Below are 113,011 nucleotides of genomic sequence, written 5' to 3' on the forward strand. Positions count from 1 at the left end.
ATGACCCGGAACGACCAGAAGACGATGGTCGAATTCGGCCGGTCTTCAGGCGGGAACTCCTTGAGCGCGGGTACCTGTTTGTCCAGGGAGTGGGTCAGGATCAAGCTGCCGAGGTAGGGAATCTCGACGGCGAATTTGGTCTTCTCTTCTTTCATGTCCGGCCAGCCGAACAGGATCAGCGGCGTTGCCTCGTTACCTTTGTTTTCCCAGTGGCCCTCGATCGCGGCGATTTTGGCCGGCTGATGCTCGAGCGTGTTGAGGCCGTGGAAGTCACCGATGACCGCCTGAATCGGCGCCACGATCAGCGCCATCCACATGGCCATCGAGAGCATGGTGCGGATCGCCGGGTTGTCTTTGCCGCGCAGCAAATGCCAGGCCGCCGAGGAACCGACGAAGAAGGCCGTTGCCACGAACGCCGCCGTGGCCATGTGCATCAGGCGATACGGGAACGACGGGTTGAAGATCACCGCCAGCCAGTCGGTCGGAATGACCTGGCCGTTGATGATTTCGAAGCCCTGCGGGGTCTGCATCCAGCTGTTGGACGCGAGAATCCAGAAGGTCGAGATCAAGGTGCCAATGGCGACCATGACCGTGGCGAAGAAGTGCAGACCGCGGCCCACCTTGTTCCAGCCAAACAGCATGACGCCGAGGAAACCGGCTTCAAGGAAGAAGGCCGTCAGCACTTCATAGGTCAGCAACGGTCCGGTCACTGACCCGGCGAAGTCCGAGAAACGGCTCCAGTTGGTGCCGAACTGATACGCCATGACCAGACCCGAAACCACGCCCATGCCGAAGTTGACCGCAAAGATCTTCGACCAGAAGTGGTAGAGGTCGCGGTAGGTGTCGTTGTGGGTTTTCAGCCACAAGCCTTCGAGTACTGCCAGGTAACTCGCCAGACCAATGGTGATGGCAGGAAACAGGATGTGGAACGAGATGGTGAACGCGAACTGAATTCGGGCGAGATCAAGAGCCTCTAAACCGAACATAAGTCTTCCTCTGTCAGGTAGTACGGCTGCCGGCGCGAAGCCTGCATCCACGGTTCCCACGGGTATGGAGTGCGGCGAATTCGAATTCGTTCTTTTTTTACCAGCATCGCAACGCAGGGAGTCTGGCGTTCTGGTCACAGGATCAATTCCTTTCGAGGGTGTTGATCTGGATCAAGCAACGTTGAAAGAGTAGTCCCATTTGCGGGGATGAACCGCGTGGTCTTTTGCCGCGTGACAAGTTGCCTCACCGGGGCGAGCCCGACGAATCGGTGTCTAGCTAACTAAATTTCCCGAGATGGCAACTTCCTGTTACAGCTTGATGATAATCTCTCCCTTTCCCACACCCAGATCTGCCTCCAGATGCCCAGCCAAGAGCCCTTGCTGTTACGTCATCACCGCCCATTCATCGCGTTCTGGCTGGCCCGGATCTTTACCGCCAGCGGCTTTCAAATGCTCACGGTGGCCATCGGCTGGAACCTGTACCAACTGACCGGCAACGTGCTTGACCTGGGTCTGGTCGGGCTGGTGGAGTTCGCGCCGCGCGTGCTGTTCATGCTGCACACCGGGCATGTGGCGGACCGCTACGACCGGCGCAAGGTCGCGGCGATCTGCCAGTCCGTGCAAGCGCTGATTGCCCTGTCGCTGGCGATCGGCAGCGCGACCGACCATGTCACCCGGGAAATGATCTTCATCCTCGCGTTCCTGCTCGGCGCCGCGCGCTCCTTCGAGATGCCGACCACCCAGGCCTTGCTGCCGAGCATCGTGCCGGGGGCCTTGTTTCCACGGGCCGTCGCCGCCGCCCAATCGGCCCAGCAGTCGGCAACCATCGTCGCCCCGGCCCTCGGTGGTTTGCTCTATGCCTTTGGCAGTGTCTGGGTCTATGGCCCGACGGTGATCCTTTACCTCATTGCCTGCTCGCTGATGCTCAACCTGCCCGCCCGTCAGACGCCGCTGAACAAGGGCAAAGCCACCCTTGATTCGTTACTGGCCGGAATTCGCTTCATTCGCAGTCGCCCGGACATTCTCGGGGCCATCTCCCTGGACCTGTTTGCCGTCCTGCTGGGTGGCGCGACGGCGTTGCTGCCGGTTTTTGCCAAGGACATTCTGCTGACCGGCCCGTGGGGCCTGGGTCTACTGCGTTCGGCGCCCGCGGTGGGTGCGCTGTTGATGTCATTGTTCCTGGCGCGATTTGCCGTGGAACGCAACGTCGGGCGAGTGATGTTCACCGCCGTGGGCGTATTCGGGGTGGCGACTATCGCCTTCGGCCTGTCGACCTCGTTCTGGTTCTCGCTGGGCGTGCTGGTGATCCTGGGCGCGGCGGACATGATCAGCATGGTGATCCGCGCCTCGTTCGTGCAACTGGAAACCCCGGACGAAATGCGCGGCCGGGTCAGCGCCGTGAACGGGTTGTTCATTGGCGCTTCGAATCAATTGGGAGAATTCGAATCCGGCCTGACCGCCCACTGGTTTGGCACGGTGCCGGCGGTGGTCATGGGCGGTATCGGCACGCTGGTGGTGACTGGTGTCTGGATCAAGCTGTTCCCGAGCCTGGCCGGCCGCGATCGCATGCATGTGCCGAAGGAAGGAGCGAAGGTCTGACGCTAAACCAGCAACTCCCCGGCCACCACCGTTCGAGTGGCCTTGCCGCAGAGTTGTTCCACCAGCGCCAGGGCGAACGGCAGCGCGGCGCCCGAACCCTGGGCTGTGATGCAGTTGCCATCGACCACCACCGGTTGATCGACGAAGGTGCAGCCTGACAGTTGATGGCTGGCCGAAGGCAGGCAGGTCATGCGCCGCTGACGCAACACGCCAAAAGTCTGCAGCGCCAGCGCGGGGGCCTCGGCAATGCCCGCGAACCAGCGACCGGCTGCGGCCTGGTCCTTGATCAACTGTTGCAAGGGTTGATGGTTCGCCAGGTGCTGCGCCCCCACCGCGCCGCCGGGCAGGGCGATCAGGTCGAATGGCTGCGCCAGCAGGTCCACCAGCATGGCATCGCAAGTCAGGCGGGTGCCGCGGGCGCAGGTGAGCATGCGTCGCCCCTCGATGCTGGCCACCACCACTTCCACTTTGGCGCGGCGCAGCACGTCGACCAGGGTCACGGCTTGCAGGTCATCGATGCCCTCGGCGAGGGTAATCAAGGCTCTAAAGGTCATAAGGGCAATCCACGGAGTGATCCTTAAAGCGTAGTCAGCTTTCCCGCCTCATGTTCGAACCCCTCTTACTTGATGTAGAGCTGCGTCGATAGGGTGTTGCCCGGGGGATTGATCGAGGTGTCGCTGAAGGTGAACGTGCCTTGCTGCTTGCCCGCCAGATCGAAGATGTATAGATAGCCAACGGTTTTCCTGCCGACGGTGCATTCCGTCAGGTTGCCGTTATCAAAAGCGCAGACCGGGGTGCGGGTACCGTTCACCTCAAAACCGTCCAGGGCGACATGCGCCTCACGCCCATAACCGACTTCCAGCACGAAAACCCGAATGTTCGGCCCTGCGTGATTGCAACGCGTCTCCACTTGCCCTTCGGCAATGCTTTCAAAACCGCAGGCCGGTGACTCGACTTTGAGCACTTTCAATTGAGTCAAGGGTGGCGCCGAGGCCGCCGAGGCCGTTTGTGCCCCCAGGGCCAGCAACATGCCAATGCCGATAAACAGACGCTTTTTCATGCAATACCCTTCCCAAAAAACAGCGCGCAGTATGGCTGACTTGGGCCAAAGGCAAAACATCGACGACGATCACCGCCATAAGCAGCCATAACCCCACGCTACTGGTATGATGCGCGGCTTTTTCCGACCCAGCGAAAATTCTCGGGCGCCTGCAACGGCCTGTGCTTTGCTGTTGAGGTCGATACATTCACGGCGCCGGGCGCGCCACGGGGAGCAGACATGCTGGAAAGGCTGTTTCAACTCAAGGCACACAACACCAACGTACGGACCGAGATACTGGCGGGCGTCACCACCTTTTTGGCCATGGCCTACATCCTGTTCGTCAACCCGAGCATCCTCGGCGAGACCGGCATGGACAAGGGTGCGGTGTTTGTCGCGACCTGTCTGGCTGCCGCCATCGGCTCCACGATAATGGGGCTGATCGCCAACTACCCGATCGCCCTCGCTCCGGGCATGGGCCTGAACGCGTTCTTCACCTACACCGTGGTCCTGCACATGGGTCACACCTGGCAAGTGGCGCTGGGCGCGGTGTTCATTTCGGCGGTGTGCTTCTTCCTGCTGTCGATCTTCCGCATCCGTGAATGGATCATCAACAGCATCCCATTGCCATTGCGCTCGGCGATTGCCGCCGGTATCGGCCTGTTCCTGGCGCTGATCGCCCTGCACAACGCCGGCATCGTGGTCAGCAACCCGGCGACCATGGTCGGCCTCGGTGACCTGAAGCAACCGGCACCGATCCTCGCCACCCTCGGCTTTGCCCTGATCGTCGCCCTCGAAGCGCTGGCTGTGCGTGGCGCCGTGCTGATCGGCATTCTGGTGGTGACCATTGTTTCGATCGCGATGGGTTTCAGCCCGTTCGGCGGCGTGATGTCGATGCCGCCTTCGCTGGCTCCGACCTTCCTGCAACTGGACATCAAGGGTGCATTGGACATCGGTCTGGTCAGCGTGATCTTCGCCTTCCTGTTCGTTGACCTGTTCGACAACTCCGGCACCCTGATCGGCGTCGCCAAGCGCGCCGGCCTGATGGGCAAGGACGGCCACATGCCGAAAATGGGCCGCGCCCTGATCGCCGACAGTACCGCCGCCATGGCCGGTTCACTGCTGGGCACCTCGACCACCACGAGCTACATCGAATCCGCCGCCGGCGTGAGTGCCGGTGGCCGCACAGGCCTGACCGCCGTCGTGGTGGCGATCCTGTTCCTGCTGGCGCTGTTCTTCTCGCCACTGGCCTCCAGCGTTCCGGCGTTCGCCACTGCCCCGGCGCTGCTGTTCGTCGCCGTACTGATGACATCCGGCCTGGCCGAAATAGACTGGGACGACATCACCGTTGCCGCACCGGTGGTGATCACCGCCCTGGCGATGCCGTTCACTTACTCCATCGCCAACGGTATCGCTTTCGGCTTCATCTCGTGGACCGCCATCAAGCTGATGTCCGGTCGTGGCCGTGAGCTGAACCCGGCGCTGGTGATTCTGTCGATTCTGTTCGTGATCAAGCTGGGTTGGTTCAACGCATGACTTTTGATTCCCAGGCCTACGCCGCTCAGCTCGAAGAAAAGGTCACGCGTCTGCGTGACCTGCTGGCGCCTTTCGATGCGCCGCAGCCGACCGTGTTCGACTCGCCGCTGCAGAACTTCCGCCTGCGCGCCGAATTCCGCCTGTGGCGCGAAGCCGGCGAGCGCCACTACGCGATGTTTTCCCAGGAAGACAAGCGCACGCCGATCCTGATCGAAGAATTCCCGATCGCCAGCCAGCGCATCAACCAGTTGATGCCGCAGCTCAAGGCCGCCTGGCAAGCCAGTTCCGCCCTGAGCCACAAGCTGTTTCAGGTGGAATTCCTGACCACCCTGGCCGGCGACGCCATGATCACCCTGTGCTACCACCGTCCGCTGGACGAACACTGGCACGCGGCGGCCTCGAAGCTGGCGGAGCAACTGAACGTCAGCGTGATTGGCCGCTCCAAGGGCAAACGCGAAGTCATCGGTCACGATTACGTGGTGGAGAAGCTGGAAGTCGGCGGCCGTACCTTCAGCTATCGCCAGCCCGAAGGCGCCTTCACGCAGCCCAACGGCACCGTGAACCAGAAGATGCTCAACTGGGCGTACGAGGCACTGGGCGATCGCCCGGACGACTTGCTGGAACTGTATTGCGGCAACGGCAACTTCACCCTGCCGCTGGCCACTCGCGTGCGTAAAGTACTGGCCACCGAAATCAGCAAGACCTCGGTCAATGCCGCGCTGAGCAACCTCAGCGAAAACGCTGTGGATAACGTCACGCTGGTGCGTCTGTCCGCCGAAGAGCTGACCGAAGCCTTGAATGAAGTGCGGCCGTTCCGTCGCCTGCACGGTATCGACCTCAAGAGCTACGAGTTCGGCAGCGTATTCGTCGACCCGCCGCGCGCCGGCATGGACCCGGACACCTGCGAACTGACCCGACGCTTCGACAACATCCTCTACATTTCCTGCAATCCGGAAACCCTGGCGGCGAACATCGCCCAACTGCACGACACCCACCGCATCACCCAATGCGCGCTGTTCGACCAGTTCCCCTGGACCCACCACATGGAATCCGGCGTGTTACTGACCCGGCGCTGAGTGCAGGTGCCAGACATGAAAAAGCCGTCTCCGCGACGGCTTTTTTTGTGCCCTCAAGGGGTGACATCAACCTTGCGCGGACGCCCTCCTTTTTTGCCATTGGAGCGTGCAGCCTCAGCCTTGGCCGAGCTGCTTTGACGGCCATTGCGTGAAGCGACTACCGAAGTCGCCATGGCCATCAAAGGCGGGCACGCCGATATCATCTCTGCTATGGATACATGCAGATCCTTACCTTCGTGGCAAAGCGCAGCACCGGCGTAACCGACCTTCAGCCGGTTGAAGTCCTCGGCCTCGAAACCGTCGAATTCCGAATAAATTTTGACCGGCAGCAACACACCACTGCCATCTTCGAAGCTGACGGCCAGACACGGGTCCAGAAAAGCTACCGCCGTGGCCTGTAAACCGCTACGACGGCGTAACTCACCTCTTTCAATGGCTTCGTCCAGGCGACTTTCGGTGACCGGTCGATCAACCAGCGTCCCGGCTTTTATGGTTTTCATAACTCGATCTCCACACCTTCTTGTGCGCCTTTGAGAAACAGCAGCGTCTTGTTCGCTTCGGGCTCATAACACGCAGAACCAATCTTGTAAGTCGCACCGGCAATCCCTTTCACCCATACGACCTCATTGATTTGCCCGTCCCACAACTGGTTGTCGAGACAGACCGTATGTATTTTTCGCCACCAAATGCCACGAGCGCGCTGCAGATGGGCAGGCTGCATGAGCGATTGACGCAATCCCTCAAGCACCGCCAATGGCGGTCGTCTCGACAGCGGAATGACATCCCAGAGTTCAACGCCGTTGTGCCAGAAGCAAAACTTGAACCTCGCACTCCACGTTCCGCCATCCACATGCGCATGCGGTGGACAGTGTTCATCGCGCAGCATGGTCACCACTGAGAGCCCTTTGTAGCTGCATACTTTCATGCTAACCCATCCGTTAGGTTAATGAGTCAGAAGACTCGACATTCCCTGGAAATCTGACAACCGGCACGACTCACAGAATCGTCAAAGCGCTTCTGAGACTAGCGTTCAGTCCCATCCGTGGCCGACCCACAGCCTTGGAAAAACGTAAACAAACCTTTCCCGACACCCACAAAAAAGCCGTCTAGACGACGGCTTTTTTCACCCGATTCACCCCGGCAAATTCTTTCGATATTCCGTGGTGGTGATGCCCTTATACCCCCAGTTATCGGTATCAATTTCCTCGATCACGATGTGCGTCAGCTCAGGCGGTTTGCCGAGGACGCGCTGCAAGGTTTCGGTGATCTCCGCGATGACCTGGGCTTTCTGCTCCCGGGTCACGCCGTCACGGGTAATACGAACGCTGACAAAAGGCATGCTGTATCTCCTGCTCGCTGATCAAGAAAGGCTCGGCACAAGGAACTCACTGTATCCGTGTGCAAGCATCTGATAAATACTGATTCACACACTTCATTTGATCCCCGGTGTAATCAATCATGCAGCGACAATTCGACGATCTTCAGCTAGGCAGTATCGAGCTGTTTTGCCTGGCCGCCGAGGCCGGCAGCTTCACATCCGCCGCACTGGTGGCGGGCGTCACCCCGGCCGCCGTGAGTCGCTCGGTGTCACGCATGGAAGAGCGCCTGGGTGTACGGCTGTTCGCCCGCACCACCCGCAGCGTCAAACTGACCGACAGTGGTCGGCGCTACTACGAGGAATGCCGCCAGGCGCTGGCCCAACTGGTTGAAGCCCAGCGCGAAGTCATGGGCCAGCAGCAAGTACCCTCCGGGACCTTGCGCATCAGTATTCCCACCACCTACGCCCACCATCGAATCCTGCCGTTGCTGCCGGCCTTTCGCGCGCGTTTCCCGGCGGTGAAGGTCGAGTCGCACATCAGCAATCGCAATATCGATTTCGTCGGCGAAGGCTATGACATGGCCATTCGTGTGCGGGCCATTCCGGATTCAGGCCTGATCGCCAGGCCGCTCGAAGACGCCGAACTGGTGATGGTTGCGAGCCCCGATTACCTCCAGCATGCCGGCACGCCGCAAACCCTCGACGACCTGCAACACCACGAATGCATCCAGTACGAACTGCCCAGCAGCGGCCGTCGTATCGCCTGGCTGTTCAACGACCACGGCGTGCAGCGGGAAATTCTGGCCGAGGGCAACTTCAGCTGTTCCGACGACGTATTGGGTGGCGTGACCCTGGCCAAACACGGTGCCGGCCTGTTTCAGACCTATCGCTTCATTGTCGAAAAGGAACTGGCCGATGGCTCGCTGCTGGAAGTGCTCAAGCCATACGGCGGGCGCTCGCGACCGTTCACCTTGCTCTATCCGCAAAGTCGCCACGTCCCCCTTAGATTGCGGGCGTTTATCGATTTTCTGCTTGAGCATCTGCCACGTTGAACACGAAACCGTCCGATCACCGCACACAAACAGTCCGGTGACTCGCTCTTCAATTGACCGAATTAACCAGTTAGTACAATTTATCTCCACAGGCTGAAACCTCGGCCAATGCCAAAAATAATAAGTGGAGAAAACTTCGATGCCCCCCATTATTCTGGTGCTCAACGGCCCGAATCTGAACCTGCTCGGCACCCGTGAACCGGAGACCTACGGCCACGAAACCCTCGCTGACATTTCCGCGTTGTGCGGTCGTACCGCCGAAGAATTCGGCCTGGCGGTGGAGTTTCGCCAGACCAACCACGAAGGCGAACTGCTCGACTGGATTCACAACGCCCGCAACCGTTGTGCCGGCATCGTGATCAACCCGGCCGCCTGGACCCACACCTCAGTGGCAATCCGCGATGCGCTGGTTGCCAGCGAATTGCCCGTGATTGAAGTGCACTTGTCCAATGTCCACGCCCGTGAGCCTTTCCGCCACCACTCCTTCGTCTCGGCCATTGCCACTGCGGTGATGGCCGGGTTCGGCAGCCACGGCTATCGCCTGGCGCTGGAGCATTTCAGCCTGCGTTTGAAGGGGTGAACATCATGAGTCAGAACCACACGGTATTGGCCGGACTGATCGGCGCCGGCATCCAGGCATCCCGCACCCCGGCACTGCACGAGCATGAAGGCGATGCCCAGGGCCTGCGTTACCTCTATCGCCTGATCGACCTCGATCAGCTGCAACTCGACAGCAATGCCCTGCCCGACCTGCTCAGTGCCGCCGAGCGCATGAACTTCACCGGGCTGAACATTACCTTCCCGTGCAAACAGGCGATCATCCCGCTGCTCGACGAATTGTCGCCGGAAGCTCGCGGCATTGGCGCGGTGAACACCGTAGTGCTCAAGGATGGCAAACGCATCGGTCACAACACCGACTGCCTGGGATTTGCCGAAGGCTTTCGCCGTGGCTTGCCGGGCGTTGCCGTTGATCACGTCGTACAAATGGGTGCCGGAGGCGCGGGTGCCGCCGTTGCCCACGCGCTGTTGAGCGAAGGCGTGCAGCAGCTGAGCATTTTCGATGTGGAAATCAGCCGCGCCCAAAGCCTGGCGGACAACCTCAATCAAACGTTCGGCAGCGGCCGCGCCGTGGCGGGTCTCGATCTGGCGCGGAGCCTGGCCGAGGCCGACGGCCTGGTGAACACCACGCCCATGGGCATGAAAAAACTGCCGGGCATGCCCGTGCCGGTCGAATTGCTGCGCGCGCAACTGTGGGTCGCGGAGATTGTTTACTTCCCGCTGGAAACCGAACTGCTGCGCAACGCCCGCGCCCTGGGCTGCCGGACCCTGGATGGCGGCAACATGGCAGTGTTTCAGGCGGTGAAGGCGTTCGAATTGTTCAGCGGCGTGGTGCCCGATGCCCAGCGAATGCTGGCGCACTTTCAAAGCATGAATGGCTGAAGGTCTTTTGTGGCGAGCGAGCTCGCTCGCCACGATTCAGGCCTGCAAATAGCGCAGAACCGACTCGCAAATCATCTCCCGATGACGCTGCTTGATGCGTTCATCCGGCAAATCAATCTGGAAAATCTCACCAAAGGTGTGACGGTTCGACACGCGATAGAAGCAGAACGAGCTGATCAGCAAATGCACATCCAGCGGATCCAGCCCCTTGCGAAACAGCCCTTCCTCGGCACCGCGACGCAAAATCTCGCCCAATGAGTCGAGGATGGTGTTGTTCATCGCCTTGATCGCATCGGAACGCTTCACGTATTCGGCGTTGTGAATGTTTTCAATGCTGACGATGCGCACGAAGTCGACGTTGCGGTCATGGTGATCGAAGGTGAATTCCACCAGCCGCCGAATCGCCTCCACCGGGGCCAGTTCGGTCAGGTGCAGTCGGTTTTCGGTACTGCGAATATCGCCGTAAAGCTTTTCCAGAACCTCGACGTAGAGCTGCTCCTTACTACCGAAGTAGTAATAGATCATGCGCTTTGAAGTGTGGATGCGCTCGGCGATCGCATCGACGCGAGCCCCGGAAAGCCCCTGCTGAACGAACTCGACAATGGCTTCTTGAAGAATGTTCTCGCGGGTTTTTTCCGGATTGTTTTTGCGACTCTTGCGCGGCTCGACAACCGGTTCGTCGGACGCTAAGGAGAGTTCTGAAGTCATTGTCATTGCGGGCTCACGGCCATCACTGCACAGGCGGGCGATTATGGGCTGAGCCGCACACTGAAGGAAGCCGTGCGGCAACGGATTACTCCCGCGGTTACGAATTTCCTACAACTTCGCCTGACGGACGGCACCACTGCGAGACTTGGCCATGGCCGCCAGTCGCACCGCCACGTTGGCCGCGCCATAACCGGCATAGCCGTTCTTGCGCTGGATGATTTCGAAGAAAAACCGCCCTTCGAACGGCTCGGTGTACACATGGAACAGCTCGCCGCCCTGGGCATCGCGGTCGTACAACACATTGTAGTAGGCCAGTTCGCTGAGGAACTCGTCATCAAAGTCGAAACGCGCGGCCAGGTCATCGTAGTAGTTGAGCGGGATATCCAGCAGCGGAACGCCCGCCGCTTTCGCCCGACTGACTTCGGCAAAGATATCGTCGCAATCGAACGCGATGTGATGCACGCCAGAGCCGCGATAACTCGACAGCGCGTGTGAGATCGCGGTGTTGCGGTTCTCGGAAATGTTCAGCGGCAGACGAATCGAGCTGTCCCGACTGCGCAGCGCGCGGCTCTTCACCAGGCCGTAAGGGTCAGGCAACACCACTTCGTCGTCGGCCTCGAAATCGAGCAGGCTCTTGTAGAACAGCACCCAACTGTCGAGGCTGTCGGCCGGCAGGGCCATCGCCATGTGATCAATACGCTTGAGGCCACCACTGGCCACTACGTTCGGCTGCAAGTTGAAGTCGGTGCCGTAGACGTCGGCGTCCTGATCCACCAGATAAATCAGGCTGCCGTCCGGCGCTCGCACCGCAGCCAGTTCCAGTTCATTGGGGCCGACCAGCCCGCGATAAGGCTGGCCCTTGTAAGCCACGGCGCGGGCCAGTGCACTGGCACTGTCCTTGACCCGTACGGCGGTGGCACACAGCGATGGACCGTGCACCTCGAAAAAACTATGGCCGAACGAGTACGGCTCGGAGTTGAGGATCAGGTTGATATCGCCCTGGCGCAACAGGCTGACACTCTTGGAACGATGCTGGCCGGCCTTGACGAAGCCAAGCCGCTCCAGCCAATTCGAGAGCTTGGCACCGAGGCTTTCATCCACGGCGAACTCAAGAAACTCGATGCCGTTGTATTCGCTGGCCTTGGGCGTCTCGAACAGAATGTCGAGGTTGGCCGCAGGTCGGGATTCCTGCTCCAGGCGCTGACGGGTTTTCTCTTCAAGGTACAGCAACGAGCGTAAACCGTCGGCGGCATTGGCCCGTGGCGGCGCGGCGCGAAAGCCGTCGTTGAAGATCTCCAGCGACAGCGGCCCGGTGTAACCGCTCTTGATGATCGGTGCGAGAAAGCCCGGCAAGTCAAATTCGCCCTGGCCCGGGAAGCAGCGGAAATGCCGGCTCCACTCCAACACATCCATGGCCAGGATGGGCGCGTCGGCCATTTGCACGAAGAAGATCTTGTCGCCCGGGATGTCGGCGATAGCGCTGGGGTCGCCCTTGAGCGACAGCGTATGAAAGCTGTCGAGCAACACGCCGAGGCTTGGATGATCGGCCTGACGCACGATGTTCCATACCTGTTGATACGTGTTCACATGCCGGCCCCAGGCCAGGGCTTCATAACCGATACGCAAGCCCCGCGCGCCAGCGCGTTCGGCCAGCAGACGCAAGTCGTCGACCAGAATCTGTTCATCACCGACGGAATCGGCCGAGGCGTTGCTGCACACCAGCACCAGGTCGGTGCCCAGTTCCTGCATCAGATCGAACTTGCGCTCGGCGCGCTCCAGATTGCGCGACAGGCGGTCACGGCGGCAGCCTTCGAAATCCCGGAAAGGTTGAAACAGGGTGATGGCGATCCCGAGATCGGCGCACATCTGTTTGATTTCCCGGGGACTGCCGTCGTAGTAGAGAAGGTCGTTCTCGAAAATCTCGACGCCGTCAAAACCGGCGGCGGCAATGGCTTCGAGCTTTTCTGGCAGGGTACCGCTCAAGGAAACGGTGGCAATGGAACGCTGCATATCTTCGACTCCCGGTGGTGGAGGCAATCTTGTTAGGGACATCGCACGCTGTTTGTAGGCGCCGGCTTGCTGGCTCCTACAAGGATCACGTTTAGCTTTGAGTGAATTATTGGCTGCGCGATCCCGCACAGCAATTTAAAGTGTACTACCCAGTTAGTTTTGCGTGCGATTATCGAACACAATGGCGATTGGCGAATTGACGATTTTTCGTCCACTGCGCAACATCAACACCACATTGGTCCCGATCACAAATCATCGGGGCCAGTTAACAACGACCCAGAACACCACATAAAAATTTCAAAAAACGGGTATACGCTCATGCGCTCATTCATCGCCCTGCTCCCTCGAACCACCGTCATTACGCCTTGCCCTGCGTCCATCCGAACACTGCGCACCGCTGGCACGCCCGTGCCGCTCGCTGAATAACTCGTCAGCCGACGAAACAGCCGATCAGTCCTCACGCGCACGCCGCCAGCGATTGATCACGCGCCCTTGAAGTCCCGACGAGCTTAGCTTGTCAGTCATTGAACGGATGGCACACATGAATCCTACACAAAGCTCACGCATGGCCCCGGCCATGAGCGCTGCCACTGCTGGCATCGGCGACAAGATCCGCGGCGCCATGGCCGTTGGCAAAACCCGTTGGGGCATGCTGGCGCTGGTGTTTTTCGCCACCACCCTGAACTACATCGACCGTGCCGCCCTTGGCGTCATGCAGCCCATCCTGGCCAAGGAAATGAGCTGGACGGCGATGGACTACGCCAACATCAACTTCTGGTTCCAGGTCGGTTATGCCATCGGTTTCGTGCTGCAAGGCCGCTTGATCGACCGGGTCGGCGTCAAGCGCGTGTTCTTCTGCGCCGTACTGCTCTGGAGCCTGGCGACCGGCGCCCACGGCCTGGCCACTTCAGCGGTCGGTTTCATGGTCTGTCGCTTCATCCTCGGGCTGACCGAAGCCGCCAACTACCCGGCTTGCGTGAAAACCACGCGCCTTTGGTTCCCGGCGGGTGAACGGGCCGTGGCGACCGGCATTTTCAACGCCGGGACCAACGTCGGCGCGATGTTCACCCCGATGCTGCTGCCACTGATTTTGCACGCCTGGGGCTGGCAAGGTGCGTTCCTGTGCATGTCGTCACTGGGCGGTATCTGGCTGGTGTGCTGGGGCCTGAAATACTTCAACCCCGAAGATCACCCGCGCGTCAAACAGTCGGAACTGGACTACATCCAGCAGGAAGTCGAACCCGAACAAGCGCGCGTACCGTTCTCGAAAATCCTGCGCATGCGAGGCACCTGGGCCTTCGCCCTCGCCTACTCGATCACCGCGCCGGTGTTCTGGTTTTACCTGTACTGGCTGCCACCGTTCCTCAATCAGCAATACAACCTGGGCATCAACGTCACCCAGATGGGCATCCCGCTGATCATCATCTACCTCACTGCCGACTTCGGTAGCGTCGGTGGCGGGATTCTCTCCTCGTTCCTGATCGGCCGCGGCATCAACCCGATCAAGGCGCGACTGATGTCCATGTTCCTGTTCGCCTGCTGCATCATCGGCGTGATCATGGCCGCCGGCTCCAGCAGCCTGTGGGTCGCTGTATTCGCCATCTCCCTGGCCATCGGTGCGCACCAGGCCTGGACCGCGAACATCTGGAGCCTGGTGATGGACTACACGCCCAAGCACATGATGAGTACGGTGTTCGGTTTCGGTGGCATGTGCGCCGCGATTGGCGGGATGTTCATGACCCAGTTGGTCGGCCACATCCTGACCGCCACCAACAACAACTACACCGTGCTGTTCACCCTGATTCCGGCGATGTACTTCATCGCACTGATCTGGATGTACTTCATGGCACCGCGCAAGATCCCGAAAGTAGAAGACTGATGTTGCCTCGGCGCAGGCCCGATTTCGGGCCTGCGCTTTTTTTGTGCCTGCGTTTTATGAATCCACGATTTTTTGTTCATCGCCAAGGAGGTCAATCCATGTCGCCAGGTCGCCTGAGCATCGCCCAACGCGCTGTGATCAGCTTCGGTCTCATCGCCCTGCTGGTGCTGTTGCAGGGCTTGTTCGCCCTCAAGCAAGTCGCCCAAGTGCGTGCCACCGGCCAGCACACCGAGAACATTTCCCTGCCCAGCACCCGCTACCTGGGGGAAATCCGCGACTACGCCCTGAGCATTCGCGTACTCAGCCTGCGCATGGCGCTCAACCGCGATCCCAAGGTGCTCGACGCCACGGTGAGCCGCCTGCATCAAGTGCAGGGCTGGCTGGAACAGGCCCTCAACAAATTCACGCCCCTCGTAGGCGACTACAACAGGGAGCCGTACGAAAAATTCGTCGCGACTGTCACCTCTTACCGTCAGGCCCTGGCGCAATACGAAACCCTGTCGCAGGAAAACCACCTGGAAGAAATGACCGCGCTGCTCAACGGCAAGATCCAGGATTACTCGACCCTCAGCGGTGACCAGTTCGCCGAGCTGGTGGCCCTCACCACCAACGAAGTCAGTCAATCGGCGCAACAGGCCGACGCCCTCTACAACCAGGTAAAAGTCACGGTGATCGGGGCCTTGATTGCTGTCTCGCTGCTGACGGTGCTGCTCGCCTGGTTGTTGATTCGCAGTATCGTGGCGCCCATCCGTCAGGCCGTGGACGTGGCCGAGCAAGTAGCCGCTGGCGATCTGAGTACGCCGATCCGCAGCCATGGCGCGGATGAAACCGGGCGTCTGCTGACCGCGTTATCGATCATGCAAAGCAGCCTGCGCGAGACCCTGCAACGGATCAGCGCGGCGTCCACCCAACTGGCCGCTGCCGCCAACCAGATGAAACAGAGCACCCATCAGGATTCCGGCCGCCTGCAACAGCAGCACAACGAAATCGAACAAGCCGCCACGGCGGTGAATGAGATGACGGTGGCCGTGGAAGAAGTCGCACGCAATGCCGTATCGACGTCAGACAGCACGCGCCAGTCGACACAACAGGCAAGCCAGGGTCAGGCACGGGTGATTGAAACACTCGACTCGATCCAGGCCATGAGCGCCGACGCCGGCACCGCCCTGCAACAGGTGCAGACCCTGGCCGAGCAATCCCGGGAAATCGGCAAGGTGCTGGACGTGATTCGCGCCATCGCCGAACAGACCAACCTGCTGGCGCTCAACGCGGCCATCGAAGCCGCCCGGGCCGGGGAAGCCGGGCGCGGCTTTGCGGTAGTGGCCGATGAAGTCCGCGCACTGGCCCATCGCACCCAACAGTCGACCCGGGAAATCGAACAGATGATCGGCCGGGTTCAGGGCGACACCGAAGGTGTGGTGCAGTCGATGCACAGCAACAGCCAGCGCGTTGCGCAGACCCTGTCACTCGCGGAACAGGCTGGCATCGCGCTGGCAGAAATTACCCGGGCCATGGAACAGATCCATGAGCGCAACCTGGTGATTGCCAGCGCGTCGGAAGAGCAAGCGGCGGTGGCGCGCGAGGTGGACAGGAATCTGCTGAACATCCGCGACCTGTCACTGCAAAGCGCCGACGCCTCGACCCGCACCAGCGCCACCAGCCAGGAGCTGTCGCAACTGGCGGCGGGCCTGCAAAACCTGGTGGTGCGTTTCAGGTTCTGAGCGGCCTCAACGGCGGCTTTGCTGCCAGGCTGCCGCCAGGCCACTGCAGCAAATCACCGCGATCCCGAGCACCGTGGTCAGGGTTGGCGTGTGGGAAAACAGCAACCAGCCCAGCAGGCCGGCAAACACAATCTGGCAGTAGCTAAAGGGCGCCAGCAAGGCTGGCGCGGCATGGCGGAAGGCCTGGGTCAGAAACAGATGAGCCGTCATGCCGCAGGCGCCCAGCGCCAGCATCAACGCGCCATGCGGCAGGCTCGGCACCTGCCAGAAGAACGGCACCAACGCACTCATCACCAGGGTATTGCACAGCCCGGCGAAGAAGTTGCTGGTGGTCGGGCTGTCGATCTCGCTGAGCTTGCGGGTCAGCAGTTGATAGAAGCAGAAAAACAGTGCCGAGCAGAACGGCAGCAGCACCGCCGGGGTGAACAACTCGCCGCCAGGGTGAACGATGATCAGCACGCCGCTGAACCCGAAAATCACCGCCAACCATTGCCCGCGCGTCACGCGTTCCTTGAGCAACGGCACCGATAACGCCGTGACCAGCACGGGCGCGAGGAAGTTGACCGAGGTCGCCTCCGCCAGCGGGATGTACATCAACCCCGTGGTGAAAAACAGGCTGGTGCCCAGCAGGCATAACGCCCGGACCACCTGCAACAACGGGCGCTTGGTGCGCAGCACCCGCAACCCGGATTGCGGCAGGAAAATCCCGGCCATCAACAAGGTGTGCACCACATAACGCGCCCACACCACCATGACAATCGGATAGAACCCCGAAAGGTATTTGGATATCGCGTCATGACTGGAAAACAGGAAGGTGGCAACGACGATCAGCAAGATGCCCTTGAAGGGCTGATTGACGCCGGAAAGCGGGGTGCTGACTGTCATGAAAGCCTCTGAGTGAAATCGGTATGTGGCGAGGGAGCTTGCTCCCGCTGGACTGCGCAGCAGTCACAAATCAACATCCGCGACCGCTTCGCGGTCGAACGGGAGCAAGCTACCTCGCCACAACGGCAGGTCAAACCCGCGCCAACAATTCCCGGGTTTTATCCAACGCCATCTGCGCCCGGTCCAACCCGCTCACGCCCTGCTCCAGCAGCTGCACGGTAGGAATCTCCAGGCTCAATGGAATGTTAGCCGGCAAACCGCGCAACAGACCCGGCAGGTCACAATCGCCTTCGCCGGGAAACCGTCGCTCGTTACGGGCCTGACGCAAGATCTCGGCCATGTCGGCCGGACGCGGCCCGGCCACATCGCACAACTGCGCATACCGTAACCGCGAGGGCGCCACCCTGGCCAGATCTTCCAGCCGTGACCCGGAACGATCGAAATGGAACGCATCCACCAGCACCGCACCATTTTCGCGCCCGGCCGTCTCGACGATGCGCACGGCTTGCTCAAGGTTGCGCGCATCGGTCCAGGGCATGAACTCCAGGTGCGGATGCAGTCCATAAGGCGCGGCCAGATCACACAGCCGGGCAAAGTTTTCGGTCATGCGTTGCTCATCGAAATCATTACCGGCCACCAGCAATTCAGTCGCACCGAATTCGGCACCGACCGCCAGCACCTTCTCGAACTCGGCGACGACGGTATCCGGCTTCAAACGCAGGATTTCAACATCCAGTACACGTATGCCGGTATCGCGCAGACGCGCCAGGGTCTGACGGCGCAAACCTTCATCCGCCACCAGGGCAAAGTGGTGTTCCTCCGGCGTCGCCGGCACCAGGCGCAAGCCGACATGGCTGTACCCGGCCCGTGCCGCGACTTCGACCATGTCGGGTGGCGAAAGCTCCAGCACGGTCAGACTGGCCAGGGAAAAGATTCGTTCACTCATGGTCAGGCCTCAATCAGGGAAGGCGTGCAAGCGCGACCGGTTTCGGCCGCTTCGCGGATGGCCTCGATCAGCGCCAGGGTGCGGGCGGCATCGGCGGCGCTCACCAGCGGCTCGACTTCCCGGCGCACGACGCGCACAAAATGCTGCAACTGCAAGCGCAACGCCTCATCGGCGCTGAAGCTTTCCTGCGTCTGCACCAGGGATTGATGCCATCCGCCATCGGCTTCGGTGTAATGCCAGCGTTTGAGTTGCGGAATGCTCAGCGCCCCACCGGTCCCGGCCAGCAAGTAGCAGGGCTGGTCAGCCTGACGCGGATACACCGGGTTCTCCCCGGAATCCAGCTCCCAACTCCAGGGCGCCGCCACCGCGTCGGACCCGGTCAGGCTGCCCAGGGCACCGCTGTCGAACTGCAGCAACACAGCCGCGCAATCTTCGTTGGCAAAACCGCGGATGGCGTTGCTGGTGATGGCCTGCACCTGACGCACTTCACCGCACAAATGCCGCAGCAAATCAAGGTCATGGATCAGGTTCGTCAACAACATCCCCGCACCCGCCTCGCGGCGCCAGGGCGTCTCGAAATAACTGTCGGGCTTGCGCAACTGCCAGAGCGCCGTGACCGTGGTCAACCGACCCAGGGCGCCGCCCTTGACCAGTTCATGGGCACGCACGATCAAGGGATTGTGCCGCCGATGATGGCCCACCAGCACCGGTACGCCAGTGGCCTTTGAAGCTTTCACCAGCTCGCGAACCTCATCCAGGTGCACGCCGACCGGCTTCTCCAATAGAACCGCTACGCCCGCGGCGAGGCAATCGAGGGTGGTGCTGACGTGCAGGTTATTCGGGTTGGCGACGATGACGGCGTCCGGCTTCGCCTGCTCCAGCATCTGGCGGTGATCGGCGAAATACCCCACTCCCCATTCAGCGGCGAGCGTTGCCGCTTGCGGGCCGGGATCGGCCACCGCACACAGCGTCGCTTCAGTCAGGGTTTTCAGATGCCGGTAATGTTGCTGACCCATGATGCCAGCGCCGATCAGGGCAATTCGAAGGGGCGAATTCAAGGCGCGGTCCTCTTGTGCTTATTGTTGGAAGGAAGATTTCCAACAATTTAGAACCTGGTTCCAGATTCTTACACAAGCGTGCAATGAAAGTGTTCGAACAGCGCACGGTTTCAAGATTGACGGCGATCAAACTGTGGGAGCGAGCTTGCTCGCGATGAGGGCAGTTCATCCAATCATCGTGCTGACTGACAAACCGTAATCGCGAGCAGGCTCGCTCCCACAGGGCTTATCCAGGCCTCAGTTAAACAACTCCGACGCCAGACTCGCCGCCGACAATTCCTCAGTAAACCTCAACAGCAACGGCGCCAGTTCGTGCAGCCGTGCGCCCGGCATCCGCGCACTCGGCCCGGCAATGCTGAGTACGCCGATCACCCGGCCATCGCCGGGGTGGCGCACCACCGCAGCAATCGCCGAGGTGCCGACCGCCGAACTTTCCTCGACACAGGTGTAGCCCTGCTCCCGCGCCAGGCGCAGGCGCTCGAGCAATTCAATGTTGGAACGCGGCGCATTCGGCCCCAGATCCAATGGCCGATCCACCGCCTGGCGCTCGACCAGCGACAAGGCTTCGGCATCACTCATGCACGCCAGCCAGGCATGCCCCGAGGCCGTGTAAAACAGCGGTGCATCGCGGCCCATATCGGGGTCGTAGCGCAAGCCGGAGCGGGCCCCCTGGGACTTGGCGATCCAGGTCTGCCGCTCACCTTCAATGACCCCTAGGCGCACCAGCTCACCGGTTTCCTGGGCCAGACGATCGAGCACCGGCTGCACAATATCGGCGCCACTGCTCGACAGATAACGGAAACCCATCGCCACCAGTTTGGTTGACAGGTGGTAGCGCAGGTTCTCTGGATTCTGTCGCACATACCCGAGGCGGATCAGCTCGGCGAGCAAGCGATGGGTTGCGCTCTTGGGGATGTCCAGTTGCTCCGCCAGTGTCTGCATCGGCAGGCCACGGGGGTCGCTGGTGAGGCTTTCAAGCACACTGAAAACACGTTCGATCTGACTGCCGGCCATGGGAGCTTCCACGCAAAATTTGCTCGATTCTAGAAGACAACCGACTGAATGCGAAATCTGGAACTCACTGTCCGATTACCGCCCGTTTTGTGCGCCTGGAACTTGCCCGGCACGGTCTGCCTCTTTTATTTTCTGGAATCAAATTCCAAAACAATAAATCGCTGGAGTGTTCACAATGCCTGCCGAACCGCACGTTCTTCCCGACATCGACTGCGATGTGCTGATCGTCGGCTCCGGTGCGGCCGGGCTATCGGCCGCAGTCACAGCGGCATGGCATGGCCTGAAAGTCATTGTGGTGGAAAAGGATGCGGTCTTCGGTGGGGCCACGGCCTGGTCCGGCGGCTGGGCGTGGGTGCCTTGCAATCCCCTGGCCCGGCGCGCCGGTATCGTCGAAGACGTGGCGTTGCCGCGCACCTACTTGAAACACGAATTGGGCGAGCACTTCGACCCGGCAATGATTGATGCCTTCCTCGAAGCCGGCCCGCAGATGGTCGCGTTTTTCGAACAGCACACCTCGCTGCAATTCGCCGACGGCAATGCCATTGCCGACATTCATGGCGACACGCCAGGCGCAGGCACCGGTGGGCGCTCGGTGATCGCCGCCCCTTATGACGCACGAAACGTCGGCAAGCTGCTCAAGCGTCTGCGCAAGACCATGCGCGAAACATCGTTCATGGGCATGCCGATCATGGCGGGCGCTGACCTCACGGCGTTCCTCAACCTGACCCGCTCGCTGCCCGCCGCCTGGCACGTCACCCGACGCTTCACCCGCCACCTGCTCGACCTCGCCGTGCATGGCCGCGCGATGCAACTGGTCAACGGTGTGGCGCTGGTTGCGCGCCTGGCAAAATCCGCCGAGGACCTCGGCGTATTGCTGTGGGAGTCGGCGCCAGTCACCGAGTTACTGTATGAGCACCATCAGGTCCGTGGCGCGGTGATCAGCACCGCCAAGGGCTCGGTGCGCATCCGCGCGCGCAAGGCCGTTGTGCTCGCGGCGGGCGGTTTTGCCAATGACATCGAACGGCGCAAGGCATTGTTTCCACGCACACCAACCGGGCGTGAACACCTGGCCTTGCCGCCGCTGGCGGTGTCCGGCGACGGGCTGCGACTGGGCGAAAGCGTCGGTGCTCGAGTGAATACCGATGTGGCATCGCCAGTCGCCTGGGCACCGGTCTCGCAGGTGCGACACAGCGACGGCAGCGTTGGCCATTTTCCGCACATCATTGAACGCGGCAAGCCCGGGATCATCGGCGTCCTGAGCAACGGCCAGCGTTTCGTCAACGAAGCCAACGGTTACTACGACTACGTCAAGGCCATGGTCAGCGCCGCCCCGCCAGGCGAAGAGGTCGCTTCGTGGCTGATTTGCAGCCATGGTTTCCAGCGTCGCTACGGGCTGGGCATCTCTCGGCCGTTTCCGGTGCCACTGTCATCCTTTATCCGCAGCGGCTATCTGAAAACCGGCAACACCCTTGAAGAATTGGCATCGGCCTGCGGTATCGATCCGGATGGTCTACGCAACACCGTGGCGGACTACAACCGCCATGCGCGCAACGGCGAAGACCCGCAGTTTGGACGCGGTTCTACCCCCTATAACCGCAAGCAGGGCGATGCGCTGCAGCAACCCAACCCGTGCGTCGCCCCGATCGAACAAGGCCCGTTCTACGCGGTGAAGGTCCAGCCCGGCTGCTTCGGCACCTTTGCCGGGCTCAAGGTCAACGCACACGCCCAGGTCCTCGACGACGCGGGTCAGGCCATCGCCGGGCTATATGCCGCGGGTGGCGACATGGCCAGCATCATGGGCGGACACTACCCCGCCGGCGGCATCAATCTGGGTCCGGCGCTGACCTTCGGCTACATCGCCGCGCGCCATATCGCAGGTATCACCGCTTTTGAAAAGGAGATCGACCATGCAGCACATCGTTAACGCCCAAGGGTTGAACATGCCAAAACTGGGCCTCGGCACCTGGCCGATGCTGGGCGAGGAATGCACCCGCGCCGTGGAACAGGCCCTGGCGCTGGGTTATCGGCACATCGATACGGCGGCGGGCTACAACAACGAAGACGCTGTCGGTCAGGCGCTGGCGAACAGCCCAACACCCCGCGAGCAAGTCCATGTCACCACCAAGGTCTGGTGGGACCAACTGCAACCCGACGCCATGCGTCACTCCATGGATCGCAGCCTCAAGGCCTTGCGCAGCGATTATGTCGACCTGTTCATGATCCATTGGCCCACCACCGACTGGGACCTGCCGAGCACGATCGAAACCCTGGTGTCATTCAAGGAACAAGGTCTGGCACGCAACATCGGCGTGGCGAATTTTCCGCTGCCGCTGTTGCGCAATGTCGTCGAGGAACTGGGCGCTCCGCTGTCAGCCATTCAGGTCGAGTACCACGTGCTGCTCGGCCAAAACGCCCTGCTGAACTACGCCCGTCAGCATGACCTTGCACTGACGGCCTACACGCCCCTGGCTCGCAACAAGGTGTCGGACATCCCCCAGATCCGGCAGATCGCCGCCAAACAGGGTGTATTGCCCACCCAGGTCGCGCTCAAATGGCTGCTGGATCAGGCGAACGTCGCCGCCATTCCCAAGGCCAGTAGCGAGGCCAATCAACGGGCCAACCTGGCGGCGCTGGACGTTCAACTGGACGATCAGGACCGCGCCTTGATCGCCAGCCTTTCCAAGCGCGAGCGTCAGGTCAGCCCGCCCTTTGCCCCGGTGTGGGATGCGTTCGACGAGTAACCGCGTAGACCGGCTCCTGCACGCTTGATGTTCCCCCCGATAAAAAAACGGCGCCCGACGGAATTCGTCGGGGTGCCCGCGTTCAATACAAACCTGAAACGTGCCCGGCAATCCATCAGGGGTTGCCGGGCTTACGGGCGCGCGCGACAAAAGCCGGACGACCGGACTGGCGCCTCCCCCACACAGCAGCAACACTCATCCCACGGTTCTTTACCCGGAACAAAAGAGGAATCCCACATGCTATGGAAAAAAGGCCGACGCAGTGACAACGTGGTCGATGCCCGTGGCGATGATGTCGGCGGTGGCGGCGGCGGAATGCGTTTTGGCGGTGGCAAGGGGCTGAGCCTGACGGCCATCATTCTGATCGTCGGGATCGGCTGGATCACCGGCCAGGACCCGCTGCAGATCCTCGGCCAACTGACCGGGCAGATGAGCCAGCAATCGGCACCGACCACTAATCAGACGCGCAAGGCACCACCGGCCAATGACGAAGGGGCCGAATTCGTCCGATCGATTCTGGGTGATACCGAGGACACCTGGCAGCAGATTTTCCAGCAGGCCGGCAAGCAATACAAAGACCCGACGCTGGTGTTGTTCAGCAATCGCGTTAACTCGGCGTGCGGCCTGGCCACCTCGGCGACCGGTCCGTTCTATTGCCCGGCGGACCAGAAGGTCTATCTGGACATGGCGTTCTTCCAGGAAATGTCCCAACGCTTTTCCGCGGCGGGGGACTTCGCCCAGGCCTACGTGATCGCTCACGAAGTCGGACACCACGTGCAGACCTTGCTCGGCGTTTCCGCGAAAATTCAGGCAGCGCGCCAGCAAGGCCGGCAGATGGAAGGCGATGGCGGCTTGCTGGTGCGTCAGGAACTGCAAGCCGATTGCCTGGCCGGCGTCTGGGCCAACCATGCACAACGACGACTGAACTGGCTGGAGCCGGGCGATGTCGAAGAAGCGCTCAACGCGGCCAATGCCATTGGCGATGATCGTTTGCAGCAACAGGGTCAGGGGCGGGTGGTGCCCGACTCGTTTACCCATGGAACGTCGGCGCAACGAGTGCGCTGGTTCAAAACCGGATTCGCCCAGGGCCAGGTTGGCCAGTGCGATACCTTTGCGGCGAAAAATCTGTAAATGAAGAAGTGGCTGTTGGCGTTGTTGATCACTTGCGCGAGTCACTGCACAAGTACTTGGGCTGCCGAGGGTGGCGTCGAGGAGATCAGCCCCGGACGCCTGCTGTTGAAATCAGGCGAGATGGCGGTAGGCATCAGCCCGGCCCCGACAAAGATCGAACGTGTGCTGATCATCGTCCATGGTCGCCTGCGCAATGCACAGACCTACCTGCACAGCGCAGAACACGCGGCGGAACTGGCCGGGCAAAGCGCGACGACGCTGGTCATCGCCCCGCAATTTCTCAATGAAACCGACGTTGCGATGCATCCCGTCGCCGAAACGGTTCTGCGCTGGCAAGGCAATGAGTGGATGGCGGGGGGCGAATCCACAGCGCCGTTCCGTCTCAGCTCGTTTGAGGCACTGGACGAAATCATCGCCCGCCTGGGTGATCGCGAGCAGTTTCCGGATGTGAAGCAAATCGTCATTGCCGGCCACTCCGGTGGTGCTCAAGTGGTTCAGCGATACGCCATGCTCGGGCACGATCAGCCAGCCCTCGACGCCGCTGTCGTGCAGGTGCGCTATGTGATCGCCAATCCATCTTCCTACGCCTACTTCGACGAACGCCGGCCCGTGGCGTTCAGTCACGCCCGCTGCCCGGACTTCAATCGCTGGAAGTACGGGCTGACGGATCTACCCGCCTACGCCGAAGGAAAAACACCTGCGCAATTGCAGGAAAAATACGTCAAGCGCAACATCGTTTATCTGCTGGGGCAGCAGGACATCGACCCGAATCACCCGGCGCTGGACAAGGGTTGTGAAGCCCAGGCCCAAGGCCCCTATCGATTGGCCCGCGGGCGCAATTACTTTGAGTATCTGAAGCGGCTGCAACCGCAAGGGCTCAATCAGCAACTGATCGAAGTGCCCGGCGTCGGGCATAACGGGGATGGGATGTTTACTTCGCCCGAGGGGCAGAAGGCGTTGTTCGGGCTGTAGGTTTTGCGCTGGCCGGGCCGGCGCCATCGCGAGCAGGCTCGCGATAGCCTCAGATCAGGCAACCATGCGCTCAAGCCGACAACATCTGCCGCAACTCAATGCAATCGGCCGCATGCCAATCGGTCAATTCCGGCCATGGATTTTCCGGCAGGTTCACCAACACCGTCCGCGCCCCCGCCGCCCGTCCGCAATCGAGATCAAAGCGGTAATCACCGACCATTACCATCTCGCTCGCCGGCACCTTCCAGGCCTCGGCCAGTTTCAGCAATCCACCTGGATGCGGTTTTGGCGGTGCTTCATCCCGACCGAGCACGTCCTCCACCGCGAAGCAGTCAGCCAGGCCAATCGCCTCCAGCGTAACGTGCGCCAGCTCCCGGGCATTGCGCGTGAGAATGCCCAGGCGATAACCGCGCCCGGCCAGGTCACGCACCAGCTCTACGGCGCCCGGTGCCGGTTTCGACCCGAGCGCCAGGTCACGCTCGTGCTCCAGCAGCCACGCATGTTTGGCGGCGGCTTCATCGGCCGGCAGCGCAGCGAGGTGGGTCAGAATGTCGTCTTCCGCCGGAATCGCCAGCGCCACGCGAATCGCCGCGAAATCATGCACCGCCACCGTCAGGGTGCCGTCCATGTCGAACACCCAGTGACGCACTTCAGCCAGGCTCATGCCCAATCCTTGCGATGGCGAATCAGGCCTTCCTGCGTAACCGAGGCCACCAGTTGCCCGGCGCGGTTGAACACGCTGCCACGGGAAAAACCACGGGAGTTGCCGGCCCAGGGACTGTCCATCGCGTATAGCAACCAGTCATCGGCGCGCAGATCGGCGTGGAACCACAACGCGTGATCGAGGCTGGCGACCTGCATGTCCTTGTGCCAGACCGATTTGCCGTGGGGCTGCATCGAGGTGGTCAGCAGACCGAAATCCGAGGCATAGGCCAGCAAGTACTTGTGCAACGCAGGGGAGTCCGCCAAGGCACCGTCGGCACGAAACCAGACGTACTTGATCGGGTCGGAAGGCAGCGGGTTGTAGGGGTCTTTTTCGGTGATGGGTCGAAACTCGATCGGCTTGGGGCACAGTAGCTTTTCGCGCATTTTCTCGGGGATCAGGTGCGCGCGCTGCTGGGTCAGCTCCAGCTCCGATGGCAGGTTTTCCGGCCCCACCACTTGCGGCATTTCGCTTTGGTGCTGGAAACCTTCTTCGTCGTACTGGAACGAGGCGCTGCAGGTGAAAATCGGGTGGCCCTTCTGGATCGCCGTCACCCGACGCGTGCTGAAACTGCCGCCGTCGCGCACCCGGTCAACCTGATACACCACCGGCAACCCGGCGTCGCCCGGACGCAGGAAATAGCCATGCATCGAATGCACGTGGCGCGCCTCTTCGACGGTCTGACTGGCCGCCGACAGCGACTGGCCGAGTACCTGGCCGCCGAACAACTGCCGAAAACCCAAGTCCTGGCTACGGCCACGGAACAGGTTTTCTTCAATCGGCTCCAGGGTCAGCAGGTCGACCAGATCATCCAACACTTGGCTCATTCAGACTCTCCTCACACAACGCAATGCCGCGCAGTCTGGGCTGCGGCGGTCGATTCAGTTTCTGGCCAAAGCCGATGGGGTCATTGTAAACATCCGCGCCGGCTTATCCATGCAAGGTTTGCAGCCATTGTTCACGGGTGATGCGATACAGCACGTGGTGGCGCAAGGGATGATCGACGGCAAGCCTGGGGTGTTCAAAGTCATCGGCAGGGTCATGCTGCATGCCGATCGCCTGCATGACCTTCTGCGACGGCAGGTTGCTGTCAGCGGTAAAGGACACGACTTCGTTCAGCGCCAAACGGTCAAACCCGCAGCGCAGAGCGGTCCACGCCGCCTCGCTGGCATAACCCAGCCCCCAATGCTCACGCGCCAGACGCCAGCCGATCTCGATGGCGGGGGTGAACGGCGCATCGAAACCCACCACCCCGAGCCCGGTAAATCCGATGAACTGCCCGGTGTCCTTGCGCTCCAGCGCCCACAGACCGAAACCATGCTCAGCGAAATGACCACGGATTCGCCCGATCAATGAAGCACTTTCCAGCCGGCTCAAGGGCGCCGGAAAATAACGCATGACCTGTGGATCGGCACACATCGCCGCAAATTCCGGCAAGTCTTCATCGCTCCACTGCCGCAACAGCAGCCGCGCGCTCGTCAGTTCCAGTATCGGCTCCATCGTGCTCCTCCCCCCATTTCCATGCCGCGAGTCTACAACGCTGGTAGGATCATTCACTCATTCCTGTACGAAAGCATCATGCCGCTGCCGCTGATTTATCACGAAGACTACAGTCCCGAATTCCCGGCGGATCACCGCTTCCCCATGGACAAGTTCCGCCTGCTGCGCGATCACCTGGTGGACAGCGGCCTGACCCGCGACGCCGACCTGCTGCGCCCGGAACTCTGCCCTGCAGAGATTCTCGCCCTCGCCCATGACCCTTCGTATATCGAACGCTACATGGGCGGCGAGTTGTCTCGCGAGGATCAACGTCGCCTTGGCCTGCCCTGGAGCGAAGCCCTGGCCCGGCGCACGGTGCGGGCGGTCGGCGGCTCGTTGTTGGCGGCCGACCAGGCGCTCGAACATGGCCTGGCCTGTCACTTGGCCGGCGGCACTCACCACGCCCACTATGATCACCCGGCCGGCTTCTGCATCTTCAACGACCTGGCGGTGATCAGCCATTTCATGCTGGAAAGTGGCCGGGTGAACCGAGTACTGATCTTCGATTGCGATGTGCACCAGGGCGACGGGACTGCACGCATACTGCAGGACACCCCGGAAGCCATTACCGTTTCCCTGCATTGCGAGAAGAATTTTCCTGCACGCAAGGCCGAAAGCGACTGGGACATTCCATTGCCCAACGGCATGGGCGATGTCGATTACCTGAAGGTGGTGGATGACGCGCTCAACTACCTGTTGCCGCTCTACCAGCCGGATCTGGTGCTGTATGACGCCGGCGTCGATGTACACAAGGACGACGCCCTCGGTTATCTGAAGCTGACAGACGAAGGCCTCGCCGCCCGCGATGAAGCCGTGATGCGCCATTGCCTGGGCCGCGATATCCCGGTGGTCGGGGTGATCGGCGGCGGCTACAGCAAGGACCGCGAAGCCCTGGCCCGCCGCCACGGCATTCTCCACCACAGCGCGCAACGGGTCTGGCAGTCATCAGGTTGTCGCTGATTTGTGGATGCTTTACCCACAATGCCTGTGGAGCCGCCTGTGGATAACCTGAGTGAAAGGGACTACAGGCCATGCGGGGCGTGGGCTACAGACCGACGATCATTTTTTAACCACCCTTAAAAACACCAATAACCCTGTAGGAGCGAGCCTGCTCGCGAAAAACGTAACGTCACCGCAGAGCACGCGTCATCGTTCAAGACCTTCGCGAGCAAGCTCGCTCCTACAGAATCGGGTCTGGCAGTCATCAGGTTGTCGCTGATTTGTGGATGCTTTACCCACAATGCCTGTGGAGCCGCCTGTGGATAACCTGAGTGAAAGGGACTACAGGCCATGCGGGGCTTGGGCTACAGACCGACGATCATTTTTTAACCACCCTTAAAAACACCAATAACCCTGTAGGAGCGAGCCTGCTCGCGAAAAACGTAACGTCACCGCTGAGCACGCGTCATCGTTCAAGACCTTCGCGAGCAAGCTCGCTCCTACAGAATCGGGTCTGGCAGTCATCAGGTTGTCACTGATTTGTGGATGCTTTACCCACAATGCCTGTGGAGCCGCCTGTGGATAACCTGAGTGAAAGGAACTACAGGCCATATGGAATGCAGGCTACAGACCGTTGATCATTTTTTAACCACCCTTTTCCGACCTCACACAATCCCTGTGGGAGCGGGCTTGCCCGCGATGAGGCCGGCACCCTCGCCCTCTTCGGTGACTGACACTCCGCCATCGCGGGCAGGCCCGCTCCCACAGGGATTTTGGCTGCTAGAATGCCTGCCTTCATTCCGCCAGACCGCAGCGCAGCCCATGACCCAGCCCTCGACACTCTCCGCCCCTCAAGTCGCCATCATCGGTGGTGGTCCCGCCGGCTTGATGGCGGCCGAAGTGTTGAGTCAGGCAGGGATCAAGGTCGATCTGTACGATGGCATGCCTTCGGTTGGTCGAAAATTCCTCCTGGCCGGTGTTGGCGGCATGAACATCACCCACTCCGAAGCCTACCCGGCATTCCTTTCGCGCTACGCCGAACGGGCGCCACAGATCGCCCCGCTACTGCGCGGCTTTGGCGCCGAAGCCCTGTGCCAATGGATTCACGACCTGGGCATCGACACCTTTGTCGGCAGCTCGGGCCGGGTCTTTCCGACCGACATGAAAGCCGCGCCGCTGCTCCGTGCCTGGCTCAAGCGTCTGCGTGACAGCGGCGTGGTTATCCACACCCGCCATCGCTGGCTCGGCTGGAATGAAACCGGCGGTTTGCGCATCGACAGCCCCGAGGGCGAAAAAACCGTTCAGGCCGACGCCACGCTGCTGGCCCTCGGTGGCGGCAGTTGGGCGCGTCTGGGCTCGGATGGCGCCTGGATGCAGCCACTGGCGCAACGCGGCGTAGGACTCGCACCGCTGCAACCGAGCAATTGTGGCTTCGAGGTGCAGGCCTGGAGCGAATTGATGGTCAGCAAATTCGCCGGCAGCCCGCTGAAAAACATCGCCATCGGCCTCAACGACGACGTGCCGCGCCTCGGCGAATGTGTGATAACCGCCACCGGCATCGAAGGCAGCCTGATCTACGCGCTGTCGGCGCCGATCCGCGAAGCGATCAACCGGCACGGCTCGGCAACCCTTCATCTCGACCTCCTGCCCGGCCGACCTGTGGATAAAGTGCAGTCGGCATTGAGCAAGCCGCGCGGCTCACGCTCGATGGCCAAACACCTGCACAGCCAGTTGGGCATCGACGGGGTGAAAGCTGCGCTGCTGCGCGAACTGACGTCTGCTGAAACCTTCGCGGACATGGCATTGCTGGCCCAAGCGATCAAGGCATTGCCACTGACCCTGGTGAAAACCCGGCCATTGGACGAAGCCATCAGCAGTGCGGGCGGCGTGCTGTTCGAAGCGATGGATGAACGCTTGATGCTCAAGCAGTTGCCTGGCGTGTTCTGCGCAGGGGAAATGCTGGATTGGGAGGCACCGACGGGCGGTTATCTGCTGACCGCGTGTTTCGCCAGTGGGCGGGCGGCGGGGTTGGGGATCATTCAGTGGTTGCAGCACAACAGCTGATTACCGTGGCGCGTCCATCGCGAGCAGGCTCCCACATTGGACCTGTGTCGTTCACAAATCCCCTGTGGGAGCGAGCCTGCTCGCGATAGCGATTTGGCCGGCGCCTTAACTACTAAGGCTTACGCTTACGCGGCCCGGTATTGAACACCGGCACCTTGCGCACAGGCTTGACCGAAGGTTCCGCTGGCGCGACTTCACCGCTGTCGACCCACTTGCCGAGGTTACGCTTGCCGCCACCACCCGACGTTTTCGGTTTCTTGGGCTTTTTCGGCTTCTTGATCACCTGACCACTGGCATCGGTGTCCGGCACCCGGTGCTCAGGCTCGAAGTCCGGCTCGTTCTGACGCTTCAAAGTCTGACGGGTGAGCATCTCGATGGCCGACAGCAGGTTCACTTCATCGGCACACACCAGGGAAATCGCCTCGCCAGTCGAACCCGCGCGGCCGGTACGGCCGATGCGGTGGATGTAGTCCTCGGCGACGATCGGCAAGTCGAAATTGACCACCAGCGGCAAGTCTTCGATATCCAGACCACGAGCCGCGACGTCGGTGGCGACCAGGATCTGCACTTCACTGAGCTTGAAACGGTCCAGCGCACGCTGTCGGGTCGCCTGGGGTTTGTCGCCATGGATGCCGTCAGCATTGATGCCCAGGCCCTGCAGCTTCTCGACCAACGCATCCACGCCATTACGGGTTTTGGCGAACACCAGCACCTGCTTCCACTTGCCCTTGCCCTTGCGCATCAAGTGCACGAACAGCTCGGGCTTGCGCTTCTTGTCCACCGTCACCACCCATTGCTTGACGGTGTTGGCGGCCACGTTGCGCGGGCTGACTTCAATGGTCAGCGGGTCGTTGAGCATTTGCCCGGCCAGCAGGCGGATGTCGTCGGAGAAGGTGGCGGAGAACAGCAGCGTCTGACGTTTCTTCGGCAGCGCGCGGTAAATGTTCGCCAGCTCCTCGGAAAAGCCCAGGTCGAGCATGCGGTCGGCTTCGTCCAGCACCAGGGTTTGCAGCTGGTTGAACTTCAGCGCGTTCTGGCGGAACAGATCGAGCAAACGGCCCGGGGTCGCCACCAGCAGATCGACACCGCTGCGCAGCTTCATCATTTGCGGGTTGATGCTGACCCCGCCGTACACCGCGTAGGTGCGCAACGGCAGGTTCTCGGCGTACTGGCGCACGGCTTCGTGAACTTGCTCGGCCAGTTCGCGGGTCGGCACCAGGATCAGCGCGCGCACCGAGTTGGCCGTGACTTTCGGCCCTTCCATGGCCAGCAATTGCAGGAGCGGCAGCGCGAAACCGGCGGTCTTGCCGGTGCCGGTCTGGGCGGCGGCCATCAGGTCGCGACCGGCCAGCACCGCCGGAATGGCTTGCGCCTGAACCGGCGTCGGGGTCTGGTAGCCAAGCTTCTCGAGGGAGCGCAGCAAGGGTTCGATCAGGCCAAGGGAGGCGAAAGTCATGGGAATACCGTAGGAAAATTCAGCGCGGGTGTGCAAAACAAGTGTGCAAAACAAGATGCAATGGCGCGCAGTTTACCCTAATTCACACGGGATTCTGTCGGCACCGCCTTCACCACCGGCAACTGCGGCGAACGGCGCCACTGCGGCAAGCCAATCAACACCACGGCACTGATGATCACAGCCATTGCCAGTGCTTCTTCGATGCCAATGGTCTCGCCGACAAACACGATCCCGAGCAACACCGCCACCGCCGGGTTGACGTAGGCATAACTGGTGGCCGCCGCCGGGCGCACGTGTTTCAACAGGTACATGTAGGCGTTGAAGGCGATGATCGAACCGAACACGGTCAGGTACGCCAGCGCGGCCCAGCCTTCGATCGGTGGCATCTTTTCCAGGTGCTCGCCGCTCACGGCACTGCCGATCAGCAACACCACCCCGCCCACCAGCATTTCCACGGCACTGGCCATAGCCCCCTGGGGCAGCGGCAAGTGTTTGCTCCACACCGAGCCGAAGGCCCAGGTGGCCGCGGCAAATACCAGCAACGCAGCGCCCAGCGGGCTCGATTGCAGGTTGGAGCCGAGGTTGAGCATGGCGATACCGATCAGCCCGAGGACAATCCCGGCCCATTCGAGCCGGGTATTACGCGCGCCCCAGAAGTAGCCACAGAGCAACGTAAACAGCGGCACCGTCGCCACCGCCAATGCCGCGACACCTGAGGCCACGCCTGTGTGCTCGGCCACGCTGACCGCGCCGTTGCCGCACGCCAGCAACAACACGCCGATGATGCCCGCGGCTTTCCATTGCGCCCAGGTCGGTGCCGGCGCTCCGCGCCAGCGCAGGAAGGCGTACATCAAGCTCCCGGCAATGACGAAGCGAATTCCGGCCAGCAGCAGCGGCGGCCAATACTCCACGCCGATGCGGATCACCAGGTAGGTCGAGCCCCAAATCACATACAAGGCGAAGAAGGCGGCGATCAGCGGTAAGGGAAAACGACGTAGGCCAGGCATGGGGGCAGCTCACAGGCAAGACAAGTGAGCCGCTATTCTAGAAAGGCTGACAGCGGAAAATAAGTTACAAAACCTTTTTAAAGCGCCGGTACACTTTTCAAAACACGGACTTCAGCGCTATATACCGTTGTTTCGAAAGTCAGCCCTTTTCAGGAGTCGCCCGTGGATAAATACGACCGCATGCTGCTCAGCGCCCTGCTGGAAAACGGTCGCGCGTCCTACGCGGACCTGGCGCGCAAGGTCAACCTGTCCGCCCCCGCTGTCGCCGAACGCGTGGCCAAGCTTGAAGCCAGCGGCGTCATCACCGGTTACCAGGCGAAAGTCGACATGGCCAAGCTGGGCCTGCCGATCCAGTGCGTGATCGAACTGCGCCTGAACCAGCACGGCAACCAGAAAGCCTACGACGACCTGATCAAAATCCCACAGTTGACGGAATGCCACCGCGTGACGGGCGATCCGTGCGTGATCATGCAGGCGGCGGTGGGTTCGATGCCGGAGCTGGAAGAGTTGATCAACCGGATCGCCACGTTCGGCTTCAGCAAGACGTCGATTGTGTTGTCAAGCGCGATTGAGAAACGCGTGCCTTTGGGGCATATCGAAGGCAATGGAAAGTGAACAACCTGTGGGAGCGAGTCGCCCGGAGCCGGCTCGCTCCTACAGGGGGTTGGTGGTCAGGCGCTGCGATGGCGCTTGAGATGCTCATTGATTTTCGCCGCCGGCACTTTCTGCAACTTACACAGCAGATCGTGGGACAACTCACGCAAGCCGTGTTTCTGGCGTAGCTCGTCGGCCAGGTGTGCCGTGAGGTTGGCGGCCATTTCCGCGTCGGCCATGGCCCGGTGGGCCTTGCCGGTGTGGGGCAGGTTGGCGAAGGTGGTGAGGGTGCCGAGCTTGTGGTTGGGCGCGGCGGGCATCAGACGGCGGGCCAACAGCAGCGAACAGGCAAAATTCTGCAATCGCGTGCGTTTGATTCGCCCCAGCTCGAAGTCCCAGAATTTCTGGTCGAACGCGGCGTTGTGCGCCAGCAAGGGCGTGGTGCCGACGAATTCGTTGACCTCATTCATCACCTGCTCGGCCGATGGCGCGGTGCGCAGCATGGCGTTGCTGATGCCGGTGAGTTGTTCGATGAAGGCCGGGACGCGCACGCCGGCATTCATCAGGCTCTGGTAACGCTCGACGATGCGCCCCTGTTCAAGGATCACCACGGCAATTTCCGTGGCCCGGCAACTGCTGCTCGGGGAGATCCCGGTGGTTTCAAAGTCGATGACTGCGATGCGTTCCAAACCTGTTCGAACTCCGTAAAAATCAATTCTTGAGCAGCAAGGCGCCTTCGATCGGCACGTAGCGGCTGGCCGCGCGGATCAGCGAGTTGGCGGTCAGGCCCGGCACGCCGTAGGCCACCGCCTGCACGCCGTGCTTGCTGATGATGCGTTCGAGCAGCATGTCGAAATCACCGTCGCCGGAGGCCAGCACCACTTCGTCGACATGGTCGGCGGCGTCCATGATGTCGAGGGTGATGCCCACGTCCCAGTCGCCCTTGGCCGAGCCGTCGCTGCGCTGGATGAAGGGCTTGAGCTTCACGGTGAACCCGAGATTGCGCAGGATCTGCTGGAACTGCTGCTGTTTGCTGTCGCCACGATCGATGGCGTAGGCGTAGGCCTCGACAATCTGCCCCTGTTTGCTGATTTCAGCCCACAGCGCGGCGTAATTGAAGTGACAACCGTAAGCCTGACGAACGGTGTAGTAGAGGTTCTGGACATCGGCGAACACTGCGATTTTTTTCACCGCACATCCCCTTGGGCGCAGGCAGGATCAGGCACCAGGCCCGAAAAGTCGCCCAGTATGCCAGCCTGAAGGAGTGTTCCGCGAATAATCGGCCCGAGGCACCCGGGCACCCCGGACGAATGGCACCTGCGGAATGGGCAACGCCGGGGAGTGACACCCGTGGCGAGCGTGCTTGCTCGCCACGGGTCAGCGGCTACAGAAGGGTCAGACGAAAGAGTCGTCGTCGCCGCCAAAGAACGAGGAGCTGTCATCGCTGTAGTCGGCGTCGGCAAAGCCGCCCCGGTCGTTGCCGTAGGAATCGTTACCGGCCATGCGCTGATCGTCGCCCCAGCCATTGTTGCCCTGGTCGTTGACCTGGGCCGGCACTTCCTTGATGACTTCGACGATTTCTTGCGGCTGCTGATTGTGATGGAACAGGCTGCTGATGCCTTCTGCCAGCATTACGCCACCCGCCACGCCCGCTGCGGTTTTCAGCGCGCCACCGAGGAAACTGCTACCGGCCGCTGCTGGAGCCTGTTGCTGCGGTGCATAGCCCTGCTGTGGATAGTTCTGTGGCGGGGCACCGTAGTTTTGCTGCGGCGGTTGGCCACCGAACGACGAACGGCCAGGCTCACGCCAGCCGCCACCGCTCGATACCGGTGCGCTTTGGCTCGGCGCCGGCTGCGGCTCGCGGGAGCTGCCACCAAAGATGCTCGACAGGAAGCCGCCACTGGTCGGCGCCGGCGCCGCTGTCTGTGCCTTGGCCTGTTGCAGTTCGGCCTGCAATTGCTGGACTTGTGCCGTCAATTGCTTGTTCTGCTCGTCGAGGCTCTTGATTGCCGCCTCTTGCACCAGAATCGCCTGGGTCATGAAGTAGCCAGCTGCGGGTTGGCGAGTCAGGTGTTCCTTGATCCGCGCCTCGGCCAGGGCGTCGCGCGGAGCTGAGTTCGTTTCGGCCTGTTGCAGCCGGGAAAACAGTCCATCGATCAGGGTTTGTTCTTCGCTGTTCATGGCGACCTCTTAGATTGCCGGGAAAATCGTTGCCTGTATCCACAGAGGATAAGGTGCTCGACCTTAATGGAGGCTGAAACAAGTTGTTTCAATGACCTTTACCGAACGTTTACGTTTGTGCCCTTGTGCACATCATCGGTTAAAGTGGGCCACTGCTTTCAACCTGCGATACCGACTGATGAATCCGTTCGATGTACTGCGTGACTCCCTGTATTTCTTCAAACGCAATCTGGGCCAGATTGTGCAACTGTGCCTGCCGCTGGTGATCATCGAGGCCCTGCTGCAACAAGTGGTCGACCGTTCCACCGAGCCGGACAGTTTTCCCGGCGTGAGCGTGATCGTCGGTTTGCTGGTCTATCCGCTGTACACCGCCGCGCTGATTCTGTTTCTCGATGCCCGCAGCCGGGGGGAATCGCCCCGTAACCGCGATCTGCTGGCAAGGTCCGCCTACCTGTGGCCGCGCTTTGCCTTGCTGACCGCCCTCAATACCGTGCTGATTCTGCTCGGCCTGTCCCTGTATTTCCTGCCCGGCATTTACCTGATGGTGACCCTGGCCTTCGGCGAGTACCTGCTGGTGCTGCGTGGCCTGGCCCCGCTGGCGGCGATGAAGGAAAGCCTGCGCCTGACACGCGGTCATTTCATACGCATCCTGGTGTGCATTCTGTGCGTGATGGGGCCGTTGTGGGTGCTCAAGGGCGCGACGCTGGCGGTGTATCCCGACCCGCAGAACCCGGCGATCTCGCTGTTGATCGACAGCGCCCACAGCTTCCTGCAACTGTTTACCAGCGTGGTGTTGTTCCGCCTGTTCATGCTGATCGGCGATGCACCGGAAAAAATCGAGGGGCCACGCTGACCTTGGGCGACGGTTCGTCACTCGGGTATGCTCGGGATCAATTTTCGTAACACTGATAAGCCGAGCCATGACCCGACCACTGCGCTACGCCCTGCTGGGATTGTTGATCGTGACCGGCCTGGCAGGCGCGATGGTCTACAGCCTGACCTGGCGCCCCGACGCCAGGGAAGTGCTGCCGGTCAGTTGCAGTACTCAGGCCCCCCTCCTGGCACCTGGCCAGGCATTGAAGGTGATGACCTGGAACGTCCAGTACCTGGCGGGCAAGCGCTACGTGTTCTGGAATGACCAGGCGGCCGGCACCGACGAAGCCCCCACCGCCGACGACATGGCCTTCAGCCTCGATGAAGTGGCGCGGGTGATTCGCGACGAGCAACCGGACGTGGTGTTGTTGCAGGAACTCGATGACGGCGCCAAGGCCAGCGATTACCAGAATCAGCTCAAACTCTTGCAGGAACGGGTCGCCGATCTCTATCCGTGCAGTGCCCACGCATTCGACTGGAAAGCCGATTTCATCCCTGACCCGCACATCTTCGGCAGCGTTGGCCGGCAATTGGCGACCTTGAGTCGTTATGAGATCGAACACGCCGAGCGCCTGCAACTGCCGGTGTCACAGGTCAACCTGATCAGCCGTCAGTTCAAACCGAAAGACGCGTTGCTGCTCACCTATCTGCCGTTGAGCGACGGCGGCCAGATGGCGATCCTCAACACCCATCTGGACCGTGCGACCCAACCCGATGACACCCTGCAAACGCAAATCTCGGCCGTGACCAAGGTCCTCGACAAATTCGAAAGCCGTGGCACGCCCTGGCTGATCGGTGGCGATTTCAACCTCCTGCCGCTGGGCCAATACCAGCGCCTGCCCAGCGAGCAACGCACGCCCTATTCCGCCGACAGCGCCTTGCATGTGCTGTGGGACAAATACCCGATGATCCCCACCAACAACGAGGCCAGTGGCATCGACCGGGCGCGCTGGCTGACGCACTACCCGAACGATCCGGGCGTGAGCGGCCCGGACCGGACGGTCGACTACCTGTTCTACAGCCCGCGCATCAAACGGGTTGAAGCGAGGGTGCGACAGGACGATACGTTGCGCATCTCCGATCACTTGCCGGTGATCGCCCGGTTCCTGTTGCCGGCGGCGCCGTAGCGCCTACAGAGGGGGTGCATTACAGGCTCAATGCACCTCTTCCAGATCGTCATGCAGCAAGCCGAAAATCTTGCGTTTCATGTCGATGAACGAGTGCTCCATGACCATGTCCAGCGTGCGTGGGCGCTCGATCGGCACGTCGAGAATCTGCTTGATCCGCCCCGGCCGCGCGCCCATCACATAGACCCGGTCACCGAGCAGAATCGCTTCGTCGATGTCATGGGTGACGAACAACACGGTCTTCTTGCTGTTGCCCCAGACCCGCAACAACAGCTGCTGCATTTGCAGGCGCGTCTGGCTGTCGAGGGCGCCGAAGGGTTCGTCCATCAGCAGGATCTGCGGGTCGTTGGCCAGCGCGCGGGCGATCGCCACGCGCTGCATCATGCCGCCGGAGAGCTGCTTGGCGTAGTTGTCGGCGAAGTTGCTCAAGCCGACTTCGTTGACGTAGTAGTCGACAATGTCCTTGCGTTGCGCCGCCGACATGCCACGGCGCTTGAGACCGAACTCGACGTTCTGGCGCACGGTCAGCCACGGGAACAGCGTGTAGCTCTGGAACACCATGCCGCGATCCGCACCCGGCCCCTGCACTTGCTGGCCTCCCACATAAATCTCGCCCGACGTGGGTTCGTTCAGGCCGGCGGTGAGGTACAGCAGGCTCGACTTGCCGCACCCCGAAGGGCCGACCAGCACGGCGAATTGCTGATCCGGCACTTCGAACGAGACCTGCTCCAACGCGGTAAACGTGCCGCCATCGGGCTTTTTGTAACGCAGGCTGACCTTGTCCACTTGCAGTCGTGGCGCGGCCTGCACCGCGGTGGCCTGGGAGTTGGCGAATCGATGATTGGCAGCGGTTACTGAGCCCATGCGGTGATCCTCAGACGAAGGAAACGGAACAGTTGATCGGTAGCGAGGCCCAGCAGGCCGATGATGGCGATGGCCAGGAAAATCACATCCACCTGAAAGCCGCGCATGGCTTTGAGGCTCAGGTAGCCCAGGCCACTGGAGGCCGCGACCAGTTCGGCGACGACCAGGTAAGTCCAGGCCCAGCCCATGGTCACGCGCAGGGTGTCGAGCACGCCCGGCAATGACGCCGGAGCAATGACATGCAGCACCGCGTCGCGGCGGTTCGAGCCAAGGGTGTAGGAGGCGTTGATCAGGTCCTTGGAGATGCCCTTGGACACGTCCGCGATCATTACCAGTTGCTGGAAGAACACGCCGAAGATGATCACCGACACCCGCTGCTCCAGACCGATGCCGATCCACAGAATGAACAGCGGCACGAAGGACGTGACCGGCAGGTAGCGGATGAAGTTGACCATCGGCTCGAGGAACGCCTGGACGATGCGGAAGCTGCCCATCAGCAACCCCAGCGGCACGGCGACCAGGGACGAGACAATAAAACCGACCATCACCACTTCGACGCTGGCCCATACGTGCTGGCCGAGGGTGCCGTCGCGACTCAGGCGCACGGCGGCCTCGACCACGGCGCCGGGTGTCGGCAGGAACATGCCCGGCACCACGCCACCGTAAGACAACCCGGCCCAGAGGCCGACCAACAAGACCCAGGCCAGGCCGCTCGCACTCCAGATCACCGACACCGGCAAACCGGTCTTGGGCGTGATGCAGCGGCTCAGCCATGAATTGCGCTTGAACATGCAAACCTCCTAGAGCGGGCTGACGAAACGGTTGTCGATCAGGTCGTCATTGCTGACGTTGTACGGCTTGCCCTGCAACTCGCTGGCGGTCTCGTTGGCCAGTTTGATCAACGGTTCGCTGTCACCCGGCTTGCCCGGTGAGCCGAGCAGTTGTTCGCTCATGGCCTGATCGTAGAAACGCACGCCTTTGGCGGCCGCGGCCAGTTCCTTCGGATCGGCCAGATAGCCGCCGACGCCCTTGGCCATGATTTTGTAGGCTTGCTCCGGGTGGTCCTTGGTGTACTGCACCGCCTTGTACAGGCCGGCCACCAGGGCCTTGACGTCTTGCGGTTGTTTTTCGATGACGGTGCAGTTGAGTGCCACCACGTCGACGATCACCCCCGGCGTGCTGCTGCTGTCGATCAGCACCTTGCCCTGTTGCTTGTCGCGGACCATCGACAGGTGCGGCTCCCAGGTCACCGCGGCGGGCACGCGACCGGCGATGAACGCGGTGGCGGCGTCGTCAGCCGTCATGTTCTGCACGGTGATGTCGCTCATGCTCATGCCGTGTTTTTTCAGCAAGTAAGACAACCAGAACTGCGAGGTCGACCCTTCGTTGACCGCCACGGCCTTGCCCTTGAGTTCCTGCAGGCTCTTGACGTCCTTGCCCACCAGCACGCCGTCGCCGCCATGGCTGTCATCCAGCGCGGCCACCGCCTTGAAGCAAAACTGCGGGCGGTATTTCAGCACTTCGTCGATGGTCGAGGCCGAGCCCGACAACTCGCCCGACGCTTGCGCCGCCATGTACATCGAAGCTTCTTCGACGACAGGCAGTTCCACGGTCAAACCGTTTTCCTTGAAGTAGCCCAGGTCCTGGGCGAGGTAGAGGGTGCCGTAGCCGACCCAGGTGGTGTGACCGATGGACAGGGTGCCGGCCTGGGCGCTGGTGGCGACCGTCGCGGCGATGGCGGTGACCGCCAGTGGATAAGTAACGCGGGTAAGCAAGGACTTGATCATGGAGCACTCCCAAAGCTGTTGATTTAGTTTTGATGGGCAGTACGGCCAGCGGCCCCGGATATCAGCTGCCACCGGCGGTCTCTGATGGACCTTGGGTTGGGCAGCATGGGGCTGACTGGCGAAGTCGATGTTGGCCCAAGGCAGGGCTTAGGAAAATGAGGAAATATGTCGATGGGAACGATGAAAAAACTGGGTAGCGTGCGCGGTAAAAGGGCGGACTTGGCGGGGATGCACAGGGTGGGGGCAAAAAAGGAAAGGTGTGTGTTGAATGGGCAAAAACAATCGCGAGCAGGCTCGCTCCCACAGGGGTTAGATGTCGACACCATTACCGGGTTCGACACAATCTCACTGTGGGAGCGAGCCTGCCCGCGATAAGGTCCGCAGGACCTTCAGACGGTGTCAGAGCCGACCATATTCCTGCGCCGTACGATCGACCGCTTTCAGGGTCTTGCCCACCAGCTCGTCAATCTCTTCACGGCTGGCAATCAACGCCGGCGCCATGATCATCCGCCCCAGCGTCGAACGAATGATCACCCCTTCTTCAAAGCCAATCGTGCGGCAGCGCCAGGCGATGTCGTTTTCGTTGGCAAAGCGTTTACGGCTGGTTTTGTCTTCGGCCAGTTGCAGTGCCGCCACCATGCCCGTGCCCTGGATATCGCCCACCAGCGGGTGATTGCCGAACACCTCGCGCAGGCACTGTTGCAGGTACGGGCCGATGTCGTCCTTGACCCGCGTCACTACCCCTTCATCACGCAATGCCTTGAGGTTGGCGATCGCCACCGCCGCCGCTACCGGGTGCCCGGAATAGGTCAGGCCGTGGGCGAACACACCGCCCTGCTCCACCAGCACCTGGGCCATTTTTTTCGACAGCACCAGACCACCCATCGGGATGTAGCCCGAGGTCAGGCCCTTGGCGATGGACAAGGTGTCGGGCTCAAAACCGAAGTACTCGTGGGCGAACCATTCGCCGGTACGACCGAAGCCGCCAATCACTTCGTCGGCGCACAGCAGCACGTCGTACTTGCGGCAGATGCGCTGGATTTCCGGCCAGTAGCTTTCCGGCGGGAAGATCATGCCGCCCGCGCCCTGGAACGGTTCGGCGATGAAGCCGGCCACCTTGTCCGCTCCCAGTTCGAGAATCTTCGCTTCCAGCTGCTGCGCTGCACGCAGGCCGAATTCGGCCGGCGTCAGGTTGCCCTCGTGGGCGAAGAAGTACGGTTCGTCGATGTGCTCGATGTCGGGGATCATGCCGCCCATTTCGTGCATGAATTTCATGCCACCGAGCGCCGTCGCGGCCAGGGTCGAACCGTGGTAGCCGTTCCAGCGGCCGATCATGATTTTCTTCTCGGGCTTGCCGAGCACTTGCCAGTAACGGCGCACGGTACGGATCAACACCTCGTTGGCTTCGGAGCCGGAGTTGGTGTAGATCGCGTGGCTGTAGTGACCCGGCAACAGGCTGAACAACAGCTCGGAAAGCTCGATCACCTGCGGGTGGGTCGTGTGGAAAAACATGTTGTAGTACGGCAGCTGTTCCAGCTGCTGGCTCGCCGCCAACGCCAGGTCCTTGCGCCCGTAACCGAGGTTGGTGCACCACAGCCCGGACATGCCGTCGAGGTAACGCCGACCGTCGTTGTCCCACAGGTGCAGGCGCTCACCACGGACCATCACCCGCGGCCCTTCGTCGTTGAGTGCCTTTTGATCGACGAACGCGTGGATGTGGTGCGCGGCGTCGGCTGCCTGGTAGTCGCGGGTTTCACGTGGGGTGGTCATCGCCAGTTCTCCGTTTTTGTTATCAGCGCAATTGAAACCAGGTGGTCTTCAACTGGGTATATTTATCGAATGAGTGCAGCGACAGGTCACGGCCAAAACCGGACTGTTTGCCACCGCCGAAAGGCACGGTCACGTCCAGCGCATCGACGCTGTTGACCGACACGGTCCCGGCTCGCAATTGTCGCGCCACGCGGTGGGCGCGATTGAGGTCGTCGGTCCACAGCGATGCCGCCAGACCGTAGACGCTGTCGTTGGCCAATTGCAAGGCGTGGGCCTCGTCATCGAACGCCGTGACCGCCAGCACCGGGCCGAATACTTCGTCGCGAAACAGCGGCATGTCCGGGCTCACGCCGGTAAAGATCGTCGGCTGGATGAAGTTGTCCGAGCCGTTGAAGATCGACTGCCGGCCGCCGCAGACGCGGGTCGCGCCCTGCTGCTCGGCCTGCTGGATGAACTTCATGATGCGGGCTGTCTGGCGGCTGTCGACGATGGCGCCGGCGGTGCTCGACGGGTCCAGAGGATCACCTGGCTGCCAGCGCTCGGCCTGGGCCTTGAGGCGCTCGACGAATTCATCGTGTATCGAGCGCTGCACCAGCAACCGCGAGTTGGCGGAACAGACTTCACCCTGATTGAAGTAGATGCCGAAGGCCGCCTTCTGCGCCGCGAGATCAAGGTCCTGACAGTCGGCGAACACCAGGTTCGCACTCTTGCCGCCGCACTCCAGCCATACCTGTTTCAGGTTCGATTGCGCCGAGTACTGCATGAAGTATTTGCCAACTTCGGTGGAACCGGTGAACACCAGGCAATCGACATCCGGGTGCAGGCCGAGGGCTTTACCGGTCTGTTCGCCAAGCCCCGGCAGCACATTGAGCACACCGGCTGGCAGTCCGGCTTCCAGCGCCAGTTCAGCCAGGCGCAGCGCGGAAAACGGTGACTGTTCGGCCGGTTTGAGGATCACCGAATTGCCCGCCGCCAGGGCTGGCGCGAGTTTCCACGCGGCCATATCCAGTGGAAAGTTCCAGGGCACCACGGCCGCAACCACGCCCAACGCTTCGCGGGTGATGGTCGCCAGCACGTTCTGTGCGCTGGGGGCGACCTGATCGTAGAGTTTGTCGAGGCTCTCGGCGTACCAGCGGAACACCCCGGCGGCGCCCGGCACGTCGATGTTGTAGGCGTCCATGACGGGTTTGCCCATGTTCAGCGAATCGAGCAGCGCCAGTTCTTCGCGATGGACCAGAATCAGATCCGCCAGGCGCAACAACACTTGCTTGCGCTCGCTTGGGGAACGCGCCGCCCAAGTGCCGGCTTCGAACACCTGCCGCGCGTTGCGCACCGCCGCCTCGACGTCCTCCTCGCCGCAGGCCGCCACGTTGGCCAGATGCTGGCCGGTAGCGGGGTTAATGGCCGCGAATGTCTGTCCCGACTGCGCTGCACGGGATTTGCCGTCGATCACGGCCTGGTCGGGTAACCGCAGCGCAGCGGCCTTGTTTTGCCAGTATGCAAGCTCGAACACGTTCAGATGCTCCATGGGCTTTTCTTGTGCATTGATGGTGGCCCAGGCCCGTGTCGAGGAAAAATAGTAAAAATGTCTTCGCAGACGATGAAAAAACTGGGTAGCCAATCTCCCGGGTTGCGCTGCATGTGGTTATTGTTCAAACACAACAAAAACTTCGCCTGACGGGATGCGGGCGGTGCGCAAATTGCTTGGATGCCTTACCCGTCCGTCCCGAGGTTTGTCGTGGCTGCCTACAACCTGCGTCAATTGAAGTACTTCATTACCACCGTCGATTGCGGCAGCGTCGCCGAGGCTTCGCGCAAGTTGTACATCGCCCAACCGGCGATCTCCACGGCGATCAAAGGCCTGGAAGACAGCTTCGGCGTGCAACTGCTGATCCGCCATCACGCCCAGGGCGTCTCCCTGACACCCAGCGGCGCGCGTTTCTATCGCAAGGCCCAGGAGCTGCTGCGCATGGCCAAGGAGTTCGAGCAGAACGCTCTGGCCGACAACGATGTGGTGGCCGGGCAAATCGACATCGGTTGCTTCGAAACCGTCGCGCCGCTTTACCTGCCCCAGCTGATTGCCGGGTTTTCGGCGCTGTACCCGGGGGTGAAAATCCGTATCCGCGACGGCGAGCAGCAGGAGTTGGTACAAGGCCTGACCTCGGGCACCTTCGATCTGGCGATCCTGTATGAACACGACCTGGACGCCACCATCCAGACCGAACCCCTGATGCCGGCGCAGCGCCCTTATGCCTTGCTGCCGGCGGATCATCGCTTTGCCCAGTTGAAGCAAGTGTCGCTGCGCGACCTGTGCCTGGAGCCGATGATTCTGCTGGATGTACAGCCGAGCCGGACCTACTTCGTCAGCCTGTTCGAGGAGCTGGGCCTGACGCCGCACATCGCTTTCAGCTCACCGTCGATCGAGATGGTCCGCGGAATGGTCGGGCAAGGGTTTGGCTTCTCGATCCTGGTCACACGGCCGCATTCGGAATGCACCTATGACGGGCAGAAAGTGGTGTGCGTGGACATTGTCGAGGATGTCACGGGGTCTGGATTGGTGGCGGCGTGGTTGAAACGTGGCCAATTGACCAAACCGGCGCAGATGTTTGCCGATTATTGTCGCGAGCAGCTCACCGAAAAATCCGAAAAAACACACCCGACCTTGTAGGCGCCGGCTTGCTGGCGAAGGGTTTGGAACCTGTGGTGTTTTGCAGGACGCCTTCGCTGGCAAGCCAGCTCCCACAAGTTCCGTGGTGGTTCGGCGGACGCCATCTGTAGGAGCCGGCTTGCCAGCGCCTACTTGCGCGGCTTGATCCGCGCGGTCGCTTCGGCCACCAGCGGGTCATCCGGCCAGTAGTGTTTCGGGTAGCGCCCCTTCAAGTCCTTTTTCACCTCGGCGTAGGTGCTGCGCCAGAAGTTCGCCAGATCCTGGGTCACCTGCACCGGCCGCCGCGCCGGGGACAACAGATGCAGTTTGACCACTTGCCGGCCACCGGCGATGCGCGGGGTCTCGGCCAGGCCAAACAGTTCCTGCAGACGCACCGCCAGAATCGGCGGCTGTTCGCTGTAATCCAGACGGATCGACGAACCCGACGGCACGCTTAAATGATGCGGGGCCAACTCGTCGAGCCGTTGCGGCAAAGGCCAGGGCAACAGGTTATGGACGATGCTCGACAGGTCCAGGTTGGCGAAGTGACTGAGCCGCGAGATCTTGCCCAGATAAGGCATCAGCCAGTGCTCCAGGGTTTTGAGCAACGCAGCGTCGCCGACATCCGGCCACTCACTCTCGCCCTTGCTGGCCAGATCCAGTTGGCGCAACAAGGCTACCCGCGCCTGCCACTGACGCAGCTCCGGCGTCCACGGCAACAATTCCAGCCCCTTGCGGCGGACCAGATTGACCAGCGCCTGGCTGCGGGCGGTTTCATCGAGGCCGGTCAGCGGTTCGCGGCTGAGGATCAGTTCCCCGACCTTGCGCTGACGCTCGGCTCGCAACACGCCTTCGCGTTCGTCCCAATCCAGTTGATCGACCACCCGCACCTGCTCGGCCAGCACCGAGTCGAACAGCGCCGGATCGAAATCCGTCGCCAGATAAATCCGCTCTTCACGCTGGCCCTGACGACTGCCAAGGTCGGCAATCACCAGCCAGGGTTGTTTCATCAGGCTGTCCGCTTCGGCGAACAAGGCTGCCCGGCCGTTGGCCAGGCGATACTCGGCGCCACCCGCGCGGCGCTGCTGGGCGACGCGGTCGGGGTAGGCCAGTGCCAGCAGCGCACCGAGCCAGCGCGGGTGATCGGGATCGCTGACCGGCTCCGTGGCCTTGCCGCGCAGATAGCCTCGATATTGCCGCGCCAGTTGCCGAGCCCGCTGCACCCCGCCCAGGGCACCGCGAGCGGCGCGCGCTTCGCCGGACAACAACACCAGTCGGCTGTGCAGATCCGCGCCGGCACCACGCAAGATGTCACGCTCGCCGAGCAGCGCCGCCACATCACAGGCCATGTCTGCCAAACCGAGGGCCTGGCCGCGCAACAGCAAATGGGCGATGCGCGGATGCGCCGGCAACTCGGCCATGGCCTGACCGTGACGCGTCAGCGTTTCGCCGTCCAGTGCGCACAGGCGTTCGAGCAAATCCTGCGCCTGGGCGTACGCGGCGGCGGGCGGCACATCGAGCCAGACCAATTGCCCGGGCGTCACACCCCAGCGGCCGAGTTGCAAGGCCAGGCCGGCGAGATCCGCCGAGAGAATTTCCGCACTGCCGTAGGCCGCCAACTGTTCGTGTTGATCCTGCGACCACAGGCGATAGCAAACGCCAGGCTCCAGTCGCCCGGCGCGGCCTGCACGCTGGGTAGCACTGGCCTTGGAGATACGCTGGGTATCGAGGCGAGTCATGCCGCTGCCGGGGTCGAAACGCGGTACGCGCGCCAATCCGGCATCGATGACGACGCGCACGCCGTCGATGGTCAGGCTGGTCTCGGCGATGTTGGTGGCCAGCACCACTTTGCGTTTGCCTGACGGCGCCGGATCGATCGCCGCCCGTTGTGCGGCCAGGTCCAGTTCGCCGTGCAACGGGCAAAGCAACACTTGAGGGTTGTCGCCCAGCGCATCGGCCAGTTGTTGATGCACGCGTCGAATTTCCGCCTGCCCCGGCAGGAACACCAGCACGCTGCCGGTTTCATCGTTCAAGGCTTCGAGAATGGTCTGCACCAGGCGCGGCTCGATGAATTCACCGGCCTGGAACGGCCGCCCCCAGCGCATCGCCACCGGGTACATGCGCCCTTCGCTGCGCAGGATCGGCGCATCGTCCAGCAGCCCGGCCAGGCGTTCGCCCTCCAGGGTCGCGGACATCAGCAGGATTTTCAGCGGTTGATCGTCGCGGAACAGCTCCCGGCCATTGAGGCTCAGGGCCAATGCCAGGTCGGCGTCGAGGCTGCGTTCGTGAAATTCGTCGAAAATCAGCAGGCCCACACCTTCCAGCGCCGGATCGTCCTGCAAGCGTCGGGTGAGGATGCCTTCGGTGACCACTTCGATACGGGTGTCGGGGCCGACCTTGCTGTCGAGCCGGATGCGATAACCCACGGTTTCGCCGACTTTCTCGCCCAACTCACTGGCCAGACGCTCCGCTGCCGCGCGCGCCGCCAACCGGCGCGGCTCGAGCATCAGGATGGTTTGCCCGGCCAGCCACGACTCGTTGAGCAAGGCCAAGGGCACGCGGGTGGTTTTACCGGCACCAGGCGGTGCTTCAAGCACGGCTTCGTGGCGCGTAGCCAAGGCTTCACGCAGGGCGGGTAAAACTTCATCAATCGGCAAAGAAATCATGCTGGCTCCCAAACAGAGCGGCGAGTATAACGGCGAACTGCCCAGTGTTCGTTGCGGTCCTAATTCATACCGATGACACTTCGTTTTGAAATGACCCAGGAGATTTCATATGCGTATTCCCGTTCGCCTGATTGGCGGTGTTCTGGTCGCGACCCTGCTGACCCAAGTAACAGCCTGCGGTTCGATCTTCTATCCGGATCGCCGTGGACAGATCGACGGCAAGATCGACCCGGCCATTGCCGCGCTCGATGCCGTTGGCCTGCTGTTCTATATCATTCCGGGCCTGATCGCGTTTGCCGTGGACTTCGCCACCGGCGCGATTTACTTCGAACCGGGCAAAACCGCCCAGGTCGACCCGGAAAAACTCAAGGAAGCCATCGGCGCCGACGGCAAGGTCGATAACCTCAAGTTGCAGGCTATTCTGCAGCGTGAACTGGGCCGCAGCTTCCCGCTGGATGATCCACGCCTGATCCAGCACAAGGGCAGCACCCAGCAATTGGCCATGTTCGGCCTGCAACCCGCCGCGTAATCGGTGCATTTCAAGGAAAGGCTGCACTTATGATCTCCAGCTCCGAACACGCCCGCCTGCTTCGGCTGGCGACCCGCGCCTCGGTGGCGGTGGCTTGTACGCTGATCGTCGCCAAAGCCATCGCCTGGTGGCTGAGCGGATCGGTGAGCATGCTCGCCGGGTTGACCGACTCGGCACTCGACGGCATCACTTCGATGCTCAACTTGCTGGCCGTGCACTACGCCCTGCGCCCCGCCGACGACGATCATCGCTACGGGCATGGCAAGGCCGAATCGCTGGCCGGCATGGCGCAAGCGTTGTTCATCGGCGGCAGTGCGGTGCTGATTGCGATGCAGGCATTCGAGCGGATCAAGCATCCAGAGCCGGTGGGCGCGCCATGGATCAGCATCGGGGTGATTGTGTTCTCGCTGGTCCTGACCCTGGCACTGCTGATATTGCAGCATCGTGTGGTCAAGGCCACGGGCTCCAATGCCGTACACGCCGACTCCTTGCATTACCGCTCGGACATGCTGCTCAACGGCAGCATACTGTTGGCGCTGGTGCTGGCCGGGTTTGGCTGGCATCAGGTCGACGCCTGGTTCGGTCTGGGTATCGCCGCGTACATCCTCTGGAGCGCGGTGCAGATCGCCCGGGAAAGTTTCACGGTGCTGATGGATGAAGAGCTGCCGCCGGATGTCAGCCAGCACATGCTGGAGCTGGCGTGCGGCATTCCGGGGGTGCTGGGCGCGCATGACCTGCGCACGCGGGTGTCCGGCAACCAGTGGTTCGTACAACTGCACCTGGAATTGCCGGGGGACCTGACGCTGTCAGTTGCCCACGGCATCAGCGATCAGGCCGCCGATGCGATTCACGCCGCCTACCCGCGAGCCGAGGTGCTGGTGCACGCCGACCCGCAGGAAGCGGTGAACGCCGCCCGGGCTCAGTAACTCACCTGATAGCCGCGACTGCTCAGGCAATTGCCCTGAGCCTGGCGGTAGGTCTGCACTACCGAAGGGTCTGGTTGATAGGTTGCGGTTCGCGGATCGAAACCGCTCTGCTGCACCGCGTATTGATAGCACTCGTAGCCATCCTGATTGACCTGTTCCTGGGACTGGCCGTTGGCCGGGTACGCCACCACGTCATAACTGTTGTTGACGGGTGGTGGCGGCTGTTGTGGCTGCGGCTGCGGTTGAAGGCTGCCAACCGGTGGCTCGACCACGACGTAGTCCTGGGTGCTCTCCTGATAGGCGTAATACGCGCCCGCCGCCAAAAATAGCACCGTACCGCCGATCAACACCTGCTCGGCGTAATCCGGCAAGTAGCTGACGCGAATTCCGCGCGGTGGTTCGACCACCACATAGCGTGGGCCCAGTGGGCGATACCAGTAACCACCGGAGTAGAAATAATCCATGCCGCGGTACGGCACGCGGTATTCGCGGTCGGGGAAGCGATCGATCACGTGGCCAGGGCGATACTGCGGCCCCGGCCCCCAACCGTTGCCGTGCCCGTTCGGGTGACCCTGCCACTGATTGTTACTCGACGGCGAACCGGTGTAGCCGCCCCAGTGCTGGTTGTTGTCGTTGCGACGCGGAACGTCCTGGTAATACCCGCGCTGCGGTGGCTGGGTCTGGCGCACCGCATCGGGCCGGGGCTGGATCGGCAAATCATTGGCCGGCAATTGCGGTGACGGCGGCGGCGGGCGAACCGGGCTGTTGTAATCGGGCGGCGTATGGCGCTGCCACTGCCCCTGGTTCTGATGCTGGTCGTTGTGTTCGAACTGCCGGCTGTTTTCGCCACGATTGACGTCGTTGTTCTGCGGACGTGGCGGGTTCTGTGGTTGACCTTCCTGCGGGTGCGGCTGATTGTTGCCGCCATGACCCTGATTGTTTCCCTGATGACCGCCCTCCCAGCGCTGCCCACCATCGGGCCCCCGGTTCTGCGGCTCGTCGGCGAGCGATTGCGCAGTGACACTGACACACAGCAAACCAACTCCGGCCAAACGCCAGATGCGCGACTTCATGCTTTTCCTCACTGTGGGGACTGCTGGGGTACGGATTGCGTAGGAGCGAGCCTGCTCGCGATGAACTCAAGCGCAATGCGTTTATTCAAAAAGCACGCGCGTCATCGTTAACGTCCATCGCGAGCAGGCTCGCTCCTACAGTGAAGCGAACAGCGCTTGTACGTAAGACTGGAAATGCACAGGCTGGTTCTGCAACAGGTTATCAGTCGCGCAACTTATTTATTGAGGACGGGCGTCAAATGACGGGCAAGAAAAAGGGGAGACCCGTCGGCCTCCCCTTGAGAACTTCGTCCGTGCTCGACGCTTTTGACGTCGGCTCACCTCACGCCGTCTTCTGGACAGTGTGTAGCTCGGGGGCCGGCACATCCCCTGTGGGGGTGGCGACCGCAGCTGGCCTGATTGGGCGAGCCGCACTGGACTGTTTGTCCGAGCAGTGATTCTGGTGATAAGAATAGGCTCGGAGGGCCGGCAGAGGATTGCGAAGATTGCTCAAATAAACATTACTTGCGCAATTTTTAACCCTGGATAGATAATCTGTCGCAATAGTTATGACAAAGGCCTGATTGATGAGCAAACTCGACCGATACGACCTGAGCATTCTGGCTGAATTGCAGCGTGATGCACGCATCTCCAATCAGGAGCTGGCCGAACGCATCGGCCTGTCACCGTCGCCGTGCTCACGACGGGTCAAGCAACTGGAGGACGACGGCTACATTTCCCGCCAGGTCGCCCTGCTCGACCGCAAAATGCTCGGCCTGAGCCTGACAGCCTATGTGCTGATCGGCATGGACCGCCATACGCCGGAGCGCTTCGAGAACTTCGAAGCCGCCATCCGAACCTTGCCACAAGTCCTGGAATGCAGCCTGGTGACCGGGATGGATGCCGACTATCAGCTCAAGGTCGTGGTGCCGGACATGGATCACTACCAGAAACTGCTGCTGGGGCATCTGACGCGGATTGAAGGCGTGACGAGCGTGCGGTCGAGTTTTGTGTTGAATCAGGTGCTCAACAGCACTGAGCTGCCGCTGACTCATCTGCGAAGCTGAGGACGCCATTGCGAGCAAGCTCGCTCCTGCAGGGATCTTCAGCGCACCAGGATCAACCGTAGGAGCGAAGCTTGCTCGCGATGGGGCCGCCACAGCCGACGAATGACTGCGACACACCGCCGCAGGTCAATACTGCCCTCCACCAGCGAGGCGTATACTCCCCGCGCCCTTTTAGCCTCGCCCGCGTGGAGATGTTCGATGGATCCTGCAGTTTTCGAAGAGTGGATGATGACCGGCCTGGTCTCCATCCTGATCATTTTCATGGGTTTCATCGTCTGGGATCTGGCGAAGAAGTCCAAGGCCGGGCGTTTCGGCTCGTTCATTCTGTTCTTCGTACTGGGCCTTGGCGTGGCGGCGTTCGTCATCAAGAGCGTGGTGATCGGACTGATCGAGTCCGGCACTTTATAAGCGCGCCGGCACTTCCTTCCACTGGCCTTGATCGAGCCCTTCGAGAGTCCAGTCGCCGATTCTGACCCGCACCAGGCGCAACGTCGGCAGTCCGACCGCCGCCGTCATGCGCCTTACCTGACGGTTACGCCCCTCGCGAATCACCAACTCCAGCCAACTGGTCGGCACACTCTTGCGAAAACGCACGGGCGGATTGCGCGGCCACAACTCGGGCTCGTCGAGTTGCCGCGCCTCGGCAGGCAAGGTCATGCCGTCGTTCAACTCCACGCCATCACGCAAACGCTGCAACTGCTCGGCGCTCGGCTCGCCTTCCACTTGCACCCAGTAGGTCTTGGCCAGTTTGTGTTTCGGATCGGCGATCCGCGCCTGTAGCTGACCGTCGTTGGTCAGCAGCAGCAAGCCTTCGCTGTCGCGGTCCAGCCGTCCGGCGGGGTAAATCCCCGGGATCTCGATAAAGTCCTTGAGCGTCGCCCGACCTTCGCCATCGCTGAATTGCGTCAGCACATCGAACGGTTTATTGAACAGGATCAGTTTTGGCTCGGCCGGTGGCGCCTTGGCAACACGACGCGGGGCCGAAGGGGATGGCTTCGCGCCAGGACGGCGGGAAACGGGACGTTGAGGACGGGACATGGCAAAAGAGACATCTAACGGTCAGAGCTGCTAATGCTAGTGCCCTGACCGCTAAATGACCATGACTAACCCTTAGCGGAACGGTGGTTCGTCGAAGCTGCGCAGTTTGCGCGAGTGCAGCGAGTTGAGTTCGGTGCGCAGCAAGTCCACCGCCTCGATGCCGATCTTCAAATGCTGGCTGACCGCGCGCTCATAGAAAGCGTTGGCCGAACCCGGCAGCTTGATTTCACTGTGCAGCGGCTTGTCCGACACGCAGAGCAACGTGCCATAAGGCACGCGCAGGCGATAGCCCTGGGCGGCGATGGTGCCGCTTTCCATGTCCACCGCCACGGCGCGAGACAAGTTGATCAGTGGACGCTCCTGGGCCCAGCGCAATTCCCAGTTGCGGTCGTCGTAGGTCAGCACGGTGCCGGTGCGCAGACGCTTTTTCAGTTGGTCGCCTTGCTCGCCGGTGATGTTGGCCGCTGCTTGTTGCAAGGCCATCTGCACTTCGGCCAGGGCCGGGATCGGAATGTTCGGCGGTACCACCCGGTCGAGAATCCCGTCGCGGCGCATGTAGGCGTGCGCCAGCACGTAGTCGCCAATGGTCTGCGACTGACGCAAGCCGCCGCAGTGACCAATCATCAGCCAGCAGTGCGGACGCAGCACCGCCAGGTGATCGGTGATGTTCTTGGCGTTGGACGGGCCGACGCCGATGTTCACCAGGGTCACGCCGTGACCGTCGCTGGCGATCAGGTGATAGGCCGGCATCTGGTAGCGGTGCCAGACCACGCCGGCGGCAATCGCCGAGGCTTCACCGTGGTCCATGCTCTTTTCGATGATCACGTTGCCCGGCAGCACCATGCGGATGAAACGCGGGTCTTTGCGCAATTGTTCAAGGCCATGGACGATGAACTGGTCAACGTAACGGTGGTAGTTGGTCAGCAGGATCCACGGCTGCACATGACGCCAGTCGCTACCGGTGTAATGCACCAGTCGGCGCAGGGAGAAATCCACCCGCGCGGCATCGAACAGCGCCAGCGGCAGCGGGTCGGTGTTTTCCCAATCGTACAAGCCATCGGCAATGCCGTCGGTCGCCGCCGACAGGTCGGTACTCGGGAACACCCGCGCCAGCACGGCCGCGGTGACGCCCGAGCCAGCCAGCTCATCGCCCTGCTCGACTACGTACGGATAAGGAATGTTTTGCTGACTGACACCGACCTCTACGGTCACGGTGAAGTCGTGCATCAGAGGTACGAGCTGTTCCAGCAGGTATTTACGGAACGCCGACGGGTGGGTCACGGTGACGCTGTAGGTGCCCGGTAACTGAACCTTGGCGTAGGCGCGGGTGGTCTGCGGGACTTCGCCCTGGCAATGGTAGGTCAGACGCAATTCGGGATAACGGAACAATGCCCGCTGCTCGGCATCGGGCTCGACGCGATCCTTGAGGTAGCGCTTGAGCGCCTGGCTCAATGCGGTGGTTGCACGATTGTGCAAGAGCGCAAGCCGGTCAACGGCTTGCTCGGCGGTTTGAACGACAATAAAAGCTTCGGTCACGATCAGCATCCTGTGTTCTGACTTGCAGGCCTTCATCTTGCCTGCATCGTCGCTTCACGGGAACAGTGGCATGCTGATACAAAAATATTGCACACACCGAAAACCCTGTGGGCCTGCCCGCGATGAGGGCCTATCAATCGACCTATCTGTTGACTGAGATACCGCTATCGCGGGCAAGCCCGCTCCCACGGGTTGTGCAGTGTTTTTATTGTTCGTGATCAAAAACCCTGCGGAGTCGATCGGGCGACGATGGCTTCAACATCCAGCCCCCGTGGCAACGCGCCATATACGCGTCCGGCAGAACCGAGGCGGCTGGCGATGAAGGCATCGCTCACCGCCGCATTGCCCGCCTCCAGCAGCAGTTTGGCTTGCAGCCCCAAGGCAATGTCTTCGGTCAATTGCCGGGCACGGTACTGAATGTCGCCGGTGTCCTTGAAGGCCTTTTGCAACTGACTGATATGCGCAGCCAGGCGCTTGTCGCCATGGCCATCACCCAACTCCGTGAACAGGGCATCGAGGGCACCCGGCTCTTTCGACAGCGCTCGCAGCACGTCGAGGCATTGCACGTTGCCGGAGCCTTCCCACGTCGAGTTGACCGGCGCCTCGCGGTACAGCCGCGGCAGGATGCTGTCTTCGACATAACCGGCCCCGCCCATGCACTCGGCGGCTTCGTTGATCATGGCCGGCGCGCGCTTGCAGATCCAATACTTGCCCACCGCCGTCACCAACCGCGCGAATTTTGCTTCCTGATCATCTCCCAGATGATCCAGCGCCCGGCCCATGCGCAAACTCAAGGCCAGGGCCGCTTCGCTTTCCAGTGCCAGGTCCGCCAGCACGTTTTGCATCAAGGGCTGTTCGCTCAGTAATTTGCCGCCGACCGAGCGGTGTGCACAGTGATGGCTGGCCTGGGTCAGCGCCTGACGCATCAGCGAGCTGGAGCCGACCATGCAATCGAAGCGGGTCATGGCCACCATCTCGATGATGGCCGGTACCCCCCGCCCCTCCTCGCCGACCATCCAGGCCAGGGCGCCACGAAACTCCACTTCGCTGGAAGCGTTGGAGCAATTGCCGAGTTTGTTTTTCAGGCGCTGGATGTAGAACTGATTGCGCGTGTCATCCGGGCGATGGCGCGGCAGCAGGAAACAGGTCAAGCCCTTGTCCGTCTGCGCCAGGGTCAGGAAGGCATCGCACATCGGCGCCGAACAGAACCACTTGTGCCCCACCAGTTCATAAGCCTGGCCAGGACCGCTGGCACCGACCGGATAAGCCTTGGTGGTGTTCGCGCGAACGTCGGTGCCACCCTGTTTCTCGGTCATGGCCATGCCGAGGGTGACCCCGGCCTTGTGGGCCATGCCGACGTTGCGTGGGTCATATTCGGTGGCGAGCACTTTCGGCAGCCATTGTCTGGCCAGATCCGGCTGCAGGCGCAGGGCCGGTACGCTGGCGAAGGTCATGGTCAGCGGGCAGCCACTGCCGGCTTCGGCCTGGCTGTGCAAGTAAGTCATGGAAGCCCGGGCGACATGGGCGCCGTCCTGCGGGTGCGCCCAGGGCAACGAGGTCAGGCCATGTTCGATCGCCGTGCGCATCAGTTGGTGGTAGGCCGGATGAAATTCCACCAGGTCGATACGATGCCCATAGCGGTCGTGACTGCTGAACACCGGCTTGTTCTCATTGGCCAGGAATCCCGCCTCCATCAGCGGCCCCCCGGCCAGTGCACCGTAGGCATCGATCCGCGATTCGGCCCAACCGGCCCCGAAACGCCGCGACCACTCCTGCAACGGCAAGTCGATGCGAAACAGGTTGGCGCCATCAAGGGACGGCGGCTGGTTGGTGACTTCGTGGGTTTCGGCGAACTGGTGCAGGTTCATGACGGGGCTCCTTTGGTTAGCCAAGGAGACCAGTTAAGCACCGCACCTCAGACGAACAAAGTGTCATATCCGCCTAACTTCCGGCGCTTTCACCCTGTTTCGCGCAGAGCACCCGACGATAGAGCGCAACCTGCAAATCTTCGAATTTCACCGGCTTGCTCAGGTAGTCGATCATTGCGCCAGTCGGGCAGCGCTCCCGGTCAACACCCAGTGCGATCATGAATATCGGCACGTCGGCGCAGCCCGGCAAGGCGCGGATCTGGCAGCAGACCGACACATCGTCCAGCGCTGGCAACTGACAATCGAGCAAAACGGCGTCGAAGGTTTCACGCTGCAACAACTCCAGTGCAGTGAGGCCGCTGTCAGCGGTGCGGACCCGGAAACCGAGCTTGAGCAACATGCCGCGCATCACCAGCTGATTGATACTGTTTTCGTCCACCAGCAGCACCGAGCAATCCTGCGGCAGGCGCAGGCGCGGGAAATCCCGAGCCATGGAGGGCGCTGTCGAATGCTCCAGCGCCGGCACTTCGAACTCGACATCGAGCTGGAAGCGACTCCCACGTCCAGGCTCCGAGCGATGAGTCAGGCGTCCACCAAGCAATTCCACCAACTGCCGGCAAATGGCCAGCCCCACGCCCAAACCGCCGTATTCACGGGTCATCGAACCGTCAAGCTGGAAGAAGCGCTGATACATGGTCGCCTCCCCCAGATCGGTAAAGCCGATGCCGGTGTCGATCACTGCGAAAGACAGCGCCAACCGGTCAGGCTCCACCGCCTTCCCCGTCACCCGCAACGCCAGCCCGCCCACTTTGGTGAACTTGATCGCGTTATCCAGCAGGCATTCAAGGCATTGCGCCAACTTGGTGCTATCGCCATGCAGTCGATCCGGCACGCCGGGCGCCACGTCGACTTTGAAGTCCAGCGACTTGCTCGACGCATTGCCGTCGAATTGCACGCGCAATGCCTCGATCACACCGCGCAAACTGAAGGTCTCGGGGTAGACCTTGAGTTTGCCGGCCTGCAACTCGGTCAGGGTCAGAATGCCGTTGACCATGCGCATCATCTCCCGCGCCGATCCCGCGGCTGTTTGCTGGTATTGCTCCAGCTCGGGGTCCATCTCGACGGTCTGCATCAGCTCCAGCGAACCGATCACCCCGTTCATGGGCGTTCGCAGTTCGTGGGTCAGGGTGGCGAGGAATTCGTCTTTGAGCTTGTTACTGCGGGCCAGTTGCTGGTTGAGCACTTCCAGTTTTTGCCCGGCGTCGAGCAACGTCTGCGCCTGCTGCTCGCGCATGGCGTTGATGCGGTCGGCCAGGGCCAGAGATAGCAGCGCCACTTCAATGGCCGAACCGATCTGGCTGGAGTACATGGTCAGGAATACGTTCGGCAGGTAACCCAGCACCATCAGTGTGTTGATGATGCCGCCCAGCAAAAAAGCCGACCAGGCAATGATGAAATACCGCGCCACCCGCAGGCCCCGCAGCCAGGCGAAAATCCCCGCAGAAAAAATCACCACGGTGAAGCTCAGTGCCAGCGCCGTCGCCAGGCGCAGGGCCAGGGCGTAGCTGGTCATCAAGGACAACCCGACCACCAGCGCGCTGAACGCCACCAATGCCAGCAACAAGCGATCGAGCCAACGACTGTGGTTGGCTGTCTGCAAGAAACTGCGAGCGAACTGGCTGCCGAACAGTCCCGCGCAACCAATGAAAAATGGCGTCGCGGCGTTGGCCCACCAGGGATTGTCCGGCCAGAAATACTGCACGGCGGCGCCGTTCACCGAGAGCTGGTACAGGCCGAACGAGGCAATGTAGACGATGTAGTAGAGGTAACTGGTGTCGCGCACACTGAGGTAGATGAACAGGTTGTAGACCACCATGCCCAGCAGGACGCCGTAGATCAGCCCCAGCACATAGAGGCGCACCGGTTGTTCTTCGAGATACGCCGTGCTCGACCACAATGTCACCGGCGCCTGGATCGAGCCTTCGCTTTGCAGGCGCAGGTACAGGGTTTGCGTCTGGCCGGCGGTGAAATTCAGATTGAACAGGTAGTTGTTCTGACGGATCTCGCGACTGGCGAACGGCAAGGCATCGCCCGTCCGGCGAACCAATTGATAGTTACCGGCTGCATCAGGCAAGTAGAGGTCAAGGTGATCGAGGGGTGGATAAGCCAGTTCCAGCAGCCAGGTTCGTTGCACCGTCGGGTCGGTCGGGCGGTAGCGCAGATCGATTTTCAGCCAGAACACCGAACGCGAGTATCCGGCATTGAGGGTGTCTTTATCGTGAGGCTTGAAGTTGCCGGCGGCTGCCTGAGCGCGTACATCGGCAATGGTTGCCTGCCCCCCTGCGTCTTCAAACACCTGCAGGGATCGGCCCAGGGGAAGGCTTTGAGTGGACTCATCGAATTCGATGGCGTTCGCCAAAAGGGGCAAACACAAGATCAACATCAGCAAATAGCGCATTGGTGCCCCAGCGTGGCCTGTCCGGTCCTGTCAGGAAGCCCCCCATTCCTTTTGAGTAGACGTAAAACCGGTGTTACCTGTTATTGATTTGGATCCACTCTAGCATAGCCGTTGATGGCCATTGAGCACTACTGAAATTTTTCCTACAAAGGCTCTAGCACGGGCGTTCCAGCGAAGATTATTGAGATAGAGCTGTTTGACTGATCAGGCAGCAAAAATCGCCGGGCAACGTGCTTGTGGCGAGGGCGCTTGCTCCCGCCGGGCAGCGAAGCGGCCCTAACAGTTTGTCCGTTGCGCCGGGCCATTGGACTTTACGACTGCTTCGCATTCGAGCGGGAGCAAGCGCCCTCGCCACAAGCATGTCGCCGCACCCGAAAAAAGATGTTTGGTGGTAAGCTCGCGCACCATGAATATCTATAGCTCTCGCCCCGTTGTCCTCTGTCTCTCCGGCCACGACCCAAGTGGTGGCGCCGGCTTGCAGGCAGATATCGAAGCCCTGCTCGCTCAGGGTTGCCATGCGGCTCCGGCCGTCACCGCCCTGACCGTGCAAGACACGGTCAATGTTACTGACTTCCGCGTCCTTGACCGTGAGTGGGTGTTGGCCCAGGCCAATGCCGTGCTCAACGACTCCGAGGTCGCGGCCGTCAAACTGGGCATGCTCGGTTCACTGGAAATGGTCGACACCGTGGTCGAACTGCTTTCGGCGCACCCGCATTTGCCGGTGGTCTGCGACCCGGTGCTGCGCGCCGGCGGCGGCGGACGCCTGGGCAAGGACGAAGTCGGCTACGCCATGCGCGAACGCCTGCTTCCCCTGTCGATCATCGCCACCCCCAACCTTCCCGAAGCCCGCATCCTCGCCGAACTGCCAGAAGGCACCGCAGACGAGTGCGCTGAAAAGCTCCTGCCGTTCGTCAAACACCTGCTGATCACCGGTGGCCATGGCGACGAAACCGAAATCCACAATCGCCTCTACAGCCGCGACGGTCATCGCGACACCTTTACCTGTCAGCGCCTGCCCGGCAGTTATCACGGTTCCGGCTGCACCCTGGCCAGCGCCCTCGCCGGCCGTCTGGCCCAGGGTGAAAACCTCGCCAGCGCCGTACAGACTGCACTTAACTACACGTGGCGCACCCTGCGTGACGCGGAGCAGCTGGGCAAAGGGCAGTTCGTGCCACGCCGCCTGCCACTGGACTTCTGTTCGTAACGCCATGAGGCCTGTCCGATGAAACTACGTGGCCTGTACGCCATTACCGACAGCCAGTTGCTGGCCGGTAAATTTCTCTCGTACGTGGAGGCGGCGCTGGAAGGCGGCGTCGCCCTTTTGCAGTACCGCGACAAGAGCAGCGATGAGGCCCGCCGCCTGCGCGAGGCCGAAACCCTGCGCAATTTGTGCGATCGCTACAAGACGCAGTTGATCATCAATGACGACGCTGAACTGGCCGCACGCCTGAACGTGGGCGTGCACCTGGGCCAGACCGACGGCCCGCTGTCGCCGACCCGCGCCCTGCTCGGCTCCAAAGCCATCATCGGTTCGACCTGCCACGCACAACTCGAACTGGCCGAGCAAGCCGTCAAGGAAGGCGCCAGTTACGTCGCGTTCGGGCGCTTCTTCAATTCCAACACCAAGCCCGGCGCCCCGACCTGCAGCCTCGATCTGCTGGACCAGGCGCGCCAGCAACTGCACCTGCCGATCTGTGCGATCGGCGGCATCACCCTGGACAACGCCGCCCCGCTGGTGGCCCATGGCGTCGATCTGCTGGCGGTGGTGCATGGTCTGTTTGGCGCCGAAAGCACGGCTGAAGTGACCCGCCGCGCCCGCGCATTCAATGAATTACTAAAAATCTGATTTGAGAGTCCACCCATGTCTCGTTCCGAAACCCTGTTTGCCAATGCCCAGAAACACATTCCCGGTGGCGTGAACTCGCCGGTGCGCGCGTTCAAGAGCGTTGGCGGCACGCCGTTGTTCTTCAAACACGCTGAAGGCGCCTACGTCACCGACGAAGACAACAAGCGTTATGTGGATTACGTCGGCTCCTGGGGCCCGATGATTCTCGGTCACAGCCACCCGGACGTGCTGGACGCGGTGCGTAAACAGCTGGAGCACGGCCTGTCCTACGGCGCGCCGACCGAAATGGAAACCCAGATGGCCGATCTGGTCTGCTCGCTGGTGCCGTCGATGGACATGGTGCGCATGGTCAGCTCCGGCACCGAAGCGACCATGAGCGCCATTCGTCTGGCTCGCGGTTTCACCGGTCGCGACAGCATCATCAAATTTGAAGGCTGCTACCACGGTCACTCCGATAGCCTGCTGGTCAAGGCCGGTTCCGGTGCCCTGACCCAAGGCGTACCGAGCTCGGCCGGTGTACCGGCGGCGTTCGCCAAACACACCCTGACCCTGCCATTCAACGATATAGACGCGGTTGAAGCGATGCTCGCCGAAGTCGGCCAGGACGTGGCCTGCATCATCGTTGAACCGGTGGCCGGCAACATGAACTGCGTACCACCGGCACCAGGCTTCCTCGAAGGCCTGCGGACCCTGTGCGACAGGCACGGCGTCGTGCTGATTTTCGACGAAGTGATGACCGGTTTCCGCGTCGCCCTGGGCGGTGCCCAGGCTTACTACGGTGTAACGCCGGACCTGACCACGTTCGGCAAGATCATCGGCGGCGGCATGCCGGTGGGCTGCTTCGGCGGCAAACGCGAAATCATGTCGCGTATCGCGCCCCTGGGCCCGGTCTACCAGGCCGGTACGCTGTCGGGTAACCCGCTGGCGATGGCGGCAGGCCTGACCACCCTGCGCCTGATCAGCCGTCCGGGTTTCCACGCGGAGCTGACCGACTACACCACGCGCCTGCTCGATGGCCTGCAAGTGCGTGCCGACGCGGCGGGCATCCCGTTCGTGACCACTCAGGCCGGCGGCATGTTCGGTCTGTACTTCAGCGGCGCCGACGACATCGTGACCTTCGATGACGTGATGGCCAGCGATGCGGCGCTGTTCGGTCGCTTCTTCCACCTGATGCTCGAGGGCGGTGTGTACCTGGCACCGAGCGCCTTCGAAGCCGGCTTCACCTCGATCGCCCACGGCGAAACCGAGCTGAAACTGACTCTGGATGCCGCTGAACGCGCCTTCGCCGCACTGAAGTAATGTGATCCAGCTGACGTTGGCCATTGCCAGCGTCAGCCTTCACCTACATTCCCGCGTTTTTTCCTACTCGTCTGCCGATAATCTCCAGCAAAGTGGGCGATATATTTCCCGCGCAGCAGAAAAACGAGTAAAGACTTTGTAAGGTTGGCCCTGCTTATTTCATAATGCGCGCTTATTGGATCCCCTCGATGGGTCCGCGCGCCCTTCAGAGGTAAGTCGATTCCCATGAACCGCACCGGCCGCGCCCTTTCACTGGGCTGCCTGTTGCTCCTTCAGCCCCTGCTCGCGCTCGCACAAGCAGGCGGTAACTCGTTGTTAATCCCAGCGATGGGTCGCTGCACCCTCAATACCCAGCCGCAAGACCTGGCACAGGCACTCGCCGCCTGCCAGAAAGCGTCGGATGAAGGGGATGCCCAGGCGCAATACGAGTTGGGTGAGTTCTACTACGAAGGCAAAAACGCGCCACGCGACCTCAATCAAGCCCTGAGCTATTTCGAAAAAGCCTCGCTGCAAGGCCACGCCCAGGCGCAATTCAAACTCGGCACCATGTTTTTCCACGGTGAAGGCGTACCGGCCAATAACGTTCAGGCCTATATCCTGCTGAAAATGGCTGCGGTCAATGGCGACGAAGATGCGCTGGACACCGCCGACGAAGTCTCCGAAAAGATGCCCCGCCAGGAACTGGAAGTGGCTACCCAGGTGCTAGGGCAAATTTTCCGCAAATACCTGATGGAATTGCAGAGCGCTGATGGGCGTACGCCTTTCTCGCCGTTGCCTTGAATTCTGTACCGATCTTTCTGACCCCATCGCGAGCAGGGCTCGCGATGGGGACAACTCGATCCAGAGGCTTACTTCTCAGGCATCGGCATCGGAAACGGCATGACATTGCCGACCGTGCCTCGGGCTTCGCTGATTTTCGGCGTGCCCAGGCGCTCGACTTCGTCGATGCGCACGATCGAATGCATTGGCACAAAACTGCGCACCACGCCTTCAAACTGAGCCTTGAGCTTCTCTTCGCTCGGATCGACGACCACTTGCGTGCGCTCGCCAAAGACGAACTCTTCCACTTCCAGAAAGCCCCACAGATCGCTTTGATAGATCTGCTTGGCGTACATTTCGAACACCTGGCCCTGGTTGAGGAAAATCACCTTGTAGATTGGAGCTTCACGTTTGGTCATGGTGGGCGGGTAACACATCGAGGGATAAAAAATGGGGGGCGAACTATAGCATAGCCGCCGGACGCATAGCGGTAGGAACCTGGGTTCATGTTCCCTATAATGCGCGGTTCTTTGAATCACGTGATGACTCTATCCATGGCCAAGAAGCTTTACATCGAAACCCACGGTTGCCAGATGAACGAGTACGACAGCTCGCGCATGGTCGATCTGCTGGGCGAACACCAGGCCCTGGAAGTCACCGCTCGCGCAGAAGACGCCGACGTGATCCTGCTCAACACCTGCTCGATCCGCGAACGCGCTCAGGATCGTGTCTACTCTCAGCTCGGCCGCTGGCGCGAACTGAAACTGGCCAACCCGGACATGGTCATCGCCGTCGGCGGTTGCGTGGCCAGCCAGGAAGGCGCCGCCATCCGTGATCGCGCGCCCTACGTGGACGTCGTCTTCGGCCCGCAGACCCTGCACCGCCTGCCGGAAATGATCGACGCGGCGCGCATCAGCAAGCTGCCGCAAGTCGACGTCTCATTCCCGGAAATCGAAAAATTCGACCACTTGCCCGAGCCGCGCATCGACGGCCCCAGCGCTTATGTGTCGGTGATGGAAGGCTGCAGCAAGTACTGCACGTTCTGCGTGGTGCCGTACACCCGCGGCGAAGAAGTGAGCCGGCCGTTCGACGACGTGATCGCCGAGATCATTCACCTCGCCGAAAACGGCGTGCGCGAAGTGACCTTGCTTGGGCAGAACGTCAACGGTTATCGCGGCACGACCCACGACGGTCGCCTGGCCGATCTGGCGGAGCTGATCCGCGTGGTCGCCGCCATCGATGGCATCGACCGCATCCGCTACACCACTTCGCATCCGCTGGAATTTTCCGACAGCCTGATCCAGGCCCACGCCGATGTGCCGGAACTGGTGAAACACCTGCATTTGCCGGTGCAGTCAGGCTCGGACCGCATCCTCGCGGCGATGAAGCGCAATCACACCGCGCTGGAATACAAATCCAAACTGCGCAAGCTGCGGGCCGCCGTACCAGGCATCTGCATCAGTTCTGACTTCATCGTCGGCTTCCCCGGCGAGACCGAGAAAGACTTCGAACAGACCATGAAACTGATCCAGGACGTCGGTTTCGACTTTTCCTATTCGTTCGTCTACAGCCCGCGCCCAGGCACACCGGCCGCCGATTTGCCCGACGACACCCCGGAAGAGCTGAAAAAAGAGCGCCTGAATGCCCTGCAACATCGCCTGAACCAACAAGGTTTCGAAATCAGCCGACAAATGGTCGGGTCGATCCAGCGGATTCTGGTCACTGATTATTCGAAAAAAGACCCCGGCGAGCTGCAAGGCCGGACCGAAAATAATCGTATCGTCAACTTCAAGTGTGACAATCCGACCCTGATCGGTCAGTTTGCCGACGTGCACATCGATGCCGCACAGCCGCACTCGCTACGGGGCTCGCTGATTCAATAACAGTGATGCATCAGAAAGTCTCTGTGGCGAGGGAGCTTGCTCCCACTCGGTTGCGCAGCAAACGCAAACCAGGCGCCTCAATCATCCAGTAAGATTGAGGCTGGCAGACTTGGGAGCGCTTCGCACTCCAGCGGGAGCAAGCTCCCTCGCCACAGGGAATCACACGAGACTGTTTTAAGAGCTTTCGCACCCACGCCACTGGCGCTATCCTTGAACTCATCACCATTGCCCCAGGGCGGCTAAATACGACCTTGAACGCACCCATCGAACCACATCGTTTCATCCTCGAGCCTTTTGAAGCTCGCCGCTTCGCCAATCTGTGCGGGCAATTCGACGAGCACCTGCGCTTGATCGAACAGCGCCTGACCATCGAGATCCGCAACCGCGGCAATCAGTTCGAGCTGATCGGCGAACCCAAACACACCACCTCCGCGGAAAACCTGTTGCGCCGCCTGTACCGGGAAACCAAGGGTACCGAGCTGTCGCCGGACATGGTTCACCTGTTCCTGCAGGAATCGGCCGTCGAAGAACTGGACAATCACTCCCCCGCTGAAGCCTCCGTCGCCCTGCGCACCAAGAAAGGCATGATTCGCCCTCGCGGCTTGAATCAGTTGCGCTATGTGAAGGAAATCCTCGGTAACGACATCAACTTCGGCATCGGCCCGGCCGGTACCGGCAAGACTTATCTGGCGGTTGCCTGCGCGGTCGATGCACTGGAACGCGAGCAGATCCGCCGCATTCTGCTGGTGCGTCCAGCGGTCGAAGCGGGCGAGAAACTCGGCTTCCTGCCCGGCGATTTGTCCCAGAAAATCGACCCGTATTTGCGCCCGCTTTACGACGCACTCTACGAGATGCTCGGCTTCGAATACGTCGCCAAACTGATCGAACGCCAGATCATCGAAGTCGCGCCATTGGCTTACATGCGTGGGCGCACGCTGAACAACAGCTTCATCATCCTCGACGAAAGCCAGAACACCACGGTCGAGCAAATGAAAATGTTCCTGACCCGGATCGGCTTTGGCTCTACCGCCGTCATCACCGGTGACATCACCCAGGTCGACCTGCCTAAAGGCACCAAATCCGGGCTGCACCACGTGATCGAAGTACTGAAAGACGTGCCGGGTATCAGCTTTACCCATTTCATGCCCAAGGACGTTGTGCGCCATCCGTTGGTGCAGCGCATAGTCGAAGCCTACGAGCGCTTCGAGAACCGCGTGACCGATGAAGCGCCAAAGGACAGCCGCCGCGATGCTTGAGCTTGATCTGCAAGTGGCTACCCAGGCGCCCGCCCCCAGCGAGGCCGAGTTCCGCCAATGGTGCGAGCTGGCCTTGCGCCAGCGCAGCGCCGATTCCGAGATGACCATTCGCCTGGTCGACGAAGCCGAAGGCCGCGAACTGAATCACACCTGGCGGCAAAAGGATTACGCCACTAACGTCTTGTCATTCCCTGCCGACGTACCCGACGAGTTTCTTGACATCCCGTTGCTGGGCGATCTTGTGATCTGCGTGGCTGTGGTCGAGCGCGAAGCCGCCGAACAGGGCAAGGAACTCCAGGCCCACTGGGCCCATCTGGTGATTCACGGCTGCTTGCATCTACTGGGTTACGACCATATAGATGACGACGAAGCCGAGGAAATGGAAGCACTGGAACGAACGTTGCTTGCAGAATTGGGCTATCCCGATCCGTATGCAGACGACGAAACCGATACATCCCCAACCGTTACAACAAAGGATTCAGAGTAATCGCTATGAGCGAAGATCGATCGAGCAACGGGCAGAAGTCTTGGCTGGGTAAGCTCACCCAGGCTTTTGCCCACGAGCCGAAAAACCGCCAGGAGCTACTGGAGCTGCTGCGCGACGCACACCAAAACAAACTGTTGGACAGCGAAGCGCTGGCCATCGTCGAAGGCGCCATCCAGGTCGCTGACCTGCAAGTTCGGGACATCATGGTCCCGCGCTCGCAGATGGTCAGCATCAAGGCGACCCAGACACCCCGCGAGTTCCTGCCTGCCGTGGTCGACTCGGCCCACTCCCGCTACCCGGTGATCGGCGAAAGCCACGATGACGTGATGGGCGTGTTGCTGGCCAAGGACTTGCTGCCGTTGATCCTTCGGGAGAATGGCGACAGCTTCAACATCAAGGACCTGTTGCGCCCGGCCACGTTCGTGCCCGAGTCCAAGCGCCTGAACGTGCTGCTGCGCGAATTCCGCGCCAACCACAACCACATGGCCATCGTCATTGACGAATACGGCGGCGTGGCGGGCCTGGTGACCATTGAAGACGTGCTCGAACAGATTGTCGGCGACATCGAAGACGAACACGACGTCGAAGAAGACAGCTACATCAAGCCGCTGCCCAGCGGAGATTTCCTGATCAAGGCCCTGACGCCGATCGAGAACTTCAACGAATTTTTCGACAGTGAGTTCTCCGACGACGAGTTCGATACCGTCGGCGGCCTGGTGATGAGTGCATTTGGGCACCTGCCAAAACGCAACGAAATCACCGAAATCGGCCCCTATCGCTTCCGCATCCTGAACGCCGACAGTCGTCGGATTCATCTGCTGCGCTTGACGCCCATCGCCCGGTAAAACATTAAGGATAGAAATGCGCTGGACAACCCGCCCCGGCTGGCCCGGTAACCTGCTGGCCGTGGCGGCCGGTGCAATCACCACCCTGGCGTTGGCGCCGTTTAATATCTGGCCTCTGGCACTGCTTGCCGTCGGCCTGTTCTATGCCGGCTTGCGCGAGCTGAGCCCTCGCCAGGCCCTTGGTCGCGGTTGGTGTTTCGGCTTTGGCCTGTTTGGCGCCGGTACCAGCTGGATCTACTACAGCATTCACAACTTCGGTGGCGCCTCGGTGTTGCTGGCGGGGTTCCTGATGCTGCTGTTCACGGCGGCGATTGCCTGGTTCTTTGCCCTGCCCGCCTGGCTCTGGGCACGCTGGCTAAGACGCAACGAAGCGCCACTGGCTGATGCGCTGGCATTTGCAGCGCTGTGGGTTGGCCAGGAAGCGTTCCGGGGCTGGTTCCTCACCGGTTTTCCATGGCTCTACTCCGGCTACAGCCAGCTCGATGGCCCGCTGACCGGGCTCGCCCCCCTGGGCGGGATGTGGCTGATTTCCTTCACCCTGGCCCTGACCGCCGCACTGATCTACAACGGCATGCGCCTGGTGCGCAGCGGACGCAAGGGCTTCATCGTGGCGGGCGCCCTGCTGCTGGTCGGCCCCTGGGTCGCCGGCATGGCTCTCAAGCACCACGCCTGGACCAGCCCTTCGGGCGCACCGCTGAGTGTCGCGGCGATCCAGGGCAACATCGAACAAAGCATGAAGTGGGACCCGGCGCAGCTCAATGCGCAACTGGCGCTTTATCGCGACATGAGCTTCAGTTCCAAGCGCGCCGACCTGCTGATCTGGCCGGAAACTGCCGTGCCAGTGCTCAAGGAGTCCGCCGAGGGCTACCTGAACATGATGGGAAACTTTGCCGCAGAACGTAAATCGGCACTGATCACCGGCGTGCCAATCCGCCAGATGGCCCATCACGAAAAACGCTTCTACAACGGCATCACCGTTGTCGGTGAAGGCGATGGCACTTACCTCAAGCAGAAACTGGTGCCGTTTGGCGAATACGTTCCATTGCAGGATCTGTTGCGCGGGTTGATCGCCTTCTTCGACCTGCCGATGTCGGACTTCGCCCGAGGCCCGGACGATCAGATCATGTTGCAGGCCAAGGGTTACCAGATTGCGCCATTCATCTGCTACGAAGTGGTGTATCCGGAGTTCGCAGCCGGCCTCGCGGCCAAAAGCGATTTGCTGCTGACCATCAGCAACGACACCTGGTTCGGCACCTCGATCGGTCCTCTGCAACACTTGCAGATGGCGCAGATGCGCGCCCTGGAGGCCGGTCGCTGGATGATCCGCGCCACCAACAACGGCGTGAGCGGCCTGATCAACCCGTTCGGCCAGATCACCGCGCAGATCCCGCAGTTCGAACGCGGCATCCTGTATGGCGACGTGGTGCCGATGCACAACCTGACGCCTTATCTTCAATGGCGTTCATGGCCGCTGATCATTCTGTGCGTGCTGTTGTTTGGCTGGGCGTTGATTGCCAGCCGGATGGCCAAGACGGTCTGACTTGTGAGCCTTGGACAGAGGGCTTTTTGTGGCGAGGGAGCAAGCACCCTCGCCACAGGGTGCTTACCTGCCATCGCTATCGGTAAAACAACGAATAACCTACCTGCCCCACCGCCTCATTAACCAACTGCCCGCTCTGCCAGATCGATTTGAATTCCGGCATCCAGCCACCCAGCGGTCGGGCGTTGTCCACGCCTAAAAACCCCACGGGCGCCGGCACCACTTCAAACCCCGCCTTACGGAAACTCCAGACGGCTCTGGGCATGTGCCAGGCCTGGGTCACCAACACCACGCGCTTGATGCCTTCAGGCAACAACACTTCAGCGCTGAATTGCGCGTTTTCCCAAGTGGTACGGCTACGCCCTTCCTGCCATCGAACAGTGACACCGAAATCATCGTGCAGCGAATCGGCCATGATCCTGGCCTCGGTCGGCGGCGTGCCGTAGTGCAGCCCGCCACTGGTCAGGACCGGCAAGCCCGAAGCCTTGGCCAGTCGCGCCGCATAACGCTGGCGCTCAAGACCTATACCTGTCGGTTGATCGGCACCCCACGCCGGATCGCCCCGTTCGCGCCCCGAGCCCAATACCACAATCGCATCGGCACGCCGGGCCAATGTCGCCCACTCGTCGCGCGCCAAGGGTGGCTCGCGCTCAAGGAGCCCGGCGCCCCACTGCACCACGATGGGCAGGCTCATCAGCCAGAAACCGCCCAGGCCCAAGGCAAAACACACACCGGCAAGCCTCGGCCTTGAGCGGCGTAACCACCAGGCAAGCGCCAGCAGCAGCAAAAGAATGCCCGGCGGCAATAGCAGTTGTTTTAAGAAATAACGAAAAGGCATCGAGCATCTCCTTGAAGATGCCCGAAGCCTAAGTGGGTTGACGCAATGCGACAATAAATACGGAAGGGCTATGCTTCAAAAAACCCCGGTGCATGGCGCTATGCCTTACTTGCAATGCAGAGACCGGACCTTTACCGCGTCTCTGCCGGGTGTTTTGTCCTTGAGCCAGATGATCTTGGCTGAACGCGGTGCATCAAGTTGCTTCACTGCCTCGGACAAGCATCCGTGCGTTTCACGCTCACAACGATTCAGATACGCCTTGACCAGGGCAAACTCTGCGGGGCTCAAGCCGCGCAATTCAAGCTCCAGTGGACGTTCATCACGTAGACGGCCTGCGGTTTTTGCCGCGTCCAGGGCCATTCCAAGACGATCTATCAGTCTTTCGTATAACTCCGGTTTTGTAGCTTTTTGCTGTGAATCAACCATCCCTCACCTCATTGGAAGATAAGACCTACTCCCCAGTTAGAGCTTAGCTTCCATGAACAAACCGGCTGAACGCCGCGACCAACGGCCCTCGCAGCGTTTTTTGCGAGACGCGCGGCCGTAATCAGGGTTTCCCTCGATAGAGTGCGGTCATGTATGCTACGGCGCTTCCTGTAACTCCACTTCCAGCTCGTCTGGGCACCGAAACGCCGATTAGGCGCGTTCACCGTCCAGCGTCGCATTGAAGAGGATTAGGCCACCCCTATTCAGTTCAAAAGTAGCCATGCACGAACAATATCAGCCCCGTGAAATCGAAGCCGCCGCCCAGTCGTTCTGGGACGAGCAAAAGTCCTTTGAAGTCAGTGAACAGCCAGGCAAGGAGACCTACTACTGCCTGTCGATGTTCCCTTACCCCAGCGGCAAGCTACACATGGGGCACGTGCGCAACTACACCATCGGCGACGTGATCTCCCGCTATCAGCGCATGCAAGGCAAGAACGTCCTGCAACCCATGGGTTGGGACGCCTTCGGCATGCCGGCGGAAAACGCCGCGATGAAGAACAACGTAGCGCCCGCCAAGTGGACCTACGAAAACATCGCCTACATGAAAAGCCAGCTGCGCAGCCTGGGCCTGGCGGTGGACTGGTCGCGTGAAGTGACCACCTGCAAGCCTGATTACTACCGCTGGGAACAATGGCTGTTCACTCGCCTGTTCGAAAAAGGTGTGATCTACAAAAAGAGCGGTACCGTGAACTGGGACCCAGTCGACCAGACCGTTCTGGCCAACGAGCAGGTGATCGACGGTCGCGGCTGGCGCTCCGGCGCGCTGATCGAGAAGCGCGAAATCCCGATGTACTACTTCAAGATCACCGCCTACGCGGATGAGCTGCTGGATAGCCTCGACGAACTGACTGGCTGGCCTGAACAGGTCAAGACCATGCAGCGCAACTGGATCGGCAAATCCCGCGGCATGGAAGTGCAGTTCCCGTACAACGTCGATTCCATTGGCGAAGCCGGCACACTGAAAGTCTTCACCACCCGTCCGGACACCCTGATGGGCGCGACCTATGTCGCCGTGGCCGCCGAGCACCACCTGGCCACCCTGGCCGCGAAGAACAATCCTGAGCTGCAAGCGTTCATCGCTGAATGCAAGGGCGGCAGCGTCGCCGAAGCCGACGTCGCCACCCAGGAGAAAAAAGGCGTACCGACCGGCCTGTTCGTCGAACACCCGCTGACCGGTGAAAAGCTGCCGGTCTGGGTCGCCAACTACGTGCTGATGCACTACGGCGATGGCGCGGTCATGGCCGTTCCAGCCCACGACGAACGCGATTTCGAGTTCGCCCACAAGTACAACCTGCCGGTCAAATCCGTGGTGCGCACCAGCTCCGGTGACGTCAACCCGGCACCATGGCAGGACGCCTACGGTGAACACGGCACGCTGATCAATTCCGGCGAGTTCGACGGCCTCGACTTCGCCGGCGCCTTCGACGCCATCGAAGTGGCGCTGATCAAGAAAAACCTTGGTGCCTCGCGCACCCAGTTCCGCCTGCGCGACTGGGGCATCAGCCGTCAGCGCTACTGGGGCTGCCCGATCCCGATCATCCACTGCGACACCTGCGGTGACGTGCCTGTACCGGAAGATCAACTGCCTGTCGTGCTGCCGGAAGACGTCGTACCCGATGGCGCCGGCTCGCCACTGGCGCGCATGCCCGAGTTCTACGAGTGCAGCTGCCCGAAATGCGGTAAGCCTGCCAAGCGTGAAACCGACACCATGGACACCTTCGTCGAGTCCTCGTGGTACTACGCCCGCTACGCTTCGCCGCACTTTGAAGGTGGCCTGGTAGAAAAATCCGCTGCCGACCACTGGTTGCCGGTGGACCAGTACATCGGCGGCATCGAACACGCGATTCTTCACCTGCTCTATGCGCGCTTCTTCCACAAGCTGATGCGCGACGAAGGCCTGGTGAGCTCCAACGAGCCGTTCAAGAACCTGCTGACCCAGGGCATGGTGATCGCCGAGACTTACTATCGTCGCGAAGCCAACGGTGCCTACACCTGGTTTAACCCGGCGGATGTCGAACTCGAACGCGACAGCAAGGCCAAGGTCATCAGCGCCAAGCTGATCGCAGACGGCCTGCCGGTGGAAATCGGCGGCACAGAGAAGATGGCCAAGTCCAAGAACAACGGCGTTGACCCACAGTCGATGATTGACCAGTTCGGCGCAGACACCTGCCGCCTGTTCATGATGTTCGCCTCGCCACCTGACATGAGCGCGGAATGGTCCGACTCCGGCGTGGAAGGCTCGCACCGCTTCCTCAAGCGCGTCTGGCGTCTGGCTCAGGCGCACGTCGTTCAGGGCCTGCCGGGCAAGCTGGATGTCGCCAGCCTGAACGACGAGCAGAAAGCCGTCCGCCGCTCGATCCACCAGGCCATCAAGCAGGCCAGCCACGACGTCGGGCAGAACCACAAATTCAACACCGCCATCGCCCAGGTGATGACGCTGATGAACGTGCTGGAAAAAGCCCCGCAAGGCACCGAGCAGGATCGCGCACTGGTTCAGGAAGGCCTGGAAACCGTGACCCTGTTGCTGGCTCCGATCACCCCGCACATCAGTCACGAGCTGTGGAATCAACTGGGTCACGCCGACCCGGTGATCGACGCCGCCTGGCCGGTACTGGACGAGAGCGCACTGGTGCAGGACAGTTTGCAACTGGTGATCCAGGTCAACGGCAAACTGCGTGGCCATATCGAAATGCCGGCCAGCGCCAGCCGCGAAGAAGTCGAAGCTGCCGCACGGGCCAACGAGAATGTGCTGCGTTTTGTCGACGGTCTGACCATTCGTAAAGTGATCGTGGTGCCCGGGAAACTGGTCAACATCGTCGCCAGCTAATTGGACCAGGCGCCAGGTCATGCCTGGCGCCGCGTAAAACCTTTCGGGCCGCATGATCGGCCCACGTGGTTTCAAGGGGAGCAACACAATGATCAAACGCAATTTGCTGGTGATGGGCCTTGCGGTCCTGCTGAGCGCCTGCGGTTTCCAGCTGCGCGGCACCGGTACTACAGAACTGGCGATCAAGGAGCTCGATCTGAGCGCGCGCAACGCGTACGGCGAAACCGTGACGCAATTGCGCCAGGTGCTGGAAAGCAGCGGCGTCAAGGTCTACACCGGTGCACCTTATAAACTGGTGCTGACCGATGAGCAGGAAAGCCAGCGCATCCTCAGTTACGCCGGTGCCGGTCGTACTGGCGAGTACCAGGTGACCACAGTCCTCAATTACGACATCCGTGGCCAGAACAACCTGGATCTGTTGAGCGACAAACTTGAAGTACAGAAAATCTTCATCCACGACGGCAACAACCTGGTGGGCTCTGACCAGGAAGCTGCAACTGCACGGGGCGAAACCCGTCGCGAGTTGATTCAGCGCATGATCCTGCGCCTGCAACAACTGACCCCGGCCCAGCTCGATCAGTTGCAGCAGACTGCCAATGCCAGGGCCAAGGCTGAAGCCGCGGCGCTGGAAGCGGCGCAGAAGGCTGAAGCGGAAACACCGCGTCAGTCGCCTGTTGAACTGCCGAAGCAGTAAGACTTACGGGGCGTTCAAACGCCCCGTTTGCCCTCGCCTATGAAACTCGCCCCCGCTCAACTCGGCAAACACCTGCAAGGTGCCCTCGCGCCGGTCTACGTCATCAGTGGCGATGACCCCTTGCTGTGTCAGGAAGCCGCCGACGCGATCCGCGCCGCCGCTCGCCAGCAAGGTTTCGATGAACGCCAGGTTTTTGCCGCCGATGCCAGTTTCGACTGGGGTACGCTGCTGCAAGCCGGCGCCAGCATGTCGTTGTTCGCCGAAAAGCGCCTGTTGGAACTGCGTCTGCCCTCCGGCAAACCTGGCGACAAAGGTGCCGCCGCACTCATCGAGTACTGCTCGCGACCGGCCGAAGACACGCTGCTTCTGATCAGCCTGCCAAAGCTGGATGGCAGCGCGCAGAAAACCAAGTGGGGCAAGGCCCTGGTCGAAGGTCAGCAAACCCAGTTCGTGCAGATCTGGCCGGTGGATGTCAGCCAGCTGCCGAGCTGGATCCGTCAGCGCCTGTCCCAGGCCGGGCTTTCCGCCAGCCAGGACGCGGTCGAGCTGATTGCTGCACGGGTCGAAGGCAACCTGCTGGCCGCCGCCCAGGAAATCGAAAAGCTCAAGCTGATGGCCGAAGGCGGCCAGATCACCATCGAAACCGTGCAGGCAGCGGTGGCCGACAGTGCGCGCTTCGATGTCTTCGGCCTGACTGATGCGATTCTCAACGGTGAAGCCGCCCATGCCCTGCGCATGCTCGAAGGGTTGCGCGGGGAAGGTGTCGAACCGCCGGTCATTCTCTGGGCGCTGGCCCGGGAGCTGCGCCTGCTGGCCAATATCTCATTGCAATACAGCCAGGGAACGCCCCTGGACAAAGCCTTCAGCCAGGCCAAGCCGCCCGTTTGGGACAAGCGCAAACCCCTGATGAGCAAAGCCCTGCAGCGCTACTCGGCGCAACGCTGGGCGCAGTTGCTGCTCGAAGCACAGCGCATCGATGCACAGATCAAGGGCCAGGCAGCTGGCTCGCCGTGGATGAGCTTGAGCCGATTGACGTTATTGATGGCGGGCCAGCGCCTTACGCTGCCTGCCGAGTGACCTCGCTCCTACAGGGTACGGCGTAGTTACTGACCACTCACCCTATAGACAGAACCCCAACTTCGGCGGATGATTTGCTCCGCAAAAACCACTCACTTGCGAGCATCCATCATGAGCAAAAAGCCGTCCAGACACGGCCCCAACAAGGCCAAATCCATCATCGCCCAGCCACTGTTCCGCAGCCGTCAGGAACGAGCCGGCAAGGGCAAAGGCAGCTACCGCCGCGAAGCCTTCCAGTCTAATAGCTGGGAGGCTTCTTACTTTCTGGCAGCCTGAAAGGCATGCATCGGCTCAACATGTTAAGGTCTGCATCTGATCCGTTTTCCCTGGACCCGTGCATGCCCCTTTGTCTTTCCCGTCGTTGGCACCTGCGCCAATTGATTGCTGCCTCCAGCCTCATTTTGCTAGTCGCCTGCGCGGAAAAACCCACCGCCGCCGACGCCCAGCCGCTTCAGACCCTTCCCGTCACCACCGCCCCTGCTGTGGTTCCGCCAGTGGTACCCAGCGACGAAAATCTCGACATCCAGCCGACTCAGACCTTCGCCGAATGGCTGGCAGGTTTCCGCAAGGAGGCCCTGGCCGCCGGTATCCGCGCCGACCTGTTCGACCGTGCCTTCGCCAACGTCAGCTTCGACCCCAGCGTGATTCGTGCCGATCGCAGCCAGCCGGAATTCGCCCGACCGGTATGGGAATACCTCGACGGCGCCCTGTCGCCACTGCGGGTACGCAAAGGCCAAGCACTGGTCAGCCAGTACGACGGCATCCTGCAAAGCATCGAGCAGCGTTACGGTGTCGATCGCCAGGCCCTGGTGGCGGTATGGGGCATGGAAAGTAACTTCGGCCAGTTCCAGGGCAACAAATCGGTGATCAATTCACTGGCGACCCTGGCCTATGAAGGCCGACGCCCTGCCTTCGCTCACGCGCAATTGATCGCCGCCCTGCAGATCCTGCAACAGGGCGACATCGAACCGGACAAGATGCTCGGCTCCTGGGCCGGCGCCATGGGCCAGACCCAATTCATCCCGACCACCTACAACACCCACGCAGTGGATTTTGATGGCGACGGTCGCAGGGATATCTGGGGCAGTGCCAGCGACGCCCTGGCGTCGACCGCGCATTACCTGCAAAGCTCCGGATGGCAGAAAGGCCAGCCATGGGGATTCGAGGTGCAATTGCCGAGCGGCTTCAACTACTTCCTGGCTGACGGCACGATTCGCAAAAGTGTCGCCGAATGGCGCCAACTGGGTATCACGCTGCCCAATGGAAGCCAGGCCCCGGCAGGCACTGAACAGCTATCCGCCGCATTGTTGCTGCCAGCCGGCTATCGCGGCCCGGCATTCCTGGTGCTCGATAACTTCCGCGCGATCCTCAAATACAACAACTCTTCGTCCTACGCACTGGCGGTGAGCCTGTTAGCCGAACGTTTCAACGGCGCGGGCCTGATCAGCGGCACCTGGCCGAAAGATGATTTGCCATTGAGCCGTACCGAGCGCATTGAACTGCAGAACCTGCTGAGCGCCCAGAACTACGATGCGGGCACCCCGGACGGCATCATCGGCGCCAACACGCGCAAGGCGATCCGCAGCGCCCAGCAGTCGTTTGGCTGGCCGGCGGATGGCTATCCGACGCACAAGTTGCTGGAAGGTCTTCGCAGCCGCTAAATGCTTCGCGGGCAAACCGTCACCCTCAGGGTGGCGGCTTGCCCGCGATGACGACCTGACAGGCAGTGCCGTTCTAGCGCCTGATCACCACATCCTGCTCCAGCAGCAGCTCCTGCCTGCCCGCATTCAGCCTGACCAGCGCGCCCATGGGCAACGTCAGATTCGGATCACAATGCCCGCTGCGCCACCCGGACAGCACCGGAATCCGCAACGGCTCGAACGTCTGCTTGAGCAATCGTTCCAGGGAAGGCACATCGACCCCTGCCACGTCCCCGACCAGAACGCCACGCAGCTTGCGCAGTGTCCCGGCAAGCCGTAGATGGGTCAGCAATCGATCGATGCGATACAGCGGTTCGTTGATGTCTTCGATAAACAGGATGACACCCTCGGCATCGATCTCGTAAGGCGTGCCCATGGTTGCGGCAATCATCGACAGGTTCCCGCCCAGCAAGCGTCCATGAGCGATGCCAGGCTCGATCGTGGTCAATGGGAAGGCCTCCGGATGCGCCAGCACGCTGCCAGTCTTCAAGTGGCCACGCAGCATGTTGAGGAACGAAGACTCAGTGGGTTGTTGCCGCTTGCCGAGCAGGTCGGCATTGAGCAGTGGACCATGGAACGTCACAAAACCCGCATGGCGACTGATCGCCAGGTGTAACGCCGTAATGTCGCTGTAACCGATGAACGGCTTGGCATTATTGCGCAGCAGGTCGAAATCGATACGGTCAAGCAAGCGTGGCGTACCGTACCCTCCTCGCAGGCAGATGATGGCGTCGACCTCGGTATCAGCGAACGCCGCATGCAAATCGTTGAGCCGCACCTCATCGCTACCGGCGAGGTAGCCTTCCTTTTCGTAGACGCCGGGAAACACTTTGAGCGAATAGCCTCGGTCGCGCATCCATTGCACGGCCTTGTGGGTGTCCAGCGCAGCCGGACCGGCAGGCGCAATGACGCCAATCAGCCCTTCCATCGGCAATGCCGGAACGGGAGCATTTGGACAAAGCGTGTGGGTCGGTCGAACTGTCATCCATATCTCCCTGCGTAAAACCTCAATACACAGTAGTCAGGAATGGGGGCAAACAGAAGAGGCTTCGTTGCCCCGCAGGTTGCAGGAAAAGCGCGGAGGGTCGTGGGCAAGACAAAAAAATGCCCGCTCGGCTCACTGCCTGGCGGGCGTTTTTTCTGTCTTCAGCTCATCAGGACGACATCAACTCGGCCTTGACCAGTTTCGCCTGCTCGTCGGCGTGGTACGAAGAGCGCACCAACGGACCGGAAGCGACGTTCTTGAAGCCCATCTTGTAACCTTCCTCGGCGAACCAGGCGAAGGTGTCCGGGTGTACGAAACGCTGAACCGGCAAGTGGCTGCGGGACGGTTGCAGATACTGACCCAGGGTCAACATGTCGATATCGTGCTCGCGCATGCGCTTCATGACTTCGATGACTTCGTCGTCGGTCTCGCCCAGCCCCAGCATCAGGCCGGACTTGGTCGGAATGTGCGGCATCATCTGCTTGAAGCGTTGCAGCAGGGTCAGCGACCACTGGTAGTCCGAGCCCGGGCGCGCGGCCTTGTACAGGCGCGGCACGGTTTCCAGGTTGTGGTTGAACACATCCGGCGGCTCGGCCGCGGTGATTTCCAGTGCGATATCCATGCGGCCGCGGTAGTCCGGAACCAGGGTCTCGAGCTGCACGTTTGGCGACAGCTTACGGATCTCGCGGATGCAGTCGGCAAAGTGCTGGGCGCCGCCGTCGCGCAGGTCGTCACGGTCTACCGAGGTAATGACCACGTACTTGAGGCGCAAGTCGGCGATGGCGATAGCCAGGCTTTCCGGCTCGTTGACGTCCAGTGGTTTCGGACGACCGTGACCCACATCGCAGAACGGGCAGCGACGGGTGCAGATGTCGCCCATGATCATGAAGGTCGCGGTGCCACCGGAGAAGCACTCGCCCAGGTTCGGGCAGGAGGCCTCTTCGCACACGCTGTGCAGCTTGTGTTTACGCAACAGCGCCTTGATGCGGTCCACTTCCGGAGAAACCGGGATGCGCACGCGAATCCAGTCAGGCTTTTTCGGCAGCTCAGTGGTCGGAATGATTTTTACCGGGATGCGTGCAACCTTTTCGGCGCCGCGCAGCTTTACGCCGGCTTCAACCTTGGCACGCGGGGCCGGACGCTCGGTGACATCCTGCGTCGGGATCATGGTTTGCACTGCATCAGTAGTCATATCAGTCGATTCCGCCCGTTAGGGTCGTCTGCTCAGCATAGTCGAGGTGTTTGACGAGCTGCGCGCGCAGCCGGGCACTTACCTCGGCAAATTCAATCGGTCCTGCGTGATCGCTCAGCTGGGTCATCGCCAGCCCGGCGTAGCCGCAGGGATTAATCCGTCGAAACGGTTCCAGGTTCATGTCCACGTTCAGGGCCAGGCCGTGAAAGGAACAACCATGGCGGATCCGAAGACCCAGGGAAGCAATTTTCGCCCCGTCGACGTAGACACCCGGAGCATCGGGCTTGGCCGCAGCCGTCACGCCATAACTGGCGAGCAGTTCGATCAGGCACGTCTCCATGCGGGTCACAAGGTCACGGACACCGAAACCCAGCTTGCGCACATCCAGCAACAGGTAGGCCACCAATTGCCCCGGACCGTGATACGTCACCTGGCCACCGCGGTCGACCTGTACCACCGGAATATCTCCCGGCAGCAACAGGTGTTCGGCCTTGCCAGCCTGACCCTGGGTGAACACCGGCGGGTGCTCGACCAGCCAGATCTCGTCGGCGGCATTGCTGCCGCGTTCGTTGGTGAAGCGTTGCATGGCATGCCAGACCGGTTCGTAAGCCATCTGGCCAAGTTCGCGAAAGCCCAGCGTGCCAGACATCACAGCACCATGTGCACGAAGCCGGTAGCCCGCAGTTCGCTGTTGATGTTGTACAGCTGATCCTGGTCGGTGGCGACGATGTGCAACTGAATCGTGGTGTATTTGCCGTTGGTGCTTTGACGCTCATCCACACGCTCATCGTTGATCGTCGCGTGTTTCTTGACGATCTCGATGATCCTGTCTTTGTTGCCAACGCCGGTATCGCTGATCACCTTAACCGGGTAATCAACGTTGGGAAATTCGATCTTTGGCGCCTTTACTTCGGTATCGGTCATGGCGTAACGGCCTCGTAAGCGTAAGCCGTGGCGACGGGCAAGGCCCCGGGCTGGATCAGCGCGGAGCCATGCAGGTGCACACTAAATTCAGTTGAACAGGCTGTAGAAGAATAGACGGATGCTATCCCACATGCGGCGGAAGATACCACCTTCCTCGACAGCATCCAGAGCGATCAGATCAGCGCTATGCACAACCTTGTCGTCCAGTTTGACTTCCACCTTGCCGATCACGTCGCCCTTGGCGATTGGCGCAACCAGTTGCGGGTTCATGGTCATGCTGGCAGCAAGCTTCTTCAGCTGGCCTTTTGGCAGGGTCATGGTCAGGTCTTCAGCCAGACCGGCCTTGACCTGGTTGGTGGAGCCTTTCCAGACAGGGGCCTGAGCCAGCTCGGCGCCTTTCTGATAGAAGGTCTGGGTTTCGAAGAAACGGAAGCCGTAAGTCAGGAGCTTCTGGGTCTCGGCGGCGCGCGCCACTTCGCTGTTGGTGCCGAACACCACGGCGATCAGACGCATGCCATCACGCACGGCCGAAGACACCATGCAGTAGCCCGCTTCGTCGGTGTGGCCGGTTTTCAGACCGTCAACGGTCTTGTCGCGCCACAGCAGCAGGTTACGGTTCGGCTGCTTGATGCCGTTCCAGAAGAACTCTTTCTGCGAGTAGATCGCATAGTGAGCCGGATCTTCGTGAATGATCGCGCGAGCCAGCACCGCCATGTCGTGAGCCGACGAGTAGTGCTCAGGGTTCGGCAGACCGGTCGGGTTCATGAAGTGGGTGTTGGTCATGCCCAGATCGGCAACGGTTTTGTTCATCAGGTCGGCGAACGCGTCTTCGCTGCCGGCGATGTGCTCGGAGAGCGCAACGCTGGCGTCGTTGCCCGACTGAATGATGATGCCGTGCAGCAGGTCGCTGACGGTGACTTGCGAGCCGACCTTGATGAACATCCGCGAACCGCCGGTACGCCAGGCGTTTTCACTGACGGTCACCGGATCGTTTTCGCCGATCTGGCCACGACGGATTTCCAGGGTCGCGATGTAGGCGGTCATCAGCTTGGTCAAGCTGGCTGGCGGCAGACGCTGGTCACCATTGTTCTCGACCAGCACGTTGCCGCTGCTGGCGTCCATGAGCACATAGGCCTTGGCGGCCAGTTGCGGTGGCGATGGCATCATCTCGGCCGCGAACGCGGCAGGTGAGAGGAGCAGCGGGACTAGAAGGCACAGGCGTTTGGCAAAGGTGGTGATGTTCATCCGTCTCTCGAAATCGCTAATGGAAACTGCCCAAGGGCAAAACTAATCAAATGACTTTCTAACGAGTCATCGCGTATTCAGTTGCTCACTCCAGTCACCCTTTGCCGGGTTTTTGTTCTCGACGAGCCAACAACCTGGTTCACTCCCGACTGCAAGTGAACCCTCAAACAAGTCCTACGTATTACTCCGTGACCACACTCGGCGAACCCAGGTTGGCCAGGCGCACGCTGTTCTGCACTTGCTGGATTTCACCCTGTGAAGCGATCGGCCCCAGTCGTACCCGGTGCAGCGTCTGCTGATTGCGTACGATCGAGCTGATGAACACCGGAGTGCTCACCATCCCGCTGAGTTTCGACCTCAGGAGTTCTGCGGCGTCCGGGTTGGCGAACGCTCCCACTTGCAGATACTGACCAGCGGCTGGTGAAGAAGCGCTTTTTTTGGCCTCCAGCTGAACGGGCACAACTGCAGCGGCGTGTTGCTGTGGCGGTGGTGTCCATTGCTCGACGGTGCCGGCCGAAGCCGTGATCGTCGGGGCGCTATTCTGCGCGACTTGCGGCTCGTTGAGCATCAAAGGCGCTGGACGGCCTTTGGCTGCCCACCATTGTTGCGGGTCGATGCCTTCAACCTTGACCCGGGCGGTGCCGATTTCGGCATAGCCAAGCTTCTTGGCCGCCGCGTAGGACAAATCGATGATGCGGTCCGAATAAAACGGCCCACGGTCGTTGACCCGCAGGATCACGCTCTTGTTATTGTCCAGGTTGGTCACCCGAACGTAACTTGGCAACGGCAGTGTCTTGTGTGCCGCGCTCATGCCATACAGGTCATAGACTTCGCCGTTGGCGGTGTTCTGACCATGGAACTTGGTGCCGTACCAGGACGCGGTACCCGAGGCGACGTAAGTCTTGGAATCCTGCAGCGGAAAATAGGTTTTGCCCAACACGGTATACGGGTTGGCCTTGTAGGGACCGGTGTGCAGGGTCGGCGTGGCATCCGGGATGCGCGACACATCGACATCCCACCACGGCGCGCCATCCTTGTGGGCACGGTTAATGTCCAGCCCCGGCATGGAGCGCACGGCGGTGGAGGACTTCTGGGTCGGCGAGCGACTGGTCGAACAACTGGCGACCAGCACTGCCAACACGGCGAATGCCATCAGCTTCAGGGGTTTACTCATAGGCAATGCCCGCATTACTTGACGCCCCGTGCTTGGACCAGCTGTTCTGACAGTTGATGTACGGCCATGGCGTACATCACGCTGCGGTTATAACGCGTGATTGCATAAAAATTCTTCAGGCCCATCCAGTATTCGGGGCCATTATCGCCTTCCAGGCGGAATGCGGTAACCGGCATATCATCGCGCAGCGCATCATGACTTGACCAGCCCAAGGCCCGCAAATCTCCGACGGTTTTCGTCGGTTCGATGCCGTCGGTCAAACCTTCGTCGACCTGATCGCCCCGGACATCGGCACGACTGACCACCGGCTCCCCGGCCACCCAGCCATGTTGCTTGAAGTAACTGGCGACGCTACCGATGGCATCGTCCGGATTGGTCCAGATATTAATGTGGCCGTCACCGTCGAAATCCACCGCATAGGCGCGAAAGCTGCTCGGCATGAACTGCGGAAGGCCCATGGCGCCGGCGTAGGAACCCTTGAGAGTCAATGGATCGACCTGCTCTTCCCGGGCCAGCAGCAGGAACTCACGCAATTCCTTGCGGAAAAATTCGGCACGGGGAGGATAGTCGAAACCCAGGGTCGACAAGGCATCAATTACCCGGTAATTGCCGGTATTGCGTCCGAAAAAGGTCTCAACGCCGATGATTGACACAATAACCTGGGCCGGTACGCCGTATTCCTGTTCGGCGCGGGCCAATACCGCCTCATGCTGACGCCAGAAGTCCACACCGCGGGCAATCCGCGCGTCGGTGATGAACATCGGGCGATATTCGCTCCACTGCTTGACCCGCTCGGCGGGTTTTGAGATTGCATCCAGAATCGACTGTTTGCGCTCGGCTTCACGGAACACGCCCATCAACTGTTCGCCGGCAAAGCCGTAGTCGCGGGTCATTTCGCCGACGAACTCGGCCACCTGGGGTGAGCCCTCATAATCGCCGGCCAACGCTTCCTGCGCATTGCCAAGGATGCTTACCAGGCCGACCCATGGCGCGTATCGAGTCGCCCAGCCACGCATTACTTGCATTGAACTCTTCACCTTATTCAAACCTGTGCGATCCACTTGCGATGGGTATGGATCGACATCAAAACCCCAAACGCTGACAGCAGCGTCACCAGCGAAGTTCCTCCGTAGCTAATGAACGGCAACGGCACCCCCACCACCGGCAACAGGCCACTGACCATACCGATGTTGACGAAAACATATACAAAAAACGTCATGGTCAGACTGCCCGCCAGCAATTTGCCGAACAATGTCTGGGCCTGGGCGGTGATCACCAATCCGCGACCGATCAACAACAGATAGATCAGCAGCAATGCACAGATGCCCACCAGGCCGAATTCTTCGCCCATCACCGCAATAATGAAGTCGGTGTGGCTTTCCGGCAGGAAGTCCAGATGTGACTGGGTACCCAGCAACCAGCCCTTGCCGAATACACCGCCGGAACCGATGGCGGCCTTGGACTGAATGATGTTCCAGCCGGTGCCCAGCGGATCGCTTTCCGGGTCGAGGAAGGTCAGGATCCGTTGCTTCTGGTAGTCGTGCATGATGAAGAACCACATCGCCACGGCCACCGGCACGGCGGCGGCCAGCACGCTGAGGATCCAGCGCCAGCGCAGCCCGCCCATGAACAGCACGAACGCACCGCCAGCCAGAATCAACAGCGAGGTGCCCAGGTCCGGCTGCCGCACGATAAGAATGAAGGGCAAGCCAATCAGAAACAGACTGACGCCCACATGCTTGAGCTGCGGTGGCAACGTGCGCTTGGACAGGTACCAGGCGATGGTCGCCGGCATCAGGATTTTCATGAACTCCGAAGGCTGGAAGCGAATCACCCCCGGGATGTTGATCCAGCGTGTGGCGCCCATCGCGTTGTGGCCCATCACGTCCACCACCACCAGCAACAGCACACCGAGCACATAACCGACCGGCACCCAGCGGGCCATGAAGCGCGGCTCGAACTGGGCAATGACGATCATCGACACCAGGCCGATACCGAACGAAGTCGCCTGCTTGGCCAGCAGGTCCCAGCTCTTGCCACTGGCCGAATACAGCACGAACAGGCTGCCGGCGGCGAGGGTCAGCAGCAGAATCAGCAGCGGGCCGTCAATGTGCAGACGTTGCAGCAGCGTCGCACGACGACGCATCACATCCTCACTGGAGAGCATGCGATCAAAATTATTCATCACGGGCGGTAGCCTCCGCACTGTTAGGGCTGGCGTATTCGGCTTTGAGTCGACCGTCCTGATCCAGTAGCCAGGCGTCCATGACTTGACGAACCACCGGCGCGGCGACGCCGGAGCCGGACTCACCGTTCTCGACCATCACCGACACCACGATTTTCGGGTCATCGGCCGGCGCAAAGCCGACGAACAAGGCGTGGTCGCGATGGCGTTCCTGAACCTTGGAGCGGTCGTACTTTTCACCCTGCTTGATCGCGACCACCTGGGCCGTACCACTCTTGCCGGCAATCCGGTACTGCGCACCGATCGAGGCCTTGCGCGCCGTACCACGGGCGCCGTGCATCACTTGCTGCATGCCGTGGTTGACCTTGCTCCAGTCGGACGGGTCGCGCAGGACGATGTCCGGCATCGGGTTGGGATCCACCGGTTTCTTGCCTTCGATGGTCTTGGCCAGGTGCGGACGGTTCCATACGCCTTTGTTGGCCACCAGCGCGGTGGCCTGGGCCAGTTGCAACGGAGTCGACTGCATGTAGCCCTGGCCGATCCCGAGAATCAGTGTTTCACCCGGGAACCATGCCTGGCGGCGTGTTGCACGCTTCCACTCGCGCGTAGGCATCAAGCCCGGAGACTCTTCGAACATGTCCAGCGAGACCTTCTGACCGATGCCGAACTTGCTCAGGTACGACGACAAACGATCGATCCCCAGCTTGTGGGCCAGGTCATAAAAGTAGGTGTCGTTGGAGCGCATGATGGCCGTATCGAGATCGACATAACCGTCACCGGTACGGTTCCAGTTGCGGTACTTGTGGTCGTAGTTGGGCAGCATGTAGTAGCCGGGATCGAACACCCGGGTCGAGGCCGTGACCACGCCGGAATCCAGACCGGCAATCGCCACCGCCGGCTTGATCGTCGAGCCTGGCGGATACAGACCGCGCAGCACGCGGTTGAACAGCGGCCGATCGATGGAATCGCGCAACTCGGAATAGGCCTTGAAGCTGATGCCGGTGACGAACAGGTTCGGGTCGAAACTCGGCTGGCTGACCATCGCCAGCACTTCGCCGGTTTTCGGGTCCAGCGCCACCACCGCGCCACGGCGACCTCCGAGCGCGGCTTCGGCGGCTTCCTGCAATTTGATGTCCAGGCTCAGGACGATGTCCTTGCCGGGAATCGGATCGGTACGCTTGAGCACCCGCAACACGCGGCCCCGAGCGTTGGTCTCGACTTCCTCATAACCCACCTGGCCGTGCAGCTCGGGCTCGTAGAAGCGCTCGATGCCGGTTTTGCCGATTTGATGGGTGCCGCTGTAACTCACCGGGTCCAGAGACTTGAGCTCTTTCTCGTTGATCCGTCCCATGTAGCCCACCGAGTGCGCAAAGTGCGCGCCCTGCGGATAGTGACGAACCAGCTGCGCGACCACCTCCACCCCTGGCAGGCGGAACTGGTTCACGGCGATTCGCGCGATCTGCTCTTCCGTCAACTCGAACATGATCGGCACCGGCTCGAACGGCCGACGCCCCTGGCGCATGCGCTTCTCGAAAATCACCCGGTCCTCGGGCGTCAGCTCCAGCACCTGGACAATCACATCGAGCACTTGCTGCCAATCGCCAGAGCGCTCACGGGTCATGCTCAGGCTGAAGCTGGGCCGGTTATCGGCAATGACCACGCCGTTGCGGTCGTAAATCAACCCACGGGGTGGCGGAATCGGCTGCACATGGACGCGGTTGTTTTCCGACAGGGTCGAGTGGTACTCGTACTGGATCACCTGAAGGAAATACAGCCGCGCGATCAGCACGCCAATCAGTGTCACAACCGCAATTGCGCCGAACACGACACGACTACGCACCAGACGGGCGTCTTTTTCGTGGTCCTTGATGCGGATCGGCTGAGACATGAGGGCAGAACTACTTGTGGTAAGGGTGGCCGGACAACACGGTCCAGGCACGATACAGCTGTTCGCCGATCAGAATTCGCACCAGCGGGTGCGGCAACGTCAACGGCGATAGCGACCAGCGCTGATCGGCACGGGCACAGACTTCAGGCGCCAGCCCTTCAGGGCCACCGACCATGAAGTTCACTGTGCGCGAGTCCAGCCGCCAGCGATCGAGTTCGACCGCCAGTTGCTCGGTACTCCAGGGCTTGCCGTGGACTTCGAGGGTGACAACACGCTCGTTCGGCCCGACCTTGGCCAGCATGGCTTCGCCTTCCTGACGGATGAAGCGCGCCACGTCGGCGTTCTTGCCGCGGGTGTTGAGCGGTATTTCCACCAGTTCCAGCGCCAGCTCGGACGGAAGACGCTTGGCATATTCATGCCAGCCCTCTTCCACCCATTTGGGCATGCGTGAACCGACGGCGATCAGTCGCAGTCGCACAGCCGTTCCTTATTCCTGGTCTTTGTTGAGCTTGTTGAAATGCTCGTGACCAACTTCAGGGCTGTGGTGTTTGCCATCGGCGGCACGGCTCTGCTCGGCACCTTTCCAGAGACGCTCGAGGTCGTAGAACTGACGGGCGTTGGAAGTCATCATGTGGACAATCACGTCGTCCATGTCCAACAGCACCCAGTCGCTGTCGCCCTTGCCTTCTTCGCCCAGCGGCTTGATGCCCAGAGCCTTGACCGCTTCGCGGACCTTGTCCAGCATCGCGCCGATCTGGCGGTTGGAAGTACCGGTGGCGATGATCATGTAGTCGGTGATGCTCTGCTTGTCGCGGACATCGATGACCAATACGTCCTGGGCCTTGACGTCTTCCAGGGCCGCTACGGCGATCTTGACCAGATCTTCGCCTTTGGGGGCTTCAGCGCTGAACACCTTTTCCGGCAGCGGAGCACTCTTGAATGTGCCTTTGCGCTTTACTTTGTTTACGTCGTTGTTCGTCATAAAAAACTCGTTTTGCTCGTATGTTCGGGCGCTTCAATACACGTTGTTGCTACGTGCCTTGAGGCACTCCTATTCAGTTCGACGCACGGTAGAGCCCGTGCGCATCGATGTAGGCCAGGACCGCGTCGGGCACCAGGAAACGTACCGACTTACCGCTGGCCAGCAGTTGACGGATCTGGGTGGCGGATACCGCGAGCGGTGTCTGCCAGACGAATGCAATCTGTCCGCTCGGCCCTTTGAGGGCCAGCGGGTCGCTCACCGAGCGCGCTGCCAGCAGGTTGCGCAAGGCATCCGGCGGTTCGCTGTCGGCATCCGGGCGTTGCAACACCAGGATATGGCAATGCTGGAGCAACTCTTCCCAGCGGTGCCAAGTGGGCAGGCCGCAAAAAGCGTCCCAGCCCAAAAGCAGAAAAACCTGGTCATCCGCGGCCAGTTCGGCGCGCATCAGTTCCAGGGTATCGATGGTGTAGGACGGTTTGTCCCGCTGCAATTCGCGGGCGTCCACCACCAACGGCGCCACACCGGACACCGCGCACTTGACCATCGCCAGACGGTCTTTGGCCGACACCTGCGGCGTATCCCGATGGGGCGGCCTGGCACTGGGTGTCAGACGCAGCTCATCGAGCGCCAGCGATTCGGCGACTTCCAGTGCACCGCGCAAATGGCCGATGTGCACCGGGTCGAAGGTTCCGCCCAGTACGCCAATACGGCGAGGATTGGGCTCGCTGGCAGTGGCCGGGGCTGACGGGTCGAGGTCGCCCAAGTCAGGCCGACTCCTGTCCGCGCAGCTGTCCATCGCCGACCACGACATACTTCTCGCAGGTCAAACCTTCGAGGCCGACCGGGCCGCGGGCGTGCAGCTTATCAGTAGAAATGCCGATCTCGGCACCCAATCCATATTCGAAGCCATCGGCGAAGCACGTCGGGGTGTTGATCATCACCGACGACGAGTCGACTTCAGCCACGAAGCGCCGGGTGTCGCCCTGGTGTTCGCTGACAATCGAATCGGTGTGGTGAGAACCGTAATGGTTGATGTGTTCGATGGCCTGTTCCAGCCCATCGACCACGCGGATCGACAGGATCGGCGCCAGGTATTCGGTGCTCCAGTCTGCTTCCGTGGCCGGCAACGCATCAATAATTGCCCGCGTACGATCGCAACCACGCAGCTCGACGCCTTTCTCGCGGAACTGGCCAGCCATCGGCGGCAGGAAATCCTCGGCTACGGTTTGGTCGACCAGCAGCGTCTCCATCGCACCGCAAATGCCATAGCGGTAAGTCTTGGCATTGAAGGCGATACGCTGGGCTTTGGCGAGGTCGGCGTGAGCACTGACGTAAACGTGGCAAATGCCGTCCAGATGCTTGATCACCGGCACGCGGGCATCACGGCTGACCCGTTCGATCAGACCACGGCCGCCACGGGGGACGATGACGTCCACGTATTCCGGCATGGTGATCAATGCACCAACGGCGGCGCGATCGGTGGTTTCGACCACTTGCACCACGGCAGCCGGCAGATCGGCCTCGGCCAGACCGCGCTGGATACAGGCGGCGATGGCACGATTGGAGTGAATGGCCTCGGAGCCGCCGCGCAGGATAGTTGCGTTACCGGACTTCAGGCACAGGCTGGCGGCGTCGATGGTCACGTTCGGTCGCGACTCGTAAATAATTCCGATCACACCCAAGGGCACACGCATCTTGCCGACCTGGATCCCCGACGGTCTGTAGCTCATGTCACGGATCGCACCGACCGGATCCGGCAGCGCCGCGACCTGACGCAGACCGACGATCATGCCATCGATGCGCGCGGGGGTCAGCGCAAGGCGTTCGAGCAGGGCCGGTTCCAGACCATTGGCGCGGCCAGCTGCTAAATCCAGCTCGTTGGCAGCCGCCAGCTCGGTGCGAGCCGCGTCCAGCGCATTGGCAGCGGCCTGCAAGGCGCGGTTTTTCTGCGCGGTGCTGGCACGGCCGATGACGCGGGAAGCCTCGCGGGCGGCGCGGCCCAAGCGGGTCATGTAGTCAAGAACGGACTCAGTCATGGTCTGGAAGGGTCTTTATGAGGTCTTGGTAAAGAATAAAGCGGCAGATTATAGCTGTCGCGTCCACTGACTAACAGCGGTGACGGGCGGATGGTCGAAATGGAGGGCAATTTGCCGACGTTAAGCCGGGATTAAGCCGCAAATTGTTATCATCACGACTCAATCAGCCCTGATAAACGCCGTTCATCATGACTAATCTGACTGTTCGTGAGTCCGCCGAGAGCCTGCCCAAGGGCCTCCCGGACGCTTTTTTCGATCGTGACGCCCAAATTCTGGCCCGGGATCTACTGGGCAAAGTCATCCGCCATCGGGTCGGCGACCTGTGGCTCAGTGCAAGGATTATCGAAACCGAAGCCTACTACTGCGAAGAAAAAGGCAGCCATGCATCCCTCGGCTACACAGAAAAGCGTAAGGCTTTGTTTCTGGATGGTGGCCACATCTATATGTATTACGCCCGAGGTGGCGATTCCCTGAACTTCAGCGCGCAAGGCCCGGGCAATGCCGTACTGATCAAATCAGCCTACCCGTGGGTCGACGAATTGAGCGGACCGGCGAGCCTGGCGCAGATGCTGCTGAACAACCCCGACGCCAAAGGCCATCCACGCCCCTCGCAGAAACTGTGCGCGGGGCAAACGCTGCTGTGCAAGTCCCTGGGACTGAAGGTGCCCGTCTGGGACGCCAAACGCTTCGATCACGAAGTGCTGCTGGTGGAAGACGTCGGACAGACACCCCCCCATATTATCCAGGCGACCCGCCTGGGCATTCCGCACGGGCGCGACGAACACCTGATGTACCGCTTCGTGGACGGCGCCTATGCCGCCCATTGCACGCGGAACCCACTGAGACGGGGGCAGGTCGAAGGTCGCGATTATTTTGTGCTGTCCTGAATGCTGACAAATTTTTGATGCGACCCTATTGCTGTGGGAGCGGGCTTGCCCGCGATGAGGCCATACCCGTCGACATCGATGTCGACTGGCCTACCGCTATCGCGGGCAAGCCCGCTCCCACAGGGTTCGGTGACGTGTGGATTCAACAGGATCAATTGAACATTCAATGGAGTTGTCTTTATGGGCCCATGGCTCGATAGCGTGACCGCCTGGTTGACGGTCAACCCGCAATGGCTGGCGGCGGCGGTATTCATGGTTGCGTTCGTGGAGTGCCTGGCGATTGCCGGCCTCATCGTACCCGGCACGGTTTTACTGTTCGCCGTCGCGGTACTGGCCGGCAGCGGTGCGCTGTCCTTGAGCGAGACCCTGTTGCTGGGATTTCTCGCTGGCGTGCTGGGCGACGTCGTGTCCTATTTCCTGGGACGCCATTTCCATCAGAACATCCGGCGCCTGCCCGGGCTGCGCCATCACCCGGAATGGATCGCCGGGGCCGAGTCATACTTTCAGCGCTACGGCATCGCCAGCCTGCTGGTCGGGCGCTTCATCGGCCCCTTGCGGCCAATGCTGCCGATGGTCGCGGGGATGTTCGACATGCCCTTCCCACGCTTCTTCGCCGTCAGCCTGCTGGCGGCGGCGGGATGGTCGGTCGCGTATCTGCTGCCGGGCTGGACCACCGGCGCGGCGATTCGCTTGCCATTGCCCGAGGGCTTCTGGCTACAGACCGGGATAGTCGTCGGCAGCATTGCGGTCATGGTGGGATTGAGCGCCACCAGCAGCCTGCGCAGCCACCGCAACGCCACGATGTTCATTGCCGGCATGAGTTTTCTGATACTGGTGGGATTGTTTATCGGCTACCCGCACCTGACGGCCCTCGACCAGGGGGTGATGACCCTGATCCAGGAACACCGCAGCCCGGCGCTCGACGAAGCCGCCGTGGTTTTCACGCTGATTGGCGAATTCCGCAACATGCTGCTGTTCAGTGCCTTGCTGGTTGGACTGCTGCTGGTCACCCGGCAATGGCGTCAGGCGATCTTCGCCGGCAGCACTCTGATGTTCACCGCACTGGGCAACACCCTGACCAAACACTTTTTCACCCGCCTGCGCCCAGAAGTGCTCAGCGACCCGTTGACCAGTTACAGCATGCCGAGCGGCCATGCGTCAGGCTCTTTCGCGCTGTTCCTGACCCTCGCCGTGCTGGCCGGCCGCGGACAGCCACCACGGATGCGCCTGACCTGGCTGCTGGTGGGATGCCTGCCAGCGCTGGCAATCTCCCTTTCCCGCGTCTACCTCGGCGCGCATTGGCCGACGGATATCCTGGCCGGCGCGATGCTGGCGGCGTGCGTCTGCGCGGTGAGCCTGGGGTTGAGTCAGCGTCAGACTTCGCTCAATGCCCTGCCGCCCAAGGTGTGGTGGCTGGTATTGCCGGCGCTGGTGGCGTTGTTCGGATTCTTCGTGTTGCGGAATTTGCCGCACACGATGCTGCGGTATGCCTATTAAGAAAGCTCAGGCAAACAACTCGCCCTGCAACTCGTCCAGCAACGCCTGAATCGCATCCAGTCGTTGCTGCGGATCATCGAGCTGCAGGAGGTCGATCTTGTCCACCTCGGCAAACGGCAACAGGTAGGCCAACTGATTGGCCAGCGATTGTTGCCCCGTTGCTTCCGTGCCCATGTTCAGCGCTTCGACCATCGGGTGTTCGGCCAGCGCCTTGAGCAAGGCCACCAGATCGGCGTCCTCGTCCTGCAGCGGCTGCTCGGGCTCATCCTCCAGCCACTCGACCTCGGCGACGGTCAACTGATCGCGCTGAACCTCAGTGCGCAAGACATGGAATCGCCGACCGCCCTGGACTCGAATCCCGAGCAGGCCGTTGTCCTGCTGTTTGAAATCGGTGATCAGCGCCTCGCAGCCGACCAGCGCGTAACCCGCCGGAGCGATGCCGACTTCTTCGCCGTCGAGAATGCATACAACGCCGAATCCACCGCCCTGTTTCATGCAGCGGCCGATCATGTCCAGGTAGCGCGCCTCGAAAATCTGCAAGTCGAGGATGCAACCGGGGAACAGCACCGTGTTCAGCGGAAAAAGCGGCAGACTCATAGACATTTCCTTCAAACCATCATCGACACCGCCAACGGCAGGAACACCGCCGTGGCTACGCCCATCAAACTCATCGCCAGCGCCGCGAACGCGCCGCACTCTTCACTTTCCTGCAAGGCCACCGACGTGCCAACCGCGTGGGCGGTCATGCCCAGCGCCATGCCACGTGCCTCAGGGCTGTGGACACCGAGCCGGGTCAGCAGACTCGGGCCAAAAATCGCCCCGAGCACACCCGTGATCAGCACGAACACCGCCGCCAGCGCCGCGACGCCTCCGATTTGCTCGGCCACCAACATGGCGATCGGTGAAGTCACCGACTTCGGCGCCATGGTCATCAGGATCATGTGTTCGGCGCCGAACCACCAGCCCAACAGCACACCCAAGCCTGTCGCCACCACGCCGCCTATCACCAGCGTAGTAAAAATCGGCCAGAACAACTGCCGAATCCGCCGCAGGTTGAGGTAAAGCGGCACGGCCAGCGCGACCGTCGCCGGACCAAGCAGAATGCTGAGAATCTCGGTGCTCTTGCGATACTCGGCGTAGGTCAGCCCGCAGCCCACCAGCACACCGATCACCAGCAACATGGAGACCAGCACCGGCTGCAAAAAGATCCAGCGGGTTTTCTCGAACGCTGCCAGCACCAGTTGATAGGCGCCGAGGGTAATGCCGATACCGAACAGTGGATGGTGAATCACCGACGTCCAGGCGCCGTGCCAGTCGAGGATCATTGGCTGTCCCCGGAAGTATGTACGTAACGCTTGATCAAGCGCTGCATCAACACGCCCGCGAAGGCCATGGACAGCAGCAGCGACAACACCAGCGCACCGACGATGGCCCAGAAATCCGCGGCAATGTCCTTGGCGTAAACCATCACGCCCACGGCCGGAGGCACCAGCAGCAGGGGCAAGTAACGCAACAGACTGCTGGCCGCCAGATTCAGCGGCTCACCGACCTGGCCACGGCTGATCAGGTACACCAGCAACAACAGCAGGCCGACAATCGGCCCAGGCAGCACCGGCAAAAACAAATGGTTGATCGCGGTGCCGAGCAATTGGAACAGCACCAGCCAGGTCAGGCCACGTAACAACATTTTTCATCTCCCGCAAAATCCGTCACCCGCATTGGCCCGGGCATTATAAGCACGCCAGCGCTATAGACCGGCATTCGCCAAAAGCATGGTCGGTTGACCGGAGCACTTTGCCATGTTGATCTAAAGTGGTAAGCCGGGAGGCAAATTCCCTCCACTTCAACACTATAAAACCGATGAACCCAAGGAGAGTCTCAATGCCCTATGTTCCAGTTGCAGAGCTCAAAGATTATGTCGGCAAGGAACTTGGACGTTCCGAATGGCTCACCATCGATCAGGAACGCATCAACCTGTTCGCTGAAGCCACAGGGGACTATCAGTTCATCCACGTCGATCCGGTCAAAGCCGCGCAAACGCCATTTGGCAGTACCATCGCCCATGGATTCCTGTCGCTGTCGCTGATCCCAAAACTGATGGAAGACATCCTCGTCATGCCTGAAGGCTTGAAAATGGTGGTCAACTACGGCCTCGACAGCGTGCGTTTCATTCAACCGGTCAAGGTCAATTCGAAAGTGCGCCTCAAAGTCGATCTGACCGACGTCACCGAGAAAAAACCCGGCCAATGGCTGCTCAAAGCCACCGCCACCCTGGAAATCGAAGGCTCGGACAAGCCGGCGTACATCGCCGAGCCATTGTCGCTCTGCTTCGTGTAAACCATCCGGATGCGAAGCAGGTCGCACTGTTTCGCATCACCTCCTTTTATACCGGCTGTATAAGGTCACATAGCTACGGCATACTCCGTCGCCTAATTGCCCGGATCCCGCTATGCGCTCACTTGCACTCCTTGCCTTGACCCTGATGCTCACCGCTTGCGGCGACGGCGAATCGCCGCTGCCCCCTGACGCCCGCCTGCCGGATGGCGGACGCTATCGTGGGGATCTGGTCAATGGGCTGCTGCAAGGACAGGGTCGCATCGATTACCCGAATGGCAGTTGGTATGCCGGCGAGTTCGACAAAGGCCAATGGCATGGCCAGGGCGAATGGCACGGCAGCAACGGCGAGGTCTATCGCGGGCTGTTCAAGCAAGGGTTGTTCGACGGCCAGGGCAGCTTGAGCACCAACGGCAGCAGCTACACCGGCGGCTTCAAACTGGGCCGACGCGACGGCGAAGGCACCCTCAAAGAAAACGGCATGACCTACCGCGGCGAGTTCAAGGCCGATCAATATTCAGGGCTTGGCCGACTCGAACTCGACGACGGCAGCGCGTATCAGGGCCAGTTCGCCCATGGCAAGCCCAACGGCGAAGGCCAGCGCAGCGACGGCAACGGCAATCAGTTCACCGGGCACTTCGTCGACGGACAGCTGGAAGGCAACGGGACATTCAGCAGTGCCGACGGCGACATCTATGTCGGTGGCTTCAAGAACAACCAACTGAATGGCAAGGGCCGCTACGAAAACGCCGACGGCGATGTCTGGCTGGGCCAATTCAAGGACGGCTCGCTGAACGGCAAGGGCGAATTGATCGGCGCCGATGGCAGTCATTACATTGGTCAATTCAGCGACTGGCGCTTTGTCGGCCAGGGCCGCTTGAACCTGCCCGACGGCAGTTTCTACATCGGCCAGTTCGACAACGACAGCTATTCCGGGCGTGGCACCCTGGTACTGACGGACGGCACGGTACAAAGCGGCACCTGGGTCAACGGCCAGCGCGTGCGCGATGCCGAGGGCAAGTTACTCCCCGACCCCCTCGAGCTCGGCCTGCTGGCCCAGGGCCGCTTGCTGGAAGACGCACTCAACAACGTGCCGGCCTCGACCCCGGCCGTGGAGCTGTACACCCTGACTCTCGGCGGCGACGGCAAGCAGAGCGTCTTCCTGCGCGAATCCGATTACGTCGCCAACATGCTCAGCAGCCGCTTCGGTGCCTTTGGCCAGATCCGCCTGGTGAACCATCGCGACCACCTCGTCGACCGGCCGATGGCCACCCGGGAGAACCTTCGCCGGGCCGCCATGACCCTGGCTGAACGCAGCGGGCCGGAAGACCTGATTTTCATCTACCTGACCAGTCACGGCACCAGCGAAAATGAACTGGTGCTCGACCAGCCACGCATGGAACTGGCCGACCTACCCCCCGACGAACTGGCCGCGGTCCTGGCCCCGCTGAAAAACCGCGACAAGATCATCGTGATTTCATCCTGCTACTCTGGCGGTTTCATCCCTGCCCTCAAGGACGAACGCACCCTGATCATGACCGCCTCGCGGGCTGATCGCGTGTCCTTCGGCTGTTCGGAAGAAGCCAACTTCACCTACTTCGGCGACGCCCTGTTCGCCCAGGCCCTGAACCAGACCGACGACTTGGAACAGGCCTTCAAACTGGCCAAGGCCACAGTGGCCGAGCGTGAGCTGGCGGACAACTTCGAAGCCTCGGAACCGCAAATATGGGCACCGAGGACCGTCTTGTCCCACTGGCAACTGTTACGCAAGCAGCAGGCTCGAAAGGCATTGCAAAGTGCCGCCATTGAAAGCAAGGATGCAAAGAGCAACTAAGCTGATGAGTATCAAGGGAGAGACACTATGTACTTGACGCCTCAGCACGTGCTGCTTGCCGGAGCCACCGGTTTGACCGGTGAACACTTACTCGATCGCCTGCTCAACGAACCTACGATTACGCGGGTTCTGGCTCCCTCGCGCCGGCCATTGGCCAAGCACCCACACCTTGAAAACCCGGTCGGCGACCCGTCGTCATTTCTGCCGCAATTGAACGGTCGCGTCGACATCGCCTATTGCTGCCTGGGCACCACCATCAAGCAGGCGGGCTCGGAACAGGCGTTTCGTGCCGTCGATCTGGACATGGTGGTGGCCTTCGCCAAACGTGCGCGGGAGATGGGCGCCCGCCATCTGATCGTGATCAGTGCCTTGGGCGCCGATCCGAAATCTCCGATTTTCTACAATCGGGTCAAAGGCGAGATGGAGCAGGCTTTGCGCGCGCAGGACTGGCCGCAACTGACCATCTGCCGTCCATCGCTGCTGCTGGGCGAGCGCACCGAACCGCGCCTGGCAGAGAGAGTCGCCGGCCCCTTGTCTCGATTGATTCCCGGCAAATACCACGGCATCGAAGCCTGCCAACTGGCCCGCGCCATGTGGCGGCTCGCACTGGAAGAACAGGATGGGGTGCGGATTGTCGAGTCAGATGAGCTGCGCAAGTTAGGCAAATAAACCCACCAGCTTGTGGCGAGGCGGCTTGCCCCCTCGCCATAGAAGCCGGTTCTCCTACAGCCCACCGGTTGCCTGAAAACTGACCCCGATCACCGTCAGCAACGACAAGGGCAACAGCAAGGTGTCGAGCAGTGCACTGGCCGGCAGGTCGACGCCAGGATAGCTCGGCGCTTCGGCACCGAAGCGGTCCATCGCGCAGCAACCACCGTTCATCGCATACAAATCCAGCCGGGTCCCTGAATACACCACGGGCGCACCCGGTTTCGCGGCATCCAGCGTACGCGCGGTGGCGCACCCGGCCAACTGCAAGGCCAGCACAATCGTCAGCAGCTTATTCATCGCTGGTCAGATGGTGTTCGCCCCAACGCGGCAGCATGTCTTGCGGAATGTTGAGCAAGTTGAGAATCCGCGCGACGACGAAGTCGATCAGGTCGTCGATGGTTTGCGGCTGATGATAGAAGCCTGGCGATGCCGGCAGAATCGTCACGCCCATGTTCGACAACTTGAGCATGTGCTCCAGGTGAATGCTCGAATATGGCGCCTCACGGGGCACCAGAATCAGCTGACGACGCTCCTTGAGCGTCACATCGGCGGCACGTTCGATCAGGTTGTTGCAGGCGCCGGTCGCGATGGCCGACAACGTCCCTGTGGAACATGGCACCACCACCATCGCCGCCGGTGCGCCAGAGCCCGAGGCCACCGGCGACATCCAGTCTTCCTTGCCATACACCCGAATCTGCCCGGCGGCAGCGCCGGTGTATTCGGTGAGGAAGGCCTGCATCATCTGCGGCTTGGCCGGCAGCGTGACGTCGGTTTCGGTGGCCATCACCAGCTGCGCGGCCTTGGAAATCAGAAAGTGCACTTCCCGCTCTTCGCGCACCAGGCAGTCGAGCAGGCGCAAGCCGTACTGGGCGCCGGAAGCGCCCGTCATCGCCAGTGTGATGCGGTCGGGGCCGTTGTTCATTTGAGCGCCTCGGCGAGTTTGCCGTGCAGGCCGCCGAAGCCGCCATTGCTCATGATCACTACGTGAGTACCGGGCTGGGCCTGGCTCTTGACGCGCTCGATGATGCCTTCCAGCGAATCGCTGACGATCGACGGCACCGTGCACAACGCGGCGGTGCCCGCCAGATCCCAACCCAGGTTGGCCGGTGCGTACCAGATCACCTGGTCGGCATCGACCACGCTTTCCGGCAAACCGTCACGGTGCGCACCGAGCTTCATGGAGTTGGAGCGCGGCTCGATGATGGCGATCAATGGAGCATCGCCAATACGCTTGCGCAAGCCGTCTAGGGTGGTGGCAATGGCGGTCGGATGGTGAGCGAAGTCGTCATAGATACTGATGCCGCGCACTTCCGCGACTTTTTCCATGCGGCGCTTCACGCTCTTGAAGGCGCTCAATGCGGCAATGCCCATGGATGGCACCACACCGACGTGACGAGCCGCCGCCAGCGTGGCCAGTGCGTTGGCGACGTTGTGCTGGCCGGTCATGTCCCACTCGACCACACCCTGGGAATCGCCTTCGAACATGACTTCGAACTTCGAGCCATCTTCACTGAGCAACTTGACCTGCCACTGACCGCCGGCACCCGTGGTTTGCACCGGGGTCCAGCAGCCCATCTCGATGACGCGTTGCAAGGCCGGCTCGGTGGTCGGATGAATAATCAGGCCTTCACTCGGGATGGTCCGCACCAAGTGATGGAATTGCCGCTCGATCGCCGGCAGATCGGGGAAGATGTCCGCGTGATCGAATTCCAGATTGTTCAGAATCGCCGTGCGCGGACGGTAGTGCACGAATTTGGAGCGTTTGTCGAAGAACGCACTGTCGTACTCGTCGGCTTCGATGACAAAGAACGGCGTATCGCCCAGGCGCGCCGATACCGAGAAATTCTGCGGCACGCCGCCGATCAGGAAGCCCGGGCTCATGCCCGCATGCTCCAGCACCCAGGCGAGCATGCTGCTGGTGGTGGTTTTACCGTGGGTACCGGCAACGGCCAGCACCCAGCGGCCTTGCAGCACGTGGTCCGCCAGCCATTGCGGACCGGAGACGTAGGGCAGGCCTTTGTTCAGCACATATTCCACGGCAGGGTTGCCACGCGACATGGCGTTGCCGATCACCACCAGGTCGGGGGCCGGGTCCAGTTGCGCCGGATCATAGCCTTGGGTCAACTCGATGCCCTGAGCCTCGAGCTGAGTGCTCATCGGCGGATAGACGTTGGCATCGGAGCCCGTCACGTGATGGCCCAGCTCTTTGGCCAGAACCGCCATCGAACCCATGAAAGTGCCGCAGATACCAAGAATATGAATGTGCATAGTCGACCTCGTAAAACATGGCCGCAGGTTAGCTTAGGGAGGGGAAATTCGCACCTTGTGTTTCAGCCACCGCTTACGGCCGAACCTGCAGGAGCACCGCTTGCCAGCGATGGCGTGCTCCCACAGATTGTGCTGCCCTCTAGCGGGCGATACCGTGCTTGCGCAGTTTTCTGTAAAGCGTATTGCGGCTGACCCCCAACTGTTCGGCCGTATGGGTCATGTGCCAGCGCGTTTGCTCCAGGGCATTCAACAGCGCCAGGCGCTCGGCATCCTCCAGCGGATGTTCGGCAGGCTCTTCAACGGTCGGCAGTACCGCCGGTCGGGCCTGGCGGATCATTGCCGGCAAATCTTCCAGAACAATGCGTCCGCCCTCACACAACGCTGCCAAGGTCCGCAGAACATTGCGCAACTGCCGCACGTTGCCCGGCCAGGCGAAACCCAGCAAAGCCTGGCGGGCTGGCGCGTCGATCATGACCGATTCTGCGCCCGCCTCTTCGGCCAGCAAAAAATCCAGCAGCTGCGATTTGTCGCTGCGATCGCGCAATGCCGGCAGCGCGACCTCTAGTCCGTTGAGCCGGTAGTACAGGTCCTCACGGAAACTGCCTTCCTGCACCCGCTCCAGCAGATTGCGGTGCGTGGCGCTGATGATCCGCACGTTGACCGCCTCCGGCTCGCCGCCGATCGGCACCACCTGACGATCCTCCAGCACCCTCAACAGGCGCGTCTGCATCGCCAGGGGCATATCGCCGATCTCGTCGAGGAACAACGTGCCGCCATCGGCCTGTTGCAACTTGCCGCGCATGCCTTCCTTGCGCGCCCCGGTGAAGCTGCCGCCGCGGTAGCCGAACAGCTCGCTCTCGATCAGGCTTTCCGGGATGGCGGCGCAGTTGAGGGCGACAAACGCCTTTTCCGCCCGTTGACTGGCGCGATGGACGGCTTTGGCGAAAGCTTCTTTGCCCGAGCCGGTTTCACCGTTGATCAGCAATGGCACGTCCCGTTCGTACACCCGTAGGGCCTTGCGGAAGTCCGCCTGTAAACCGGCATCGCCCAGGCAGATGCCCGATAACGGCGCACGCTCCTCCACCACCGGACTGGGCACCAGTGGCACCGGCACGCGGCGCGGCTGCCCACGCAGTACGGCGAACAGCTTGCGTCCGTCGCGGGTGCGCAGCGGCCAACTGGCGCTGGCATTGGCGCTGGCACGGCCAAGCAACTCATCCAGCGAGCAGTCGAAAAAGGCTTCCACCGGCTTACCCAGCAAGCCACCGCGAACAAGTCCCAGCAGATTCAGCGCACTCTGATTCACCGCACAGATTCGCCCTTCGCCATCGAACGCCAGCAACCCTTCACTGAACAGCCCGACGGACTCGGCCTGCAAATGAAAACGCAGCAGCCATTGATTATCGAAGTAACGCAGGAAATAGCAGCTCTCGATCATCTTCGCCGAAAGATTGACCAGGGCCATGGTGTGGAACTGACTCTGACGCGACACCTCATGCCGTGCCGAAGAGACGTCGAGCACCGCCAGCAGCTCACCGTGAGGGTCGAACACGGGGCTCGCCGAGCAGGTCAGGCCGGTATGGCGGCCGCGGAAGTGCTCGTCCTGGTGGATGGTCAGCGACTGACGCTCCACCAGGCAGGTCCCGATGCCATTGGTGCCTTCGCAGGCCTCACTCCAGTCGGCGCCGAGCCAGAGCCCGGCGCGCTCGAAAATCTTCCGTTCGGCGGGCGCCGTCACACAGTTGAGGATCACGCCGCGCGCATCGGTCAGCAGCACCGCGTGGCCGGCACCGGAAAGCTGTTGATGCAGGCTGGTCATTTCATTGCCGGCGATGTGCAGCACTTGCTGCAGGCGTTCACGGCTTTCGAGGACGCGTCCATGTTCCAGCACGGTCGGCGCCATGTTCAGGGCCGGATCGAGGTGATAGTCCTCAAGGCAGCGCAGCCAGGAGCGGGCGATGGACGGGTCGCTGCCTGGACCGTGCAGGTGGGCTTTGCCCTGGGTCACAGTCAGCACTTGCTGGGCATGGCGACTCAAATGGTTGTCGTGCATTTCTTATTTTTCTCCCCGGGGCTCGGCGACCCGTGTTGAGGTGATGCCGAGCATCCTCCAGCCTAGTCTGCATTGCAATGCCGGCAAGACCCGCCAGTCACAGGCTGTGCCACAACCGGTACAAAGTGTCACAGGCACTGTACCGAAAGCGTCACAGACACCGCCCGCCCGTCCGACAAAAATCGCCCAAGGCCTTGATTTACCTGACCTGCAAGGCACTGGCCCGACCCTTGCTCTACGCTTATAGCAAGCGCACATGCGCGTCTCTCTTATAAATACAAAAGCCAAGGAGAACTATCATGCGTTACGCTCACCCCGGTACTGAAGGCGCTATCGTTTCGTTCAAGAGCAAATACGGTAACTACATCGGCGGCGAGTTCGTCGCGCCTGTCAAAGGTCAGTACTTCACCAATACTTCGCCAGTCAATGGCCAACCGATTGCCGAATTCCCGCGTTCCACCGCCGAAGACATCGACAAGGCCCTGGACGCCGCCCACGCAGCCGCCGATGCCTGGGGCGCCACGTCCGCCCAGGCACGCTCGCTGGTGCTGCTGAAAATTGCCGACCGCATCGAGCAGAACCTCGAACTGCTGGCAATCACCGAATCCTGGGACAACGGCAAAGCCGTGCGCGAAACCCTCAACGCCGACATTCCACTGGCCGCCGACCACTTCCGCTACTTCGCCGGCTGCATCCGCGCCCAGGAAGGCAGCGCTGCCGAAATCGACGGCAACACCGTGGCCTATCACATCCATGAACCGCTGGGCGTGGTCGGGCAGATCATTCCGTGGAACTTCCCGATCCTGATGGCCGCCTGGAAACTCGCCCCGGCCCTGGCCGCCGGCAACTGCGTGGTGCTTAAACCTGCCGAACAAACCCCACTGGGCATCACCGTGCTGGTCGAACTGATCGGCGACCTGCTGCCGCCCGGCGTGCTGAACATAGTGCAAGGTTTCGGTAAAGAAGCCGGCGAAGCCCTGGCCACCAGCAAACGCATCGCCAAAATCGCCTTCACCGGCTCAACCCCGGTCGGCTCGCACATCATGAAATGCGCCGCCGAAAACATCATCCCAAGCACCGTGGAGCTTGGCGGCAAGTCGCCGAACATCTTCTTCGAAGACATCATGAAGGCCGAACCGACCTTCATCGAAAAAGCCGCCGAAGGGCTGGTGCTGGCGTTCTTCAATCAGGGCGAAGTCTGCACCTGCCCTTCCCGCGCGCTGGTACAAGAGTCGATCTACGACGAATTCATGCAAGTGGTGATGAAGAAGGTCCTGCAGATCAAACGTGGCGACCCGCTGGACACCGACACCATGGTCGGCGCCCAGGCGTCCGAGCAGCAATTCGACAAAATCCTTTCGTACCTGGAAATCGCCAAGGGCGAAGGCGCTGAACTGCTGACCGGCGGCAAGGTGGAAAAACTCGAGGGCAATCTGGCGACCGGGTATTACATCCAGCCGACGCTGCTCAAGGGCACCAACAAAATGCGCGTGTTCCAGGAAGAAATCTTTGGCCCGGTAGTCAGCATCACTACCTTCAAGGACGAAGCCGAAGCCCTGGCCATCGCCAACGACACCGAGTTCGGCCTGGGCGCCGGCCTCTGGACCCGCGACATCAACCGCGCCTACCGCATGGGCCGCGCCATCAAGGCCGGTCGTGTATGGACCAACTGCTACCACCTGTACCCGGCGCACGCTGCGTTCGGCGGTTACAAGAAGTCCGGCGTCGGCCGTGAAACCCACAAGATGATGCTTGATCATTATCAGCAGACCAAAAACCTGCTGGTGAGCTACGACATCAATCCGTTGGGCTTCTTCTAAAAACCGGAGGGCGGCACAGGATTTCTGTGTCGCCCTCCCAACCGTCATCGCCGGCAAGCCCGCTCCCACAGGTTTTTGTGGTGCATCCACCTATCGGGACCTGACACAGAACCCTGCTCGCGATGGCACCTCCAATGACACACAACCCAACGCCTGGCCGCTCTGGCACGGCCCTTGCGTGCCCGCATTACACGCAAGCGCCGCTTACGAAAGTCCAAAAGATCAAACAATAAAAAAGACAGCGAGGACTTATGACTTCTACCACACAGCTCAAACCCACACTCGGCACCCTGCATTTATGGGGCATCGCCGTCGGCCTGGTGATTTCCGGCGAATACTTCGGCTGGAGTTACGGCTGGGGCACAGCAGGCACCCTGGGTTTCCTCGTCACCGCCCTGATGGTGGCGACGATGTACACCTGCTTCATCTTCAGCTTCACCGAATTGACCACCGCCATCCCCCATGCGGGCGGGCCGTTTGCCTACAGCCGGCGGGCCTTTGGCGAGAAAGGCGGCCTGATCGCCGGCATTGCCACCCTGATCGAGTTCGTCTTTGCGCCACCGGCGATCGCAATGGCCATCGGCGCCTACCTCAACGTGCAATACCCGGAACTGGACCCGAAGATCGCGGCAGTAGGCGCCTACTTCGTGTTCATGACCCTGAATATCCTCGGCGTCAGCATCGCGGCCACCTTCGAACTGGTGGTCACCGTGCTGGCGGTCGCCGAACTGCTGGTGTTCATGGGCGTCGTTGCGCCAGGCTTCAGTTTCAGTAACTTTGTGCTCAATGGCTGGTCCGGCTCCAGCGAATTTACGATGGCGGCCGTTCCCGGCATTTTCGCCGCCATTCCCTTTGCGATCTGGTTTTTTCTGGCCATCGAAGGCGCGGCCATGGCGGCCGAAGAAGCCAAGGATCCCAAACGAACGATTCCCAAGGCCTACGTCAGCGGGATTCTGACCCTGGTGTTCCTGGCCATCGGCGTAATGGTCATGGCCGGCGGCGTTGGCGACTGGCGTCAATTGTCGAACATCAACGATCCGCTGCCCCAAGCCATGAAGGCCGTGGTGGGCAACAATTCGAGCTGGATGCACATGCTGGTGTGGATCGGCCTGTTCGGTCTGGTGGCGAGCTTCCACGGGATCATCCTGGGCTACTCGCGTCAGTTCTTTGCCCTGGCCCGCGCCGGCTACCTGCCCCGCAGCCTGGCCAAGCTGTCGCGCTTCCAGACGCCGCACCGGGCAATTCTTGTTGGTGGCGTGATCGGCATCGCGGCGATTTACAGCGACGGCCTGGTCAACCTGCAAGGCATGACCCTGACGGCGGCGATGATCACCATGTCGGTATTCGGTGCCATCGTGATGTACATCATCAGTATGCTGAGCCTGTTCAAACTGCGTAAAACCGAGCCGAACCTGGAACGCACCTTCCGTGCTCCGGGTTACCCGATCGTGCCGGGCATCGCGCTGTTTCTCGCCGTGGTGTGCCTGGTCGCGATGGCCTGGTTCAACACCTTGATCGGGCTGATTTTCGTCGGATTCATGGCCGCCGGTTACCTGTATTTCCAATTGACCGCCAAACAACGCTCCGAAGCACCGGCAGACGCCATGCTCGAAGGCGTCTGAGTTGCACCGGCGCCGGGCTCCTGGCCTGGCGCCTGCATGATTGAAGTGCATGCAAATCCCTTGTGGGAGCAAGCTCTCCCACAAGGGACTGTTTGTGTTATCAAGATTTGTACAGAACCAGAGGACACCGCCCCATGGCCGCATTTGCCCATTCCGTCGGCGCTCAGACCTATCGCTTCGAAAACCTCAAGGAAGTGATGGCCAAAGCCAGTCCGGCGCGCTCCGGGGACTTTCTGGCCGGCGTCGCCGCGCTCAATGACGGCGAACGTGTGGCCGCGCAAATGGCTTTGGCCGACATTCCGCTGAGCCATTTCCTACAGGAAGTACTGATTCCCTACGAAGATGATGAAGTCACCCGACTGATCATCGACACCCACGACAAGCACGCCTTCAGCGTGGTCAGCCACCTCACCGTGGGCGGTTTTCGTGACTGGCTGCTCAGTGATGCCGCCGACGAACACGTCCTGCGCGCCCTTGCCCCCGGCCTGACCCCGGAAATGGTCGCCGCCGTGTCGAAGATCATGCGCGTGCAGGATCTGGTGCTGGTCGCACAGAAAATCCGCGTCGTCACGCAGTTCCGCGGCACCCTGGGCCTGCGCGGCCGGCTGTCCACGCGCCTGCAACCGAATCACCCCACGGACGAACCGGCCGGTATCGCCGCCAGCATCCTTGACGGTTTGCTGCACGGTAACGGCGATGCAATGATTGGGATCAACCCGGCTACCGACAGCATCGCGTCGATCTGCGCGATGCTGGAAATGCTCGACGCCATCATTCAACGCTACGAAATCCCGACACAGGCCTGCGTTCTGACGCATGTCACTACGTCGATCGAAGCCGTCAATCGCGGAGTCCCGCTGGACCTGGTGTTCCAGTCGATCGCAGGCACCGAGGCGGCCAACGCCAGTTTCGGCATCAATCTGAATGTATTGAAGGAAGGTTACGACGCCGGACTGAGCCTCAATCGCGGCACCCTCGGGCAAAACCTGATGTATTTCGAAACAGGCCAGGGCAGCGCCCTGTCGGCCAACGCCCATCATGGCGTCGATCAACAGACGTGCGAAACCCGGGCCTACGCCGTGGCACGGCATTTCAATCCGTTTCTGGTCAACACCGTCGTAGGATTCATCGGCCCGGAATACCTCTACAACGGTAAACAAATTATCCGCGCCGGCCTCGAAGACCACTTCTGCGGCAAGCTGCTGGGCGTCCCGATGGGCTGCGACATCTGCTACACCAACCACGCCGAAGCCGACCAGGACGACATGGACACCCTGTTGACCCTGCTGGGCGTGGCCGGCATCAACTTCATCATGGGTATTCCCGGCTCCGACGACATCATGCTCAACTACCAGACCACTTCCTTCCACGACGCGCTCTATGCCCGACAAACCCTGGGCCTGAAGCCTGCGCCGGAATTCGAACAGTGGCTGGCGAAAATGGGCATTTTCACTCAAGCGGACGGGAAAATTCTCTTCGGCAACAGCCTGCCACCGGCCTTCCGCCAGGCCTTGGCGCAATTGGGATGAGTGTTTCCATGGATAAACCACCTTTCGATCCGCACAACCCCTGGCTGGAACTGCGACGCCTGACACCGGCCCGAATTGCCCTGGGCCGCACCGGCACCAGCATGCCCACCCGTGCACAGCTGGATTTCCAGTACGCCCATGCCCAGGCGCGGGACGCGGTGCATTTGCCGTTTGACCACAAGGCCCTGAGCTCGCAATTGGCTGAACGCGGGCGCGAAAGCCTCTTGCTGCACAGTGCGGCGATCGATCGCAACAGCTACCTGCAGCGCCCTGATTTGGGGCGAAAGCTGAGTGATGAGTCCGCACAAATCCTGCGCGATTACGCAGCGGCCCATCCCGGCGGGGTCGATCTGGCGATCGTAGTCGCCGATGGTTTGTCGGCATTGGCCGTTCATAGGCACACACTGCCTTTTCTGGCGCGCCTGGAAGAACAGATGGGCGCTGAAAACTGGTCCCTGGCCCCGGTGATTCTGGTGGAGCAAGGTCGTGTTGCAGTGGCCGACGAGGTCGGTGAACTGCTCGGCGCCAAAATGACAGTGATCCTGATCGGCGAACGCCCCGGCCTCAGCTCGCCAGACAGCCTGGGTTTATATTTCACCTACAATCCCAAGGTCGGCCTGACGGACGCCTACCGCAATTGCATTTCCAATGTGCGTCTCGAAGGGCTGAGTTACGGCATGGCGGCACACCGTTTGCTGTATTTGATGCGTGAGGCCTGCCGGCGACAACTTTCGGGCGTCAACCTGAAGGACGAAGCCCAGGTTCAGACACTGGAAGCGGATGTCGGCGCGGACACAAAGGGTAATTTCCTGCTGAGCCCGCCGGTTACCTGAACCGCTTCTGCATTGCACTTTCGAGCGGATTTCAGGCAGGATCGACGAACGGCTGCCAGTGAGTACCTTTTGCCGTCAGTGCACGTGAAGACAGCCACTTGAAGACGAGACCTACCATGCGGATTATTCAAGCGACCCTCGAACACCTGGACCTGCTGACCCCGTTGTTCGTCAAATATCGCGAGTTTTATGGTTCCCTGCCGTATCCGGACTCGTCCCGGGCGTTCCTCGAAAAACGCCTGCGTCGCAAGGAATCGGTGATTTACCTGGCACTTTCCGATGACGACAACAACAAACTGATGGGCTTCTGTCAGTTATACCCAAGCTTTTCCTCGCTATCGCTCAAACGCGTGTGGATCCTCAACGACATCTACGTCACCGAAGACGCCCGCCGCCAACTGGTGGCCGACAACCTGATCCGCACCGCGAAGAAAATGGCCAAGGAAACCAATGCCGTGCGCATGCGCGTTTCCACCAGCAGCAACAACAAAGTCGCGCAGAAAACCTACGAATCCATCGGATTCAAGGAAGATACCGAGTTCAAGAACTACGTGTTGCCGATCAGCGAAGAGCTCTGATCCGCACCAAATCTGCTGGCGCAGCATGCTCATGATGGCGGGGCGCCATTTGGCACCGCCATCACGCGCAAGCGTATAAAACAGAGCGCGCCCACCGTCGGTCCGAGTGAAATGCCCCGCTACAATCTCGACGCTCTTTTCACTTTTCAGTCCGTATAATCCCGACCTCTCCTACTTGTAAGAAAAACTACCCCTGTTCGTAGTCTTACACGAAGTCATTTGCACAGGCCTGCCGAGTCGGGCCGTCATCACAGGTGCTCACCATGGATTTCAACCCGATCGATATCGTTCTGCATCTCGACGTCTACCTCGACATGCTCGTAACCAACTACGGGGCCTGGATTTACGCCATTCTGTTTATGGTGATTTTCTGTGAAACCGGTCTGGTGGTGATGCCGTTCCTGCCGGGCGACTCGCTGCTGTTTATCGCCGGCGCCGTGGCCGCCGGGGGCGGTATGGATCCGGTATTGCTGGGCGGGCTGCTAATGCTGGCGGCGATACTCGGCGACAGTACCAACTACATCATCGGGCGAACGGCCGGCGAACGTCTGTTCAGCAACCCGAACTCGAAAATCTTCCGCCGCGATTATCTGCAACAAACCCATGACTTCTATGACAAGCATGGTGGCAAAACCGTGACCCTGGCGCGCTTCCTGCCCATCATCCGCACCTTTGCACCGTTCGTCGCCGGCGTCGGCAAGATGCCTTACCCACGCTTCTTTGCTTTCAGCGTCTTCGGCACTGTTTTGTGGGTTGGCGGCCTGGTGACCCTCGGTTACTTCTTCGGCAACGTACCGTTCATCAAGAAAAACCTGTCACTGTTGGTGGTCGGCATCATTCTGCTGTCACTGCTGCCGATGATCATCGGCGTGATCCGCAGCCGCTTCGGCAACTCGAACTCCAAAGCCGAAACACGCTGATTCACGATGTGGTCCCTGAGCGCCTGGCGACGCCAGCGCATCCTGGCCAAGCACCCGATTGCCGACGACATGTGGCAACGGGTGCGCCATCAACTGAGTTTTCTGGATGGCATCAGCGCCGCCGAAGACCAGTGGCTGCGTGAAGCCAGTGTGCTGTTCCTGCAAGACAAACACCTGACCGCCCTGCCCGGCGTTGAACTCCATCAGGAGCAACGCCTGCTGCTCGCCGCCCAGGCACAACTGCCGCTGCTGCACCTGGGCGACCTGAACTGGTATCAGGGGTTTCATGAAATCATCCTCTACCCGGACGATTTTCTCAGTCCGCAGCGCCATCGCGACGCCAGCGGTGTCGAGCACGAATGGGATGGCGAGCACAGCGGCGAGGCCTGGCAGCAGGGGCCGATCATCCTCGCCTGGCCCGGCGTCATGGCCAGTGGTGGCTGGGAAGGCTACAACCTGGTGATCCACGAGCTGGCACACAAACTCGACATGCTCAACGGTGACGCCAACGGCCTGCCGCCGCTGCACGCGGACATGCGGGTCAGCGACTGGGCCAAGGTCATGCAAGAAGCCTACGACGATCTTGACCGGCAACTGGATCGCAACCCGGACGCCGAGACCGCGATAGACCCTTACGCCGCCGAGAACCCGGCCGAATTTTTCGCGGTGACCAGCGAGTACTTCTTCAGCGCCCCGGATTTGCTGCACGAGGCCTATCCACGGGTCTACGAGCAGCTGCAACTGTTCTATCGCCAGGACCCGTTGAGGAGGCTCAAGCAACTTCTCGCCGAGGACCCGGTCTATCAGGCACATGACTAAGGTCTACGACCTCTGGTACGTGGCGTCGACACAGGAATATGCCTATAATCGCCGCCACTTTTTGGTCAATCCGGCCAAGTGTTTCTGGTCAACTAACGGGGGCAACGCCCAATGAGCTACAGCAAGATTCCGGCTGGCAAAGACCTGCCGAACGACATCTACGTCGCGATCGAGATCCCGGCCAACCACGCGCCGATCAAGTACGAAATCGACAAAGACAGCGATTGCCTGTTCGTTGACCGTTTCATGGCCACCCCAATGTTCTACCCGGCCAACTACGGTTACATCCCGAACACCCTGGCCGACGACGGTGATCCCCTCGACGTGCTGGTCGTAACCCCTTACCCGGTTGCTCCAGGCTCCGTGATCCGCGCTCGTCCGGTTGGCATTCTGAACATGACCGACGACGGCGGCGGCGATGCCAAAGTCATCGCCGTTCCACACGACAAGCTGTCCCAGCTGTACGTCGACGTGAAGGAATACACCGACCTGCCACCCCTGCTGATTCAGCAGATCGAGCACTTCTTCGCGAACTACAAAGATCTCGAAAAAGGCAAATGGGTGAAAATCGAAGGCTGGGACGGCGCAGACGCTGCCCGCGCCGCGATCACCAAGTCGGTTGCCGCCTACAAAGGCTAAGAAGCGGCTGCACGCTTCCACCGACAAGCTTCAAGAAAAACCCCGGTCGATCCGGGGTTTTTTGTGGGCGCTCGAAACCGATGTTTAAACGAATTGTTTAACTAATTCTGCTTTGGTTTTTTCTTGTTTAATTTTCCCCAAGAACGTCTTACATCCAGCGTTAATTTTCCTCGAAATTTGAACGATTCGTTTATTCAAAGCCTTATTCCGCGTCTTTAGACTCGTGTTTATGAAAAAGAACACTAGCGGCCCTCGCTTTAAAGCGCTCCTCGAAGAAGCCAAGATCACCACAACGGGATTTGCCGAGTTCCTGGACGCGGTCCCGCAAAAAGCCCACAACTGGTACACCCGTGGCGTGCCCGCCCACTGCATGGAAGAGGTTGCCAGAAAGCTATCGGTAAACAGTGAATGGCTGAAAACGGGTGAAGGCCCGAAAGATGCCAGGCACCTGCGCCTGCTCGACGAGTCCGGCCATACGTTCGACGCCCAGTCCATCCGCGGTGTCTACACGGTCATCGAACCTACCGACATTGAACTGCCTTTCTACAAAGAAGCGGCCATTACTCCAGGCTCCCACAAAACCCACGTCGTCAAAGACCCCGAGCAATCCTTCCGATTGCCTCGCAACTACCTCGATTCCCTGGAAATCAAACATACCGACGCCATCTGTGCCCGCATGATCGGCAACAGCATGGGCGAAAGAATTGAAGACGGCTCCCTGCTCGGCATTGATTGCGGGCTCAAGGACATTGTCGATGGCGAGATCTACGCGATCGAACATGACGGCATGCTGCGAATCAAATACCTGCACCGCATCCCCGGTAATGCAATACGCATGCGCAGCCACAACAGGGTCGAATACCCGGACGAAATTTTCAGAGCCGCTCAGATCGAAGAACAGAACATTCAGGTACTCGGCTGGGTGTTCTGGTGGTCGACGCTGAACAAACGCAGGCCGAAGGTGCCATTTCTGTAGCGCCGCAACGTTTTCATCGCGGGCTAGCCACGCTCCCACAGGATTACTCGAGATTTGTGGGAGCGGGCTTGCCCGCGAAGGCGTCGGCAGACTCAACACAAGAACCACCCAATAGCTCTATCTCGCACACCGGACTGGGAATTTCCTCAAAAAATCAGTATGCTGCGCCCCACATTTGCGCATCGACCCGCCCTGCGGAGACGATCGCACCGACAAGGCAGATGACTTTCTCGCCGAGTCCCACAGCCGGACGCAAGATCCGGGTGTACGTTTTGAAGGCTGGCGCGGTTTACCAAAAATGAACCAAGCCAGTCCCCGAGAAGCCGGCCACAAGCCGGCTTTTTAATGCCTGCAGGAAAGTGATACGACTGTTTCACTCACGGATAACTAAACGCCTTCACCAACGTCAACTCCCCCACCGCCCGCATCGGCACCAGAAACGTCTCGATCTTCTCACTCGGCGTGCCTTCCTCGGTAATCACCGTGACCTGCGCGGTGGTCAGTGCTTGAACCGCTTCTTCCTGGCCCTCTTCGTCACTGCGATAGCCACCGCCGAAGTAGTTCACATACACCAGATACTGCCCCTTGATCGGTGCGGGCATGGCGAAGATTTCCGGGCCGTAGCCGGTGGTCACGTCGACATCGAGTGCCGCGCCGTTGGGGGCGACACGGTCGCCGTACCAGATGTGCGCGCCATCGGGGGTGATCAGGTGCAGGTCGAGGTCGGTGTTGTCGCTGTCCCATGACAGCAAAACACGCAATTTGGCCGGGGTGGCGCCGCCGCTGGCGTTGAGAAATTGCGTGCGGTGACGTTGCTGGCCGTCGGGGCTGCGGACTTCGACGCTGTTGCTGCCATTGGGAAACGAAAACGGGCGATCAAAGCGGCCCGCCGGATCGATTTTCAGCGGCATGCTGACACCGTTCACAATCAGCCGACCGGGTTCGGCCGACTTGGGCGTGGCTTTGATCTGTCCAGTGATGCGCGCGGTGTTGGCCTGGCCTGGCGGGGTGTTCACCGAGGAGGCCGGGTAATTGACGGTCTGGCGGAAATTTTCCCCCTCGCCTTCGACCGCACCAGTGCGCCAACCGCCTACGGGGGTGTCGAGCTTGACGCTGTCGGCGGCCATGGTCGGCGATAACATGGCCAACGCGCAAAGCAACAGCAAGACCTGTGGATAACGGAGTGTCATGGTCTATTCCAGCAAAAGATGACGGGCGAGCCCTTCGATGTAGTTTTCATCCTGGCCGTTAGGGTGTGCTTCAAAGGCCAGGTGCAGGTATTCGTGAGTCAGGTCGAGACGGTCTTGCAGCGAGAGCACGCCGCGCACGTAGATGCGCTGGCGTTCGCGGTCGACATAGGGACGGCCGAAGGTCAGGCGGCAGACGGCGAAGGTGCTGACTTCGTTGTAGCCGGTTTCGCTTTCCAGGCGTGGACGCCAGCCGCGACGCTGCTTTTGCAGCCAGTCTTGCGCGGCGGGCAGCGCTTCGCAGGAAGCGACGGGATTGTCCCAACGGCTGAGGCTGGCACGTGGGTAAGCGTGCAGCAGGATGGCGTCGTAGCGTTGACCGGCGTTGGCTTGTTCGACGGCTTGCTGCCAGGACAGTTTGTCCGGGCCGGGTTGATCGGAATGGTAGGTCACTGCGCTGCCGGCCAGTACCAGATCACTGGTCCAGGCGGCGATGTTGCGCGCTTCGGCGCTGGCCGGACGTGGTGCGACCCGTTGGCGCTGGCTGCTGTCGTCGATGCTCAGGCAGTCGCCGTTGCGCGTGGCGTTTTGCAGCAGGTAAGTGCGAATGGCCACGGCCAGGGCTTTGGCCGCTTCGGCGGGTTCGGCGGTGGCTTCACGTTGCAGCACGCGAGCGACGTATTCTTCGCGGTCCAGGCGCGCCACCAGTTGGTCTTTCATTAAAAACAGTTCGCCATCGCTGTGGATATCGAGCTGATTGCCGCTGGCGAATTCGACGCGGTAGTCGCCCTGTAAAGGTCCGGACGCTGCAACGCGGCCTCCCGACAGTACCCGCGTCAACGGATAACGAGAGAACAGGCTGACCTCGACGCACTTTCCGGTCTCGGCCGGCCATGACGCCGGGAGCACTGTCGCCAACGCAGGGCCATACTCACGCAAGACCCGCTGACTGGTCCCACGCCCACCGGCCCAAATCGGCGTACCGTCCGCCGTCCAACCGGCGAATCCACCCTGGCGCGACGCCGGATCCCGATCCCCCCGCCAGCTCCAGGTTTTCACCCGCAACCGGCTGCCGAGTTCGCCGACCACATTGCCGTCTGCGGCATTGAGCACCACATCGAGCAATACCCGACGCGCCTGATCCTGAGCCGGCAGTAGCGCCAGGGAGCGCAACAACTCGGCCACAGGAACCCGAGTGTCAGGCTGCAGTGAAGCCAGGTTCAGCAACCACGACGGCGCCTGTCGCGTTTGCCAATAGGCTCGCCAATCGGCGCTGGAAATGCCCAGACGCGTCGGCTCGAAATACAACCCGCAGGACTTGACCAACGCCTGATCACGTTCGATCTTGCCGCCCGCCGTGCAGCAATAGACTTCCTCCTTCGACTGACCACGACATTCATAAGCGGGTTCGCGTGCGTCGGTGTCCACCAGCCAGCTGTAGACAAACAACTTCCACACACTGCCCAGCGGGGTCTGCAAGGTATCGGGCAACGGCTCGCGCGACAGCAACTGAGTCCGGCTCAAGGACAGCAAATCACCCTTGAACGCCAGATGCAGCGGTTCGTCCTGCGCCGTGGCCAGCGCAGGGATCAAACACAACAGCCAGCAGACCAGAAGCCGTTGCATGTCAGTGGACCGTGACCTGACCGAGCGCCGGTTTCTGCTCTTGAGCCTGATGCTCTGGCGCATACACCTGAGTGAAGCGCGTCGGCGGCAGGTTGAATTGGCCTTTCTGCGAGAAACGCACCAGATGACGCAGGCGCAGCTCACCGCTCAGCGCATCCACCGGCACGGCATAGGCCAGTTGCCCCGGCTCGAAACGGGCCTTTTCCAGTGCCGTGGGTTCGGTGCCGGCCTTGCCCATCAACTTGATGCCCCAGGTAGTGCGCTCAACATCGGCGCCCGGTGGCAACGGCACTTCGAGCATGCCGTAGCGCAGCGGTTTGGCGGCTTTGCTGGTGAGGATCACTTCGTCCAGGTATAGGCTGTCGCTGGACAACGGCGCGTTGCCGACCGCCTCCAGTTTGAAGGTGAACGCTTCATCCCCCGGCACCAGCCGAGACAGGCGACGGGTGATGGTCACGGCCATCGGATCGACGGTGGGTTGCTGGCTTCGGAAGCTCAACGCAGCCCGCAATGGACGCTCCTGGGTGCCGCTTAACGACAATACCGTCGGCACAGGCGTAGCTCCTTGCCAGGTCCAATACACCTCGCCGGTATCACCGTATTTTTTCTTCCAGCCTTCACCCGGTGCCAGGGCAATGGCAGGTGAAGCCTGTTCGATGCTGCGCTGCAGCCAGGTCAGCGCCAACGCCCGTTCCAGGGTCGATTGCCGGGGCAGCAAGCGCTGCAGCAACGCCTGCGCATGGGCCTGATCGAAGGCTTGCAGCGACAGATTCAGGGCTTCGGCAAACGGCTGAGAACTGACGGCCAGGCGTTGCTGTGCATCCGCCAGCTGCCGGTTGAAAGCGTCGGGCAGCGTGACCTTCGATTGCTTGGCCAACGACGCCGTCAGCGCCCGGGCGGCGGCCAGACCCAACGCTGAATCCGGATC

The 113,011-nt window shown here is 61.0% G+C and carries 107 protein-coding genes (2 of these 107 running past the window's edge); 50 read left to right on the forward strand and 57 right to left on the reverse strand.

The features are described 5' to 3' along the window. On the reverse strand, positions 1-986 hold the 5' portion of the coding sequence (locus tag F7R06_RS21530; RefSeq protein ID WP_090325350.1) for a cytochrome ubiquinol oxidase subunit I. It extends 451 nt beyond the left edge of the window; 986 of the gene's 1,437 nt are visible here — the first part of the coding sequence; it begins with the start codon at positions 984-986; the stop codon falls past the left edge of the window. A 360-nt stretch (positions 987-1,346) separates the two neighbouring features. Here F7R06_RS21530 and F7R06_RS21535 point away from each other — a divergent pair, with 360 nt between their 5' ends. Further along, on the forward strand, positions 1,347-2,585 hold the full coding sequence (locus tag F7R06_RS21535) for an MFS transporter (RefSeq protein ID WP_090325352.1): 1,239 nt from the start codon (positions 1,347-1,349) through the stop codon (positions 2,583-2,585). 2 nt (positions 2,586-2,587) lie between these two features. Here the strand turns inward: F7R06_RS21535 and F7R06_RS21540 are convergent, their stop codons facing one another. Then, positions 2,588-3,139 (reverse strand): DJ-1 family glyoxalase III, encoded by a 552-nt coding sequence (locus tag F7R06_RS21540; RefSeq protein WP_090325354.1) that lies wholly within the window; start codon positions 3,137-3,139, stop codon positions 2,588-2,590. A 65-nt stretch (positions 3,140-3,204) separates the two neighbouring features. Then, complete coding sequence (locus F7R06_RS21545) at positions 3,205-3,645, reverse strand: DUF4879 domain-containing protein (protein ID WP_090325356.1); 441 nt, start codon at positions 3,643-3,645, stop codon at positions 3,205-3,207. Between the two features lie 219 nt (positions 3,646-3,864). Between F7R06_RS21545 and F7R06_RS21550 the strand changes: the two genes are divergently transcribed. Both F7R06_RS21550 and trmA read left to right on the forward strand, forming a co-directional pair. After that, positions 3,865-5,160: an NCS2 family permease gene (locus F7R06_RS21550; RefSeq protein WP_090325358.1), complete on the forward strand. Its 1,296-nt coding sequence runs from the start codon at positions 3,865-3,867 to the stop codon at positions 5,158-5,160. Further along, positions 5,157-6,236: a tRNA (uridine(54)-C5)-methyltransferase TrmA gene (trmA, locus tag F7R06_RS21555; RefSeq protein WP_090325360.1), complete on the forward strand. Its 1,080-nt coding sequence runs from the start codon at positions 5,157-5,159 to the stop codon at positions 6,234-6,236. Before F7R06_RS21550 ends, trmA begins: the two co-directional genes overlap by 4 nt. A gap of 53 nt (positions 6,237-6,289) precedes the next feature. Here the strand turns inward: trmA and F7R06_RS21560 are convergent, their stop codons facing one another. The 3 genes from F7R06_RS21560 to F7R06_RS21570 form a co-directional block, all read right to left on the reverse strand. Next, positions 6,290-6,736 carry a DUF2442 domain-containing protein gene (locus F7R06_RS21560; RefSeq protein ID WP_090325363.1) on the reverse strand — a complete coding sequence of 149 codons (447 nt, stop codon included), beginning with the start codon at positions 6,734-6,736 and terminating at the stop codon, positions 6,290-6,292. Beyond that, positions 6,733-7,161, reverse strand: a complete 429-nt coding sequence (locus tag F7R06_RS21565; RefSeq protein ID WP_090325365.1) for a DUF4160 domain-containing protein — start codon at positions 7,159-7,161, stop codon at positions 6,733-6,735. Before F7R06_RS21565 ends, F7R06_RS21560 begins: the two co-directional genes overlap by 4 nt. Before the next feature lie 207 nt (positions 7,162-7,368). Continuing rightward, positions 7,369-7,575, reverse strand: coding sequence for a tautomerase family protein (locus tag F7R06_RS21570; protein ID WP_047533558.1), 207 nt, complete (start codon positions 7,573-7,575; stop codon positions 7,369-7,371). A gap of 119 nt (positions 7,576-7,694) precedes the next feature. Between F7R06_RS21570 and F7R06_RS21575 the strand changes: the two genes are divergently transcribed. From F7R06_RS21575 to F7R06_RS21585, 3 genes are all read left to right on the forward strand, one after another. Next, positions 7,695-8,606, forward strand: a complete 912-nt coding sequence (locus tag F7R06_RS21575; RefSeq protein ID WP_090325367.1) for a LysR family transcriptional regulator — start codon at positions 7,695-7,697, stop codon at positions 8,604-8,606. Between the two features lie 139 nt (positions 8,607-8,745). Then, positions 8,746-9,186, forward strand: coding sequence for a type II 3-dehydroquinate dehydratase (aroQ, locus tag F7R06_RS21580; protein WP_090325369.1), 441 nt, complete (start codon positions 8,746-8,748; stop codon positions 9,184-9,186). Between the two features lie 5 nt (positions 9,187-9,191). Next, positions 9,192-10,046, forward strand: coding sequence for a shikimate dehydrogenase (locus tag F7R06_RS21585; RefSeq protein ID WP_090327549.1), 855 nt, complete (start codon positions 9,192-9,194; stop codon positions 10,044-10,046). 36 nt (positions 10,047-10,082) lie between these two features. Here F7R06_RS21585 and F7R06_RS21590 read toward each other — a convergent pair whose 3' ends face one another. Continuing rightward, positions 10,083-10,760 carry a TetR/AcrR family transcriptional regulator gene (locus F7R06_RS21590; RefSeq protein WP_090325370.1) on the reverse strand — a complete coding sequence of 226 codons (678 nt, stop codon included), beginning with the start codon at positions 10,758-10,760 and terminating at the stop codon, positions 10,083-10,085. A 102-nt stretch (positions 10,761-10,862) separates the two neighbouring features. Beyond that, entirely contained in the window at positions 10,863-12,764 is a 1,902-nt protein-coding gene (quiC, locus tag F7R06_RS21595; protein WP_090325372.1) for a 3-dehydroshikimate dehydratase QuiC, read from the reverse strand. A gap of 541 nt (positions 12,765-13,305) precedes the next feature. Here quiC and F7R06_RS21600 point away from each other — a divergent pair. After that, positions 13,306-14,643, forward strand: a complete 1,338-nt coding sequence (locus F7R06_RS21600) for an MFS transporter (RefSeq protein ID WP_090325374.1) — start codon at positions 13,306-13,308, stop codon at positions 14,641-14,643. Positions 14,644-14,741: 98 nt separating this feature from the next. Then, positions 14,742-16,364 (forward strand): methyl-accepting chemotaxis protein, encoded by a 1,623-nt coding sequence (locus tag F7R06_RS21605; protein ID WP_090325376.1) that lies wholly within the window; start codon positions 14,742-14,744, stop codon positions 16,362-16,364. Between the two features lie 6 nt (positions 16,365-16,370). Here F7R06_RS21605 and F7R06_RS21610 read toward each other — a convergent pair whose 3' ends face one another. The 4 genes from F7R06_RS21610 to F7R06_RS21625 all read right to left on the reverse strand — a co-directional run bounded on the left by F7R06_RS21610 (position 16,371) and on the right by F7R06_RS21625 (position 20,267). Continuing rightward, positions 16,371-17,249 carry a DMT family transporter gene (locus tag F7R06_RS21610; RefSeq protein ID WP_090325378.1) on the reverse strand — a complete coding sequence of 293 codons (879 nt, stop codon included), beginning with the start codon at positions 17,247-17,249 and terminating at the stop codon, positions 16,371-16,373. 130 nt (positions 17,250-17,379) lie between these two features. Next, a complete protein-coding gene (locus F7R06_RS21615) occupies positions 17,380-18,195 on the reverse strand; it encodes a sugar phosphate isomerase/epimerase family protein (protein WP_090325380.1) in 816 nt (271 codons plus the stop codon). A gap of 2 nt (positions 18,196-18,197) precedes the next feature. Continuing rightward, positions 18,198-19,253 (reverse strand): Gfo/Idh/MocA family protein, encoded by a 1,056-nt coding sequence (locus tag F7R06_RS21620; RefSeq protein ID WP_090325382.1) that lies wholly within the window; start codon positions 19,251-19,253, stop codon positions 18,198-18,200. Positions 19,254-19,490: 237 nt separating this feature from the next. After that, on the reverse strand, positions 19,491-20,267 hold the full coding sequence (locus F7R06_RS21625) for an IclR family transcriptional regulator (protein WP_090325384.1): 777 nt from the start codon (positions 20,265-20,267) through the stop codon (positions 19,491-19,493). 175 nt (positions 20,268-20,442) lie between these two features. On the opposite strand from F7R06_RS21625, the gene F7R06_RS21630 reads away from it, so the two are divergent. The 4 genes from F7R06_RS21630 (at position 20,443) to F7R06_RS21645 (ending at position 25,111) form a co-directional block, all read left to right on the forward strand. Further along, positions 20,443-22,191, forward strand: coding sequence for an FAD-dependent oxidoreductase (locus F7R06_RS21630; protein ID WP_090325387.1), 1,749 nt, complete (start codon positions 20,443-20,445; stop codon positions 22,189-22,191). Continuing rightward, a complete protein-coding gene (locus tag F7R06_RS21635; protein WP_090325389.1) occupies positions 22,175-23,008 on the forward strand; it encodes an aldo/keto reductase in 834 nt (277 codons plus the stop codon). The genes F7R06_RS21630 and F7R06_RS21635 overlap by 17 nt, the downstream gene beginning before the upstream one ends. Before the next feature lie 237 nt (positions 23,009-23,245). Next, positions 23,246-24,139, forward strand: coding sequence for a KPN_02809 family neutral zinc metallopeptidase (gene ypfJ / locus F7R06_RS21640; protein WP_090325392.1), 894 nt, complete (start codon positions 23,246-23,248; stop codon positions 24,137-24,139). After that, positions 24,140-25,111, forward strand: coding sequence for an alpha/beta fold hydrolase (locus tag F7R06_RS21645; RefSeq protein WP_090325395.1), 972 nt, complete (start codon positions 24,140-24,142; stop codon positions 25,109-25,111). A gap of 70 nt (positions 25,112-25,181) precedes the next feature. Here F7R06_RS21645 and F7R06_RS21650 read toward each other — a convergent pair whose 3' ends face one another. The 3 genes from F7R06_RS21650 to F7R06_RS21660 form a co-directional block, all read right to left on the reverse strand. Beyond that, complete coding sequence (locus F7R06_RS21650) at positions 25,182-25,775, reverse strand: HAD family hydrolase (RefSeq protein WP_090325397.1); 594 nt, start codon at positions 25,773-25,775, stop codon at positions 25,182-25,184. Then, entirely contained in the window at positions 25,772-26,641 is an 870-nt protein-coding gene (gene tesB / locus F7R06_RS21655; protein ID WP_090325399.1) for an acyl-CoA thioesterase II, read from the reverse strand. Before tesB ends, F7R06_RS21650 begins: the two co-directional genes overlap by 4 nt. A 103-nt stretch (positions 26,642-26,744) precedes the next feature. Then, positions 26,745-27,314, reverse strand: a complete 570-nt coding sequence (locus F7R06_RS21660; RefSeq protein ID WP_090325401.1) for a GNAT family N-acetyltransferase — start codon at positions 27,312-27,314, stop codon at positions 26,745-26,747. Positions 27,315-27,392: 78 nt separating this feature from the next. On the opposite strand from F7R06_RS21660, the gene F7R06_RS21665 reads away from it, so the two are divergent. After that, positions 27,393-28,313, forward strand: a complete 921-nt coding sequence (locus tag F7R06_RS21665) for a histone deacetylase family protein (protein WP_090325402.1) — start codon at positions 27,393-27,395, stop codon at positions 28,311-28,313. Positions 28,314-29,114: 801 nt separating this feature from the next. Beyond that, positions 29,115-30,356, forward strand: coding sequence for a TIGR03862 family flavoprotein (locus tag F7R06_RS21675; protein ID WP_090325404.1), 1,242 nt, complete (start codon positions 29,115-29,117; stop codon positions 30,354-30,356). A gap of 112 nt (positions 30,357-30,468) precedes the next feature. Here the strand turns inward: F7R06_RS21675 and rhlE1 are convergent, their stop codons facing one another. Both rhlE1 and yedA read right to left on the reverse strand, forming a co-directional pair. Further along, positions 30,469-31,812, reverse strand: coding sequence for an RNA helicase RhlE1 (gene rhlE1, locus F7R06_RS21680; RefSeq protein WP_090325406.1), 1,344 nt, complete (start codon positions 31,810-31,812; stop codon positions 30,469-30,471). A gap of 77 nt (positions 31,813-31,889) precedes the next feature. Then, positions 31,890-32,819, reverse strand: coding sequence for a drug/metabolite exporter YedA (gene yedA / locus F7R06_RS21685; protein WP_090325408.1), 930 nt, complete (start codon positions 32,817-32,819; stop codon positions 31,890-31,892). Between the two features lie 162 nt (positions 32,820-32,981). On the opposite strand from yedA, the gene F7R06_RS21690 reads away from it, so the two are divergent. Beyond that, positions 32,982-33,434: an Lrp/AsnC family transcriptional regulator gene (locus F7R06_RS21690; RefSeq protein WP_007990688.1), complete on the forward strand. Its 453-nt coding sequence runs from the start codon at positions 32,982-32,984 to the stop codon at positions 33,432-33,434. 56 nt (positions 33,435-33,490) lie between these two features. Here the strand turns inward: F7R06_RS21690 and F7R06_RS21695 are convergent, their stop codons facing one another. From F7R06_RS21695 to F7R06_RS21705, 3 genes are all read right to left on the reverse strand, one after another. After that, entirely contained in the window at positions 33,491-34,102 is a 612-nt protein-coding gene (locus F7R06_RS21695) for a 3'-5' exonuclease (protein ID WP_090325410.1), read from the reverse strand. Positions 34,103-34,124: 22 nt separating this feature from the next. After that, on the reverse strand, positions 34,125-34,604 hold the full coding sequence (locus F7R06_RS21700) for an NYN domain-containing protein (RefSeq protein WP_047533625.1): 480 nt from the start codon (positions 34,602-34,604) through the stop codon (positions 34,125-34,127). 204 nt (positions 34,605-34,808) lie between these two features. After that, positions 34,809-35,594, reverse strand: a complete 786-nt coding sequence (locus F7R06_RS21705) for a DUF2076 domain-containing protein (RefSeq protein WP_090325412.1) — start codon at positions 35,592-35,594, stop codon at positions 34,809-34,811. A gap of 178 nt (positions 35,595-35,772) precedes the next feature. On the opposite strand from F7R06_RS21705, the gene F7R06_RS21710 reads away from it, so the two are divergent. Together F7R06_RS21710 and F7R06_RS21715 are read left to right on the forward strand one after the other, a co-directional pair. Further along, positions 35,773-36,447, forward strand: coding sequence for a YciC family protein (locus tag F7R06_RS21710; RefSeq protein WP_090325414.1), 675 nt, complete (start codon positions 35,773-35,775; stop codon positions 36,445-36,447). Positions 36,448-36,514: 67 nt separating this feature from the next. Beyond that, positions 36,515-37,594 carry an endonuclease/exonuclease/phosphatase family protein gene (locus F7R06_RS21715; protein ID WP_090325416.1) on the forward strand — a complete coding sequence of 360 codons (1,080 nt, stop codon included), beginning with the start codon at positions 36,515-36,517 and terminating at the stop codon, positions 37,592-37,594. Positions 37,595-37,621: 27 nt separating this feature from the next. Here the strand turns inward: F7R06_RS21715 and F7R06_RS21720 are convergent, their stop codons facing one another. The 5 genes from F7R06_RS21720 to F7R06_RS21740 form a co-directional block, all read right to left on the reverse strand. Next, a complete protein-coding gene (locus F7R06_RS21720; RefSeq protein WP_090325418.1) occupies positions 37,622-38,458 on the reverse strand; it encodes an ABC transporter ATP-binding protein in 837 nt (278 codons plus the stop codon). After that, positions 38,446-39,249: an ABC transporter permease gene (locus tag F7R06_RS21725; RefSeq protein WP_090325420.1), complete on the reverse strand. Its 804-nt coding sequence runs from the start codon at positions 39,247-39,249 to the stop codon at positions 38,446-38,448. Before F7R06_RS21725 ends, F7R06_RS21720 begins: the two co-directional genes overlap by 13 nt. Positions 39,250-39,258: 9 nt before the next feature. Continuing rightward, on the reverse strand, positions 39,259-40,245 hold the full coding sequence (locus F7R06_RS21730; protein ID WP_090325422.1) for an ABC transporter substrate-binding protein: 987 nt from the start codon (positions 40,243-40,245) through the stop codon (positions 39,259-39,261). A 399-nt stretch (positions 40,246-40,644) separates the two neighbouring features. After that, on the reverse strand, positions 40,645-42,015 hold the full coding sequence (locus tag F7R06_RS21735) for an aspartate aminotransferase family protein (protein ID WP_090325426.1): 1,371 nt from the start codon (positions 42,013-42,015) through the stop codon (positions 40,645-40,647). 22 nt (positions 42,016-42,037) lie between these two features. Next, a complete protein-coding gene (locus tag F7R06_RS21740) occupies positions 42,038-43,528 on the reverse strand; it encodes an aldehyde dehydrogenase (RefSeq protein ID WP_090327551.1) in 1,491 nt (496 codons plus the stop codon). A gap of 225 nt (positions 43,529-43,753) precedes the next feature. Here F7R06_RS21740 and F7R06_RS21745 point away from each other — a divergent pair, with 225 nt between their 5' ends. Next, positions 43,754-44,683: a LysR substrate-binding domain-containing protein gene (locus tag F7R06_RS21745; protein ID WP_090325427.1), complete on the forward strand. Its 930-nt coding sequence runs from the start codon at positions 43,754-43,756 to the stop codon at positions 44,681-44,683. A gap of 128 nt (positions 44,684-44,811) precedes the next feature. Here the strand turns inward: F7R06_RS21745 and hrpB are convergent, their stop codons facing one another. Beyond that, positions 44,812-47,328: an ATP-dependent helicase HrpB gene (gene hrpB / locus F7R06_RS21750; RefSeq protein ID WP_090325429.1), complete on the reverse strand. Its 2,517-nt coding sequence runs from the start codon at positions 47,326-47,328 to the stop codon at positions 44,812-44,814. A 109-nt stretch (positions 47,329-47,437) separates the two neighbouring features. Here hrpB and F7R06_RS21755 point away from each other — a divergent pair, with 109 nt between their 5' ends. Then, complete coding sequence (locus F7R06_RS21755) at positions 47,438-47,857, forward strand: polyribonucleotide nucleotidyltransferase (RefSeq protein ID WP_090325432.1); 420 nt, start codon at positions 47,438-47,440, stop codon at positions 47,855-47,857. Positions 47,858-47,886: 29 nt separating this feature from the next. Then, on the forward strand, positions 47,887-48,783 hold the full coding sequence (locus F7R06_RS21760; protein ID WP_090325434.1) for a cation diffusion facilitator family transporter: 897 nt from the start codon (positions 47,887-47,889) through the stop codon (positions 48,781-48,783). Here F7R06_RS21760 and F7R06_RS21765 read toward each other — a convergent pair. Continuing rightward, complete coding sequence (locus tag F7R06_RS21765) at positions 48,777-49,856, reverse strand: DUF6515 family protein (RefSeq protein WP_090325436.1); 1,080 nt, start codon at positions 49,854-49,856, stop codon at positions 48,777-48,779. The genes F7R06_RS21760 and F7R06_RS21765 overlap by 7 nt on opposite strands. Before the next feature lie 566 nt (positions 49,857-50,422). Here F7R06_RS21765 and F7R06_RS21770 point away from each other — a divergent pair. Next, entirely contained in the window at positions 50,423-50,902 is a 480-nt protein-coding gene (locus tag F7R06_RS21770; protein ID WP_007937367.1) for an Lrp/AsnC family transcriptional regulator, read from the forward strand. Positions 50,903-51,100: 198 nt separating this feature from the next. Beyond that, positions 51,101-51,310 carry a DUF2788 domain-containing protein gene (locus tag F7R06_RS21775; RefSeq protein ID WP_007937369.1) on the forward strand — a complete coding sequence of 70 codons (210 nt, stop codon included), beginning with the start codon at positions 51,101-51,103 and terminating at the stop codon, positions 51,308-51,310. Here F7R06_RS21775 and F7R06_RS21780 read toward each other — a convergent pair. From F7R06_RS21780 to F7R06_RS21795, 4 genes are all read right to left on the reverse strand, one after another. Further along, positions 51,305-51,940: a pseudouridine synthase gene (locus F7R06_RS21780; protein WP_090325438.1), complete on the reverse strand. Its 636-nt coding sequence runs from the start codon at positions 51,938-51,940 to the stop codon at positions 51,305-51,307. The genes F7R06_RS21775 and F7R06_RS21780 overlap by 6 nt on opposite strands. 72 nt (positions 51,941-52,012) lie before the next feature. Then, entirely contained in the window at positions 52,013-53,512 is a 1,500-nt protein-coding gene (gene amn, locus F7R06_RS21785; RefSeq protein ID WP_174552488.1) for an AMP nucleosidase, read from the reverse strand. A 182-nt stretch (positions 53,513-53,694) separates the two neighbouring features. Then, the gene (locus F7R06_RS21790) at positions 53,695-55,344 is read right to left on the reverse strand and encodes an acyl-CoA dehydrogenase family protein (protein ID WP_090325440.1); all 1,650 of its coding nucleotides are present in this window, start codon (positions 55,342-55,344) and stop codon (positions 53,695-53,697) included. A gap of 73 nt (positions 55,345-55,417) precedes the next feature. Next, positions 55,418-57,802, reverse strand: coding sequence for a hybrid sensor histidine kinase/response regulator (locus F7R06_RS21795; RefSeq protein WP_090325442.1), 2,385 nt, complete (start codon positions 57,800-57,802; stop codon positions 55,418-55,420). Between the two features lie 406 nt (positions 57,803-58,208). Between F7R06_RS21795 and F7R06_RS21800 the strand changes: the two genes are divergently transcribed. The 4 genes from F7R06_RS21800 to F7R06_RS21815 all read left to right on the forward strand — a co-directional run bounded on the left by F7R06_RS21800 (position 58,209) and on the right by F7R06_RS21815 (position 61,727). Then, positions 58,209-59,006 carry a hydroxymethylpyrimidine/phosphomethylpyrimidine kinase gene (locus F7R06_RS21800; RefSeq protein WP_034148145.1) on the forward strand — a complete coding sequence of 266 codons (798 nt, stop codon included), beginning with the start codon at positions 58,209-58,211 and terminating at the stop codon, positions 59,004-59,006. 18 nt (positions 59,007-59,024) lie between these two features. Beyond that, the gene (gene thiE, locus F7R06_RS21805) at positions 59,025-59,648 is read left to right on the forward strand and encodes a thiamine phosphate synthase (RefSeq protein WP_090325444.1); all 624 of its coding nucleotides are present in this window, start codon (positions 59,025-59,027) and stop codon (positions 59,646-59,648) included. 15 nt (positions 59,649-59,663) lie between these two features. Then, positions 59,664-60,947 carry a glutamate-1-semialdehyde 2,1-aminomutase gene (gene hemL / locus F7R06_RS21810; protein ID WP_090325446.1) on the forward strand — a complete coding sequence of 428 codons (1,284 nt, stop codon included), beginning with the start codon at positions 59,664-59,666 and terminating at the stop codon, positions 60,945-60,947. 225 nt (positions 60,948-61,172) lie between these two features. Beyond that, on the forward strand, positions 61,173-61,727 hold the full coding sequence (locus F7R06_RS21815) for a tetratricopeptide repeat protein (RefSeq protein ID WP_090325448.1): 555 nt from the start codon (positions 61,173-61,175) through the stop codon (positions 61,725-61,727). Positions 61,728-61,795: 68 nt separating this feature from the next. Here F7R06_RS21815 and F7R06_RS21820 read toward each other — a convergent pair whose 3' ends face one another. Next, positions 61,796-62,125 (reverse strand): DUF1820 family protein, encoded by a 330-nt coding sequence (locus F7R06_RS21820; RefSeq protein WP_024780849.1) that lies wholly within the window; start codon positions 62,123-62,125, stop codon positions 61,796-61,798. A 135-nt stretch (positions 62,126-62,260) separates the two neighbouring features. Here F7R06_RS21820 and miaB point away from each other — a divergent pair, with 135 nt between their 5' ends. The 5 genes from miaB to lnt all read left to right on the forward strand — a co-directional run bounded on the left by miaB (position 62,261) and on the right by lnt (position 67,717). Then, complete coding sequence (miaB, locus tag F7R06_RS21825) at positions 62,261-63,589, forward strand: tRNA (N6-isopentenyl adenosine(37)-C2)-methylthiotransferase MiaB (protein WP_090325450.1); 1,329 nt, start codon at positions 62,261-62,263, stop codon at positions 63,587-63,589. Between the two features lie 251 nt (positions 63,590-63,840). After that, a complete protein-coding gene (locus tag F7R06_RS21830) occupies positions 63,841-64,845 on the forward strand; it encodes a PhoH family protein (RefSeq protein ID WP_090325454.1) in 1,005 nt (334 codons plus the stop codon). Next, positions 64,838-65,332, forward strand: a complete 495-nt coding sequence (ybeY, locus tag F7R06_RS21835) for an rRNA maturation RNase YbeY (RefSeq protein WP_090325457.1) — start codon at positions 64,838-64,840, stop codon at positions 65,330-65,332. The genes F7R06_RS21830 and ybeY overlap by 8 nt, the downstream gene beginning before the upstream one ends. Positions 65,333-65,337: 5 nt before the next feature. Further along, on the forward strand, positions 65,338-66,177 hold the full coding sequence (locus tag F7R06_RS21840) for a CorC family transporter (RefSeq protein ID WP_046028710.1): 840 nt from the start codon (positions 65,338-65,340) through the stop codon (positions 66,175-66,177). A 16-nt stretch (positions 66,178-66,193) separates the two neighbouring features. Further along, positions 66,194-67,717, forward strand: coding sequence for an apolipoprotein N-acyltransferase (gene lnt, locus F7R06_RS21845; protein ID WP_090325459.1), 1,524 nt, complete (start codon positions 66,194-66,196; stop codon positions 67,715-67,717). Between the two features lie 76 nt (positions 67,718-67,793). On the opposite strand, the gene F7R06_RS21850 is transcribed toward lnt, so the two are convergent. Next, the gene (locus F7R06_RS21850; RefSeq protein WP_090325461.1) at positions 67,794-68,555 is read right to left on the reverse strand and encodes a YdcF family protein; all 762 of its coding nucleotides are present in this window, start codon (positions 68,553-68,555) and stop codon (positions 67,794-67,796) included. Positions 68,556-68,660: 105 nt separating this feature from the next. Continuing rightward, complete coding sequence (locus tag F7R06_RS21855; RefSeq protein ID WP_090325463.1) at positions 68,661-68,981, reverse strand: hypothetical protein; 321 nt, start codon at positions 68,979-68,981, stop codon at positions 68,661-68,663. Between the two features lie 280 nt (positions 68,982-69,261). Between F7R06_RS21855 and leuS the strand changes: the two genes are divergently transcribed. The 5 genes from leuS (at position 69,262) to F7R06_RS21880 (ending at position 75,300) form a co-directional block, all read left to right on the forward strand. Beyond that, the gene (leuS, locus tag F7R06_RS21860; RefSeq protein WP_090325464.1) at positions 69,262-71,868 is read left to right on the forward strand and encodes a leucine--tRNA ligase; all 2,607 of its coding nucleotides are present in this window, start codon (positions 69,262-69,264) and stop codon (positions 71,866-71,868) included. 88 nt (positions 71,869-71,956) lie between these two features. Then, the gene (locus tag F7R06_RS21865; RefSeq protein ID WP_090327557.1) at positions 71,957-72,562 is read left to right on the forward strand and encodes an LPS-assembly lipoprotein LptE; all 606 of its coding nucleotides are present in this window, start codon (positions 71,957-71,959) and stop codon (positions 72,560-72,562) included. Positions 72,563-72,601: 39 nt separating this feature from the next. Beyond that, the gene (gene holA / locus F7R06_RS21870; RefSeq protein ID WP_090325466.1) at positions 72,602-73,639 is read left to right on the forward strand and encodes a DNA polymerase III subunit delta; all 1,038 of its coding nucleotides are present in this window, start codon (positions 72,602-72,604) and stop codon (positions 73,637-73,639) included. A 111-nt stretch (positions 73,640-73,750) separates the two neighbouring features. Further along, positions 73,751-73,915, forward strand: coding sequence for an alternative ribosome rescue factor ArfA (arfA, locus tag F7R06_RS21875; protein ID WP_065908951.1), 165 nt, complete (start codon positions 73,751-73,753; stop codon positions 73,913-73,915). A 62-nt stretch (positions 73,916-73,977) separates the two neighbouring features. Continuing rightward, positions 73,978-75,300: a lytic murein transglycosylase gene (locus tag F7R06_RS21880; RefSeq protein WP_090325469.1), complete on the forward strand. Its 1,323-nt coding sequence runs from the start codon at positions 73,978-73,980 to the stop codon at positions 75,298-75,300. 73 nt (positions 75,301-75,373) lie between these two features. Here F7R06_RS21880 and F7R06_RS21885 read toward each other — a convergent pair whose 3' ends face one another. The 13 genes from F7R06_RS21885 to F7R06_RS21945 form a co-directional block, all read right to left on the reverse strand. Continuing rightward, a complete protein-coding gene (locus F7R06_RS21885; RefSeq protein WP_090325471.1) occupies positions 75,374-76,324 on the reverse strand; it encodes a S66 peptidase family protein in 951 nt (316 codons plus the stop codon). A 169-nt stretch (positions 76,325-76,493) separates the two neighbouring features. After that, positions 76,494-77,516, reverse strand: a complete 1,023-nt coding sequence (lipA, locus tag F7R06_RS21890; RefSeq protein ID WP_090325473.1) for a lipoyl synthase — start codon at positions 77,514-77,516, stop codon at positions 76,494-76,496. A gap of 1 nt (position 77,517) precedes the next feature. After that, positions 77,518-78,165, reverse strand: coding sequence for a lipoyl(octanoyl) transferase LipB (lipB, locus tag F7R06_RS21895; protein ID WP_090325474.1), 648 nt, complete (start codon positions 78,163-78,165; stop codon positions 77,518-77,520). Further along, the gene (locus tag F7R06_RS21900; protein ID WP_090325476.1) at positions 78,165-78,440 is read right to left on the reverse strand and encodes a DUF493 domain-containing protein; all 276 of its coding nucleotides are present in this window, start codon (positions 78,438-78,440) and stop codon (positions 78,165-78,167) included. The genes lipB and F7R06_RS21900 overlap by 1 nt, the downstream gene beginning before the upstream one ends. A gap of 87 nt (positions 78,441-78,527) precedes the next feature. Continuing rightward, positions 78,528-79,685 carry a D-alanyl-D-alanine carboxypeptidase family protein gene (locus tag F7R06_RS21905; protein WP_090325478.1) on the reverse strand — a complete coding sequence of 386 codons (1,158 nt, stop codon included), beginning with the start codon at positions 79,683-79,685 and terminating at the stop codon, positions 78,528-78,530. A gap of 181 nt (positions 79,686-79,866) precedes the next feature. Further along, a complete protein-coding gene (locus tag F7R06_RS21910; protein ID WP_090325480.1) occupies positions 79,867-80,874 on the reverse strand; it encodes a septal ring lytic transglycosylase RlpA family protein in 1,008 nt (335 codons plus the stop codon). Further along, complete coding sequence (mltB, locus tag F7R06_RS21915; RefSeq protein WP_090325482.1) at positions 80,874-81,884, reverse strand: lytic murein transglycosylase B; 1,011 nt, start codon at positions 81,882-81,884, stop codon at positions 80,874-80,876. Before mltB ends, F7R06_RS21910 begins: the two co-directional genes overlap by 1 nt. A 17-nt stretch (positions 81,885-81,901) precedes the next feature. Continuing rightward, entirely contained in the window at positions 81,902-83,005 is a 1,104-nt protein-coding gene (gene rodA, locus F7R06_RS21920; protein WP_090327560.1) for a rod shape-determining protein RodA, read from the reverse strand. A gap of 31 nt (positions 83,006-83,036) precedes the next feature. Then, complete coding sequence (gene mrdA / locus F7R06_RS21925; RefSeq protein ID WP_090325484.1) at positions 83,037-84,932, reverse strand: penicillin-binding protein 2; 1,896 nt, start codon at positions 84,930-84,932, stop codon at positions 83,037-83,039. Between the two features lie 10 nt (positions 84,933-84,942). Then, complete coding sequence (gene rlmH, locus F7R06_RS21930) at positions 84,943-85,410, reverse strand: 23S rRNA (pseudouridine(1915)-N(3))-methyltransferase RlmH (protein ID WP_007937439.1); 468 nt, start codon at positions 85,408-85,410, stop codon at positions 84,943-84,945. A 9-nt stretch (positions 85,411-85,419) separates the two neighbouring features. Continuing rightward, the gene (rsfS, locus tag F7R06_RS21935) at positions 85,420-85,914 is read right to left on the reverse strand and encodes a ribosome silencing factor (protein WP_090325486.1); all 495 of its coding nucleotides are present in this window, start codon (positions 85,912-85,914) and stop codon (positions 85,420-85,422) included. Positions 85,915-85,987: 73 nt separating this feature from the next. Beyond that, entirely contained in the window at positions 85,988-86,710 is a 723-nt protein-coding gene (nadD, locus tag F7R06_RS21940) for a nicotinate-nucleotide adenylyltransferase (RefSeq protein ID WP_090325488.1), read from the reverse strand. After that, positions 86,679-87,950, reverse strand: coding sequence for a glutamate-5-semialdehyde dehydrogenase (locus F7R06_RS21945; RefSeq protein ID WP_090325490.1), 1,272 nt, complete (start codon positions 87,948-87,950; stop codon positions 86,679-86,681). The genes nadD and F7R06_RS21945 overlap by 32 nt, the downstream gene beginning before the upstream one ends. 188 nt (positions 87,951-88,138) lie before the next feature. Between F7R06_RS21945 and F7R06_RS21950 the strand changes: the two genes are divergently transcribed. Both F7R06_RS21950 and F7R06_RS21960 read left to right on the forward strand, forming a co-directional pair. Further along, on the forward strand, positions 88,139-88,837 hold the full coding sequence (locus F7R06_RS21950) for a DNA-3-methyladenine glycosylase (RefSeq protein WP_090325492.1): 699 nt from the start codon (positions 88,139-88,141) through the stop codon (positions 88,835-88,837). A gap of 180 nt (positions 88,838-89,017) precedes the next feature. Further along, positions 89,018-90,334: a bifunctional DedA family/phosphatase PAP2 family protein gene (locus tag F7R06_RS21960; RefSeq protein ID WP_090325495.1), complete on the forward strand. Its 1,317-nt coding sequence runs from the start codon at positions 89,018-89,020 to the stop codon at positions 90,332-90,334. A 6-nt stretch (positions 90,335-90,340) separates the two neighbouring features. Here F7R06_RS21960 and F7R06_RS21965 read toward each other — a convergent pair whose 3' ends face one another. From F7R06_RS21965 to F7R06_RS21975, 3 genes are read right to left on the reverse strand one after another with little or no spacing between them, the layout of a single operon-like run. Continuing rightward, positions 90,341-90,931 (reverse strand): LON peptidase substrate-binding domain-containing protein, encoded by a 591-nt coding sequence (locus F7R06_RS21965; RefSeq protein WP_090325497.1) that lies wholly within the window; start codon positions 90,929-90,931, stop codon positions 90,341-90,343. A gap of 11 nt (positions 90,932-90,942) precedes the next feature. Beyond that, on the reverse strand, positions 90,943-91,659 hold the full coding sequence (locus F7R06_RS21970; protein ID WP_090325499.1) for an LrgB family protein: 717 nt from the start codon (positions 91,657-91,659) through the stop codon (positions 90,943-90,945). Further along, the gene (locus tag F7R06_RS21975; RefSeq protein ID WP_090325501.1) at positions 91,656-92,021 is read right to left on the reverse strand and encodes a CidA/LrgA family protein; all 366 of its coding nucleotides are present in this window, start codon (positions 92,019-92,021) and stop codon (positions 91,656-91,658) included. The genes F7R06_RS21970 and F7R06_RS21975 overlap by 4 nt, the downstream gene beginning before the upstream one ends. 194 nt (positions 92,022-92,215) lie before the next feature. Here F7R06_RS21975 and F7R06_RS21980 point away from each other — a divergent pair, with 194 nt between their 5' ends. From F7R06_RS21980 to F7R06_RS21990, 3 genes are all read left to right on the forward strand, one after another. Further along, positions 92,216-92,671: a MaoC family dehydratase gene (locus tag F7R06_RS21980; protein WP_090325503.1), complete on the forward strand. Its 456-nt coding sequence runs from the start codon at positions 92,216-92,218 to the stop codon at positions 92,669-92,671. Between the two features lie 112 nt (positions 92,672-92,783). Then, positions 92,784-94,502 carry a C13 family peptidase gene (locus tag F7R06_RS21985; RefSeq protein WP_090325504.1) on the forward strand — a complete coding sequence of 573 codons (1,719 nt, stop codon included), beginning with the start codon at positions 92,784-92,786 and terminating at the stop codon, positions 94,500-94,502. A 27-nt stretch (positions 94,503-94,529) separates the two neighbouring features. Next, positions 94,530-95,171, forward strand: a complete 642-nt coding sequence (locus F7R06_RS21990) for an oxidoreductase (protein WP_090325507.1) — start codon at positions 94,530-94,532, stop codon at positions 95,169-95,171. Between the two features lie 54 nt (positions 95,172-95,225). Here the strand turns inward: F7R06_RS21990 and F7R06_RS21995 are convergent, their stop codons facing one another. The 4 genes from F7R06_RS21995 to F7R06_RS22010 form a co-directional block, all read right to left on the reverse strand. Further along, on the reverse strand, positions 95,226-95,510 hold the full coding sequence (locus F7R06_RS21995) for a YceK/YidQ family lipoprotein (RefSeq protein ID WP_090325509.1): 285 nt from the start codon (positions 95,508-95,510) through the stop codon (positions 95,226-95,228). Continuing rightward, the gene (gene ubiX, locus F7R06_RS22000; RefSeq protein WP_090325511.1) at positions 95,503-96,135 is read right to left on the reverse strand and encodes a flavin prenyltransferase UbiX; all 633 of its coding nucleotides are present in this window, start codon (positions 96,133-96,135) and stop codon (positions 95,503-95,505) included. The genes F7R06_RS21995 and ubiX overlap by 8 nt, the downstream gene beginning before the upstream one ends. Beyond that, positions 96,132-97,481 (reverse strand): UDP-N-acetylmuramate:L-alanyl-gamma-D-glutamyl-meso-diaminopimelate ligase, encoded by a 1,350-nt coding sequence (gene mpl / locus F7R06_RS22005; RefSeq protein ID WP_090325513.1) that lies wholly within the window; start codon positions 97,479-97,481, stop codon positions 96,132-96,134. Before mpl ends, ubiX begins: the two co-directional genes overlap by 4 nt. 139 nt (positions 97,482-97,620) lie before the next feature. Further along, the gene (locus F7R06_RS22010) at positions 97,621-99,534 is read right to left on the reverse strand and encodes a sigma-54-dependent Fis family transcriptional regulator (protein ID WP_090325515.1); all 1,914 of its coding nucleotides are present in this window, start codon (positions 99,532-99,534) and stop codon (positions 97,621-97,623) included. Positions 99,535-99,833: 299 nt separating this feature from the next. On the opposite strand from F7R06_RS22010, the gene exaC reads away from it, so the two are divergent. The 9 genes from exaC (at position 99,834) to F7R06_RS22055 (ending at position 109,270) form a co-directional block, all read left to right on the forward strand. After that, positions 99,834-101,354, forward strand: coding sequence for an acetaldehyde dehydrogenase ExaC (exaC, locus tag F7R06_RS22015; protein WP_090325517.1), 1,521 nt, complete (start codon positions 99,834-99,836; stop codon positions 101,352-101,354). Positions 101,355-101,605: 251 nt separating this feature from the next. Further along, positions 101,606-102,976 (forward strand): ethanolamine permease, encoded by a 1,371-nt coding sequence (gene eat, locus F7R06_RS22020; RefSeq protein ID WP_090325519.1) that lies wholly within the window; start codon positions 101,606-101,608, stop codon positions 102,974-102,976. Positions 102,977-103,110: 134 nt separating this feature from the next. Continuing rightward, positions 103,111-104,505 carry an ethanolamine ammonia-lyase subunit EutB gene (locus F7R06_RS22025; RefSeq protein ID WP_090325521.1) on the forward strand — a complete coding sequence of 465 codons (1,395 nt, stop codon included), beginning with the start codon at positions 103,111-103,113 and terminating at the stop codon, positions 104,503-104,505. A gap of 8 nt (positions 104,506-104,513) precedes the next feature. Further along, positions 104,514-105,338, forward strand: coding sequence for an ethanolamine ammonia-lyase subunit EutC (gene eutC / locus F7R06_RS22030; RefSeq protein ID WP_090325523.1), 825 nt, complete (start codon positions 104,514-104,516; stop codon positions 105,336-105,338). A gap of 116 nt (positions 105,339-105,454) precedes the next feature. Further along, positions 105,455-105,916 carry a GNAT family N-acetyltransferase gene (locus F7R06_RS22035; RefSeq protein WP_090325524.1) on the forward strand — a complete coding sequence of 154 codons (462 nt, stop codon included), beginning with the start codon at positions 105,455-105,457 and terminating at the stop codon, positions 105,914-105,916. A 263-nt stretch (positions 105,917-106,179) separates the two neighbouring features. Continuing rightward, positions 106,180-106,836 (forward strand): DedA family protein, encoded by a 657-nt coding sequence (locus F7R06_RS22040; protein WP_090325526.1) that lies wholly within the window; start codon positions 106,180-106,182, stop codon positions 106,834-106,836. A gap of 6 nt (positions 106,837-106,842) precedes the next feature. Further along, positions 106,843-107,655 (forward strand): M90 family metallopeptidase, encoded by an 813-nt coding sequence (locus tag F7R06_RS22045; protein ID WP_090325528.1) that lies wholly within the window; start codon positions 106,843-106,845, stop codon positions 107,653-107,655. Between the two features lie 111 nt (positions 107,656-107,766). Beyond that, positions 107,767-108,294, forward strand: coding sequence for an inorganic diphosphatase (gene ppa, locus F7R06_RS22050; RefSeq protein WP_003228599.1), 528 nt, complete (start codon positions 107,767-107,769; stop codon positions 108,292-108,294). A gap of 229 nt (positions 108,295-108,523) precedes the next feature. Continuing rightward, the gene (locus F7R06_RS22055; protein ID WP_090325529.1) at positions 108,524-109,270 is read left to right on the forward strand and encodes a S24 family peptidase; all 747 of its coding nucleotides are present in this window, start codon (positions 108,524-108,526) and stop codon (positions 109,268-109,270) included. 377 nt (positions 109,271-109,647) lie between these two features. On the opposite strand, the gene F7R06_RS22060 is transcribed toward F7R06_RS22055, so the two are convergent. The 3 genes in view from F7R06_RS22060 to F7R06_RS22070 are tightly spaced (at most 3 nt apart) and all read right to left on the reverse strand, a layout consistent with a single transcriptional unit that may run on beyond the window. Further along, on the reverse strand, positions 109,648-110,460 hold the full coding sequence (locus tag F7R06_RS22060) for a YfaP family protein (RefSeq protein WP_090325530.1): 813 nt from the start codon (positions 110,458-110,460) through the stop codon (positions 109,648-109,650). A gap of 3 nt (positions 110,461-110,463) precedes the next feature. Next, positions 110,464-112,083, reverse strand: coding sequence for a DUF2300 domain-containing protein (locus F7R06_RS22065; RefSeq protein ID WP_090325531.1), 1,620 nt, complete (start codon positions 112,081-112,083; stop codon positions 110,464-110,466). Between the two features lies 1 nt (position 112,084). Then, positions 112,085-113,011 carry the 3' end of an alpha-2-macroglobulin family protein gene (locus tag F7R06_RS22070; protein WP_090325532.1) on the reverse strand. The gene runs 3,633 nt beyond the window's last position, so 927 of the gene's 4,560 nt are visible here — the last part of the coding sequence; the start codon falls outside the window, past its right edge — the gene reads right to left on this strand; the stop codon is at positions 112,085-112,087.

The sequence above is a fragment of the Pseudomonas moorei genome (assembly GCF_008801475.1).
In the GTDB taxonomy this organism is placed as follows: Bacteria; Pseudomonadota; Gammaproteobacteria; order Pseudomonadales; family Pseudomonadaceae; genus Aquipseudomonas; species Aquipseudomonas moorei.

What these genes read in the sequence shown, in the direction of transcription:
- F7R06_RS21535 (WP_090325352.1), top strand. Translation starts at nt 1,347, where the DNA reads ATGCCCAGCCAAGAGCCCTTGCTGTTACGTCATCACCGCCCATTCATC.
- F7R06_RS21540 (WP_090325354.1), bottom strand. Translation starts at nt 3,139, where the DNA reads ATGACCTTTAGAGCCTTGATTACCCTCGCCGAGGGCATCGATGACCTG.
- F7R06_RS21545 (WP_090325356.1), bottom strand. Translation starts at nt 3,645, where the DNA reads ATGAAAAAGCGTCTGTTTATCGGCATTGGCATGTTGCTGGCCCTGGGG.
- F7R06_RS21550 (WP_090325358.1), top strand. Translation starts at nt 3,865, where the DNA reads ATGCTGGAAAGGCTGTTTCAACTCAAGGCACACAACACCAACGTACGG.
- trmA (WP_090325360.1), top strand. Translation starts at nt 5,157, where the DNA reads ATGACTTTTGATTCCCAGGCCTACGCCGCTCAGCTCGAAGAAAAGGTC.
- F7R06_RS21560 (WP_090325363.1), bottom strand. Translation starts at nt 6,736, where the DNA reads ATGAAAACCATAAAAGCCGGGACGCTGGTTGATCGACCGGTCACCGAA.
- F7R06_RS21565 (WP_090325365.1), bottom strand. Translation starts at nt 7,161, where the DNA reads ATGAAAGTATGCAGCTACAAAGGGCTCTCAGTGGTGACCATGCTGCGC.
- F7R06_RS21570 (WP_047533558.1), bottom strand. Translation starts at nt 7,575, where the DNA reads ATGCCTTTTGTCAGCGTTCGTATTACCCGTGACGGCGTGACCCGGGAG.
- F7R06_RS21575 (WP_090325367.1), top strand. Translation starts at nt 7,695, where the DNA reads ATGCAGCGACAATTCGACGATCTTCAGCTAGGCAGTATCGAGCTGTTT.
- aroQ (WP_090325369.1), top strand. Translation starts at nt 8,746, where the DNA reads ATGCCCCCCATTATTCTGGTGCTCAACGGCCCGAATCTGAACCTGCTC.
- F7R06_RS21585 (WP_090327549.1), top strand. Translation starts at nt 9,192, where the DNA reads ATGAGTCAGAACCACACGGTATTGGCCGGACTGATCGGCGCCGGCATC.
- F7R06_RS21590 (WP_090325370.1), bottom strand. Translation starts at nt 10,760, where the DNA reads ATGACAATGACTTCAGAACTCTCCTTAGCGTCCGACGAACCGGTTGTC.
- quiC (WP_090325372.1), bottom strand. Translation starts at nt 12,764, where the DNA reads ATGCAGCGTTCCATTGCCACCGTTTCCTTGAGCGGTACCCTGCCAGAA.
- F7R06_RS21600 (WP_090325374.1), top strand. Translation starts at nt 13,306, where the DNA reads ATGAATCCTACACAAAGCTCACGCATGGCCCCGGCCATGAGCGCTGCC.
- F7R06_RS21605 (WP_090325376.1), top strand. Translation starts at nt 14,742, where the DNA reads ATGTCGCCAGGTCGCCTGAGCATCGCCCAACGCGCTGTGATCAGCTTC.
- F7R06_RS21610 (WP_090325378.1), bottom strand. Translation starts at nt 17,249, where the DNA reads ATGACAGTCAGCACCCCGCTTTCCGGCGTCAATCAGCCCTTCAAGGGC.
- F7R06_RS21615 (WP_090325380.1), bottom strand. Translation starts at nt 18,195, where the DNA reads ATGAGTGAACGAATCTTTTCCCTGGCCAGTCTGACCGTGCTGGAGCTT.
- F7R06_RS21625 (WP_090325384.1), bottom strand. Translation starts at nt 20,267, where the DNA reads ATGGCCGGCAGTCAGATCGAACGTGTTTTCAGTGTGCTTGAAAGCCTC.
- F7R06_RS21630 (WP_090325387.1), top strand. Translation starts at nt 20,443, where the DNA reads ATGCCTGCCGAACCGCACGTTCTTCCCGACATCGACTGCGATGTGCTG.
- F7R06_RS21635 (WP_090325389.1), top strand. Translation starts at nt 22,175, where the DNA reads ATGCAGCACATCGTTAACGCCCAAGGGTTGAACATGCCAAAACTGGGC.
- ypfJ (WP_090325392.1), top strand. Translation starts at nt 23,246, where the DNA reads ATGCTATGGAAAAAAGGCCGACGCAGTGACAACGTGGTCGATGCCCGT.
- F7R06_RS21645 (WP_090325395.1), top strand. Translation starts at nt 24,140, where the DNA reads ATGAAGAAGTGGCTGTTGGCGTTGTTGATCACTTGCGCGAGTCACTGC.
- F7R06_RS21650 (WP_090325397.1), bottom strand. Translation starts at nt 25,775, where the DNA reads ATGAGCCTGGCTGAAGTGCGTCACTGGGTGTTCGACATGGACGGCACC.
- tesB (WP_090325399.1), bottom strand. Translation starts at nt 26,641, where the DNA reads ATGAGCCAAGTGTTGGATGATCTGGTCGACCTGCTGACCCTGGAGCCG.
- F7R06_RS21660 (WP_090325401.1), bottom strand. Translation starts at nt 27,314, where the DNA reads ATGGAGCCGATACTGGAACTGACGAGCGCGCGGCTGCTGTTGCGGCAG.
- F7R06_RS21665 (WP_090325402.1), top strand. Translation starts at nt 27,393, where the DNA reads ATGCCGCTGCCGCTGATTTATCACGAAGACTACAGTCCCGAATTCCCG.
- F7R06_RS21675 (WP_090325404.1), top strand. Translation starts at nt 29,115, where the DNA reads ATGACCCAGCCCTCGACACTCTCCGCCCCTCAAGTCGCCATCATCGGT.
- rhlE1 (WP_090325406.1), bottom strand. Translation starts at nt 31,812, where the DNA reads ATGACTTTCGCCTCCCTTGGCCTGATCGAACCCTTGCTGCGCTCCCTC.
- yedA (WP_090325408.1), bottom strand. Translation starts at nt 32,819, where the DNA reads ATGCCTGGCCTACGTCGTTTTCCCTTACCGCTGATCGCCGCCTTCTTC.
- F7R06_RS21705 (WP_090325412.1), bottom strand. Translation starts at nt 35,594, where the DNA reads ATGAACAGCGAAGAACAAACCCTGATCGATGGACTGTTTTCCCGGCTG.
- F7R06_RS21710 (WP_090325414.1), top strand. Translation starts at nt 35,773, where the DNA reads ATGAATCCGTTCGATGTACTGCGTGACTCCCTGTATTTCTTCAAACGC.
- F7R06_RS21715 (WP_090325416.1), top strand. Translation starts at nt 36,515, where the DNA reads ATGACCCGACCACTGCGCTACGCCCTGCTGGGATTGTTGATCGTGACC.
- F7R06_RS21720 (WP_090325418.1), bottom strand. Translation starts at nt 38,458, where the DNA reads ATGGGCTCAGTAACCGCTGCCAATCATCGATTCGCCAACTCCCAGGCC.
- F7R06_RS21725 (WP_090325420.1), bottom strand. Translation starts at nt 39,249, where the DNA reads ATGTTCAAGCGCAATTCATGGCTGAGCCGCTGCATCACGCCCAAGACC.
- F7R06_RS21730 (WP_090325422.1), bottom strand. Translation starts at nt 40,245, where the DNA reads ATGATCAAGTCCTTGCTTACCCGCGTTACTTATCCACTGGCGGTCACC.
- F7R06_RS21735 (WP_090325426.1), bottom strand. Translation starts at nt 42,015, where the DNA reads ATGACCACCCCACGTGAAACCCGCGACTACCAGGCAGCCGACGCCGCG.
- hrpB (WP_090325429.1), bottom strand. Translation starts at nt 47,328, where the DNA reads ATGATTTCTTTGCCGATTGATGAAGTTTTACCCGCCCTGCGTGAAGCC.
- F7R06_RS21755 (WP_090325432.1), top strand. Translation starts at nt 47,438, where the DNA reads ATGCGTATTCCCGTTCGCCTGATTGGCGGTGTTCTGGTCGCGACCCTG.
- F7R06_RS21760 (WP_090325434.1), top strand. Translation starts at nt 47,887, where the DNA reads ATGATCTCCAGCTCCGAACACGCCCGCCTGCTTCGGCTGGCGACCCGC.
- F7R06_RS21765 (WP_090325436.1), bottom strand. Translation starts at nt 49,856, where the DNA reads ATGAAGTCGCGCATCTGGCGTTTGGCCGGAGTTGGTTTGCTGTGTGTC.
- F7R06_RS21770 (WP_007937367.1), top strand. Translation starts at nt 50,423, where the DNA reads ATGAGCAAACTCGACCGATACGACCTGAGCATTCTGGCTGAATTGCAG.
- F7R06_RS21775 (WP_007937369.1), top strand. Translation starts at nt 51,101, where the DNA reads ATGGATCCTGCAGTTTTCGAAGAGTGGATGATGACCGGCCTGGTCTCC.
- F7R06_RS21780 (WP_090325438.1), bottom strand. Translation starts at nt 51,940, where the DNA reads ATGTCCCGTCCTCAACGTCCCGTTTCCCGCCGTCCTGGCGCGAAGCCA.
- amn (WP_174552488.1), bottom strand. Translation starts at nt 53,512, where the DNA reads ATGAAGGCCTGCAAGTCAGAACACAGGATGCTGATCGTGACCGAAGCT.
- F7R06_RS21790 (WP_090325440.1), bottom strand. Translation starts at nt 55,344, where the DNA reads ATGAACCTGCACCAGTTCGCCGAAACCCACGAAGTCACCAACCAGCCG.
- F7R06_RS21795 (WP_090325442.1), bottom strand. Translation starts at nt 57,802, where the DNA reads ATGCGCTATTTGCTGATGTTGATCTTGTGTTTGCCCCTTTTGGCGAAC.
- F7R06_RS21800 (WP_034148145.1), top strand. Translation starts at nt 58,209, where the DNA reads ATGAATATCTATAGCTCTCGCCCCGTTGTCCTCTGTCTCTCCGGCCAC.
- thiE (WP_090325444.1), top strand. Translation starts at nt 59,025, where the DNA reads ATGAAACTACGTGGCCTGTACGCCATTACCGACAGCCAGTTGCTGGCC.
- hemL (WP_090325446.1), top strand. Translation starts at nt 59,664, where the DNA reads ATGTCTCGTTCCGAAACCCTGTTTGCCAATGCCCAGAAACACATTCCC.
- F7R06_RS21815 (WP_090325448.1), top strand. Translation starts at nt 61,173, where the DNA reads ATGAACCGCACCGGCCGCGCCCTTTCACTGGGCTGCCTGTTGCTCCTT.
- F7R06_RS21820 (WP_024780849.1), bottom strand. Translation starts at nt 62,125, where the DNA reads ATGACCAAACGTGAAGCTCCAATCTACAAGGTGATTTTCCTCAACCAG.
- miaB (WP_090325450.1), top strand. Translation starts at nt 62,261, where the DNA reads ATGGCCAAGAAGCTTTACATCGAAACCCACGGTTGCCAGATGAACGAG.
- ybeY (WP_090325457.1), top strand. Translation starts at nt 64,838, where the DNA reads ATGCTTGAGCTTGATCTGCAAGTGGCTACCCAGGCGCCCGCCCCCAGC.
- F7R06_RS21840 (WP_046028710.1), top strand. Translation starts at nt 65,338, where the DNA reads ATGAGCGAAGATCGATCGAGCAACGGGCAGAAGTCTTGGCTGGGTAAG.
- lnt (WP_090325459.1), top strand. Translation starts at nt 66,194, where the DNA reads ATGCGCTGGACAACCCGCCCCGGCTGGCCCGGTAACCTGCTGGCCGTG.
- F7R06_RS21850 (WP_090325461.1), bottom strand. Translation starts at nt 68,555, where the DNA reads ATGCCTTTTCGTTATTTCTTAAAACAACTGCTATTGCCGCCGGGCATT.
- F7R06_RS21855 (WP_090325463.1), bottom strand. Translation starts at nt 68,981, where the DNA reads ATGGTTGATTCACAGCAAAAAGCTACAAAACCGGAGTTATACGAAAGA.
- leuS (WP_090325464.1), top strand. Translation starts at nt 69,262, where the DNA reads ATGCACGAACAATATCAGCCCCGTGAAATCGAAGCCGCCGCCCAGTCG.
- F7R06_RS21865 (WP_090327557.1), top strand. Translation starts at nt 71,957, where the DNA reads ATGATCAAACGCAATTTGCTGGTGATGGGCCTTGCGGTCCTGCTGAGC.
- holA (WP_090325466.1), top strand. Translation starts at nt 72,602, where the DNA reads ATGAAACTCGCCCCCGCTCAACTCGGCAAACACCTGCAAGGTGCCCTC.
- arfA (WP_065908951.1), top strand. Translation starts at nt 73,751, where the DNA reads ATGAGCAAAAAGCCGTCCAGACACGGCCCCAACAAGGCCAAATCCATC.
- F7R06_RS21880 (WP_090325469.1), top strand. Translation starts at nt 73,978, where the DNA reads ATGCCCCTTTGTCTTTCCCGTCGTTGGCACCTGCGCCAATTGATTGCT.
- F7R06_RS21885 (WP_090325471.1), bottom strand. Translation starts at nt 76,324, where the DNA reads ATGACAGTTCGACCGACCCACACGCTTTGTCCAAATGCTCCCGTTCCG.
- lipA (WP_090325473.1), bottom strand. Translation starts at nt 77,516, where the DNA reads ATGACTACTGATGCAGTGCAAACCATGATCCCGACGCAGGATGTCACC.
- lipB (WP_090325474.1), bottom strand. Translation starts at nt 78,165, where the DNA reads ATGTCTGGCACGCTGGGCTTTCGCGAACTTGGCCAGATGGCTTACGAA.
- F7R06_RS21900 (WP_090325476.1), bottom strand. Translation starts at nt 78,440, where the DNA reads ATGACCGATACCGAAGTAAAGGCGCCAAAGATCGAATTTCCCAACGTT.
- F7R06_RS21905 (WP_090325478.1), bottom strand. Translation starts at nt 79,685, where the DNA reads ATGAACATCACCACCTTTGCCAAACGCCTGTGCCTTCTAGTCCCGCTG.
- F7R06_RS21910 (WP_090325480.1), bottom strand. Translation starts at nt 80,874, where the DNA reads ATGCGGGCATTGCCTATGAGTAAACCCCTGAAGCTGATGGCATTCGCC.
- mltB (WP_090325482.1), bottom strand. Translation starts at nt 81,884, where the DNA reads ATGCAAGTAATGCGTGGCTGGGCGACTCGATACGCGCCATGGGTCGGC.
- rodA (WP_090327560.1), bottom strand. Translation starts at nt 83,005, where the DNA reads ATGCGTCGTCGTGCGACGCTGCTGCAACGTCTGCACATTGACGGCCCG.
- mrdA (WP_090325484.1), bottom strand. Translation starts at nt 84,932, where the DNA reads ATGTCTCAGCCGATCCGCATCAAGGACCACGAAAAAGACGCCCGTCTG.
- rsfS (WP_090325486.1), bottom strand. Translation starts at nt 85,914, where the DNA reads ATGACGAACAACGACGTAAACAAAGTAAAGCGCAAAGGCACATTCAAG.
- nadD (WP_090325488.1), bottom strand. Translation starts at nt 86,710, where the DNA reads ATGGACAGCTGCGCGGACAGGAGTCGGCCTGACTTGGGCGACCTCGAC.
- F7R06_RS21945 (WP_090325490.1), bottom strand. Translation starts at nt 87,950, where the DNA reads ATGACTGAGTCCGTTCTTGACTACATGACCCGCTTGGGCCGCGCCGCC.
- F7R06_RS21950 (WP_090325492.1), top strand. Translation starts at nt 88,139, where the DNA reads ATGACTAATCTGACTGTTCGTGAGTCCGCCGAGAGCCTGCCCAAGGGC.
- F7R06_RS21960 (WP_090325495.1), top strand. Translation starts at nt 89,018, where the DNA reads ATGGGCCCATGGCTCGATAGCGTGACCGCCTGGTTGACGGTCAACCCG.
- F7R06_RS21965 (WP_090325497.1), bottom strand. Translation starts at nt 90,931, where the DNA reads ATGAGTCTGCCGCTTTTTCCGCTGAACACGGTGCTGTTCCCCGGTTGC.
- F7R06_RS21970 (WP_090325499.1), bottom strand. Translation starts at nt 91,659, where the DNA reads ATGATCCTCGACTGGCACGGCGCCTGGACGTCGGTGATTCACCATCCA.
- F7R06_RS21975 (WP_090325501.1), bottom strand. Translation starts at nt 92,021, where the DNA reads ATGTTGTTACGTGGCCTGACCTGGCTGGTGCTGTTCCAATTGCTCGGC.
- F7R06_RS21980 (WP_090325503.1), top strand. Translation starts at nt 92,216, where the DNA reads ATGCCCTATGTTCCAGTTGCAGAGCTCAAAGATTATGTCGGCAAGGAA.
- F7R06_RS21985 (WP_090325504.1), top strand. Translation starts at nt 92,784, where the DNA reads ATGCGCTCACTTGCACTCCTTGCCTTGACCCTGATGCTCACCGCTTGC.
- F7R06_RS21990 (WP_090325507.1), top strand. Translation starts at nt 94,530, where the DNA reads ATGTACTTGACGCCTCAGCACGTGCTGCTTGCCGGAGCCACCGGTTTG.
- F7R06_RS21995 (WP_090325509.1), bottom strand. Translation starts at nt 95,510, where the DNA reads ATGAATAAGCTGCTGACGATTGTGCTGGCCTTGCAGTTGGCCGGGTGC.
- ubiX (WP_090325511.1), bottom strand. Translation starts at nt 96,135, where the DNA reads ATGAACAACGGCCCCGACCGCATCACACTGGCGATGACGGGCGCTTCC.
- mpl (WP_090325513.1), bottom strand. Translation starts at nt 97,481, where the DNA reads ATGCACATTCATATTCTTGGTATCTGCGGCACTTTCATGGGTTCGATG.
- F7R06_RS22010 (WP_090325515.1), bottom strand. Translation starts at nt 99,534, where the DNA reads ATGCACGACAACCATTTGAGTCGCCATGCCCAGCAAGTGCTGACTGTG.
- exaC (WP_090325517.1), top strand. Translation starts at nt 99,834, where the DNA reads ATGCGTTACGCTCACCCCGGTACTGAAGGCGCTATCGTTTCGTTCAAG.
- eat (WP_090325519.1), top strand. Translation starts at nt 101,606, where the DNA reads ATGACTTCTACCACACAGCTCAAACCCACACTCGGCACCCTGCATTTA.
- F7R06_RS22025 (WP_090325521.1), top strand. Translation starts at nt 103,111, where the DNA reads ATGGCCGCATTTGCCCATTCCGTCGGCGCTCAGACCTATCGCTTCGAA.
- eutC (WP_090325523.1), top strand. Translation starts at nt 104,514, where the DNA reads ATGGATAAACCACCTTTCGATCCGCACAACCCCTGGCTGGAACTGCGA.
- F7R06_RS22035 (WP_090325524.1), top strand. Translation starts at nt 105,455, where the DNA reads ATGCGGATTATTCAAGCGACCCTCGAACACCTGGACCTGCTGACCCCG.
- F7R06_RS22040 (WP_090325526.1), top strand. Translation starts at nt 106,180, where the DNA reads ATGGATTTCAACCCGATCGATATCGTTCTGCATCTCGACGTCTACCTC.
- F7R06_RS22045 (WP_090325528.1), top strand. Translation starts at nt 106,843, where the DNA reads ATGTGGTCCCTGAGCGCCTGGCGACGCCAGCGCATCCTGGCCAAGCAC.
- ppa (WP_003228599.1), top strand. Translation starts at nt 107,767, where the DNA reads ATGAGCTACAGCAAGATTCCGGCTGGCAAAGACCTGCCGAACGACATC.
- F7R06_RS22055 (WP_090325529.1), top strand. Translation starts at nt 108,524, where the DNA reads ATGAAAAAGAACACTAGCGGCCCTCGCTTTAAAGCGCTCCTCGAAGAA.
- F7R06_RS22060 (WP_090325530.1), bottom strand. Translation starts at nt 110,460, where the DNA reads ATGACACTCCGTTATCCACAGGTCTTGCTGTTGCTTTGCGCGTTGGCC.
- F7R06_RS22065 (WP_090325531.1), bottom strand. Translation starts at nt 112,083, where the DNA reads ATGCAACGGCTTCTGGTCTGCTGGCTGTTGTGTTTGATCCCTGCGCTG.